General features: G+C 43.6%; 87 protein-coding genes and 1 pseudogene (2 of these 88 running past the window's edge). 30 read left to right on the forward strand and 58 right to left on the reverse strand.

The annotated features are described in order from the left end of the window. From K9M52_RS18385 to K9M52_RS18400, 4 genes are all read right to left on the reverse strand, one after another. Positions 1-974, reverse strand: the 5' portion of a protein-coding gene (locus K9M52_RS18385) for a sulfatase (RefSeq protein WP_224069904.1). The gene continues 574 nt to the left of window position 1, outside the view; 974 of the gene's 1,548 nt are visible here — the first part of the coding sequence; it begins with the start codon at positions 972-974; its stop codon lies beyond the left edge, outside the window. A gap of 777 nt (positions 975-1,751) precedes the next feature. Continuing rightward, the gene (locus K9M52_RS18390; protein WP_224069905.1) at positions 1,752-3,446 is read right to left on the reverse strand and encodes a RagB/SusD family nutrient uptake outer membrane protein; all 1,695 of its coding nucleotides are present in this window, start codon (positions 3,444-3,446) and stop codon (positions 1,752-1,754) included. A 46-nt stretch (positions 3,447-3,492) separates the two neighbouring features. Continuing rightward, positions 3,493-6,597, reverse strand: coding sequence for a SusC/RagA family TonB-linked outer membrane protein (locus tag K9M52_RS18395; protein WP_224069906.1), 3,105 nt, complete (start codon positions 6,595-6,597; stop codon positions 3,493-3,495). 515 nt (positions 6,598-7,112) lie between these two features. Continuing rightward, positions 7,113-8,192: an aldo/keto reductase gene (locus tag K9M52_RS18400; RefSeq protein ID WP_224069907.1), complete on the reverse strand. Its 1,080-nt coding sequence runs from the start codon at positions 8,190-8,192 to the stop codon at positions 7,113-7,115. A gap of 304 nt (positions 8,193-8,496) precedes the next feature. On the opposite strand from K9M52_RS18400, the gene K9M52_RS18405 reads away from it, so the two are divergent. From K9M52_RS18405 to K9M52_RS18415, 3 genes are all read left to right on the forward strand, one after another. Beyond that, positions 8,497-10,476: a gamma-glutamyltransferase family protein gene (locus K9M52_RS18405; protein ID WP_224069908.1), complete on the forward strand. Its 1,980-nt coding sequence runs from the start codon at positions 8,497-8,499 to the stop codon at positions 10,474-10,476. Positions 10,477-10,631: 155 nt separating this feature from the next. Beyond that, positions 10,632-12,161, forward strand: coding sequence for an FAD-dependent oxidoreductase (locus tag K9M52_RS18410; protein WP_224069909.1), 1,530 nt, complete (start codon positions 10,632-10,634; stop codon positions 12,159-12,161). Positions 12,162-12,545: 384 nt separating this feature from the next. Beyond that, positions 12,546-13,184: an Rpn family recombination-promoting nuclease/putative transposase gene (locus tag K9M52_RS18415; protein WP_224069910.1), complete on the forward strand. Its 639-nt coding sequence runs from the start codon at positions 12,546-12,548 to the stop codon at positions 13,182-13,184. A 391-nt stretch (positions 13,185-13,575) separates the two neighbouring features. Here the strand turns inward: K9M52_RS18415 and K9M52_RS18420 are convergent, their stop codons facing one another. The 3 genes from K9M52_RS18420 to K9M52_RS18430 all read right to left on the reverse strand — a co-directional run bounded on the left by K9M52_RS18420 (position 13,576) and on the right by K9M52_RS18430 (position 19,922). After that, positions 13,576-14,232, reverse strand: coding sequence for a CPBP family intramembrane glutamic endopeptidase (locus K9M52_RS18420; RefSeq protein ID WP_224069911.1), 657 nt, complete (start codon positions 14,230-14,232; stop codon positions 13,576-13,578). A gap of 438 nt (positions 14,233-14,670) precedes the next feature. Next, positions 14,671-16,680: a RagB/SusD family nutrient uptake outer membrane protein gene (locus K9M52_RS18425; RefSeq protein ID WP_224069912.1), complete on the reverse strand. Its 2,010-nt coding sequence runs from the start codon at positions 16,678-16,680 to the stop codon at positions 14,671-14,673. A 29-nt stretch (positions 16,681-16,709) separates the two neighbouring features. Continuing rightward, entirely contained in the window at positions 16,710-19,922 is a 3,213-nt protein-coding gene (locus K9M52_RS18430) for a SusC/RagA family TonB-linked outer membrane protein (protein WP_224069913.1), read from the reverse strand. 629 nt (positions 19,923-20,551) lie between these two features. Between K9M52_RS18430 and K9M52_RS18435 the strand changes: the two genes are divergently transcribed. The 4 genes from K9M52_RS18435 to K9M52_RS18450 all read left to right on the forward strand — a co-directional run bounded on the left by K9M52_RS18435 (position 20,552) and on the right by K9M52_RS18450 (position 23,677). Continuing rightward, the gene (locus tag K9M52_RS18435; protein ID WP_224069914.1) at positions 20,552-21,592 is read left to right on the forward strand and encodes an Rpn family recombination-promoting nuclease/putative transposase; all 1,041 of its coding nucleotides are present in this window, start codon (positions 20,552-20,554) and stop codon (positions 21,590-21,592) included. A gap of 126 nt (positions 21,593-21,718) precedes the next feature. Further along, entirely contained in the window at positions 21,719-21,928 is a 210-nt protein-coding gene (locus tag K9M52_RS18440) for a hypothetical protein (RefSeq protein ID WP_119986438.1), read from the forward strand. Between the two features lie 32 nt (positions 21,929-21,960). Then, positions 21,961-23,355 carry an IS701 family transposase gene (locus K9M52_RS18445; protein ID WP_224071853.1) on the forward strand — a complete coding sequence of 465 codons (1,395 nt, stop codon included), beginning with the start codon at positions 21,961-21,963 and terminating at the stop codon, positions 23,353-23,355. Between the two features lie 88 nt (positions 23,356-23,443). Continuing rightward, entirely contained in the window at positions 23,444-23,677 is a 234-nt protein-coding gene (locus K9M52_RS18450) for a hypothetical protein (protein ID WP_224069915.1), read from the forward strand. A 301-nt stretch (positions 23,678-23,978) separates the two neighbouring features. Here K9M52_RS18450 and arsB read toward each other — a convergent pair whose 3' ends face one another. The 4 genes from arsB to K9M52_RS18470 are packed head-to-tail and all read right to left on the reverse strand — an operon-like array spanning position 23,979 to position 26,767. Further along, on the reverse strand, positions 23,979-25,043 hold the full coding sequence (gene arsB / locus K9M52_RS18455; RefSeq protein ID WP_224069916.1) for an ACR3 family arsenite efflux transporter: 1,065 nt from the start codon (positions 25,041-25,043) through the stop codon (positions 23,979-23,981). Between the two features lie 5 nt (positions 25,044-25,048). Further along, complete coding sequence (locus K9M52_RS18460) at positions 25,049-25,897, reverse strand: arsenite methyltransferase (protein WP_224069917.1); 849 nt, start codon at positions 25,895-25,897, stop codon at positions 25,049-25,051. Positions 25,898-25,927: 30 nt separating this feature from the next. After that, positions 25,928-26,380, reverse strand: coding sequence for an arsenate reductase ArsC (locus tag K9M52_RS18465; RefSeq protein WP_224069918.1), 453 nt, complete (start codon positions 26,378-26,380; stop codon positions 25,928-25,930). A 51-nt stretch (positions 26,381-26,431) separates the two neighbouring features. Beyond that, positions 26,432-26,767, reverse strand: a complete 336-nt coding sequence (locus tag K9M52_RS18470) for an ArsR/SmtB family transcription factor (protein WP_224069919.1) — start codon at positions 26,765-26,767, stop codon at positions 26,432-26,434. A gap of 247 nt (positions 26,768-27,014) precedes the next feature. On the opposite strand from K9M52_RS18470, the gene K9M52_RS18475 reads away from it, so the two are divergent. The 3 genes from K9M52_RS18475 to K9M52_RS18485 are packed head-to-tail and all read left to right on the forward strand — an operon-like array spanning position 27,015 to position 28,745. Next, positions 27,015-27,338, forward strand: coding sequence for an ArsR/SmtB family transcription factor (locus K9M52_RS18475; RefSeq protein ID WP_224069920.1), 324 nt, complete (start codon positions 27,015-27,017; stop codon positions 27,336-27,338). Further along, complete coding sequence (locus K9M52_RS18480; RefSeq protein ID WP_224069921.1) at positions 27,331-27,834, forward strand: SRPBCC family protein; 504 nt, start codon at positions 27,331-27,333, stop codon at positions 27,832-27,834. The genes K9M52_RS18475 and K9M52_RS18480 overlap by 8 nt, the downstream gene beginning before the upstream one ends. A gap of 32 nt (positions 27,835-27,866) precedes the next feature. Beyond that, positions 27,867-28,745 carry an alpha/beta fold hydrolase gene (locus K9M52_RS18485; protein WP_224069922.1) on the forward strand — a complete coding sequence of 293 codons (879 nt, stop codon included), beginning with the start codon at positions 27,867-27,869 and terminating at the stop codon, positions 28,743-28,745. 542 nt (positions 28,746-29,287) lie between these two features. On the opposite strand, the gene K9M52_RS18490 is transcribed toward K9M52_RS18485, so the two are convergent. The 3 genes from K9M52_RS18490 to K9M52_RS18500 form a co-directional block, all read right to left on the reverse strand. Further along, positions 29,288-30,274, reverse strand: a complete 987-nt coding sequence (locus tag K9M52_RS18490; protein ID WP_224069923.1) for a discoidin domain-containing protein — start codon at positions 30,272-30,274, stop codon at positions 29,288-29,290. Between the two features lie 184 nt (positions 30,275-30,458). After that, positions 30,459-32,228 (reverse strand): RagB/SusD family nutrient uptake outer membrane protein, encoded by a 1,770-nt coding sequence (locus K9M52_RS18495; RefSeq protein ID WP_224069924.1) that lies wholly within the window; start codon positions 32,226-32,228, stop codon positions 30,459-30,461. Positions 32,229-32,315: 87 nt separating this feature from the next. Further along, entirely contained in the window at positions 32,316-35,537 is a 3,222-nt protein-coding gene (locus tag K9M52_RS18500; RefSeq protein ID WP_224069925.1) for a SusC/RagA family TonB-linked outer membrane protein, read from the reverse strand. Between the two features lie 837 nt (positions 35,538-36,374). On the opposite strand from K9M52_RS18500, the gene K9M52_RS18505 reads away from it, so the two are divergent. The 3 genes from K9M52_RS18505 to K9M52_RS18515 all read left to right on the forward strand — a co-directional run bounded on the left by K9M52_RS18505 (position 36,375) and on the right by K9M52_RS18515 (position 39,432). Then, complete coding sequence (locus K9M52_RS18505) at positions 36,375-37,943, forward strand: S53 family peptidase (RefSeq protein WP_224069926.1); 1,569 nt, start codon at positions 36,375-36,377, stop codon at positions 37,941-37,943. A gap of 74 nt (positions 37,944-38,017) precedes the next feature. Continuing rightward, positions 38,018-38,263 (forward strand): hypothetical protein, encoded by a 246-nt coding sequence (locus tag K9M52_RS18510; protein ID WP_224069927.1) that lies wholly within the window; start codon positions 38,018-38,020, stop codon positions 38,261-38,263. Between the two features lie 371 nt (positions 38,264-38,634). Continuing rightward, positions 38,635-39,432: a DUF4382 domain-containing protein gene (locus K9M52_RS18515; protein WP_224069928.1), complete on the forward strand. Its 798-nt coding sequence runs from the start codon at positions 38,635-38,637 to the stop codon at positions 39,430-39,432. Between the two features lie 196 nt (positions 39,433-39,628). Here the strand turns inward: K9M52_RS18515 and K9M52_RS18520 are convergent, their stop codons facing one another. From K9M52_RS18520 to nhaA, 3 genes are all read right to left on the reverse strand, one after another. Continuing rightward, positions 39,629-41,992, reverse strand: coding sequence for an ABC transporter permease (locus K9M52_RS18520; protein ID WP_224069929.1), 2,364 nt, complete (start codon positions 41,990-41,992; stop codon positions 39,629-39,631). Between the two features lie 277 nt (positions 41,993-42,269). Continuing rightward, a complete protein-coding gene (locus K9M52_RS18525; protein WP_224069930.1) occupies positions 42,270-42,659 on the reverse strand; it encodes an SRPBCC domain-containing protein in 390 nt (129 codons plus the stop codon). Positions 42,660-42,901: 242 nt separating this feature from the next. Next, positions 42,902-44,224 carry a Na+/H+ antiporter NhaA gene (gene nhaA / locus K9M52_RS18530; protein ID WP_224069931.1) on the reverse strand — a complete coding sequence of 441 codons (1,323 nt, stop codon included), beginning with the start codon at positions 44,222-44,224 and terminating at the stop codon, positions 42,902-42,904. Positions 44,225-44,552: 328 nt separating this feature from the next. On the opposite strand from nhaA, the gene K9M52_RS18535 reads away from it, so the two are divergent. Continuing rightward, positions 44,553-45,545: a transporter substrate-binding domain-containing protein gene (locus K9M52_RS18535; protein ID WP_224069932.1), complete on the forward strand. Its 993-nt coding sequence runs from the start codon at positions 44,553-44,555 to the stop codon at positions 45,543-45,545. A 111-nt stretch (positions 45,546-45,656) separates the two neighbouring features. Here the strand turns inward: K9M52_RS18535 and K9M52_RS18540 are convergent, their stop codons facing one another. Further along, positions 45,657-46,805: an MFS transporter gene (locus tag K9M52_RS18540; RefSeq protein ID WP_224069933.1), complete on the reverse strand. Its 1,149-nt coding sequence runs from the start codon at positions 46,803-46,805 to the stop codon at positions 45,657-45,659. A gap of 332 nt (positions 46,806-47,137) precedes the next feature. Then, positions 47,138-49,633 (reverse strand): heavy metal translocating P-type ATPase, encoded by a 2,496-nt coding sequence (locus K9M52_RS18545; protein ID WP_224069934.1) that lies wholly within the window; start codon positions 49,631-49,633, stop codon positions 47,138-47,140. Between the two features lie 403 nt (positions 49,634-50,036). Here K9M52_RS18545 and K9M52_RS18550 point away from each other — a divergent pair, with 403 nt between their 5' ends. Then, on the forward strand, positions 50,037-51,353 hold the full coding sequence (locus K9M52_RS18550; RefSeq protein WP_224069935.1) for an MFS transporter: 1,317 nt from the start codon (positions 50,037-50,039) through the stop codon (positions 51,351-51,353). An 89-nt stretch (positions 51,354-51,442) separates the two neighbouring features. On the opposite strand, the gene K9M52_RS18555 is transcribed toward K9M52_RS18550, so the two are convergent. The 6 genes and pseudogenes from K9M52_RS18555 to K9M52_RS18580 all read right to left on the reverse strand — a co-directional run bounded on the left by K9M52_RS18555 (position 51,443) and on the right by K9M52_RS18580 (position 61,339). Continuing rightward, a complete protein-coding gene (locus tag K9M52_RS18555) occupies positions 51,443-52,876 on the reverse strand; it encodes an efflux RND transporter periplasmic adaptor subunit (protein ID WP_224069936.1) in 1,434 nt (477 codons plus the stop codon). 28 nt (positions 52,877-52,904) lie between these two features. Next, positions 52,905-54,209, reverse strand: coding sequence for an efflux RND transporter periplasmic adaptor subunit (locus tag K9M52_RS18560; RefSeq protein WP_224069937.1), 1,305 nt, complete (start codon positions 54,207-54,209; stop codon positions 52,905-52,907). A gap of 36 nt (positions 54,210-54,245) precedes the next feature. Next, the gene (locus tag K9M52_RS18565; protein WP_224069938.1) at positions 54,246-55,562 is read right to left on the reverse strand and encodes a TolC family protein; all 1,317 of its coding nucleotides are present in this window, start codon (positions 55,560-55,562) and stop codon (positions 54,246-54,248) included. A 69-nt stretch (positions 55,563-55,631) separates the two neighbouring features. Further along, positions 55,632-58,847 (reverse strand): annotated as a pseudogene (locus tag K9M52_RS18570) (efflux RND transporter permease subunit). A 122-nt stretch (positions 58,848-58,969) separates the two neighbouring features. Continuing rightward, positions 58,970-59,374: an HYC_CC_PP family protein gene (locus K9M52_RS18575; protein WP_224069939.1), complete on the reverse strand. Its 405-nt coding sequence runs from the start codon at positions 59,372-59,374 to the stop codon at positions 58,970-58,972. Between the two features lie 87 nt (positions 59,375-59,461). Continuing rightward, complete coding sequence (locus K9M52_RS18580) at positions 59,462-61,339, reverse strand: potassium transporter Kup (RefSeq protein WP_224069940.1); 1,878 nt, start codon at positions 61,337-61,339, stop codon at positions 59,462-59,464. A gap of 681 nt (positions 61,340-62,020) precedes the next feature. Here K9M52_RS18580 and K9M52_RS18585 point away from each other — a divergent pair. Continuing rightward, complete coding sequence (locus tag K9M52_RS18585) at positions 62,021-62,878, forward strand: mechanosensitive ion channel family protein (protein WP_224069941.1); 858 nt, start codon at positions 62,021-62,023, stop codon at positions 62,876-62,878. 69 nt (positions 62,879-62,947) lie between these two features. On the opposite strand, the gene K9M52_RS18590 is transcribed toward K9M52_RS18585, so the two are convergent. The 3 genes from K9M52_RS18590 to K9M52_RS18600 are packed head-to-tail and all read right to left on the reverse strand — an operon-like array spanning position 62,948 to position 65,305. Next, positions 62,948-63,904, reverse strand: coding sequence for a hypothetical protein (locus tag K9M52_RS18590; RefSeq protein WP_224069942.1), 957 nt, complete (start codon positions 63,902-63,904; stop codon positions 62,948-62,950). A gap of 38 nt (positions 63,905-63,942) precedes the next feature. Further along, positions 63,943-64,755, reverse strand: a complete 813-nt coding sequence (locus K9M52_RS18595; RefSeq protein WP_224069943.1) for a fimbrial biogenesis chaperone — start codon at positions 64,753-64,755, stop codon at positions 63,943-63,945. A 10-nt stretch (positions 64,756-64,765) separates the two neighbouring features. Then, positions 64,766-65,305, reverse strand: a complete 540-nt coding sequence (locus K9M52_RS18600) for a hypothetical protein (RefSeq protein ID WP_224069944.1) — start codon at positions 65,303-65,305, stop codon at positions 64,766-64,768. Between the two features lie 198 nt (positions 65,306-65,503). On the opposite strand from K9M52_RS18600, the gene K9M52_RS18605 reads away from it, so the two are divergent. Beyond that, complete coding sequence (locus K9M52_RS18605; RefSeq protein ID WP_224069945.1) at positions 65,504-68,230, forward strand: hypothetical protein; 2,727 nt, start codon at positions 65,504-65,506, stop codon at positions 68,228-68,230. Positions 68,231-68,436: 206 nt separating this feature from the next. On the opposite strand, the gene K9M52_RS18610 is transcribed toward K9M52_RS18605, so the two are convergent. From K9M52_RS18610 to K9M52_RS18645, 8 genes are all read right to left on the reverse strand, one after another. Beyond that, on the reverse strand, positions 68,437-69,426 hold the full coding sequence (locus K9M52_RS18610; protein WP_224069946.1) for a TlpA disulfide reductase family protein: 990 nt from the start codon (positions 69,424-69,426) through the stop codon (positions 68,437-68,439). Positions 69,427-69,535: 109 nt separating this feature from the next. Next, the gene (locus K9M52_RS18615) at positions 69,536-70,738 is read right to left on the reverse strand and encodes a TlpA family protein disulfide reductase (RefSeq protein ID WP_224069947.1); all 1,203 of its coding nucleotides are present in this window, start codon (positions 70,736-70,738) and stop codon (positions 69,536-69,538) included. A gap of 27 nt (positions 70,739-70,765) precedes the next feature. Then, entirely contained in the window at positions 70,766-72,883 is a 2,118-nt protein-coding gene (locus tag K9M52_RS18620) for a carboxy terminal-processing peptidase (protein ID WP_224069948.1), read from the reverse strand. A gap of 296 nt (positions 72,884-73,179) precedes the next feature. Further along, entirely contained in the window at positions 73,180-74,073 is an 894-nt protein-coding gene (locus K9M52_RS18625) for a hypothetical protein (protein WP_224069949.1), read from the reverse strand. 64 nt (positions 74,074-74,137) lie between these two features. Further along, positions 74,138-75,700: a RagB/SusD family nutrient uptake outer membrane protein gene (locus K9M52_RS18630; RefSeq protein ID WP_224069950.1), complete on the reverse strand. Its 1,563-nt coding sequence runs from the start codon at positions 75,698-75,700 to the stop codon at positions 74,138-74,140. Between the two features lie 38 nt (positions 75,701-75,738). Continuing rightward, on the reverse strand, positions 75,739-79,443 hold the full coding sequence (locus K9M52_RS18635; protein ID WP_224069951.1) for a SusC/RagA family TonB-linked outer membrane protein: 3,705 nt from the start codon (positions 79,441-79,443) through the stop codon (positions 75,739-75,741). 68 nt (positions 79,444-79,511) lie between these two features. Continuing rightward, a complete protein-coding gene (locus K9M52_RS18640; RefSeq protein ID WP_224069952.1) occupies positions 79,512-80,621 on the reverse strand; it encodes a FecR family protein in 1,110 nt (369 codons plus the stop codon). A 30-nt stretch (positions 80,622-80,651) separates the two neighbouring features. Next, positions 80,652-81,221 (reverse strand): RNA polymerase sigma-70 factor, encoded by a 570-nt coding sequence (locus K9M52_RS18645; RefSeq protein WP_224069953.1) that lies wholly within the window; start codon positions 81,219-81,221, stop codon positions 80,652-80,654. 558 nt (positions 81,222-81,779) lie between these two features. On the opposite strand from K9M52_RS18645, the gene K9M52_RS18650 reads away from it, so the two are divergent. The 6 genes from K9M52_RS18650 to K9M52_RS18675 all read left to right on the forward strand — a co-directional run bounded on the left by K9M52_RS18650 (position 81,780) and on the right by K9M52_RS18675 (position 89,033). Then, positions 81,780-81,968 (forward strand): TonB-dependent receptor, encoded by a 189-nt coding sequence (locus K9M52_RS18650; protein ID WP_224069954.1) that lies wholly within the window; start codon positions 81,780-81,782, stop codon positions 81,966-81,968. 244 nt (positions 81,969-82,212) lie between these two features. Further along, positions 82,213-84,645, forward strand: a complete 2,433-nt coding sequence (locus tag K9M52_RS18655) for a TonB-dependent receptor plug domain-containing protein (RefSeq protein ID WP_224069955.1) — start codon at positions 82,213-82,215, stop codon at positions 84,643-84,645. Positions 84,646-84,676: 31 nt separating this feature from the next. Beyond that, positions 84,677-85,897: a hypothetical protein gene (locus K9M52_RS18660; RefSeq protein WP_224069956.1), complete on the forward strand. Its 1,221-nt coding sequence runs from the start codon at positions 84,677-84,679 to the stop codon at positions 85,895-85,897. 21 nt (positions 85,898-85,918) lie between these two features. Beyond that, positions 85,919-87,049 carry a PepSY-associated TM helix domain-containing protein gene (locus K9M52_RS18665; RefSeq protein ID WP_224069957.1) on the forward strand — a complete coding sequence of 377 codons (1,131 nt, stop codon included), beginning with the start codon at positions 85,919-85,921 and terminating at the stop codon, positions 87,047-87,049. Beyond that, positions 87,019-87,246, forward strand: a complete 228-nt coding sequence (locus tag K9M52_RS18670) for a hypothetical protein (RefSeq protein WP_224069958.1) — start codon at positions 87,019-87,021, stop codon at positions 87,244-87,246. Before K9M52_RS18665 ends, K9M52_RS18670 begins: the two co-directional genes overlap by 31 nt. 314 nt (positions 87,247-87,560) lie before the next feature. Next, positions 87,561-89,033, forward strand: a complete 1,473-nt coding sequence (locus K9M52_RS18675) for a hypothetical protein (RefSeq protein ID WP_224069959.1) — start codon at positions 87,561-87,563, stop codon at positions 89,031-89,033. Between the two features lie 264 nt (positions 89,034-89,297). Here the strand turns inward: K9M52_RS18675 and K9M52_RS18680 are convergent, their stop codons facing one another. From K9M52_RS18680 to K9M52_RS18715, 8 genes are all read right to left on the reverse strand, one after another. After that, positions 89,298-90,641, reverse strand: coding sequence for a transposase (locus K9M52_RS18680; protein ID WP_224069960.1), 1,344 nt, complete (start codon positions 90,639-90,641; stop codon positions 89,298-89,300). Between the two features lie 182 nt (positions 90,642-90,823). After that, positions 90,824-91,480: a putative polyvalent protein kinase domain-containing protein gene (locus K9M52_RS18685; RefSeq protein WP_224069961.1), complete on the reverse strand. Its 657-nt coding sequence runs from the start codon at positions 91,478-91,480 to the stop codon at positions 90,824-90,826. A gap of 431 nt (positions 91,481-91,911) precedes the next feature. Further along, entirely contained in the window at positions 91,912-92,307 is a 396-nt protein-coding gene (locus tag K9M52_RS18690; protein WP_224069962.1) for a VOC family protein, read from the reverse strand. Positions 92,308-92,391: 84 nt separating this feature from the next. Next, positions 92,392-92,787, reverse strand: coding sequence for a DUF1801 domain-containing protein (locus K9M52_RS18695; RefSeq protein ID WP_224069963.1), 396 nt, complete (start codon positions 92,785-92,787; stop codon positions 92,392-92,394). A gap of 1 nt (position 92,788) precedes the next feature. Continuing rightward, positions 92,789-93,277, reverse strand: coding sequence for a DUF1440 domain-containing protein (locus tag K9M52_RS18700; RefSeq protein WP_224069964.1), 489 nt, complete (start codon positions 93,275-93,277; stop codon positions 92,789-92,791). 245 nt (positions 93,278-93,522) lie between these two features. Next, positions 93,523-94,374, reverse strand: a complete 852-nt coding sequence (locus K9M52_RS18705; protein ID WP_224069965.1) for an SDR family oxidoreductase — start codon at positions 94,372-94,374, stop codon at positions 93,523-93,525. Between the two features lie 19 nt (positions 94,375-94,393). Then, on the reverse strand, positions 94,394-94,996 hold the full coding sequence (locus K9M52_RS18710) for an NADPH-dependent F420 reductase (RefSeq protein ID WP_224069966.1): 603 nt from the start codon (positions 94,994-94,996) through the stop codon (positions 94,394-94,396). Positions 94,997-95,055: 59 nt separating this feature from the next. Beyond that, complete coding sequence (locus K9M52_RS18715; RefSeq protein WP_224069967.1) at positions 95,056-95,514, reverse strand: MarR family winged helix-turn-helix transcriptional regulator; 459 nt, start codon at positions 95,512-95,514, stop codon at positions 95,056-95,058. Positions 95,515-95,841: 327 nt separating this feature from the next. On the opposite strand from K9M52_RS18715, the gene K9M52_RS18720 reads away from it, so the two are divergent. After that, entirely contained in the window at positions 95,842-96,600 is a 759-nt protein-coding gene (locus K9M52_RS18720) for a zinc metalloprotease (protein ID WP_224069968.1), read from the forward strand. Between the two features lie 116 nt (positions 96,601-96,716). Here the strand turns inward: K9M52_RS18720 and K9M52_RS18725 are convergent, their stop codons facing one another. Together K9M52_RS18725 and K9M52_RS18730 are read right to left on the reverse strand one after the other, a co-directional pair. Then, positions 96,717-97,295 (reverse strand): methyltransferase family protein, encoded by a 579-nt coding sequence (locus K9M52_RS18725; protein WP_224069969.1) that lies wholly within the window; start codon positions 97,293-97,295, stop codon positions 96,717-96,719. Between the two features lie 135 nt (positions 97,296-97,430). Then, positions 97,431-98,375 (reverse strand): TolB-like translocation protein, encoded by a 945-nt coding sequence (locus K9M52_RS18730; RefSeq protein WP_224069970.1) that lies wholly within the window; start codon positions 98,373-98,375, stop codon positions 97,431-97,433. 630 nt (positions 98,376-99,005) lie between these two features. Between K9M52_RS18730 and K9M52_RS18735 the strand changes: the two genes are divergently transcribed. Beyond that, positions 99,006-99,650, forward strand: a complete 645-nt coding sequence (locus K9M52_RS18735) for a hypothetical protein (protein WP_224069971.1) — start codon at positions 99,006-99,008, stop codon at positions 99,648-99,650. 56 nt (positions 99,651-99,706) lie between these two features. Here K9M52_RS18735 and K9M52_RS18740 read toward each other — a convergent pair whose 3' ends face one another. The 5 genes from K9M52_RS18740 to dinB form a co-directional block, all read right to left on the reverse strand. Further along, positions 99,707-100,180, reverse strand: a complete 474-nt coding sequence (locus K9M52_RS18740) for a hypothetical protein (protein WP_224069972.1) — start codon at positions 100,178-100,180, stop codon at positions 99,707-99,709. Between the two features lies 1 nt (position 100,181). Then, a complete protein-coding gene (locus K9M52_RS18745) occupies positions 100,182-100,655 on the reverse strand; it encodes a hypothetical protein (RefSeq protein ID WP_224069973.1) in 474 nt (157 codons plus the stop codon). A gap of 251 nt (positions 100,656-100,906) precedes the next feature. Continuing rightward, positions 100,907-101,224 (reverse strand): helix-turn-helix domain-containing protein, encoded by a 318-nt coding sequence (locus tag K9M52_RS18750; protein WP_224069974.1) that lies wholly within the window; start codon positions 101,222-101,224, stop codon positions 100,907-100,909. 382 nt (positions 101,225-101,606) lie between these two features. Then, positions 101,607-104,540: a DNA polymerase III subunit alpha gene (gene dnaE, locus K9M52_RS18755; protein WP_224069975.1), complete on the reverse strand. Its 2,934-nt coding sequence runs from the start codon at positions 104,538-104,540 to the stop codon at positions 101,607-101,609. Positions 104,541-104,558: 18 nt separating this feature from the next. Continuing rightward, positions 104,559-105,698, reverse strand: a complete 1,140-nt coding sequence (gene dinB / locus K9M52_RS18760) for a DNA polymerase IV (RefSeq protein WP_224069976.1) — start codon at positions 105,696-105,698, stop codon at positions 104,559-104,561. Between the two features lie 413 nt (positions 105,699-106,111). On the opposite strand from dinB, the gene K9M52_RS18765 reads away from it, so the two are divergent. The 4 genes from K9M52_RS18765 (at position 106,112) to K9M52_RS18775 (ending at position 108,491) form a co-directional block, all read left to right on the forward strand. Beyond that, complete coding sequence (locus tag K9M52_RS18765) at positions 106,112-106,678, forward strand: hypothetical protein (RefSeq protein WP_224069977.1); 567 nt, start codon at positions 106,112-106,114, stop codon at positions 106,676-106,678. Between the two features lie 335 nt (positions 106,679-107,013). After that, the gene (locus K9M52_RS19055; protein WP_262902412.1) at positions 107,014-107,526 is read left to right on the forward strand and encodes a PD-(D/E)XK nuclease family transposase; all 513 of its coding nucleotides are present in this window, start codon (positions 107,014-107,016) and stop codon (positions 107,524-107,526) included. 11 nt (positions 107,527-107,537) lie between these two features. Continuing rightward, the gene (locus K9M52_RS19060; protein ID WP_262902413.1) at positions 107,538-108,023 is read left to right on the forward strand and encodes an Rpn family recombination-promoting nuclease/putative transposase; all 486 of its coding nucleotides are present in this window, start codon (positions 107,538-107,540) and stop codon (positions 108,021-108,023) included. Between the two features lie 213 nt (positions 108,024-108,236). Continuing rightward, entirely contained in the window at positions 108,237-108,491 is a 255-nt protein-coding gene (locus K9M52_RS18775) for a hypothetical protein (RefSeq protein ID WP_224069978.1), read from the forward strand. A 375-nt stretch (positions 108,492-108,866) separates the two neighbouring features. Here the strand turns inward: K9M52_RS18775 and K9M52_RS18780 are convergent, their stop codons facing one another. The 5 genes from K9M52_RS18780 to K9M52_RS18800 all read right to left on the reverse strand — a co-directional run bounded on the left by K9M52_RS18780 (position 108,867) and on the right by K9M52_RS18800 (position 112,850). Continuing rightward, positions 108,867-109,277 carry a VOC family protein gene (locus K9M52_RS18780; RefSeq protein ID WP_224069979.1) on the reverse strand — a complete coding sequence of 137 codons (411 nt, stop codon included), beginning with the start codon at positions 109,275-109,277 and terminating at the stop codon, positions 108,867-108,869. A gap of 424 nt (positions 109,278-109,701) precedes the next feature. Beyond that, positions 109,702-110,535, reverse strand: a complete 834-nt coding sequence (locus tag K9M52_RS18785; protein WP_224069980.1) for a HipA domain-containing protein — start codon at positions 110,533-110,535, stop codon at positions 109,702-109,704. 88 nt (positions 110,536-110,623) lie between these two features. After that, on the reverse strand, positions 110,624-110,959 hold the full coding sequence (locus tag K9M52_RS18790) for a HipA N-terminal domain-containing protein (RefSeq protein WP_224069981.1): 336 nt from the start codon (positions 110,957-110,959) through the stop codon (positions 110,624-110,626). Between the two features lie 372 nt (positions 110,960-111,331). Continuing rightward, positions 111,332-111,478 carry a RagB/SusD family nutrient uptake outer membrane protein gene (locus tag K9M52_RS18795; protein ID WP_224069982.1) on the reverse strand — a complete coding sequence of 49 codons (147 nt, stop codon included), beginning with the start codon at positions 111,476-111,478 and terminating at the stop codon, positions 111,332-111,334. Between the two features lie 406 nt (positions 111,479-111,884). Next, positions 111,885-112,850 (reverse strand): SRPBCC family protein, encoded by a 966-nt coding sequence (locus K9M52_RS18800; protein ID WP_224069983.1) that lies wholly within the window; start codon positions 112,848-112,850, stop codon positions 111,885-111,887. Between the two features lie 950 nt (positions 112,851-113,800). Between K9M52_RS18800 and K9M52_RS18805 the strand changes: the two genes are divergently transcribed. Then, positions 113,801-114,484, forward strand: coding sequence for a type 1 glutamine amidotransferase domain-containing protein (locus K9M52_RS18805; RefSeq protein ID WP_224069984.1), 684 nt, complete (start codon positions 113,801-113,803; stop codon positions 114,482-114,484). A gap of 23 nt (positions 114,485-114,507) precedes the next feature. Here K9M52_RS18805 and K9M52_RS18810 read toward each other — a convergent pair whose 3' ends face one another. Together K9M52_RS18810 and K9M52_RS18815 are read right to left on the reverse strand one after the other, a co-directional pair. Next, positions 114,508-115,122 carry an SRPBCC family protein gene (locus tag K9M52_RS18810; RefSeq protein WP_224069985.1) on the reverse strand — a complete coding sequence of 205 codons (615 nt, stop codon included), beginning with the start codon at positions 115,120-115,122 and terminating at the stop codon, positions 114,508-114,510. A 108-nt stretch (positions 115,123-115,230) separates the two neighbouring features. Beyond that, positions 115,231-115,343: the final stretch of an SRPBCC family protein gene (locus K9M52_RS18815; protein ID WP_224069986.1), read on the reverse strand. 367 nt of this gene lie beyond the right edge of the window; the window shows 113 of its 480 coding nt (coding positions 368-480); its start codon lies off the right edge, out of view; its stop codon occupies positions 115,231-115,233.

Below are 115,343 nucleotides of genomic sequence, written 5' to 3' on the forward strand. Positions count from 1 at the left end.
GCATGAGAAAACCCGCCGTTATCCGACATAAAAATTACGATCGTATTTTTCTCTAAGTCATTTTTCATTAAATATGTCAGTAAGTCTCCGAAACTCTTATCCATCCCCTCAATCAGTGCACAATAAGCCGCCTCCGGTATCGTAAATCCCTTGTCCAGGTATTTTTGAACAAATCTCTTGTCAGGGTTATAAGGAAGATGCACGGCGTACTGCGCCATATATAAAAAAAACGGCTTGTGCAGACTTCTGGCTGTATCCATTGCCTTTTGGGCCTCAATGGTCAAGTCTTCAGTCAGAAAACTGGGCGTATGCCAATACTGTTGCATATTGGGAATATCTGCACGTACATTAAAATGGGCTGGATCATAGCCAAAATCATCTTCGGCAAGGTATGACGCGGGATTACCGGCGGCACTGCCGCCAATATTTTTCATGAATCCTAAATTCAACGGATTAGCCCCCGGTGTTTGATAGGCACCAAAATGCGCCTTTCCGCATTGAATTGTATAATAGCCATTGTCTTTTAAAATCTGAGGCAGTGGTGTTACGTAGACGCTTCTTGGGTCACCAGGTACCGGAGAAAGACCATTTACATTCCATTCAGGAGCTTGCATCTGGCTGTCCTTCGCATCAACCGCTTTATTTTTGAACATAGTCCAGTTGGTGACCTTGTGGCGGCCGGCATCCATTCCTGACATCAGGCTTACCCGAGAGGGCGTACAGATAGAATTGGCATAGGCATTGGTAAACTTTTCAGCTGTGGCCGCAAAATGAACCATATTGGGTGTCTGGAACTTTTTGTTTTGTGCAGTAATACTATCCCAAAAAGGAACGGAGCAGTCCTCCCATCCCATATCATCTACCAGAAAGAAAATAATATTAGGCCGGTCAGGACTTTGCTTTTTTACGTGCTTTTGCTGTCCTCGCACCCATAGTATCGGCATTAAGAAAGAAACTAGAATATATTTTCGCATTATTGATAATTTTTATTTTAATTGCTTATCAAGAAACCCGGAACGCTAAATAACGCAATCTTCATTTCTGCTTTCGAACATTTTTAGTTCTTTTTTTAATGAATGGAATCAGACTTTCTGCCAGCAATTCTACCCGCCTGAGCTATTCTTTGATATTATACTGCAAATTATCCGGCAACTTTGGAAGCTGATCTCTGTCGACGATAAAGCAGCCTTCTACGGCTCTGACTGTTTTCTGTTGTGCCTCTCTTACCCAAGATGCGGTTATACGAAACAAATATACTGTAACACAGAGTATGTCATTAACATTATGTTGATGTTTATTGGTATTATTTTAATAAATTATTGGGAGCGAAAATCAGAATGACCTAAAAAGACACTACAGATTCACGTTGAACAATTTAAATAAGAATAGATTAAGGTGCATCGCCCAATTCTAGCGGCAAATGACCTTGAGGCCTTTTTGCTAAACATTTGGCGAGTTATCTATTATTATTTTTCGCCAAAACTTCGATTTTTTTTTGTTTTGGCGAGATATAAGTGCTCACAACATGCCAAATATTGTAGGGACCGAAAAAACAGCTGAATAATTATTAAAGAAAGAAAAAGACGCGACAGTAACTGCATTATGCAGTTCTTCTGGCAACAGGCATCTTACATGCCCATCTACCTTAGCTAATGTGTCAAAAAAAGAAGCTGCCCAAAAAATTGAGACAGCCTCTTTGCAATTACACAATAAACAGTACAAAACATTTAGCCTGAGCCTTTGGCTTACACCTATTCATTACTGGAATAACCAGGGTTTTGCTTTAAGATATCATTACTCAGATCAATTTGTTTCTGCGGCACCGGAAAATAATACAGTCTGTCATTCCAGACCCTGTTTTGAGCCGGAGATTTACGAAGGTCATAAATAGTCTTCATGACCTGCGGCGCGATCTTCCAGCGACGGATATCCAGATAACGTTGTCCTTCCAGCGCCAGTTCAATTCTTCTTTCATGACGAATGAATGTGCGCAGGCTTTCCTTGCTGCTGTATTTACTTCTGTCTACCCCAGGCATACCGGCTCTTTCTCTGATCTGATCCAATGCATCATATACTGAGATATTAGGCCCGGCATACTCATTTTCTGCCTCAGCATACGACAAAAGAATCTCCGCATAACGCATCAGTATAACATTGTTGTAGTTATCGACTTGTTCTTTGTAGACATCCGGATCCACCATCTTTCTAAAATTGTAACCGGTCTTGGAGTTATTGCTGCCACCAATGATCCATTCGAAGCTATACCCTTTTTCCAGCGCGTTCCATGGGCTGCCATTAAACATAATGGTCGCATAGAAACGCGGATCACGATTCTTATATTCATTGTAGAATCTGGCGTCTTTCGCGCCATACCATTCAGCTCTCTGATCGGCGGAGACGGGCGTTACGGCTTCACCGGTCTTATAGCTGTCATATGCGTCTACGAGTTGCTGCGTCGGAGTAACTGAGCTCCAGCCGCCCAGTGTACTCGGGGGTAAGTAGGTGTTTAAATAATTGGGATCCTGCTGGACAATATAATCTCTCTGGAAGATGATCTCATTGCTGGTCTGCCCGGCCTTTTCAAACAGACCTTCATAGCTGCGCAGTCCCAGTCTAAACTTACTTTCGTCTGCGCTGCTAGAGAAATTTACCCATTTGCTGTAGTTATCCAGCTTATTATCGCCTGTCTCTGCTGTCACTTTATAAAGACCATAGGTGCCAAGATCCATCACTGCTTTCGCAGCGTCAGCCGCTGCCTTCCATTTAGAAGCGTCGTTACCCGTATTGAAATAAGGGCTGGCGTCCGTCAGTAAGATCCGGGCCTTCAGTGCCAGCGCTGCGCCCTTGGTCGCTCTGCCATTATCTGCAGCGTCATAACTTACGGGTAATACGGCGGCAACCGTATCCAATTCTTTGATCAGAAAATCCACGACTTCTGCTCTGGGCGTCCTGGGCACATCCACCTGATCAATTTCAAGAGCCGTTGTTATCAAAGGATAATCGCCATACTTAACAACACGGTCCCAATAAAACCAGGCTCTTAAAAACCGCACCTGAGCCTTATATTGGGCTAACTGTTCTGCATCGATCGTCGCCTTATCACAGTTGTCCAGGAAAAAATTAGCCCTTCTGATATCAGTAAATCCCCAGCTACCAGTTAAATCAGTGGTGACATCACCCGAACTCATTACGGTTGCTGAACTTTCCCAGGGATACTGCGCAAAGGCATCATCACTCATGGCAGCATCATAAATGATACCATCTCCGCCTAATTGATTATATACCCCTGTTACGGCCTTTTCAATATCTGCCGCTGAATTCCAGAACTGTTCTGAGGGAACCGCATTTTCCGGCAGACGATTGAGAAAATCCTTGCTGCATGCACTAAATAATAACCCGGCCCCTACCATGATAGCGATAACGGGTTTATGTATATTGTATTTCATGATCATTTTATTTTTAAACTGACTATTCAATAAACAGCCAGTATTATTAGAATTTTATATTCAAACCGACAGACCAGGTTTTAATACCAGGATAGCCGCCTCGGCCGGAAGCCATTTCCGGATCCCAGTCGCCGAGTCTTTTATCTGCCATAAAGGTGAACGGATTAGACGCAGCAATATACACTCTGGCCTGCGTCATGCTTGCCTTTTTGATCAGGTCCGAAGGCAGGTTATAGCCCAGCGTAATGCTGCGGACTCTAAAATATCCCGCGTCAAACAACCAGAAAGAAGAAGTTCTGCCATAGTTCTGATTACCGTCTGCGCTGGTAAGCAGCCTTGGAAAATCTGCATTGGCATCAGGATTCTCTTTGGTCCAGCGATGATCCAGATATTGTACCTTGACGCCTGCGCCGTTAAAGAAAGGCTGAGAGGCTTCATTTGACAAATAGGCATCTACATTGGCAACTCCATATGTCAAGACACTTAGATCAAAATTCTTGTAGGTTGCATTCAACGTAAAACCATAGTTGAGCCAGGGTACATCATTACCAATGACCGCACGGTCATTATCATCGATGACCTTATTGCCATCCAGGTCTTTGTATTTAATATCTCCGGCATGGGTATTGGAACTTTGGAAAGGGCTACTTGCGACTTCTTCTTCACTGGTAAAAAGGCCGTCCGCGACATATCCGTAAAATGCCCCTACCTTCTCTCCTACCTTTTCAATATAATTACCGTCGAAGCGCTCCTGTTCTCCGCCCAGGGAAAGAATCTCATTTTGGATAGCAGAGATATTTCCGCCCAGATTAAAACTAAGATCGCCGATCTTACCGTTATAATTCAAAGCGACTTCAACCCCCTTGTTTCTGGTGGAAGCAGCATTGGCATAAGGTATTTTAGACAGGCCGTAGCTGTCCAGGGTCGGAGGCTGCATCAAAATACCGTCAGCATCCTTAATATAATAATCAGCCGTCAGATTAACATGACGATCCAGAAAGGTCGCGTCAATACCAATATTGGTCATCGTCACTGTTTCCCATGTAGCCATCGGATTGGCCCCTGCGGATTGCCAGGCACCATCATAGGCAGATCCGCCAAAGCTATAGGCATAGCCAAAATTGATCAGGGAATAATAGTTCCCGATCGGTACGGCGTCCTGATTACCTAATTGCCCCCAGGAACCTCTTATCTTCAGGTTGTTTAACCAGCTGATGTTTTTCATGAAGTTCTCATCGGAGATCTTCCAGGCGGCAGACAGAGACGGAAATACATGTCCTCTGAGATCAGAGATAAACCGGGAGGAGTAATCTGAACGTAAATTGGCCTCAAACAGGTACTTCTCTGCAAAATTATAGTTGATACGGCCAAAGAAAGAACGCATCGCCCATTCTGTATTCATCGTTCTGTTGGCCTGGCCATCGTCATCACTACTCATATTGGCATCGCCGGTGGAGCCTGTTATAATAGTCGTCACATCATTATTGGGGAAATTCTTTCTACCCAGAAAAGCGGTCCTGTAGATATTACTTTCCTGTGAAGCCCCTGCCATTACTTTGAAATAATGTCTGTCTAGGTGCATTTCGTAGTTCGCATACCCCTGTACCAGAAACTCCTGACGCTTGCCCCAGTATTCTTTCATTTCATTCGTGGTTCTGGCTGTACTGTTCATGGGATTTCCACTGATAAATCCAATAATAGGCTCAATGGTTTTATTAAAATCCCAGGAGTTCTCATTGGTATATTTTAATGACATCAGGCCGTTCACGGAAAATCCTTTGAAAGGTGTCAGCTCGGCATTGGCGGCTAATTGCAGATAATTATCCTTATTATAGTTACTGCCGCCCTCGTCTAAAAGACGCAGCTGATTTATATTCGCATTGGTGGCGTTCTCGGCACCAGCCGTGACAGAACCCCAGGCACCATTGGACTGTCTGGCAACTGTAATCGGAAGGGACCTATACAGGTCAATTAAAGAAATATCACCACCGTCATTATCATAATCCTGCTTAATGAAAGAGAGATTCGTGCCCAATTTTAAGATGTCCTTGATGACGTTCGTGTTGGTATTTAATTTTACCGATGCTCTGTTCTGAGATTGGCCGGGGTATAAGGACTGTTGGTTCAAATAAGATACCCCTAAATAATAATCTGTATACTTACCCGTAGAAGAAATATTCACGTTTCCACTGGTCATTGGCGGATTCTTTCTAAAGAACAGATCCAGCCAGTCTGTATTCGGATAAAGATCAGGCTCGCTCCCACTCCTGAATTTCTCAATGACATCATCAGAATAGACCGGTTTGGCTCCCGCATTGGTCATGGCTTCATTGTATAGCGTTGCATACTGAACTGAATTGACATATTCAGGCATTCTTGTAGGTGACTGAAGGCCGTAATCAAAATTAAACTCTACACTGAGTTTGTCGCCTTTCCCTTTCCGGGTTGTAATCAGGATAACCCCGTTGGCTGCCCTCGAACCATAAATAGCGGCAGAGGCGGCGTCTTTCAATACAGACATGGTAGCGATATCATTCGGATTCAGGGCAGAAAGCTCTGCATTGGAAGCCGGAATTCCGTCGATTACGATCATAGGACCAGGAGACCCCAGATTGGTCCTGCCCCGGACAGTAATCGTTCCGTCCCCGTTACTGCTTCCGTTTTTGGCTTTTGAAACAGCGCCTGGGCGATTCAAAATGGTGAGTCCCGGAGAAACACCCTGGAGTGCGTTTTGTACAGATGTTACAGGGCGGCTTCTCAGCTCCTTGGGCTGGATAGACGCCACGGAACCGGTCAGGTTCTCCTTTTTCTGCGTGCCATAACCCACGACCACAACATCATTTAATTGCTGACCGGCTTCTACCAGGAGAACGTCAATGGTCGTTCTGCCGTTTACTTTCTCTTCTTTGGAGGTATATCCCACTGAAGAAAAAACCAGTGTCGCATTCTCAGGAACTGTAATGGTATATCTTCCGTCCACACCTGCTACTGTTCCGTTTTTACTATTATCCTTTACACTAACCGACGCACCACTAAGGGGATGCTCCATGGAGCTGATCACTCCAGTCACTTGTACACTTTTCTGCGCCCTGGCGATCCCAACTATGGATAATAGCAGGATGGCCAACAGCCCACACGATTTAATTTGCATGCTTTTTAAGTTTTTGAATGGTTTGATGTTTTCATTAGGTTAATTTTTTCCGAACGGCAGCTAAATTAACCAGAATCATTTCTGAAAAAGAATGTGCAAACAGTCTATAATTTTCCAATTAGCCGACATTACGCTTAGAAAATGCTGGTAATCAGAATATATAACATGTATTACATATTCAATTCAAACGTTTGCGTAAGTTTCTTAAGAAGCAACAATCAATGGGATAAGATATCGGATAACCCGGTGGCAGGCAGGATTAAAATCCATTTATCATAATTCAGTTAAGGATTATTGAAAGGGAAAGTTCTTGTTTGTTGTTATTTTCTAAAAGAAAATCACGACTAGACTGCCCTTATTAACATTTGGGTTTTGAATCAGATTCCGTATTCAAACCAGCGTCAATAGATTCTTAATTTTTAACGGAAAAATCAGCGGTATACATTCGACGCCCCTTCAACCGGGTTCACTTTCCGAAGCAAGTGCATAGGATGCGCTTTGCATCAAATACTTGTTTAATCTAAAAGGTATTGTTGTGCATAGGATGCATCCATTAGTCCCTCGGAAACAAGAGCAGCCCATAGCGCTTGCGGCACGCTCAACTTAATCATTTCGATATTTTTTTGAACGCGGTGTACGTTTGTCGTATTTAATGCAATGCTTTTTACACCCGGCGCTTTTTGACCAAATGCAACACAGACAACTTCTGGCCGGACATGAAACTTTTCGCAAATCGCATACATACTTTCACGCCAATGATAAAGCTCAGGGCTCGATGCCGGTGAAACCGGTTTATAATTATAGTAATCCAGGCCTGTGAGAAAGCCTCCGTTGAATATGGCAGAATTGATAATCACCACACCTTGTTCCTGCATTTGCTCCATAAATCGTACTAACTCAGCCGGATGACTGTGAATTGTCATACTGTTAGCGATCATAATCCAGTCCAGCCTGACATCACTGCTGATTTTCTGGATAACCCTCCAGTCTTTAGCACCGACACCAACGGCCTTTACCTTTCCGGCCTCTTTCAGTTCATAAAGGGCCCGGTACGCTTCCATTATATCATGATAACGTTTTTCTGTATCGTCGTTTGATGCATACAAATACTCGTCGGGATCATGCACCGACACCCACTCTGCCTTATAACCATTCAATAATCTATTTCCCTGGTGATAACATGCCAGTATACCCTCGTAGCTAATTTGTTGAATGGCGTCATGCTTTAGGTCTTTCCATACGCCTGGTTCAAATGTCGGTTCGACGGTGCTTAAGTTTGTTTGCAGCCATCCCAGTTTATTACTGATGACAACTTCATCAGGGTTAACGCCCGCAGCCTTCAAGCCTATACCTAATGATTCGAGGGCCAGTCCCGCTCCATATTTTCCAGCCGTATCAAAAAAAGGTGTTTCAGGGCTGTGCTTGATACACTCGCCAATAATCTCTATTTTGCTTCGCTCAGATAAAACCTTATATAAATTGCCTAAACCGCTTGTCCCGAATACAATGCCCGGCATCTCAGGTTCAATCATAATCGTAAATATTAAATGTGTTGCAACAATGAACGCTTCAACAAGTCCGCGCTTATTCGACATCCTTTTCCGAATTTTAGCAACGCTTCATCGTTTAATAAATCTCCCAGGGCAAAACTAACCATATTTACCTTTGAAAACTTGTCCTTTTCGGGCTATTTTTTGTCTAAATCCGACATAAGGATAGGGCAAAAAACAGCAGAAAATTCCCAATGGCAAACCTCTCCCGATGAACTATATTATTATTTTTCCCATTGCAATAGCCACAATCAGTTAAATTTGTAAATAAAATAGGTCTGACTGTAATTTGATTTATCATTGTTCAACTTTTTTGGAAGATTGTACTTCAACAATTCACTCACCAATTATGCAAGGAAATAAAAATCGACATATCGCCTGTAATGCTGTCAATTATAAACCGATATGGCTCTCTATTGTCTTTATCCTCTTTTTTTCTTTTTTATCCAAAGCACAGCAACCGGTACATTTCAGAACAGAGAAACCCTCCCTATATGGCAAACACTGGATGGCTATTACAGGAAAACCCTTATCAGCAGAAGCAGGTGCCATGATTTTTCAGCAAGGCGGCAATGCAGTGGACGCCGCTTGTGCCATGCTGGCAGCGGGTTGCACCATGTGGGATGTACTGAGCTGGGGCGGCGAAACCCAGGCCTTAATCTATAACCCTCATACTAAAAAAGTAATTGCCATCAATGCGATGGGAGTAGCGCCTACCGGAGCCACTCCTGCATTTTTTAAAAGCAAGGGCTATAACTTTCCACCCGAATACGGCCCGCTGGCAGCGGTAACGCCGGGGACACCCGGCGGCTTATGCTATATGCTGGCTAAATACGGTACTTTAAGCCTCAAGCAAGTCTTAGCCCCTGCCATGGAAATGGCAGCCGGTTATGCTATGGACGCACAAACGGCCGGCAGCATCGAACGCAATAAAAAACGCTTGAAACAGTGGACATATAGTAGGGCCGTCTTTTTACCGCATTTAGGTGAGCAACGTGAAGGGCCGGCACCTGGTGAGATCTTTATTCAGAAAGACCTCCTGGAAACACTAAGAAAAATGGTTGAAGCAGAGACAGACGCCCTGGCAGCGGGCAAATCCCGTGAACAGGCGATTATGGCTGCTTATGACCGCTTTTACAAAGGAGATATTGCAAGAGAATTTGTCCGTGGCGTTCAGCAGCAGGGAGGTTTGATTACAATGGAGGATTTGGCCGGATGGCATCCTGTTGAAGAGGAGCCGCTACACACAAGCTATAAAGGCATCGACGTATATAAACTCCAACCCTGGTCACAGGGTCCCGCCTTGCTTGAATGTCTCAATATATTAGAGAATTTCGATCTTAAAAAAATGGGATATAATTCTGTACAATATATACATACGATCTATCAGGCCATGAACCTCGCTTTCGCAGATAGGGACTTTTACTATGGTGATCCCCGGTACCAGCCCAGCGTACCCATCAAAGGGCTGTTGAGTAAGGACTATGCTAAGCAACAGGCAGCCAGGATAAACCCTCATCACAATGATGCCCATGCAGCGCCAGGTGATCCCTACCCTTTTCAGCATGAAAGCAATCCCTTTGCCGATTTACTTAAAAAGAGGATAGCGACCTTTGACTCTTCCGCCACTACCCCCAAAGCGACGGACAGATTCGTGCCTGTCCATGACGCCGTTTCCTATAACAGCTCTCAACAAGGCGTCGTTGACAGCTTATACCTGGACCGGTTATGGAGGGGAACAACCAGTATTGAAGCAGCGGACAAAGAAGGATGGGTGGTTTCGGTTACACCCAGCGGCGGCTGGATTCCGGCTGTTATTGCCGGTCACACAGGTGTGGGGCTCAGCCAGCGGATGCAAAGCTTTGTACTGGACAGCCTGATAGATCCGTTTAATGTCGTTGCCCCCGGCAAACGCCCAAGAGTCACGCTTACACCGTCTATGGCGCTTAAGGATCATCAACCCTATCTGTCCTTTGCGGTCCAGGGAGGTGATACACAGGAGCAAAATCAGTTACAGTTTTTTCTGAATATGGTGGAATTTGGCATGACCGTTCAAGAGGCGACAGAAGCGTCCAACATTAACAGCAATCAACTTTGGTTGTCCCTGGGTGGCACTCAACTAACAGACCGCAAGCCTAGGCCCGGGCAGATTCTGCTGGATAAAAAAACACCCCAAAAGTATCTTGAAACTTTGAAAAGCATGGGATATGCGCCGTCTTTAGGCAGCCGGACCAGCGGACCCTTGAATGCGATATTTATAGATAGAGAACATGGCAGCATATGGGGCGGCAGCAGTGATAATGGTGAGGACTATGGAATCGGCTGGTAGCTGATTGTACAGATCCTCCCATACATTGTGGCCCCTGCCAAACCGCCCCTGACTGCTGGCGACTTTTTGAACGGGATATGTGATGATCCCAGGAGCCCTTGGCACCCCATTTGATCTTGTTAAAACGAGTGAAAGAATAATCAAAGATCAATTGTATGACAAGGGACAGTAATACGACCAGTATCTGGCAAGAAACAAAAAGGCCTTTCAATCTCAAGACGGAAGGCGAAATGAGAACATATGATGTTATTATTATCGGCGCAGGCATTACCGGTTTAACAACCGGTCTGTTCTTACAGGAAGCGAGAAAAAAATGCCTTATTCTGGAGGCCCGAAATATAGGTTTTGGTACCACCTCCGGCACGACTGCCCACCTGAATACTGTTCTTGATACGCCTTATACAGATCTAATACATAAATTCGGTCTGGCAAATGCTGTCCTGATTGCTGAGGGTGCAAAAGAGGCAATCGCCCTCATTAAAGATAATATGGACCGCTACGACATCCTTTGTGATTTTGAACACCGGGACGGATACATGTTTGCTGAAACTCAGCAGGAAGCCGCTGATCTGGACAAGATCTATGATAGTCTGAAACAAGTAAATATCAACACAGCTTTTAGTGACTCTACACCTGTCCCGATTCCTTTTGTAAAAGCGATCAAATTTTCAGGTCAGGCACAGTTTCATCCGCTGAAGTACCTGTTCTCACTTGCGGAAGCTTTCCAGCAAAATGGCGGTATTATAATGGAAGAGGCCGCCGTTGAAAAAGTGGACGCCGCTGATGGCAAACAAGTCGTCTGTACCCTAAACGAGCGATATATTGCACACTCTGTGGTATATGCTACTCATATCCCCTTTGGCCTAAATGCACTTCATTTCAAGTGTGCTCCTTACCGGTCGTATCTTATCGGCGTATTACTTCCAGAAAACCACTCCTATCCTGAGGCACTCATCTATGACATGAAAGAGCCCTATCATTATTTTAGAACAGTTGAGCATGGCAGTGACAGGGTGCTGCTCATTGGAGGGAATGATCATAAGACCGGGCATAAAATGAATACTGAGCATGTCTTTGCCGAACTTGAAGCCTATGTACGAAGATTTTATGACATTCAATCAGTCATTTATAAATGGTCTGCGCAATATTATGAGCCTTCAGACGGTCTGCCCTATATCGGTCACCTGCCTGGTGCTGACCGGAATGTCTATGTTGCCACCGGGTTTAGCGGCAACGGGATGATCTTCGGAACCCTTTCGGGGCGAATACTAACCGACCTAATCGTATCAGGAGAAAGTCAGTATAAAGATTTGCTTTCTCCTTCGCGTATTAAACCGCTGGCGGCCTTTAAAAATATGGTCAGGGAAAACTTAGATGTTGTCAAACACTTTGTTGCTGACCGCTTATCTGTAGCCTCATTACCAGAGTTTGCTGATCTCAGTAAGGGAGAAGGCAAGGTCGTCCGGTATAAAGGAGAAAAAATTGCTATCTATAAAGACCTATCAGGAGCATTGAAAGCGCTTCATCCTGTTTGCCCGCATGCAGGGTGTATCGTTGAATGGAACAATGCGGAAAGAAGCTGGGACTGCCCTTGTCATGGAGCAAGATACGATATTGAGGGCCGTTTTTTAAACGGCCCATCAGCATCTTCGCTGAAGGTTATTCCATTAGACCAAAGTATTTAAGGGCTCAAGAGATAGTAGTTGCAATCATTAAAATGAGTTCAAGCAGTCCCTCCCTTTTCTGTGGAGCTCTCACAGGGATTTCTGGCGGCATTTTTCAGGTTCGGAAATGCCCACTAATTTTTTTATCTTTTTTATGAGATTTTTGACATTTTTTTGGTTTTGCTAAATTTATTATACTATCTTTGTGTCAGCGGTGAATAACTGGATTGTTGCCATCAATCAGATGATTTTACTGCGGTTTTATAACCTACTATTCTTGCCGGATTACCATTTTTTTTAAACAACAGACGCTTTTAAATAAGTGCCTTGTATAAAATCTATGTGCCATGGATAATATTATAGTTTCCAGTATCCCCATCTGCCTCAGTTCCTTATGGACTTGTTGTGGACAGGCTTGGCAGACTGACCAACCGTGAGGTACGGGAGCGGCCCCTGAAACGGGATGTGCGGCCGCAGTTTCGCAAAGAGGATGAACTCATCCAGTCAGGTCAGTCTCCGTCTAAGGAGCAGCTGGAAAACCTTAAAAAGGATGTGATTTTTAAAATGCTGTTAGGTGACGAGGATTATGCGAAGCAGGTTGCGATTCCTTTTATCAAAGCTTTTTGGGGGCACCTGACTGAGGTGACGGACTTGAAGTTAAAAACGACTACGCTCACAGGCAGTACCAAAGACAGCAGAAATGTCTGTCCGGATACTGTCTGGCAGTCACAGAAGACCGGCGATGTATTTTTGATAGAAATGCAAAGGCGCTATCAGGATTTTTATAATCAACGGCTGTCGCTGTATGACGGAAAGCTCCGAGCAACGCTTGCAAAAAAAAGCAGTGACTGGAATTATAACCAGGTATCTGTTTTTGTTCTGGGAATGGCTGATTTTGATCTGGAAAGACCTGCTTCTGACAGCTGTATCTATGAATATGTAAGTATGAACCCGAAAAACAGTCAGGACCTGCTGACAGGCCGGGACTGGAAGATGCTGATAGACCTCAGGAAAGCCAGCAGAGTCAGTCAGGCAGCCTATTAGGAAAGGGATAAATGGATGTATCTATCTATTAAACAATTTTCATAAACTAAAACGGATACCGGCGTTTTTAAAAGAAGGTTATTTTGATCAGGTAATAAAAATTGCTAAAAATTTAATCGAACAAAAATGGAAGAATTAGAAGATTTCTTTTGGGAAAACTACCAGAAAGACCTGGCTAGAGAAGCAAAGGCAGAAGGAAGAGCGGGCTAAAATTGTCAGGGCTTTTATTTCTGCCAACCCAAATTATAGCATACAGGAGGCAGCCGCACAATTAGGTATTGAAGTACAGGCGGTGAGATCGGTGTTTCCTGCGGGAGTCTAAAGGCGTTCTGGTGCTGAAGACAGAATCTGTATTTTACTTAGGGCATTAATACTAAGATGTGCTGAGCGACTACAATAGATTCAAATACAGCATCGTTAATGCGATTGTGTCATATACTGCGTGCGAAACCATCGGATACCATAAATTCCGCTTATACCTTTTAAACAAAAAAGTCCAATAAAGCCCACCCAAAGTTGCTGAGATCACGCCAAAGACACCTTGCTGCTGATGGTACAGGCCGAATAAAACACTCGTTATTCCTCCTGCAATCCAAAATGCATGGTTCTGTTTTTTTATCCATCTTTCTATCACTTTTTGAATGAAACCTCTAAATACAATCTCTTCATAGAAACCTCCTCCAATCCAGGCAGCAATGATAATCAGTAAAAGAGTCCAAATATTGTTTTTTATGAAGTCATACTCGGTATACGACTCTATGTAATCTTTAAAAAAATGATTGATAAATGGAAAATAAATAAGCTTAATAAATACCATCCAGATCATCGCAGAAACAATGCCAACGACCACGGCATGAATGGAGAAGCCGTTACGTTTAAGCCCTAGGTTGCTCAGCTTCGTGTTATGCCGTTTTAAATAAACAACTACAACTAAAAAGCAGATGACCATGTAGGAATAATACGGCAGGTATGCATAGTGTGGGAACAAAATCAGAAATGCAATCACCACAATATCGATGAAGAACTTTAGATAATTTTGATGCTTCATATAAGCTGAATTGAAATTATTTCTATTTGCTGACTACTCATCATCTTCATCTGCCAAGCCTTACCTGGTGTTTATGCCAACCTAACCTGGCTACGCGCAAGGCAGATGAAACGTCTGCCGGCCCCCATTCCGGTTTATGCTTAAATGAGCGTTCTTAAGCAGGCTGCTTGAGATTCATAACCCATTCAAGTTTCGGCTCCAAATTAGGCATTTTCCATCAAACCGGCATAAAATTATGAGCATAGGGCCGCTACACTACGATTGATGTACCCTGCCCACTATATCAAGAAAGGCCACCTAGAGATACAAATCCAGTAAAACAAACGTCTGCGTTCAGTTAACGGCATATTTCACAACTAAAACAGAGGTCTAACGCCTTCCCTAAAAAGCGCATAGACCTCTGTGATAACAGTTTAAAATAGCAGTTGAACCGCCCCGCTACTTATTCAAAAAGCCCTTAAGGCCAGACTTGCCCGTCTGCCCATATCCATTATCCCCATACTCTTCCGCATTATCGATCTGACTTAAAAAATCGTAAGAAATCGGCCGGTAATAATCGATGGAAGGGTTAAAGCTTGCGGCTGCACGCGGGTTGCTCGACGGCAATACTTTCTCGAATGCATGATGGCGTTTGAGTAAGGCCCAGCGATTGAACTCCCCACAAAGCTCCCTCGCGTATTCATCTAAAACGTCCTGCTCTGTTGCAGAAGTCAGATCATGTTTAGTTGCCCCCTCCCTGACCGCTCTATCGCGCAGTACATTCAAATACGTTGCGGCTTTTGAGCCATTTCCAAGCTGCTGTTCCGCCTCTGCCGCGATCAGGTACACTTCAGCCATCCGCATAATGAACATATCCCCCTGTTTAATCTGCAGATTTGAGCCATAGTTCATGCCGAAATGAGAGACATTGAACTTGCTCAGTGAGGGGAACAACTTATATCCGCTGTTATTTAAACCCTGTCTGGAGACCCAGTCGGTAGTCGTTTTTAAATATCTGCCATCGGAAGCGAACAGATCGTCAATATTAATGCAGCAGTATCTGCGGGCCGCTTTCTCAGCCGCACTCAACTTGTCTTTTGAAAGATAGATGGCAAAACGGTCTTCATCCGGCGCCAGTGGATAGGGATTGACATATACTTTCTCTGTCGGCTCTAATTTACTCACGTCCCCTGTATGAACACCTTTAGGCCACACGGAAGCCTCATACTGATTACCGCCGAATGTGGCAGGCGTCGCATTTACATCAGCATAGGGATAAATCTTCTCGCCTACGTGTGACGGATCGATCCCGTATTCGGCACAGATAGCGGCTGTCAGGGTGACGATATTGTCATCATAGCTCATCCAACCGGGCTGTACCATGGAAAAATTGGCAAATGCTGTCGTAAACGAATTTTCCCACCGTTTATCCCAGCTGGCATCGAAACAGTGAACCAGATACCGGGAAGGCGCAAAATTATTATTGTTAACACGGCCGTAGAAATAATTTTGCTTGTTCTTCGTGATACAGAGTTCAGGCAGGGAATTGGGATCACAATAAGTATAAGAGAACAATTTATTGGACTTTGAAGCGTAGTTCCAGCTATCGCTTTCTCCGCTTACAGGCCCCGATGCAAAGAAAAGAGCCTCCTTATTATTACGGTTATTATTGTCCGACCAGACCTCCGCGACATCGTCGTACAAGACGGCGTTATAAGAGGCGCCTTTGGTAATCAGATCCTCCGCCACTTCCTTTGCCCGTTGCCAGTAAGAAACACCGTTTTCTTTCAGCCCTTCTCCGGCGCCCTGCGCATACGCGCGCGCCAGAAGCCCTAACGCTGACTTTTTCGTGACACGACAGGCTATACCCCCTTGTGGTGTCACGCCCAATGCCGCTGACGCCTCCGTCAGATCTTTTATGATCTGGCTGTATATCTCCCCGATCGTATTACGCTTGGGGGTCAAGTCAGGTGTTGCACCGGCAGATTCCAGGTTCAGCGTAACCGGGCCATAATAGGTTGCCAAGAGTAAATAATAATAACCCCGCAGGCATTTCGCTTCTCCCACCATCTCGTTTATATCGGCAGAGTCGCCTCCCTGCACCTGATCCGCACCATTGATCACCGAGTTGCAGGTTGTAATCACTGAATAGGCCTGTTTAAATAATTTGTTCGTCGGATTTGTACTCGTTGTGAGGGATTCATAATAGTAGAGCTCCTTGGTATTGTCATTATCATTATGACTTAACCAGAGATCCGTCCCCGTTTCTGAAACATACAGGAAATCCGAGGCGGAGAACAGCTGGTCATAAAGCGGTGTGTAACACTGTACCAGTAAGCCGCTCCAGGTATTAAATGAACTTTCTGTTGCATCTCCGGCAGAGGGATTATATTCATCCAGGGAACAGGAATAGCATGATAAGCATAAAATCACGGCCGCCAGCAAATTGTATATAATAGTTTTTCTCATTATCGTATGTTTAATAGGATTCGTTATGTTTAAAATGTCAGATTAAGTCCTAAGACCATTTGCTTGGTTAAGGGAAAGTCAAGACTGCCATTTTGTTCAGGATCATACTCTTTGAGCAGGTGGCTTCTGGCGATCACTAAAGGATTGGTGATCGTTCCATAAAAGCGCAGCCTGTCTATTTTGATTTTCTCCAGCAGCCTTTTAGGCAAGGTGTAACCAAGGGTTATATTCTTAATTTTAAAAAACGAGCCGTCTACAAAGGACAGTCCATAAAACCCTGTATAATCCTGCCGGCGAATGGAGGCGTTTAAACCAGGAAAATCATTGGACGGATTAGTAGAAGTCCAGTAATTAAAGTAAGCCCCAAAGTTATCGCCGCCGGTCGGATCATAATCCGTTAAAAATGAATAATTGATCATCTGCCCGAAACGCATATAGGTATAAACAGTCAGATCAAAGCCTGCATAGGCGAATGTATTCTGGAAACCGAGCGACCAGTCAGGTGAGTTATGTCCGATGATCTGGCGGTCATTATCACTTATAGAGTATGGGTTTTCTGCAGTAAAGATTCTTTTATTCCCTTCATCGTCCACCACCGGATTACCATTAATATCTAGTTTTGAATAGGCATGATCCCCCTCTCTGATCAGATTAGGAATATCTATTTTAAGGTCTCCGGGCTTCTGACCAAATACGGCAGCTTCTGCCTCCTCTCCTTTTTGCCATACGCCCAGTATCTTATAGTTATAATAAGAATTGACAGGATAGCCTACCAATAGCGCATAGTCTCCATTAATGACAGGACTATTAGATTTTTCGGCCAGCTTGGTGATCTTTTCTTTATTGGTCGCAAAGGTCAGCGCTGAACTCCAGGTAAACTTCTTGGTAGTTATATTTGTCGTATAAAGTCCAAGTTCCAGGCCAGTGTTTCTGGTCTTAGCAATATTGACTCTTGTCTGATAGGAAGTGCTGGCATTATACCCGCCATTGACCACCGGAATATTCTTGGTCCAGATCACTCCATCTGTATTGGTAATATAAAAATCGCCGGTAAACCGGATGCGTGCATTCAGAAAATCCGCATCCAGACCGATATTGGTGTTGTAGGACCGCTCCCAGGTCAGATCCGCGTTGGCCCATAGCTGGGAATAATTATCCTTGCTCACCTTCTCCCCACTCAGGGAATAATATCCGGCTTCAATATTAGATATGGAAGAATAAGGGTCAATACTGGCCGTACCGGATACCCCATATCCGACACGCAGTTTTAAGTTCGATAACCATTTCTTCGTTCCCTGCATAAAGGCCTCGTCTGAGATTCTCCATCCGGCAGAGACCGCCGGAAATGAGGCCCATTTATGCCCGTCAGCGAGTTTGGAAGAACCGTCCTCCCTAATGGAGGCCTGAAAAAGATATTTCCCCTTGTAGGCATAGTTTAAACGTCCGATCAGTCCAAGACTCCTTGACATGGAATAACCAGAGCCGACAGCCGGGCTTTTTCCGACACCCATATTTTCCCACAGATAACTGTTTGAACTGATCTGATTGTTGTACATATTTGTGGTTTCGCCTTGATTATGGTCATACGTGCTGACGGCGGTCAATTTAAAAGCATGATCCCCCGCCACGTCGAAGGCATAGGTCAGGATATTTTCCCATCTGTAGTTATAAGCCCGGTCCTGGTCGATTGTCGCTGCAACAGTAGGTGTTGTCCCTGTCGCTGAAGCACCCTCCGCCCAGTAATATTGATAAGAGCCGACGCCTATAAAGGCATTGCTTCTGGAGTAAGACAGCTGACCGCTGACACGTGACTCGAAAGACAGCCCCTTAAGCGGTGTAAAACGGATATAAGGATTAAAATAAAGACTGAAATTATTGTGTTCATCCCGGTATACATCTTTATCTGTATCCAGTAGATAGTTCACCGTCTGCTCGTCACCCGCTACAGGAAGTACGTTCAGATTGCCGTCATCATTATAGAGACGACCATAGGGAACAGATCTCAGCGCATTTTCCATCTTAGAATAGGCACTCCCGGACCTTGTATAAAACATCTGCGTATTGATACCCGCTGCAAACCAATCATTGACCTTATGCTCAATACGGATATTAGAGCTTAAGACTTTATACATATCTCCCTTGTACTGACCGTTCTCATCGTTATAGTTCAGTGAAAAGTAAGCCTTGGTTTTCTTTGTCCCGCCAGACAAAGAAATACTATGGTTCTGGGTCAGCTTGCTACTCATGATCGCTTTGGCCCAGTCTATGTATTCTCCTCTCTGATAGGCGGCATATACCTCGGCCGACAATACCTGATCGTCAGTAGTATAGGTGCCTGCCTCCTGTTGGGCGAGTTTTTTTACATTAAAGTATTCGTCACCGGCATGAACTTTCGGTGTTTTGGACCAGCCATTAAAGCCCACATAGGCATCATAATTCACCTGTGTCCTGCCCTCCTTACCACTTTTGGTCGTGATCAGTATGACACCATTCGCGCCTGAGGCGCCGTAGATGGCCGTAGAAGAGGCATCCTTCAGAATGTCAATACTCTCAATATCATTTGGATTGAGTGTACTGTAAGAGCCTGGCATACCGTCTATCAAGACCAGTGGATTGCCACTGGCGCTGAGCGAGCGCGTTCCGCGCAGTTGCATGGATACACCGGCGCCTGCCGCACCGGAAGATTTTGTAATATCCAGCCCCGGGACCTTTCCCTGCAGGGCGATCATGGGATTGCCGCTCGGATTCAGGACAATGTCATCACTTTTAATACTGGTGATGGCCCCCGTAAGGTCCTTTTTTTTCTGCGTTCCGTATCCAACGACCACCACGTCATCTAATGAAGGGTTAAAAGGTGCCAAAACAATATGAAGATCTTCCTGTTCCCGATAGGTCACTTCCTTATTAATATAACCTACGTAAGAGATTTCCAGTACTGCACCAACTTGTATATCTATCGTAAAATGCCCCTTCGCATCACTGAGCACCCCTTCACGGGTGCCTTTTAGTTTAATGGACACACCTTCTAATGGCTTTCCGGCTTCATCCGTCACCATACCCTCGACCGGCCTTGCCATTTCCCTGAACACCGCCTCGTGACGATCAAAGGGAACAAAACCGCCGGCCAGCAAGCGCGTTGACGACAGCATGCAACAGATAAAAAACAGCATCCCATAGCTTTTGAATCGCATGAGTTTAAAAAAGTAAGACTCACGACATCTTCGTTTTAGTATAATTTTCATATCACATTAATTAAAATATAAATTATAAGTTCATTAGTGAACCAATACCATAACAAAAATATTAATATTAAAAAGGGTTAACCTATTGGTTTTTGGCAAATATTTATATAAAATTATCTTAACTGAAGCCATCAGGAGAAGGGAATCAAAAAGCAGCCGTAACGGACACTACATTAAAAGCCGGTAACAGCTCGATATAGAAAACACAGAGGATGGTCATACGCTGTCTATGAATTTGATTGATTATTTTATGTGCCGGCCCTGTTGCCCGGATCAGCCCTCGAGAATAAGCCAAAACCGTTTCTATATATTAATAGGTGCTGTTACATCGTTTTAAATAGTGCAAGAATTTGTCAGCATTCAACAAGCTGATGGCTATTATTTCACCCAATTATGACGAGAAGACCTGGTTAAACTAATTTTTTTGTCTTTTTTTAAAAATTTGTGCATTATTTTTTGGTTTTTTGATTTAAGAAATCCTATCTTTGTGAAAGCAGTGAATCTTGATATTGTATGCCATTAATATAATTGCTTTACTGCTGACCTATAACCTACAATTATTGCCGGATTATCAGTTTTTTTGACTAGCAAACATTTTTGATTAAATGTCATGCGTAAATTTTAATGCTATGAATGATGTACCTATTTTTAATGCAGGGCCTACCAGCTTGCCCTATGCCATGTATATCGACAGGGAAGGCAGGCTAACCAGCCGCGAAGTCCGGGAAGATATGGCTCACCAGTCACCTTCTCAGAAAGAAAATGTGCCGACACCCCTATATGGAAAACCGTGGACCCCTAAGCAGCTGTCAGATCTCAAAAAAGATATGGCTTTCAAATTATTTCTGGGTGATGAAAAATACAAAGAAGAAGTAGCCATTCCCTTTCACAAAGCATTCTGGGGTCATTTGACTGAGATAACGGATCTCGATTTGACAACGGCTCCGTTAATCGGCAGTACGCTGGATGCCAGAAACCATAACCCGGACGTTGTATGGCAGTGTCCTAATACCGGTGCCTCATTCTTAACGGAAATGCAGCGACGGAGGCAGGAGCATTATAGCCAGCGGATCTCCCTTTATGATGGAAAGCTCCGGTCTTCTCTGGCCAAGAAAAGCGCCAAATGGGATTTTGACCAGGTAGGTGTCTATGTGTTAGGGTTGGCAAACTTTAAATTGAATAGACAAGGTCCGTCAGATTATCTGCACCAATATGTAAGTTTGAATCCGGAAGATAACAGCGATATGCTGACAGGTAGAGACTGGAAGATGCTGGCGGATCTCAACAAAGCAAAAAAGGTCAAGCCAGAGACCTACACGGAAAGGTATAAATGGATTTATTTATTGAATAATTTTCATCGGTTAAAGAAAATCCCCACCTTTCTTGAAGGAGGAAACTTTGATAAAGTAATTAAAATTGCAAAAAAAATAAATCAAACGAAAATGGAAGAATTTATGGATTTCGTAGATCAACTACACAGACGGGACGCAGAAGAAGAAGCACGACAAGAAGGAATGACTAAAGGTCTCGCCAAGGGCAGAGAAGAAATGATGGCTAAGCTAAAAGAGATAAAGGCATTTATTTCAGTCCACCCAAAATGGGGTATAAAGCGTATAGCGGCTATATTCGGTGTCGATGAACAGGTGGTAAGCACTGTAATGCCTGGCTAACAGGTTATTCATGAATAACCTGTTACTCTAGTTTGGCCTTTTTCTAGATAAGGCAAAAAAAAATAGCAATTTAGTTGGTTATATTGCTATTTTTTGTGATCTTTATATCTAGTTAAACGACTAGATATGGGATATCCAACTAAAATTCAGATAATAAAAAGAGCAAAGAGTGAGCAATGGTATGTAAATTTTCCAGCTGCCGTGGCTCAGGCAATAGAATTTAAGCAAGGAGAGATTGTTGAGTGGGTGATAGATGATCACCAGCGCCTAGTACTTCAGCGTAGTGATGAATCCGTAAAAGATCTTAAAAAAAAACTCCCCAAAAAGAAGGAGTAGTTGCTTGCTTTAATGAATTATTCGATAGATGTATAACAGCTTTCAAGCAATCCAGAACTTTTCAGAGAGCTCGCGATTTGTCTCACGGAGTTATTTCATGTATTGGACGTTGTACGATAACAGGGATGTTAACAGCAAGTGGGAATCAGTTTAAGGACTGGAGTGCGGCCTATCGAATATTTAAGGGTGAAAGAATGGATATGAATGCAATTTTTTCTGAAGTTAGAAAGGAGGTCGTGTATCAAAATAGAAAGAAAGGCGATTTTATTTATGCACACATGGACGATACCCTGTTAAGGAAGAGAGGGAAGAAAATATCAGGGACCGGATGGCTAAGGGATCCACTTGGCCCCCCGTTTTGTAATAATTTCATTTGGGGCCAACGATTTGTTCAACTCTCTTTATCGCTCATTGAAAAAGACCTCTGCGGTCCATCAAGGGCCATCCCGGTAGACTTCAAACATTGTCCTCCCACCAAGAAGCCGTCAAAAAATGCGACCGACCAGGAAGTAGCACTATACCGGGAAAGACAGAAGAAAGAAAAAATGAGCGAAGTAGGCGTCCAGCGTGTCATAGCCTTGAGAAAGTGCTTAGATGACGATGGCTATAAAAATAAAAAACTTATCCTGAGCGTGGACGGCAGTTACACGAATGGAACTGTTTTAAGGCAACTTCCAGAAAATGTAGAACTCATTGGCCGCATAAGGAAGGATTCAAAAATTTATGCTCTACCAGAAGAGCAACAATCAGGAAAGGGACGTAAACGATATTATGGAGAAGAGCTCCCCACACCAGAACAAATCCGACAAAGCGATGACTATCCTTATCAGCAGGTTGAAGCATGGGCTGCAGGAAAGATGCGTACATTCAATGTGAAAGTTGTAAAAGATATACGCTGGCGAAAATCAGGTAAGAGAGACTTAATGCTGATCATTATCAGGCCAGTTTCCTATAGGCTCACCAAAAAATCAAAATTACTGTATCGTGCTCCCGCCTATTTAATATCAACCAATCAAGAGATAGATATTTTCCTGCAGGTCCAGGCTTATATTAGAAGATGGGAGATAGAAGTCGGCTTTAGAGATCAGAAAACATTAATGGGATGTGGTCAGGCACAAATCCGGGAAAAAACTGCGGTAGCAAAAGTTCCGGCATTTGTATCCGCATGTTATGCTATGATGATACTGGCATCGCACAAACAGCAGCAGTCCAAATCAAAAAAACAACTCCCTGGGCCTAAATGGTACGTAAATATTAAAAAGCAAAGGGTTACTACTGGTGATATTATAAATAGATGTAGAGTTGAAAATTGGGCGCAAAGTGTAAATATTAATTTTTCCGACTTCGTGAACATTGAAAAAAAATTATCGAAGTGCGAAAAAATGGCAAATCCCTCATTTTCCTCCTTCTTTTATGCCAGAAATTAGCCAAACTAAAGTAACAGGTTATTCATGAATAACCTGTTAAAAATGTCAGATATTTTGTACCTAAATTGTAGAATCAAAAAGTATAGTTATGAATCAGTATCCAATGGAAGAATTTATGGATTTCGTAGATCAACTACACAGACGGGACGCAGAAGAAGAAGCAAGACAAGAAGGTAGAGAAGAGGGCCGAGCAGAAATGATGCCTAAGCTAAAAAACGCGATAAAGGCATTAACCTTCGTCTACCCAAAATGGAGCGCAAATTGTATAGCGGCTATGTTTGATATCGATGAACAAATTGTAAGAGCGTCAATGGCTGGATAAGCCGCATCGACCTTTTGATGCAGATCAGATCCAATTGTTCAGAAAAAGACAGGACAAGTTTTAATACTCCATCCTGTCTTTTTTATTTTCGTTGTCGAAATCTAATAGTAGCGCAATCCAATGGTAATGGCACTTTTCAGAAAAATATGAGACAAGATCCTATTTTGAGTATCCAAAATAAGCAGGCCAAAGGATGAAAATAATCACATAAGTAAAGCTTTTTTTACCTACACGGAGGATATAGACACCAATTGAGGTAGGTAGGCGTTATTGAACAAAGGCTTGCTGTGAGAACAGGACCTTAATTACCATAATATTTTCTCCGAAGCTTGAACGCTACGTTGACCAATAAGATCAATGCAGGCACCTCAACTAAGGGTCCAATGACGCCGGCAAATGCTTCTCCGGAATTTATCCCAAATACGCCAATTGCAACAGCGATCGCCAGTTCAAAATTATTGCCGGCTGCGGTAAAGGCAATGGCGGCATTCTGGGAATAGTCGGCACCCAATTTCTTGCCCATAAAAAAACTGACAAGAAACATGATCGCAAAATAAATCATCAGCGGCAGTGCGATGCGCAGCACATCCAGCGGAATCTGAACAATCATCTCTCCTTTCAGGCTGAACATAACAATAATTGTAAATAACAGTGCGATCAAAGTAACCGGAGAAATAAGTGGAATAAATTTACTTTGATACCACTGCTCCCCTTTTAAATGCAGCAAAACATAACGGCTTAGAATGCCGCCGGCAAAAGGTATTCCCAGATAAATTGCAACACTCTGAGCTATCTGTCCAATAGTAATAGATACATCTAATCCCTTATAACCAAACAATGGCGGCAATATAGTAACGAACAGATAGGCATATATACTATACAGCAATACCTGAAAAATGCTGTTCAGGGCCACCAACCCGGCCGCGTATTCCCGGTTTCCTTCCGCTAATTCATTCCATACGATCACCATAGCGATGCAACGGGCAAGCCCGATTAAAGTCACTCCTGTCATATATGCGGGATGATCATGAAGAAAAATCAGCGCCAGTGCAAACATGACCACTGGTCCGATCACCCAGTTCAGCAATAGCGAAGCGCCAAGCACCTGTTTATTGCGAAACACTTTCCCTATCTGTTCATAACGCACTTTGGCTAAAGGCGGATACATCATCAGGATATGCCCCACTGCCAAAGGGATATTGGTCGTTCCGGAAGAAAAAGAGTTAATAAACCTGGCCGAAGAGGGCAGATAATAACCGGTGATAACGCCAAGGGCCATTGCCAGAAAGATCCAGAGCGTCAGATACCGGTCAAGAAAGCCTAGCCTTTTTCTTTTATAGACAGGTGAACATCTTGTCGATTTCATAATTATCAGGAATTATTACAACAATCCGGACCACAAGAGTCCGCTTTTACAGCTTTCTCAGCATATACTGTAATGCTTTGAATACCCCCCTCGGCTGCTTTAAACTCCCTGATTTCTTCTTGAGACAGATAAGCTGCCAGTATATCCTCCGGTATTTCAATGAATTTTTCCTTTTGGAGCGAGAGATTGACAAATCCATTTTTACGAATCAGATCCAGGTACTGCTCTTTTTGAATGGCACCGGCTACACATCCGGCGTACATTTCCGCAGCCCGCTTAAGACCGGCCGGCAACGAGCCTATGAGCACGATATCCGATATACTGAAGTGCCCGCCTGGCTTTAATACCCGATATATTTCCCCGAAAACGGCATCTTTGTTAGGAACAAGATTCAGCACGCAATTGCTCACCACCACATCGGCGATTTCAGCGCCTACAGGCATATTTTCAATATCCCCCTGCCGAAATTCCACATTGTTATACCCGAGCTTTTCTACATTCAACCGGGCCTTCTCAATCATCTGAGGGGTAAAATCTACACCGATTATTTTACCTGATGCGCCCGCTTCCCTGCGGGCGATAAAACAATCGTTTCCCGCACCCGACCCAAGATCGATCACCGTGTTCCCTTCCTTAATACCCGCAAACTGCGTAGGCAGCCCGCATCCCAGACCCAGATCGGCGTCAGGATTATAGCCCTCCAGTTGGCTATAATCTTCACTCATGATATTATAAACATCGCTGGAACAGCAGCTTGATCCACAGCAAGATGCCTGGTTCAAGGCTTTATCCTGAAACGCAATTTCTCCATATTTCTGCTTTACCAGATCTTTTAATTTGTTTTCCTCATTCATGATGTGTCAATTTATGATGATAAAATTAGATTATACCCAGAACCTCAAAGCGCTGGCTTCCCTGACGAAATCTTCGACCTTTTGCCGTATGGCATCCCTAACCTGCCGTGTTTGCTCCATGATCTGTTCGGGAGCACCATTAAAAGCAGAAGGATCGGGAAACGACCAGGCTATACGCTTGGTTTTGCCTGGAAATACGGGGCATTTTTCAGCGCTTGCCGCATCACACACTGTTATCACAGCGTCATAGTGTTTGCCTTCCCGTACCAAGTCGAAAGCCGCTGTTGTTTTGTTATTACTTATATCTATACCGATTTCCCCCATCGCTGCCACCACGTTCGGGTTAAGCCTGCCTGGCTCAAGACCCGCACTTTCAGCCTCAAATCTTGCACTGTCAAACAGGTTTAAAAAGGTTTCTGCCATCTGGCTTCGGGCACTATTATGTATGCAGACAAAAAGAATCCGGTATCGGGTGGTTTTCATTTTTTTATTTTATTTAATTATTGCAATAAAGCGATCACTTTAGGCAAAAAATTAGCAACACTCTTTATCTGTGCACTGCCCGACCGTCACGAAGAACTCACCCAAAAGCTGCCGGTATTTTTGCCAGACCTTTGGGTCAATACAATAACAGACACTGGTTCCTTCTACAGTTCCCTGAATAATCCCCGCCTGCTTCAATTCTTTAAGATGTTGAGAGATCGTTGGCTGTGCCAGCCCCAGTTCAGTGACCAAGCTTCCGCAGACACAGGCATTGGTTTTTATCAGCTGTTGCAGGATGGCTATACGCGCCGGATGCGCAATAGCTTTTGCCATACCCGCCAATTCATTCTGTTTTTTTGTAAATAAAGCCGTTTTCGTTGCTCCCATGATCTATCGTTTAATTGCAATATTACGATAGATAAACCGAATCCACCAAATCTTTTTTAAATACTCCTGCTGTTGCAAAAGCGAACATCGCCCGATTCTTTGTTAAAACGTTGATATTCAATAAATATGGAAATTGAGTTACCTGACTCGAAAAAAGAACTTAAAAAAAATAAAAAATAATTTGGGAAACCAATTGGTTGCATGTATATTTGCAACTGAACGGTTTCATAAATAAAGTATACAACCAGTGAGAAGAGATATATTTCAGGCCATTGCAGATCCGACAAGGCGGGCGATTATTGCACTAATCGCATTGCAGGCGATGACGCCCAACGCAATTGCGGAGAACTTCAATTCGACACGTCAGGCCGTATCCAAACATTTGCGCATTCTGACGGAATGTGAATTGGTAAAACAGCAGCATCAGGGAAGAGAAATTTTTTACAGCCTAGAAATTGAAAAAATGAAAGAAATAGACAAATGGCTGGAGCAGTTCCGGGAAATCTGGGAAACAAGGTTTAATCAATTAGACGATCTATTAACTACCATTAAAAATAAAAAAAATGAGTAATCACCTATTATTTGACTTCGTCGTCAACAAAGAAGAGAAAACCATTCACATTAAGCGCGAATTTAATGCAAACCTTGAACTGGTTTGGCAGGCATGGACAACAGCTGAATTATTAGATCAATGGTGGGGGCCAAAGCCCTGGAAGGCTCAGACCAAAACAATGGACTTCCGGGAAGGCGGATTTTGGCTCTATGCCATGGTAGGCCCACAAGGTGAAAAACACTGGAGCAGGTCCGATTACATTTCAATTGAACATGGGAAATCCATTACGCATAAAGATAGCTTTTGTGATGAAAACGGAACGAGTAGCCCCTCCGCTCCTCAGAACGTATGGAGAAATGATTTTAGCGAAAAAGAAAATAAGGTTCATGTGGACATTTTGCTCTCATTTGACGCATTATCCGATCTTGAAACGCTTATTTCCATGGGCTTCAAAGAAGGCATGACAACAGACTTTAATCAATTGGACGCGTTATTATTGACTATGAATAAATAACATTCCTTGTTAACAAACTAAAATTCAGGACGATGAAACATCTATTTAAAATACATAACCTTTTAAAATCGATATTGCTGACTGCAATCATTATGCACTCACTATCGCAGTTACAGGCGCAAAAGGCGAAGCCTTCTGCGAGTGGTTACGTACCTGTAAAGGGTGCCAAAGTCTATTATGAAGTGTATGGTGAGGGCAGGCCAATCATTCTGCTCCACGGCGCTTTTTACACGATAGGGCTAAATTGGGGACAAATCATCCCGGAACTGTCCAAAACAAAAAAGGTAATCGCCATTGAGCTACAAGGACATGGCCATAGCCCTTTTTCAGAGAGAAAGCTATCGATCGCCACATTAGCCAATGATGTAAAATCTGTTATGGATTATCTCAAAATTGACAGTGCGGACATCGCTGGCTATAGCTTTGGCGGTTCTGTGGCTTACCAGTTTGCTATCCAATATCCCGGCCGGTTAAGAAAGCTCGTGATCATTTCCTCCACATATAAAAGCAGCGGCTGGCTACCCATTGTCAATAAAGGGTTTGATCATTTTAAGCCGGAGATGTTTGATAATACACCTATTAAGACAGCCTATGACGCTGTGGCACCGGACAAAACAAAATGGACTGCATTTTTAAATCAGATGTTTGATTTTGCAAAGAAACCCTTTGACTGCGGTGACGCTAATATCGCAAAAATAACCGCACCTGTGTTGATCATTTCCGGTGATAATGACGGTCTTGACAAAATCGAGCTGATGAAAACATACCAGTTGCTGGGAGGCGGCGTCAGTGCAGACATGGAACCTATGCCCAAATCTCATTTGGCGATTGTTCCTTCCCAAAGCCACGTTGGATTGATGATGCAGACCCAAACAATAATAGATTACCTCAACGAATTTCTGAAAGAATGATGGCGGGTCCGCTAATGCAACGGAAACGAATATGTTATTATTGGCTGCCTTCTTTTCGTCTTTCTAATTCATAAGATTCGAATAGAATTCTATAGAAAACCTTTTTGTTTGCCGTTTAATACCGGTTAGCCAATTCCTCGAGATTGGCACTTTAAAAGCTATATTGAGTTGCAGCTTTATGATATCACCTGGCAGATGTGCTTTTATCAGAACGCTTACCTAGAAGATCTTTTTTCTGTAGCACCTAGCGCTCCAATGGAATCTGAATAGGGATTTTCCATTTTTAAAAAAGGAATTTTCCCTGGAATTAATGATCAAGGAATTGCTGGCAAAATCCTGATCGAGCCGAGACTATTAAAGGCTCTCTTAAGTCAGCGATACTACGCACACTTTTATCGCAAAATAGATATATGTTTATCCGTGATAATATCAGGCCCCGATTTTCTCAGCCATATATCGGGACCTGATTTATGATTTCCTAGAACAAGCCCGGTCGAAGTACAAACCCTGAATCCTCACAAGCTGTGATGACACCAGAATAATCAAAACAACTTCAACTCAGCCATGTTCGTGTATTTTACAGAAGCGTCTCCATACATTGAAAGTATCGTAACTTTAAAATACTGTACCGAAGCTGTAGGGCTATTAAACTTTACTTTCTGCCAGGTATTCTTATCTGCCAGAGTAAAATTATCAACAGTGGTCCAAGCGATATTGTCTGAGCTTACTTCAACTTTCACTTCTTTTGGGCGACCGCTGCTGCCTACCCCCTGCCTGTCCAGTATCATAATGCCATGAAGTTCATGTGTGGCATTCATATTTACAGTAAACCAATGTGGTGGTCCGGGCAGCGCGTCTTGCCATTGAGAATGCCAGAAGGTGCTGGGGTTATTGTCAAATAAAAACACAACTCTACCATTATTTGGGCCTTCACCAACGGCCTCCTGTGAGGAAAAGGCGACTACCGACCAATCGCTCCTGCTGTAAGGCGGATTCGGGTCTTTCTCAATATGTATAAAAGCAGTATGCATAACACTTTTTTGAATCCCTTCCACCGACTTAATACTGACAGGAAGCAAATACCCCGTTTGTGAAATATCCATCATGTTGGGGCTAATGGCTACTTTAAAAGTTGTGTCCGTAGTACCTGCCGGAATGATCAACGTCGGCGTTACGATCGAATAATAAGTCTCCGGCATAAGTGCATATTGCGTGGGGCCATACAAGGTATCTTGATTATATAAGGCAACAGCTTGATCGTCTACGCCTAAATTTACTGTAATGTCTCTTGATACCGCCTCCTTTAAATTCAAAGAAAATAGCAACGTATCAGTCATTTTCCCTAAATCTGGATTGATTAATGCTTTGGTCCAGTAGTTAATACCACTTGCTGCGAGATTAAATTGATTTTTCGCCGGATAAGATAATACCAACTCGTTATCTGAATGGCTCATTTTTTCTGCTGTCTTGTAGCATCCCATAAGGGACAGTAAAATCAGCGCTAAACAAAAAACTGAAATTCTTTTCATCCGTATATTTTTTTTATTTTCTGATTGTCAAATGGAACACTCCAATATCGTTTTCAATGTGAAAATCCAATATTGACAGTGCCTCATCTGGGTGTTTTAGTTTTAAAACCCTAGATGAAACGTCTGACCGTTCTCAATAAGGAAAATCCAGCCAGGCGCTTCATGCTTGATGCATCTCAATACCTTATTGCCTTGGCCAACCGGGATTTTGAGAAAGTTTGGGATTGAGCATTAACTGATTGGTGGGAAGCGGTAATAAATAGTCCCTGTCCGTCCTGAAATTAAATCCATTGGCGCCAATGACGTTATTTTTATAGGGGAAAATATAATCATCTCCGTCTACCGGGAACTGGGCCATAAGTACAGAAATGTCGCTGGGAGAGGCGATGTTTAGGAATTGTTGCCTCTTGGCTCCTTTAGGCTTCCATCCTTTTATTAATATACCAGCAGCATTCCATCTCCAAATATCATCATGACGATATCCCTCGCAGGCAAATTCCACCCTGCGTTCCCTTCTTATTTCATTGATTATTGGAGAAAGCGTCCGAAATTTCCAGTTGGGATCTGTCGTGATATTTGACACCTCCAGGTGAACCATGTTCACTCTATCTCTAAGCAGATTAATAGACTTATCTACATCTGACTGCGTCAGTGTACCTAATTCGGCCTTGGCTTCGGCATAATTCAACAACGCTTCTGCATAGCGAAAATAGATTAGTCCCTGCGTACCCTTACCTACCTGATGCTGAATCAAATCCAGATTCAGACCCTTGTATAATTGATAGCCGGTATAGTTATTATCTTCCGCTGCAGCTCCCCAGGATGGATGTGTAAATAGCGCCGTATCATTTAGGTAATGCTTGCCATCGTTAACTTGTATTGTTTGGATCAAACGTGGGTCACGGTTGGTAGATACACTTATCAACGTTGTATCCCCCTGATATAAACTACTGGCTGCAATAGGCTTGCCGTCAGAACACAGGTATGCGTCTACCAAGCTTTTGGTAATACCTCTGCCGCCGCCAAGCGACATATATCGCGCCCAAAATGTATAATTACCATCATCGGCATTGTACTTTCGCCAAAACATCACTTCTTTGCTTCCGCTATAATCTACCTGATTAAACAGTTTCCAGTAGCCGAAAGGCTCCCCTACGTTGTCCAGGCCGAACATCCCTGCGTTCATTACCGCTTCAGCCGCCTGATATGCTTTGGTCAAAAATTTACGACCGTCTGCCCCCGCGACACCATAATCCGTGCCCGCGTGATATTTTTCCCAGGTGCCTTCATAAAGAGCAATCCTGGATTGAAACAATTCGGCCAATTCTTTATACACTCTGAATTCTTCATAACCACCACCGCCTTTACTCGGCAGATAGGCTATAGCCGTATCTAAAATACGCATCATACTATCTACAACAATGTCTCTGGACAATCGGGGATTATGCAATTGTGAACTATCATTGGGCAGCAGCACATGCGTTAGCCAAGGCAGATCACCAAAGCTTTTTAATTTATCAAAATAGTACCAGGCCTTGAAGAATAAAGCCTCCCCTACATATTTTTTTATTTCGGTGGGATCGCCCTCTACTTTATGGTAATTATCTAAAAAATAATTAACATTTCTGATGCTGCTCCAGTTACCGTAGCTCCAACCACCACCTGAGGATGGCAATGTCCGCGCTCCGTTCAAATCCTGATCATATTGATAATTTACCATATTGTCAGATCCCTGCGCGTCATCTTCACTGTAAATTCCAAAATTGAAATAAGACTGAATATAACTAGGCAACCCATTGTAAAAATTGTTAACGTACAGTCTCAGATCATTAGCCGATTTCCAATAATCGGCATCTGATATTTCAGACAGGGGTGCTCTGTCCAAAAAATTCTTTTGGCAGGCAGTCAATACTGCGCAAATCCCAAGAACGATTACTAATAATTTATTTTTCATCACTATAATTTTTATGTTTTAGGCCATTTGACTCTTGTAAAAATCCTTGTTAGCCGGATTGTTACGGCATTTATATAAGTTGATCAATTAAAAAGTTACATTCAGGCCAAAAGAATAACCTCTTTGTAAAGGATAAATCTTCATATCGCTAAAGAATGTTTCCGGATCAATGGATGAGTGCTTTTTCATCGGAGAAATAACGGCAACATTCTCTATTTGTGCAAAAAGCCTCACGCGCTCGACGCCACCTTTTTTCAATAAGTTTTTAGGAAGTGTGTAGCCTATCTCTACATTTTTTAAACGCGCATATGCACCGTTTTGCAGATATTTGGTTTGTGTTTGCAAGTTTTTGGAATTTTCTCCGCTCATATAAAATTTGGGGAAATAGCCATTAGGATTACTTGGCGTCCACCTGTCTTTTTGCGTAACAAAAGGAGAGCCTTGCCACTGATTGCCTGTAATGCCCCAAAAATAATTAACGCCACTGCCAAAAAAGTAATCCCTTTTAGCTACGCCTTGTATGAAAATGCGGGCATCAAAATTACGCCAGTTCACATCGGCTGTAAATCCAAATTGATACTGAGGTGTAGAGTTGCCTATAATGCGCTTGTCTCCCATATCATCTACTGTATTAGCTCCCCAATCGATTACACCGTTACCGTCCAGGTCCGCATATTGAATGTCCCCAGGCCCCCACTTGGGATATATTTTAGACTGGTCCGGAGCCTTCAAAACGTCTGCGTCGCTTTGGAAAAAGCCTACCGTCGTATATCCATAAATAGCGCCCATAGGCTCACCCGCATACCAATTACTTATTAACTTTAGATCATTTGGATACTTTGTTACAAATCCTTTATAATTACTCAAGGTACCCCTTAGCGTATAACCTACTTCACCGATTTTATCTCTCCACGAAACGGTCAGATCGAATCCTTTGGTTTCTATAGCTGCAGCATTTTCCTGAGGCGGATTCGTTCCAAGCACAGCAGGATAATCTCTGGCAGGGCCCAAATAATCCTTCGCGCTCCTTTTGTACCAATCAAAACTAAAAGCAAGTTTATTGCTAAATGCTGCCAGATCCACGCCGAAATCCAGCACGTTTGTAGTCACCCAGGTAATGTTCGGATTTACCAATCCGGGAGCACTGGTTCGGGCCTCCCTTCCGGTAGAGAAATACCAGTTTCCATTTGTTGGCGTAGAAGTACCCAAGGTCGGGTAAAACGGATACCAGCCACTAGCGGATTGATCACCCAAGCTGCCATAAGACCCTCTGATTTTAGCTGAATTTATTACTCGATCTATACCGGAATTTCTCCAGAAACTTTCTCTGTGCATATTCCATCCGGCCGAAACTCCGGGATAAAAATGCCATCTTGAAGCAGGTAAATACTTTGAAGTACCGTCGTATCGACCCGTAACTTCCAATAAATACTTTTCGTCAAAATTGTAGTTAAACCTTCCAAACACACCCTCTGATGCCAATTGAGAATGGCTATCACTAATCCAGGGGGTTTTACCGTAAGCGGTAGAAATAGAAGGTACATTATCCGTAAAGAGGTTTTTGTTTCCGCCACCGAACCCGGTATTGTCAAACAATTCTCTTACATATCCGCCCAGTAACTTGAAGTGGTGTTTTTGAACGTCCTTTTCATAGGTCATAAAAGCATTCAGTACCTGATGATAATTAAAACTGGCATCTCTGGAAAACTGATTGGGGTAAGTCCAGTCAATTGGGGCAAGCTTGCCGCTGGGCAGCGGCGCATATACTGTTTTAACGTGATCACTGGTGTTGGCAATATTTGCTTCATACGTGTAGTTAATAGTTCCGGTAAGCCCTTTTAACGGCGTCAATACAATTTCACCAGTAATAGTCGGCTTATCCCAACTTTCTATGTGGCGACCACCTTCTTCCATAAAACCGACATCACTGACTTCCGCATAACTTTTTGGTGCATTGGCTGTAGCGGGTGTATATAATGGAATGCTGGGCCATTTTCTGGCAATTTGATGCATCCAGTTGCCACCGGTTCTATTACCGCCCGTCCAGGGCGCGTTATAGGTTTCTTTAGCATAGGCCGTACGCAAGGCGACTTCCAGCCATTCATTTACCTTGGAAGAGACATTGGCCCTCACATTGTAACGCCTATACACATCATCCCCAAAGGCAAGCATACCGGGGCGATCATTGTAACCCAACCCTACAAAATATTTTGACTTGTCGGTACCACCGGAAATACTCAGATTATGTTGCTGAACAAGTTGAGCATTTTTGTAAAAAATGTCAAACCAATCGTTATTGGCATTAGAAGCTCCCCAAAAAAGCCATTGGTCTGCGCCAGGAGCCGGATTGGCCTGCGTTTCCGATTTTAAAGTACCGGCCAGATAAGCTTTGATACGGTCTATGGTTTCGGCTGAGAAAATATCCGCACCATCCGCATTTCTAGAGGCCTCGTTATAAATTAATGCATGATCCAAAGAGTTCATCATTTTCGGCATACCGATAGGTGTGTTGAAGGTAAAAGAGTTGTTATAAGACACCTGTGCCTTCCCCGATTTACCCTTTTTGGTGGTAATCAGTATCACGCCATAAGGAGCGCTGGACCCATAAACAGCCGCCGCGGCCGCATCTTTTATCACCGAAATACTTTCCACGTCATTGGGATTGATGGAGTTAATATCTACACCCTGAACACCGTCTACTACTATCAGTGGCCCTTGACTGGTGCCTAACCCCGTATACCCTCGGATATTGAAAGATTGTGTAGCATTCGGCGCTCCTCCGCTATACTGTGTCGCAATGTTCAGATTTGCTACCGCGCCTTGCAAACCCTGTGATAGTCTGGATATAGGCCTGTCTGCCAATATCTTTGCATCTATGGTTTCGACGGCACCTGTTGCATTTATTCTCTTTTGCGTACCATAGCCCACGACCACTACATCATTGAGTTCTGCATTTTGTGCAGTTAAGGATACATTAATGGAGCCGCGACTATTGACAGCGACTTCCTTTCGCTCCATGCCGACGAAGGTAAAAACCAATACGCCATTGTCTGGAATACGTATTTGATAATGTCCATTCGTGTCGGTAATCGTCCCCTTAGTACTTCCTTTGCTTGCTACCGCTACACCGGCCAGCGGTTTGCCTGATGCATCCTGTACAATGCCTGATACTGTAATATCAGGATGATTCACTTCAAATACAGGAATTGTGTCTTGCCCAAACAAGACCGGGGGCAAAGCAACCTGGAGCAACCCTGCCCCAACTGCCCAGGTAAGCACCATAGAGATTTTTGTCAATCGTTTGTTCATAATTTTTAAGTTTAAGTATTCAATCGTTGGCCAGATATGGACAATTTTGGCGTAATAAAAATTTAAAAAATGAAATTATAAGCATTGTTTTAAGCCTGATAATGATAATAAAAACAGTATTTTTATCTATTTTTTGAGCCATCAAGTTGTTAAAATGAATCGATTATTTTCCCTAATAAATGTTAAACAAAGAAAATAGTTTATAGTTATTAAAAAAAGAAAATTTTTAAAGAACAAATATAACTTACTAATAAACAATATAGTCAAACGTTTGCGTAAGTTTTGAAAACGGTAAGTCATTTCTGAAAACGGTATGAAAAATGTATCACGGTTTGCAAAGCATTAAATATTTAGTGGCTTATTTGTTAAAATCTGAAAATTTGATATATGTAAGACATATAAAAATCACGAAATTTATTATATGTTAGACATATTAGTCGACCATTTCTGTAGATATCTCTTTGATTGAATCCACCATTTAATCGCCTCAAAATCCCAGTTTAGTACTCACCTCCACCACCCTTATATCAAGATATTTGTCAAAATAGTTTATTAAAGTTTGAAACAACTACAACCGGATTGACCAGCTGCGCGCACGTTAGGCATATTGGGCAGCAGGCCTGTCTTTTCCGTAAGCAGCGCTTATATGAGATAAACTGCCGAATTGTCAAGATGCGATCTATAAATCTACTGTTCAAGGTTTGCTGCGACACAGGTATGGAAATGCTATCTTAAGTAGTCGCCGGCATCCCGGACAGCGGTACACTTCTAACATTATCTTCTAAGTAGAGATCTATTCAAGCATAGATTTTGTGGCATTTCCAAAAACGCTAGACCATGCTCAAAATAGATTTCAATTCAGTACCCTACCAGCCCATGCCCGGTACACTTCAAAATAGAATGGCAGAGGCCGCTGACAGGGAAGTAGATGCTGAAACCCAGATAGAAGTAACGCTTGTGTTGCGTTATGAAACAAATCCAGACACCTTTCATGCTAATTTTCAGGTGGCGACGCGGGAGGCTTTTACCGCACAGTTCCATGCTAGTGCAGAAGATATTCAACTAGTGAGGGCATTTGCTGAACATTTTGGTCTTACTGTAGCCAAAGCGTCTCCAGATCAAAGAACGGTTGAACTAAAAGGCACGGCAGCGGCGTTTTCAAAGGCCTTTCATGTAAAACTTGTTTCATGTTCAACAAAACATGGGCAAACTTTTCGAAGTAGAAGCGGCCATATTGAGCTACCAGCGCCGATGCTACCTGTTGTAGAAGCCATTTTTGGGTTAGATAACCGTCCAGTGGCAACACCCAAATACCGTGTAGCAAAAAAAAAGACTAAAAACAGGCAACACATTATTGCTCATCGTGCTATCAAGCAAGCCTTTTATCCGAATGAGTTATCAGTCATTTATGGTTATCCTGAAGGGTTCACAGGTGAAAATCAACGTATTGGTATCATAGAACTTGGAGGCGGTTACCGAATGCAGGACATGAATACATACTTTAAACAACTGAATCTTCCAACACCTGATATAATAACCGTTTCCGTAGATGGAGGCGTTAATAATCCTACAAAGCCCGACAGCGCTGACGTCGAAGTAGTGCTGGATATTGAAGTAGCTGGGGCCGTTGCACCGAATGCCGGAATTATTGTCTATTTCGCACCTAATACGGAGAAAGGCTTTTTTGATGCCATACATGCCGCCGTATATGATAAGCAAAATACGCCTTCCATACTTTCCATCAGTTGGGGAGCGTCTGAAGGGAACTGGAACGAACAGTCGAGAAAAACCTATAATGAAACTTTTCAAACGGCCGCCAGGATGGGGGTTACCGTTTGTGCAGCTGCGGGAGATAACGGCTCTTCCGACGGAGTTGCAGATGGTAAGGTGCATGTTGATTTTCCAGCATCCAGCCCCTTCGTATTAAGCTGCGGCGGCACTAGCCTTACAGTGCAGAATCAAAGGATTGTATCGGAAATCGTCTGGCATAATCCAGATGGCGGTGCTACAGGCGGAGGCGTAAGCGATTTTTTTGAAAAGCCGGCCTATCAACAACAAATAAATGTCCCCGTTTCTCTCAATAGCGGTTTTGCCGGAAGAGGCGTTCCGGATATTGCCGGCAATGCTGACCCAAACAGCGGCTATCATATACTGGTAGATGGTCAAAAATTGGTAGTAGGTGGAACAAGTGCCGTAGCTCCTTTAGTGGCTGGGCTGATCGCACGCATTAATCAAGAGGAAAACAAACTTGCGGGGTTTATTCATAACGATTTATACATGGGTAAATATAAATATCGGGATATTACTGAAGGAGACAATAAGACCACAGAAGACAATCAGGGATATACTGCGGCAAAAGGATGGGATCCCTGTACGGGTTGGGGCATTTTGCTTGATATTGCCTGACGTTTGCTGATCAGCTTTACGGATGCTGGATCATGTAGCTGCATAGGGGTTTTCAATAATTTATCTGACAGGATATGGGACTGAAAATACATACATATGATTTTGTGAAGCCAAGAGTCAGCAATATCTGGAAGGCATGGTTAAGCACGAGTATCGGCTTATTCATACCTGTGCTCACAGCAATTGCAACAAAAATCATGAATGGTTCGATTGACTGGAAATATATAAAACTGTCTCTTATCGGGACACTTGTTTTAGCAGTAACGGACTTATTGCATGAAGTCAAAGAAAGGATGGATAAAAACCGAACTAAAAACTAAATCAGTTAAATAAGGCAATTGCAAAATGGATCATTTCTAATCGATAAATGAAAAGACGGACTGTGACTTAAAGATTTATGCTGTTGCGGCTTTTCCTAACCAAAGGCCAGAAAAGCCGTCTGGCCTTTGGTTCAGATGATTTAAATACTTCGAATTCAGTAAAAATTCAGAATATATTCAGAATGACAGTAGCTAATATTTTTTTGCATTACCAGTAAAGTTTGATGTCTATGGAATTATTTGAACTTCAAATAATTCCATAGACATCAACAAAAATCTCAAGACACTGTCTCAAAAGCTGTCCCTTTGTTTTAATTACTTAATTTAAGAATTGGCATCTATTTTGTTCAAGGTTTGATAAAATTATGATCATGAAAAAGTTTATGTTATTCACCTTAACGATTGCTTCTTTGTCTATTATAGGATTGTCCTGCACCAAAAGCGATGACAATTCTCCAGGCTCGGCCTCCGTTAACTTTCATCTGACAGATGCACCCGCCTCCTATGACCAGGTAAATGTTGATGTTCAGTCAATACAGGTTCAAACCAATCAAGATACTGGATGGCAAACCTTAACACTTATTCAACCTGGTGTATATAACCTTATCAAATTAAGAAACGGAGCAGATACCTTACTGAGCAGGGCTACCTTGCCAGCAGGCACGATTTCACAAATCCGGCTGGTTTTAGGAACAGAGAATTCCGTTGTGATAGATGGACAATCTCATCCTTTGGCCACTCCTTCATCAATGCAAAGTGGGTTAAAATTTAATTTTCATCAGACACTGGTGGCCAATGGTGCCTATGACATCTGGATAGATTTTGATGCTAATAAGTCTGTTGTAAAAGAGGGTAATGGCTCTTACGCCTTAAAGCCTGTCATAAAAGCTTACAGCCAGGAAACGGACGGGCAGATCAAAGGTTATGTTTTGCCTTATATGGCGTCCGAGTCTGTATTGGCGATCAGCAACGGCGATACGGCTTATGCCTATCCTGCTTCAACAGATGGTTTCTTTATGTTTAAAGGGCTTGTTGAAGGGAACTATACGGTCGTTTTTAGCGCTGGCATGGAATCCGGGCTTAAAGATACGACCCTGACAGATGTGAATGTCAGTTATGGACAAGTGACAGACCTGGGAACCACCAATTTAGTATCTCTAAACCCCTAAACATCCTATCCGTAATAAGTATAAGTTCATATTCAAAAGGGGTTGTCTTAGAATTTCGAGACACCCCTTTTTTAAGTTCTACCTCCCACCGCATTTCGCCGGTGATTTTAAGTATGCTCCTGGCCATTATAATCTCAAATGCCAATAAAGAAGAACAGGTACTTCCCCCTATAAGCTACCTGCAGATAGCCTAGGCTTATTCCGTTTTTAGACTTTTAACCGGATTGATGCTGGCTGCCCTCACTGCCTGCCAGCCCACTGCCGTCATGGCTATAATCAGCCCAAATGCGCCGGGCAGCGCGAACCACGACCAGTGTATATGCACTCTGTAATCATAATTCATCAGCCAGCCGTGCATACAATACCAGGCAACAGGAGCTGCGATGATAAAAGCGATAAATACCAATTTCAGAAACTGTCTGGATAACAAACTAGTAATGCTATATACAGAGGCGCCAAGAACTTTTCTAATTCCAATTTCCTTGGTCCTGGTCTCCGCCAAAGACATAACTAAACCTAAGAGCCCTAAACAGGAGATAAAGATCGTCAAACCTGCAAATAAGCTTGAAAGCCGGGACATTCGTTTGAGATCAGTGAATTTTAAAGCATAGTCTTTATCCACGAAAGTATATTCAAAAGGAAATTCGGGATTGTATTTATTGAAGATTGCCTTTATTGTTTTCAGACTTTCATCTGTTGGCCGGTCTGGATTGAGCCGGTAATGCATCGTTGAAAACCATGAACAGGGTCCAAGAATAATCATCGGGTCTATTTTTGCGGTGACGCCCTGAATAATAAAATCTTTTACGACTCCTACAATATGCAAGGTGGTATCAAAATGGATGTCTTGGCCAATCGGGTTTTTAAGGCCCATAATCTGAGCAGCCGTTTCATTCAGCAGGCAGGCAGTACTATCACTCGGATATCTGGCAACGTCGATGTCCCTGCCCGCTACAAGTCTTGTTTGCATGGTTTTTACAAATCCTCCGTCCGTGCTATACCGGCTAAAGGTTATATGCTCGTCCTCCGGTGTACTTCCCGGCCACTTGGCACCCCATGCATTACTATACTGCGCTGTTATCGGAGACATATTCTTGGAGACAGCTATAACAGCACCACTGGCTAAGAGCTCATTTTTGATCACCGTATAGTTCTTTTCCAGTTGACCGGTTAGAAAACTATATACCAGGCCATTTTCTGTATACCCTTTGTCACGCTCCTGCGTATATTTAATTTGCCTGGAAACAACTATTGTGGCTATAATCAGCGCAATACTGAAAGTAAATTGTGTCACGACCAGGGCGGATCGCAAGCTGATTTTAGCATTTATTCTTTTAAAAGTTCCCTTGAGCACTTTTACAGGCTGAAAGCTCGATAAATATAAAGCCGGGTAGCTACCCGCAAGAAGTCCCGTAAAGATGACAAAACATACAGCAAATATCCATATATAGGGGCTGGAATAGGCAATGGAGAGTTGCTTGCCGACAAGCCGATTAAAGAACGGCAGCGCCACTGCAACAATTCCCGCAGCTATTAAAAATGCAATAAAAGAAAACAAGATACTTTCAGATAAAAATTGCCCAATTAAAGAACGCCTATGCGCACCGATCACTTTACGCACCCCTACTTCTTTGGCACGCTTTTCACTTCTGGCCGTACTAAGGTTCATAAAATTAATACAGGCTATCAGCAAAATAAATAAAGCGACGACAGAAAATAAGCGGACCATAACAATATTGCCCGTTACAAACTGGCCATTTACTGCTTTATTGTATAAAAACCGTTTACTTAAAGGAAACGCAAATACTTCAGTCGTTTGATGATCACTACCCTTCGTATGATTGATCGTAATATTTTTAATTTTCTTGTTAAACGCGCTGAGTGCCGTATGAGGCTTTAAAAGTGCAAAAGTTGCCACAGAGTTATTGCCCCAGTATTCATCGTAGTAGCCTATTTTCTTTGCGTAGTCCCAAGACACCAGATAATTAAAATCAAATTGGGTATTACTGGGAAGATCTTGTATTACAGCTGATACCGTTACGTAATTTGTATTATCCAGTTTCAGCGTTTTACCAATGGGGTCTTTATCCCCGAATAGTGTTTTGGCGAACTTTTCAGTCAGAACAATCTTAGTGTTGCCATGCAAAGGATTTATTGCGGACCCCTTGACAACGTGCATATCAAACATGCTTAGAAAACCGGTATCTACATAAGCGCCAGCGGAGAATATCTTTTCTGTTCCCACTGTAAATAGAAAATTAGTTGTACTATATCGACTTATATCTTCCACTTCTGGATATTCCTGCCTCAGAGTAGGGCCCAGAATTTTGGGTGTATACTGCCAGGCAAACACCTGCCCCTTATTTGAGTCCCGATTAGATAGGATATAGAGCTGGTCCTCTTTTTGGTAAAAGCGATCAGTACTGATCATATTTTGAAGCCAGAGAATAATGAGCATGGCACTGGCCATACCGATGGCGAGACCCACAATATTGATAGCAGAAAACCCCTTACTTTTTAAAAGAGATCTCCAAAGGGTCTTTAAATAATGTTTAAACATACCTGTGCAAGAGTTAGAAGTTATACTCACTTCCATTACCACTCCTATACCAGATTATAAAATATTGATAATGAGCAACTTTCTTTTGAGCCTGTATTTTGCGACTGTCCGTTTTTGGACAATTGTCCAAAAACGGACAGTCGAGCGAACAATTATTTAAGGCTTTGAAAGCTGTAGTATTTCTGGTTCATCGAACAGGCGACTCAATGACCGCTTGCTTAGTTATCAAGACAATAGAGTCATAATTACTACCAATAATATAATCCCTGTCTTAGGTTCAGGCTCCCTCAACCACCTTCTTTAACCCCTGCAAAACGGGCATCCAGGTTTGTTCCGCATGCTGCATCCGTTTTTCGCTATCAAGATTTTGTTGTGTGATCACAACAGATGTACCGTTATCTTCGTCTTTAAGTTCATATGTCAGAATCTGATATAATTCTGGCTTGTCAGGGAGTCCACTCATGGTGCTCCAATAATTATACGCAAGTTTTTTAAACGGGATGAATTCCAAAACATTCCCTTTATCTTCATAAGCAGTCCCCTCCCACTCTCCCCGAAATAGGATGGGTGAACCAATTTTCCAGTCCGTAACAAGATTCGTTCCGTAAAAATACTTCTTCACAATTGCAGGGTTGGTGAGCGCTTCCCAAACTTTTTCTTTTGGCAATAAAAACGGAAAGTGTTGCTGTGAATTCTGTCATATTTTTAATTTAAAATAACAATAATCAAGCATGCAAACGACGGTGCATCATCAAATATACATTTTTTTACGTCAGAATACCAAAGCCTCTCTTCAAATAACCACACCTAGCAGTTTGCCTAAACATGCATTTATTATGTTTTATTTGAAAAAGACAGCAGTTGGTCTTTTCCAGATACAAGTCAGCATCGTAGCCATTACAGCAATCATTAAATATCTGAGTCAGTTACAGGTGACACGTTTTTTAAAAAAAATACGCCCAGCAGCCCGGAAACAAGAGAGGCTAACAATATACCATACTTTGCCTCATCAATCATCTTGATATCGGTAAACGCCAGGCCGGTAATGAATAATGACATCGTAAATCCGACACCGGCCAGTAAGGCGACTCCGACAATATGCTTCCATTTGGCGTGCTGGGGCAAGGCTGCCCATCCAAACTGCACCATTAACCAGGTAAAAACAAGTACACCAAGGAATTTTCCTACAACCAGCCCCAGTGAAACACCCAGGCTTACCGGATTCGCTAAAGAGCTGAAAAAGTCACGGCCGATATGCATGCCTGCATTCGCCAGTGCGAATAATGGCATGATTACAAAGGCGACCCATGGGTGTAACCCGTTTTCAATTTTCTGTAATGGCGTTTCTGCATCCAGACAAAGTTGTTTTATATTGCTGATCGTTCTGTGTTGCTCCCAGGTGGTCAGCGTACCGTCTTGCCTGTGCGCCTGTTCAAAATCCGTAGCATATTTTCTCACATTTTGCACATATTCCTGTTCGTTTATTTTTGTCCTGGCAGGGATCATAAAAGCGACCAAGACCCCGGCAATCGTAGCATGTACACCCGAAAGCAAAAAGAAATACCAGATAATAACGCCTATCACCAGATAAAAAAAAGTATCTCTAACTCCCAAGCGATTGCCAATCCAAAGTACGGCAAGCAGTAATACACCAATGCCCAAAGGTAAAAGCGCAATTTGCTGTGTATAGAAGACTGCAATAACCAATACAGCTCCGAGATCATCCGCTACTGCCAGTGCAGAAAGAAAAGTTTTAACCGATCTGGGAATGTGCTTGCCTGCAATAGATAGAAGTCCCAGTGCAAAGGCAATATCTGTGGCCATGGGGATGCCCCATCCATGCGAAGAAGGTAACCCCTGGTTAAAGGCTATAAATAGCAATGCAGGCACCAGCATGCCGCCTAAAGCACCGACCATCGGCAAGGAGGCTTTCCGGAGAGTGGAAAGCTCCCCAGCAATAAACTCCCGTTTAAGTTCCAGACCGATAACAAAGAAAAATAATGCCATTAAGCCGTCATTGATCCAGATATGCAGGGGCTGTATAAACCTTAGCTCCTCAATCCCGATAGCAAACTTCGTTTCCCAGAGATGATGATAGGTATCCTGCCAGGAAGAATTTGCCCAGACTAGCGCCACCACTACACTTGCAAACAGCACAACGCCACTCGTATATTCCTGGTGAATGAATTTATTTACAGGCCTCAACAGTTGGTCTATAGGGGATCTTGTCATAATATTACAAATATATTTCTTTCCTTTTTAATTGCCCCTGTTTTACAATAAAAAGCATTACTATTCCATTAATAGGTTGCGCATTGCATCATTTAGCTCCTTCCCATTCGACGAAAAAAGAGGATTATAATGTGATTTTTTTGAAACAGGTAAGCATCACTTCTATCGATTTGGTGACTTATCTCTTTATTGATAACTTTAACTTATGATACAACGGCATTTACAGAATTTTATCTCATTGCATCGACTACCGGTTTTCCTGCTTCTAACAATAATAATTAGCTTTCCTATTGGAATATCCGCGGCCAGTCCGCCTGACACCAGTCATTTGCGCGTCGGAATTGCAGGAAGCCCTCCTTTTATCATGTCCGGGGCACAAAGCCAATCCGGAATTGCTTATGAAGTATGGACCGCTATTGCAGATGCTGAAAATTGGGACTTTACTACCCAACGATTCAATACTGTATCAGATGCCCTTTCCGCTTTAAAGGACGGCCAGCTGGACCTGGTAGTGGGCCCGGTCAGTATTACCTCTGAGCGTGTTGAAACAATGGATTTTTCCCAGCCTTATTATTTTTCAGGATTAAGTATTATGTCTCGTAAAGATGAGCCCACCCTATTTGAGCGAATCCAGCCTTTTTTCAGCATGAAATTGTTGGTAGCGGTCGTGGTTTTCCTCTTTATCCTGGCAATTGTAGGCACGTTAATCTGGCTCGCAGAAAGAAAAAAGTCTCCTGAACAATTTCCTCCGGATATAACACACGGGATTGCTAACGGGATGTGGCTGGCGATTGTCACGATGTCCACAACCGGTTATGGAGACAGAGCGCCAATCACGTTATGGGGAAGGATTATTGCAGGTTGCTGGATGGTCATCTCCATCATCTTCGCCACTTCCATGGTAGCCGGAATTGCCAGTACGCTAACACTGACAGGGATGGGCAGCAATACCATCACCGAAGCCCGGCAACTTACGGGAAAAACAGTAGCCACTCCTTCTTTTCAGGTATCCAAATCTTTTTTAGATGAATTTAAGGCAAAGGCGGTTAAGACCCAATCATTAACAGAAGCTTACCAGCTCCTGCAACAGAAAAAAGTGGCCGCCATTGTTTTTGACCGCCCCCAACTGCTATATTTTCAAAAAGAACATCCGAGCGATAATATTATCGTCAGCCGTTCGGTTTACGACCCTACCGGTTACGGGTTTGCATTTCCCTTGAAAAGCCCTTTGATAAAGAAGGTCAATATCCGTATGTTACAATTAAATGAGCTAGGTAGTGTGAAGCATATAATAAAAGCCTGGATTGATGCAGAGAACTAATAAGGTATGATCTACCCACCGAATTGTAGTAATGTCGGCGGGAGCTTAAACCCACCATTGCTGCAAAATCGTCATTAGGCAGGATGAAATAGCCTGACTACATCCGGAGGCTCATTTTCTGTCGCTCTGAACAAAGAAAATAAACGCAAAGAAGCCCATACATGCGAACAATGCACCATATAAAAATACCGCTTCATGGCTAACCCTGTCCCACAGTTGCCCGGCAACGTTACTGGCAATCAAACCACTTAACCCTATTGTAGCCGCATACCAGCCTATACCGCTTGCCTTTAAATGCTGTGGCACAAAATCAGCAGCCAGGGCTTTTCCTACGGAACGAAAAATACCCTGATACAGGCCATATAAGCAAAACAGAGAGCCAATAGCCCACAAATTTTTGGTTAAAGCGAATCCTACATAGGTCATAATGTAAGTAAGCAATGACAATAACAACATATTTTTTCTTCCTATCTTATCTGAAATATGCCCCGCCGGATAGGATATCAGGGCGGCAATCAGGTTAAAGACGGCGTAGATAATAATCGTGTCCCTAAAGGATATTCCTAAGTCTCTGCTTTGCAGGATAAGAAAGGCATTACTTGAATTGCCAAGACTAAACAATGCTGTTACGACCAGGTACTTTTTGTAGTTGAGTGTAAATTGTCTGAACTTAAAATCTAGCTTCGTTTTGGAAGATATCGGAACTTTTTTTTCTTTAACGAACAGGATCATCAATACGGCGATGGTGCCCGGAATAACTGAAAGGAAGAAAACACTTCGCAAAGAAAACCCCAATATAAAAATGACAAATACAGCCACCAATGGGCCGATAAAGGCGCCAAGATTGTCGCCTGCTCCTTCTAAACCAAAGGCTTTCCCTCTATTTTTTTCATCTGTGGATGATGCAATAAGCGCGTCACGGGGAGCAGACCGGATACCTGAGCCAAGCCTGTCCATAAATCTGGCACCCCCTACCGTTGGCCAGCCGGTCGCCAGTCCGGTAAGAGGTTTGGAAATAGCTGCCAGCAAATAGCCACAAATAGCAATCTTCTTATGCTTTTGCCATTTGTCGGACAGCCAGCCGGAAAACCCCTGCACCAGGTTCTGTGTCGTGATGGCCATCCCTTCAATAATTCCGACGATCCCACCTCCGGTTTTCAGCGTTTGTGTCAGAAAAATTGGAAGCACGGGGTACAGCATTTCTGTAGAAATATCTGAAAACAAACTGGTGAGTGCCAATAGGAGGGAATTTTTCGTCAATCCGGAAAATAGTTTATTTTTCTTACCTGTTTGCATCGTCTGTTTAATCTATAGCTGATTGAAATTAGACCCGTAAATCACTGTTTGTCCTTTATATCACCTTTTATTAAGGTGTCTAAAACCTCTCTCTTCGATGATGGAGCCAGTCCTGGTCCAGTCACTTTTCAAAGGTAGGTTTTGTGCCTATATATTTTAATCACTTTTGCAACAGGCAGCAATAGAAAGCTGTGATACAATGCTCTAAAAAGTAAATAATTCTGGCATTAATCTATTGGTATACAAGGCAAAATCAGACTTTAAGGGATCTTGCGTGCCGATTTTTTTCAGCCCGATTATATCGCCAGCTTTCTCAGTCTGAGTGAATTTAAAATAACAGATACCGAGCTAAAACTCATGGCCAGCGCGGCAATCATCGGTGAAAGCAACCAACCGAATACCGGATATAAGATACCCGCCGCAATTGGAATGCCCACCACGTTATATCCCAAGGCGAACCATAAGTTTTGCCGTATGTTTTTCACGGTTTGGGCACTTAGCTTTCTGGCTCTGGCCATGCCGCTTAAATCGCCTTTTATCAGTGTAATTGCCGCGCTTTCCATAGCCACATCTGTACCCGTACCCATAGCAATACCGATATCGGCCTGGGAGAGCGCAGGCGCATCATTGATGCCGTCACCGGCCATTGACACCTTTTTTCCGGCGAGTTGAAACTTCTGAATCCTGGCCAATTTATCCTGAGGCAGCAGACCAGCTTTATAGCCGTTCAACCCCAAAATTTCGCTCACAGCCTTTGCGGTATGCTCGTTATCCCCTGTCAGCATCCAGACTTCCAAGCCCTCCTCCTGTAGTTTTCCGACAGCTTCCTTGGCACCAGGTTTTATCTTATCCGAAATCACCACGTAACCCAAGAGTTCCGATCCGGATGAAAGATAGGACACGGTTTTACCCAATAGCTGTTCTTTCTTTACTTGTTCTGCTATTGTTGCAGAAATATTTACGGTTTGCTGTTCCATCAGTTTTATATTTCCTAAAGCGACTTTTTTCTGGTCCAGAACAGCGATAACCCCTTTCCCTCCGATGGCTTCAAAACCCGAAACAGTTTTTGGGGTGATCTTTTTTTCCTTGCCAAACCGAAGCGCTGCTTGTGCCAAAGGATGCTCACTGCCGCTGTTCACCGAAACGATCTTTTGTAAAACATCATTATCACTTAGTGTGGTGCTGACATTCACCACTTTTTCTACAGAAGGCTTGCCTTCCGTTAATGTTCCGGTTTTATCAATCACCACCATGTCCATTTCTCTTAGCTTTTCCAGGGCCTCTGCATTTTTTATCAGTATGCCTGCCCCTGCGCCTTTACCTACCCCGACCATTACAGACATCGGTGTGGCCAGTCCCAGGGCGCAGGGACAAGCCACGATCTGCACCGAAACTGCATTGACCAGCGCAAATACATGGGCGGGCGCCGGCCCCCATATTGACCAAATAACAAAAGTGATAAAGGCAATCACCACCACAATCGGCACAAAATAACCGGAAATCTTATCGGCCAGTTTTTGCACCGGGGCTTTGGAACGGCTGGCTCTATTGACCATATCTATAATCTGTGAAAGCAGTGTCTCTGCACCCACTTTTTCGGCAGTCATCACAAAGGTCTTATTGCCATTGATCGTCCCGGCCTTTACACCGTCTCCTATTTTTTTATCGACCGGCATCGGCTCACCGGTAATCATTGATTCATCGATCGGCGAATCGCCTTCTTTAATCCTTCCGTCTACCGGTACTTTCTCTCCGGGCTTTACCCGTAGCAGATCACCTTCATGAATATCATCAATAGCGACCTGCACTTCTTTACCCTCCATAATTTTAGTAGCGGTATTGGGCGCTAATTTTAACAGCGCCCGAATAGCTGAATTTGTTTTTCCATGGGCGCGAGCCTCCATTAACTGGCCCAGTAGCACCAGTGTAAGTATAACAGTACTCGCCTCAAAATATACGTAGACAGTACCTTGCCGGGTTTTGAATTCATCAGGAAAGATGCCTGGAAAAAATACAGAAACAACACTAAAGACCCAGGCTATACCTGCGCCGATGCCGATCAGCGTAAACATGTTTAAATGCCAGCTGACAATAGATCGCCAGGCCCTTTCAAAGAAAATCCAGGCAGCATAGAAAACAACGGGAAGAGATAAAGCAAGCTCGATCCAGTTCCAATATTTAAGATCCATTATTTTAAACAGCGGGTTGGCAGGGAGCATTTCCGACATGGCAATGATAAAAACAGGCACTGTAAAAAAAACGGCAATTTTAAATTTTCGCAACAGCATTTTATAGGTCTGATCTTCATTACCATCGCTGGCTCTGTTCATTGGCACCAGATCCATGCCGCAAATGGGGTAGCTTCCCGGCTCATCCCGGATAATTTCCGGATGCATCGAGCAAATATATCGGACTGCTTGTAGAGTAGGTTGCTTTATCAAATCCATACCACAAACAGGGCAGCTTCCAGATTGAGGATAGGTCTTATCTCCTTCACAATGCATGGGACAATAATACACGCTGCTATCTTTATTTTCTGAATTTCCTTTATCTTCATTTAAGCCGGCCGGATGGTGATGCGCCATGTCAGCGGGCAGTATTTTATATTGAGAATCCTTCAAAGCGTCCTGCAACTTTTCCAGCGGAACATGCTTTTCCATTTCGATGGCTGCCTGCTTTTTTTTGAGGTCAACAGCTACTTCCTTTACTCCTGGCACCCCTTTTAAAGCCCTTTTAACGGCAGTGCGACACCCCTCGCAACTCATGCCTTCTATGGAATAGGTATGGATCATCTCAACCTCCTTCTATTTATCAGGCCAAACAGCTCTTTAACTTCAATAACCGCCGGCCATCGCCACTTGCTGTTTTGCCACCTAACCTTTTTGGTTCAAAAATGTTGCCAGACCCCGGCACTCTTGCAGGTTAAACGGTGTTAAATAGCTCAACGAAAGAAATTCAAGGGACAATTCTCCTTATACCATGCGAAGCCTTATATGAACCTGTCTTTGCCATTCCAATGAATTAATTATTATATATATTTGTTAAATTTAAATATAATAATTATTGACCAAACTTACAAGTTTTATAAATTATAAATAATAATTTTACTCACAGTTACTCATACTAAGTTAAAAATATTCAACTATTGTATATAATATATCATATATTATATTAAATAATTTAAAGTTAAATTATATGTATAAACCTTCGAATGAGCCTTTAGAAAAATTAAATATATTTAGCTTAAAGGGGATCCAGATGAAGACCTTTCATATTACCTGGTGTATGTTCTTTATCTGTTTTTTTGGATGGTTCGGTTTAGCACCCTTAATGCCCTTCATCCGGGACGATTTACATTTAACGAAACCCCAGATCGGAAACCTGGTGATTATTTCTGTTTCTACAACCATTATCGCGAGATTGATTATCGGGAAGCTTTGTGATAACTGGGGGCCTAGAAAAACAGCGATACGACTGCTTTTGGCAGGCTCTTTACCTGTCATGTCAGTAGGTCTGGCCCATAACTATACAACCTTGCTTTTATTCAGGGGGGCAATTGGCATTATCGGCGCCTCTTTTGTGATCACACAATACCATACTACAATGATGTTTGCACCTAAAATCAAGGGAACTGCCAATGCTTTTACCGGGGGCTGGGGCAATCTCGGAGGAGGGGTCACAAATATGGTGATGCCTTTAATCTTTGCTGCCATCGTTAGCTTTGGGTATACCAAACCGGAAGCCTGGCGCTATGCCATGATTTTTCCCGGCGTACTCATGTGGCTGACGGCCTGGTTGTATGCTAAGTTTACCAAAGATACGCCAGCGGGCAATTTCGGGGAGATTGACTACCAAAAGAAGACAAGGAAGAAGACAGACTGGCGTCTATTAAGGGATTGGCGTATCTGGGCACTGACCCTGGGATATGCGACCTGCTTTGGTGTGGAAATCACTTTTGATAATGTAGCTGCCCTTCACTTTGTAGACAATTTTCACCTATCGCTTAAAACGGCAGGAATATGTGCAGGTATTTTTGGGGGCATGAATTTGTTTGCACGCGCATTGGGAGGATATATATCAGATAAAACAGGAGAAAAATATGGGATGCGCGGCAAAGGCCTGTTCTTAGCCTTCATGCTATTATTGGAAGGCATCGGCTTACTTTTATTTGCAGCTTCCGGCACCTTGTTAATGGCTATGATTTGTATGCTGGTTTTTGCCTTATTTTTAAAAATGGCCAACGGCGCGACCTATGGAATCGTTCCTTTTATTAATAAAGATAATGTAGGTCTTGTCAGTGGAATTGTCGGAGCAGGTGGTAATTTTGGAGGGATGTTATTCGGCTTTCTTTTTAAAAGCGAAAACATTACCTACATACAAGCCTTCAATTGTATAGGCGTGTCCATTATTTGTGTCTCTGTGGTTATTTTGATTTCAAAATTCACCAAACCCCGCCATAAACGGGCTCAGGCAAATAAGATCACTCCAGTATTAGCTTTGGAAAAAGATTAGTGCAGGATGGCAATTAAAGGGACAGCGCGACTGTCAATCCATTTGACGGTGCAGTATTATAAGACCAGTGTCAGGCGAGTCTTGTTCATTTATTTACTTTTGCCTTTCATTTTCATGTCGGACATCTGCATGCCCATCATGTTGGCGCCGGCGCCATATCGTAAAATATATTCGCTGTTGAGTAAATAGGTGCCCCCGGTGACCACTTTTTCGCCTGGCTGCACACCATGCAGCACCGCCACTTCAGTAGCATTGTCACTGCCCAACGCTACCTTTCTGCGCTCAAACTTATTGCCCGGCTGAGCAACCCATATATATCTATTCTTTTCTCCGTATATAACGGAAGACCTCGGCACAAGCACGCCGGGCTGTCCTGGGGATGTCTGTAGATATACATAGGCCAGCATTCCTGGCTGTACCTGCCCCCCAGGGTTATCGATAGCAATATTTAACAGATGTATCCGGGTATTTTTTTGATTGACCGGATTATTAAAGACGATGGAACCGGATAGTAGTTGACCGGGGAAGCCCTCCAATGCTACCTTGATCTCCGGCTGCGAGGCCAGTAGGGGCAATTCGTTGTCATACAACTCTGCTTGTACCCAAAGGGTCTTATTTCCGGTGAGCTCAAGGACAGCGTCACCTTCTTTCAGGTGATCGCCCTGCTGTTTTACTTTTTGCGTCAGATAGCCAGAGACCTTACTGTAAACAGTTATTTTGCCGCTGGGTTCCATTTGCCTTAAACGATCGATTTGCCGAGCGGTTAATCCCCAGCGCCGGAGTTTTTGCCTCATCGCCACCAGCGTGGAGGTAAAATCAACGGAGGCCTCCTTAAAAAGATCCTTTTGCTCAAGCGCTAACCGGTAATCCTTTTCCGCTGACAGCAGATCCGGACTATATAGCTCATAGAGTTTTTGTCCTACTGCCACTTTTTCGCCGGGGTTTCGCACGTACATCTGTTCAATCCAACCACCCACCCAGGCACTCACCACCCGGTGCTGCTCAGGATCAAAAATAGTGGTCCCGGTAAGGACCCGCTGTCCTTTCAGAGATGCCTGTTTTGCAGTATCGATCCGGATACCGGCCAACTGCTGCTCTCTGGGCGGAAGCATCAATTGTGTGGTCATGGAGTCCATGACTTTTCCCTGGCTCTCCTTTTTTTCCATAGGTACCAGTTTCATCTCGCAGATGGGACATTTACCAGGTTTCTCCGACCGGACATCGTGATGCATGGGACAGGTATAAAAGGTTGTTTCCTTTTGTCCGGTTATTGTGTCATCTGCCCTTTGCGGTGCTTCTGCTTTTTCGACAGGCACTAACTTCATATCACAGATAGGACATTTACCAGGCTTCTCCGACCGGACATCCTGGTGCATCGGACAGGTGTAAAATGCAACTTCTTTTTTTTGTATGGCAGTATCTTTACCTCCAGTCGTTTTACTGTTCTTATCAACACCGCGATTATTTTGACATGCCACCATACCTATGGCAAGTATTGCAATAATAATTTTTGTGTACAACATTTTTTACTATTTTATTTTAAGAAATTATTTATTCGATAAAACTATCACTGTCTACCATATAGGCCGCATTCGCTGCAATTTTATCGCCAGCTGCAATGCCCTTAAGAATCTGAATACCTTGACTTGTTTGTATACCGGTCTTTACATTTCTGACATGAAAGACATCCTGGTGCTGTTTATCCTGCACCCAGACCACCGTCCTTTGCCCCAGGCGGTTGATGGCCGAAAGGGGCACAAACACTTGATCTGGTGCACCAGCGCCGGCGACAGCAATCTTTCCCTGAATCAGGGTACCTATTTTCCAGGCGGGAGGCAGATGATCCAAATAGACGCGGATGCTGGCCGTTTTCTCCTGCTGGAGTCGGGCTGGCGGTACAAAATCCACTTGTCCGGTTAACGCATGACCGGGACTAGCCTCCGCATACAGGCGGACGGCATCTCCTCTATGCAGGCGCCAGACATCCGGCGTAAAGACGTCCAGCAGCGCCCACGCCCGGTGGATATTCTGAATAGAAAATATGGTTTGACCTCTATCAACATACATGCCTTCCCCAACACCGAGCGGCTCAGGCTGGGCATCACTTTGTGCAGTCGTTACACGATCGCCCCTACCGACCGCCATATCCATATCGGCTTGTCCCTCAGACATAGCCATCTGCCCACTAGCCGCATTTGTTTTTGTTAAAATACCACTGAACGGACTATAAATAGTCACTTCTGTTAAGGGCTGGCCGCTCTGTATAACCTTTTGTACTTCAGCGACACGCATCCCCAGATTAAGCAGTTGATCCTTAATGCCACTGATAAGCGCCGAATCCCTATCTTTCAGAACCTGTAAAAGATTTCTTTGTATACTGAGTAGTTCGGGACTATAGATATCCATCAGCGGTTGCCCCTTTTTGATAGACTGATTCGAATATTTTACATAGAGCTTTTCAATGCGGCCGGTAACTCTAGAACTTATTGTATTCAGATCACGCTTGTCAAAGTCGATATATCCTTGTGCAGTGATCGTGTCGGCGGCACTTGCCTTTACCGCCTCAACAACTTTGAACGCACCAATTACTGTCTGGGTAACAGGCTCGGTCAGATAACGCAATGAAGAATCTAAAGAGGCAGCGTTCTGACCGGAAGACGTGACCTTGATGAGCTTCATACCGCAAATGGGGCACTTGCCGGGTTTTTCTTTGTGTACCTGCGGATGCATAGAGCAGGTATAATAAGCGTCTGACTTGGCCTTTAACCGGGAATGGTCTGTCCCACAACCGGATAATATCCAAACAAGCCCCCATAAAGGAATCAAATAATACCAGGATAATTTTGTCAATTTCATTTTTATTCATTTAACTGCCAAAGAGGCAATGGTTCATCAATATGCCTGCATCTCTGTTTCCAGCATGACCTGAATGTTCAACAGCGTCTCCAGTTTATCATAATACGTCAGCTTTTTCATGGTCAGCTCATCCCAGGCGGACAGGGTTTCATAAATATCACCCGTATTTTCACTAAACGCATTCAAATTGGACTGAAACACTTTGCCATAGGCCGGTATCACCTGCGACTGAAAGATATTAAGATCCTTTCTTGCGGACTGCAGGCGGAGCCAGTCTTTACGGATATTACCAATCACTTCATGAACTTGACCGTCCTGCATCTTCTGCATGGCATGTATCTGATCATCAATAGAACGGGCCTCAGCTTTATACCCCTTAGAAAACCAGGGCGCAATGGGAATAGATACCATCGCCATCACATTATACATATACATGCTGCTGTTTTTTCCTTCCATCCGAACCGGCATGCGCATATTGTCGAAACTGAGACCAAACGTCGGTTTTCTTTCAGCAGAGACGACCTCTTGTTTTAACCGCATGCTATGGATCTCATCCCCTATATGTTGTATATCACTGCGGTGTTTTTGAATATAGGATGAGTCCACCTGTAGTATGTCAGCGTGCTGCTCCATGACAGCGGTTGCGGTGTCCAGTTGCAAAGAAGCGTCTATAGGTAAATTCATGAGGCTGTTCAGGACAGCAACAGCCTGATCATGCATGCTTTGCAATTTGATCTTCATGGACGTAAGGTCGCTAAGCTTGGCCCTTGCTTTATAAATATTGGCAAGCCTTGCTTTACCGTAGGCCAGACGCCCCTCAGCGATTTGAATCAAGAGCTTTAGCTGCTTTTGCTGTTCCCCGATCACCTTGATTTTCTTCGCGGCTGTATATGTATCATAATAGGCCAACTTTGCCTTCGCAAAAAGCCTGTTTTTCATGGTTTCCCTATCATCTTGATACTGCTGCGCATAGGACCGGTGGACGGCCTGTTCTTTACGTTGCCGACTAAAATTGGGAAACATCTGTTGCAGCCGCAGCATCAGCATTTTGCGGCTCGTACTGCCATTACCATCCATTGTACTGGCAGCAGAATAGGGAAATTCACTCAGGCCTATCCCCGCTGAAGGAGGCGCCCAAGACCTGGCCGCTTCGCCCCTGGCATAACTGGCCTGGGCTTTATAATCAAATTGCTGTAGTCCCGGATTGCGCGCGTCGATACTGTCGAGTATGTCAGATAAACTGAAGATTGCCGGCTGCACTTTTGGGAAAAGTGAATCCGGTTGCGCCTCACTGCATTTCGCGATGATCAACAGCGCTATAAAAAGTAGCGATTTATTGAGTCTATATTTCATGATTTTCCAATTGGTTCATTCTAAAAATAAAAGGGACACCCACCCCACTGCCTTTGGGGATGGCGGGCTCTAATGTCTGACCTCTGTCAATTTAATTTTTCCATATTTTTTTAGTTCCCGCTCTTTGAATATTTCGAAGATGACCGGCATCACCAGTAAAATACTGAGGGCAGAAGTGATCACGCCTCCAATCATAGGAAGTGCAATGGGGCGCATGAGTTCTATGCCCGTGCCCTGGGACCAGAGGACAGGCACCAGCCCAAATAAAGCCACACAGACTGTCATCAGTTTAGGGCGAAGACGCTTTACCGCACCTTCCATAACATAGTGACGTAAAGTCTTTACATCAACGGCTGCCCCGTTTTCTTTAACCATCCGCCGCATAGCTTCCTCCAGATACACCATCATCACGACGCCTGTTTCTACCGCAATGCCAAATAAGGCAATGAATCCAACTGCTACGGCCACAGAAAGATTTTCTCCCCACAAATAGACCATTATGAGTCCGCCCACCAGGGCAAAAGGCACGCTGAGCAGTGTATTCAACGCATTGCGTAAGTCTTTGAAAGTAAAATACAGGATAAAAAAAATGGCCAAAATGGCAATAGGAATGATGAGCTGCAGTGTTTTTTGGGCATGAAGCTGATTTTCCCACTGCCCACTCCACTCGATAAAATAGCCTTTAGGTAAGGTGAGTGTCTTACTTAACCGGTCCATCGCTGCCTTAACTGTACTGCCCAGATCGCGTCCGCGGACATCAAAAAGGACCGTACTGCGCAGCAGGGCATTTTCACTGCTGATCATCGGCGGACCGTCCTTAATAAAGATATCTGCCACATCTGATAAAGGAACGGGGCCGTTTTTTGTCTGGACCAGTGCCCGCCGGATATCATCCAGACTATTGCGCCAGTCCTCAGCCAGCCTGACATTGATGGCAAAACGTTCCCTTCCTTCATACATAGTGCTTACATTCATCCCCCCGAGCGCCGTTTCCACGATTCTGTTAACATCATCGGTGGTAAGTCCGTAGCGGCCGATGGCGTCCTTTTTGACGTGGATGTTCAGGTATTTACCGCCAGTGATCTGTTCAGGATAAAGATCCGTTACTCCCTGAATATCTTTTAGACTACCGGCAATTGTCCGGGCCAGTTGCTGCAGCGTGTCCAGGTTATCTCCAAAGATCTTCACGCCGACATCGGTGCGGATACCAGTAGACAACATGTTAATCCGGTTGATAATGGGCTGCGTCCAGCCGTTGGTGACGCCGGGTATCTTTAGCTTCTCATTCAGTTCACTGATGATATTTTCTTTCGTCATACCCGGGCGCCACTCATTTTTTGGCTTCAGCAATACAATAGTTTCTATCATGGGCACCGGCGCGTTATCGGTGGCAGACCTGATCCGCCCCGCCTTACCCAAAACGTTTTTTACTTCCGGCACCGCCGCGATGATCTTGTCCTGTATCTGCAGCAGCCGTTTCATCTCGGCATTAGACGCGTCAGGAAGGGCTACCGGCATGAAAAGAATGGTTCCCTCATCCAGGGGTGGCATAAATTCACTGCCTAAACGGGTGAACAGCAAAAAAGAAGAAACCAGTAGTAAGAGATTCACTGCCAGTACGGTTTTCTTCCACGCCAGGCACCAGCGCAATACAGGTGCGTAAAGCCGGGTAAAAAAGCCGGAGACGGGGTTTTGGCTTTCGGGACGCATTTTCCCTTTCATCAGTAAAACCATCAGTACAGGCACCAGTGTAATGGCCAGTAATACGGAAGACACCATAACCAGTGTCTTGGTCCAGGCCAGGGGATGAAACAGTTTCCCTTCCTGACCGGTCAGTAAAAAGACCGGTAAAAAGGACACGACAATAATCAGGATCGCACTGACCACAGGTTTACCTACCTGATGAGCTGATTTTTCGATAATGGCGATCCGTTCCGCTTTCGTATATATTTTTGAATTGCTCATTTTTAATGCTTTAAGTGTATAAGGCTTCTTAGTTGCTTTGCTTCACCCAATTTCTTTCTATTCAGTCAGATGCCGGTAGGCATTTTCCACCATAACGATACCGTTGTCTACAATGACGCCGATGGCAATAGCAATGCCACTGAGTGACATAATATTGGAAGAAAAGCCCAGCCAGTGAAAAATGATGAAACTGATCAGAATAGCCACAGGAATACTCAGCATGACCACCAGCGCACTCCTGAAATGAAAAAGAAACACCACAAGGATCACACAGACCAGCACGATCTCTTCGATGATCGTATGTTGGATGCTTTTAACGGCCGATTCAATCAATGTACTGCGATCATAGGCAGTTTGGAAGCTGACGCCGGGAGGAAGGCCTTTTGCTACCTGCTTCATTTTTTTCTTTACGTCTTGTATAACCCTGTCGGCATTTGCACCATACCGCGCCAGTATGACGCCCCCTACAACCTCCCCCATTCCGTTTTGATCGGTAATTCCCAACCGCTGGTCACCGCCTATTTGTACATTCCCGACATCCCTTATCCGGATCGCAGTAGCCCCCTGAGTGGAAACTGCAATATCAGCTATTTCCCTGCCGCTGTTCAGATAGCCCGTCGCCCGGACAATATAATTCGCGTTATTGATATCCAGGACTCTGCCTCCTACGTCATTATTGTTTTTGCGAACGGCGTTAATCACGTCCTTTAGCGTAATATGATAGTAGTCCAGTTTATTGGGATCCAGGGTAATCTGATATTGCTTCTGGAAGCCGCCAAAAGACGCCACTTCGCTTACGCCGGGGACATTTTGCAGCGCAAACTTGATATACCAGTCCTGCAGGGCTCGCAACGCTCCCAGATCATATCCGGGAGCGTGTAGCGTATACCAATACACTTGTCCCACGCCGGACGCATCGGGGCCTAAAGCCGGTGTAACCCCCTGAGGAAGGAACTTCTGGGCATAGTTCAGTCGTTCGAGTACCCGGGTCCGTGCCCAATAGATATCCGTATTATCCTGGAAAACGACAAAGACAAAACTCATCCCGAACATAGAGGTGGCCCGAATATCTTTTACATGGGGTATACCTTGTAAATTGCTTACCAACGGGAAGGTGACCTGATCTTCTATCAGCTGTGGATCCCTGCCCATCCACTGGGTAAAGACAATCACTTCATTGGCAGACAAATCGGGAATGGCGTCAACAGGTGTTTGATTCAGACTATATATCCCGAGTCCTATGAGCCCCAGTGTAATAACGATCACAATGAAGCGGTTGTGGATAGACCACGAAATAATTTTATTGATCATGATGATCATGCTTTTTCATTACTGCCATAACAGCAATAATCCTGATGTAAAAATGAAAAGAAGAAAGTGGCAAATACAAATGCCAAAGCCAGACAAACAAAAGTCTGCCTGGTATCAGGAAAGCTTGAAAATCAAATTAGAAAACTACAGTTCTTTAAGTAAACGGGAATATTGTTTGGTAAGGGTGGTCCGTGAGCCAAAAAGCTACTCTTGGCCTCCCCTACATCAAAGCTCAATGGAGTGGGTTCTGGAAAATCCGGCAATATAGCGATGAAGGAATAGGCGGCCGGAACGGCTATATTTGACGCGTTTTGTTGCGCCCGCTCTATTTTTAACTGTTTATGAACATTCTTGCAACAGTTTTTTCCCATGAAGGACGACTCCATGCCGCAGCTATTATTTCCTGCAGTCGATGTACCTGCATAGCTGAATTCCGCATGGTCCAATACACCGCAGCAATAATGTAAGTTCATCCCCACGCCGCCTATGGCCACGAAATAAACAAAAGATAATATAACTGCGAATACCTTTTTCATGTAAAGTAGAGGATAAAGGTATTCATTTATTTTGATAATGGTCGTATTATTTGTCACCAGAAATCCTTATAGGTATCATAAATCACATTAAAGCCGGATCTGCGATCCGATTTCAAAGACCCGGTCGTTAGGCAGATTAAAGTACCTGGTGGCTCTGACCGAATTTCTTATTAAAAACTCATACAACATTTCCCTTAATGGGTGCATTCCTGTAGTCTTTGTTATGACAACGGATTCTTTTCCAAGAAAATAAGTCGCATGTTCATCTAAAACAAATCCCGGATAATTGATTCGTTTAAGCACCCTGGGTACATCCGGTGCATCCATATAACCAAAACGGATTTTGACCTGTATCATAGCGTCATCTATTCGTTGCACCTCGTAATTATTGATTGCACCTGCATAAGGAATAGTAAGATGCTCAACAGTCAAAAGAACGATATGCGCATGCAGTATTTTATTATGTTGCAGATTAAAAACCAGTGTCGGGGGAATGTTTTTCGGATTACTCGACATATAAATAGCCGTACCGCTTACGATATGCTCGGCTTTGCGCTTATAATACTGAATAAACTTTGGAATAGCGTCTGTCACCTTCTTGAGCTGAATATTCATCATCCTGCGACCTTTATACCAGGTAAGCATAATATAGAATATGGCGCCTGCTACAATCAAAGGAAGCCAGCCACCGAAAGGGATCTTAATAATGTTAGAAAAGAAAAACAGTGAATCAATCGACAAGAAAAAAACAGTAATAACGATTGCTAGAGGTCGTTTCCACTTCCACAGTTTAGTCATGGCTACATATGCCATTATAGTCGTGATCACCATGGTCGTAGAAACGGCAACACCGTATGCGGCAGCCAGATTGCCCGAGGTTCTGAAAAAGACTACGAGGGCAACAATAGCTATAAACAGCATCCAGTTCAGCTGTGGTATATATATCTGGCCTTTTTCAGAGGCGGAGGTATGCACCACCTGAAATCTGGGTAAGAAGCCCAGTTGTATGGCCTGATAGGTTAGGCTGAACGCACCTGAGATCACTGCCTGAGAAGCGATCACTGTTGCCATTGTGGCTAAAACAACGAGCGGGTATAGCATCCACTTGGGGGCAAGATGATAAAAAGGATTTACTGCGAATTGATGATGTTCAACCAATAAAGCTCCTTGACCAAAATAATTGAGCACTAAACACGGAAGTACGACAAAAAACCAGCTGATCCGGATGGGCTTTTTCCCAAAATGACCCATGTCGGCATATAGCGCCTCTCCACCCGTCACTACCAGAAAGACGGCACTTAACACCTTTAGTCCTGCAAGGCCATTTATTCTAAATAAATCAATGGCATATACTGGATTTAGGGCATGAAGAATGGTTGGATGCTTAAAAATTGAATTCAGGCCTAAAATAGCCAGTGTTAAGAACCAGAGTAAAATTATCGGGCCAAAGATCATACCGACACCCGCTGTGCCTCTTTTTTGAAAACAAAAGAGAATGAACAATATAAGTATAGTGGCAGGAATAATATACGGTTTAAAAAGAGGTGTAGCCACTTCCAGGCCTTCCATGGCACTTAAAACAGAAATGGCCGGGGTGATCATGCCGTCGCCATACAGAAGTGCCGCTCCGAAAAGACCGATCACCAGTAAAAAAAGGTAGGTACGCTTTTTTTTGGCGGGCAATACCAACTCCATTAAAGCCACAATCCCTCCCTCTCCTTCATTGTCGGCTCTTAATATCAGAATCAAATACTTAATACTGATTATAACGATAAGCGACCAGAATATCAAAGATAAAACACCATAAATATTCTCATTGCTAACATACATCCCGTGCTCACCGTAAAAACATTCGCGTAAAGCATATAAAGGACTGGTGCCAATATCTCCAAATACGATTCCAAGAGATGCTAAACTTATTTTAAGCAGTCTTTTTCTTATTGTATTACTATCATTATTTATCATACGACAATAAAGCTTGGGTGGAGTTTTTCTTAATAATTTTCGGTAGGGTATATTATATCTTCTTTGTTGGACAGCCTATAATGTCGCCGCTTTATCGGTAGCTGGATATAATATTGAAGCGTTTTTAAGAGGTCCATCGATCTACTGTTGTGCTTTAGCATTAAAAACCTAAAACATTTACCAAAACAAGATTCACCTAATTTTGAACAGCGAAGATACAAAATTCGCTAAAACGTTCATACAGTAATGCTATAGTTTGAACAAGGAAATGATTTCTATGAATCGTTCATATATACGACTATCTGCTTAAACGCACGATATTTCTTATCGTTTAGTTTTCCAGTGTATTTTAATCACACGAAAGCAGATGCTATACATAACGATATTTAAATAGCACTTTTTACTAACATTACTTTTCTGTTATTAAACAGCCGCCCAATTCGACAATGCAAGTAAACTTATGCGTTATCAATAAAAACATTTTAAATGCATTATCAGCGTAACAAGATTGTATCTGTCACGATATTAAACATATATTGACACTTTCCTTTAACGTATTGGCGTCTAGACATACTTATGGAAAACTTACCAATTCCCGATGTCCCAGTTTTGCCGTCTTCTCCTCAGGCCTTATCTTTGAAAACGTCAATGATCTTCTCATCCTTCTCAAAATATATACCTATGCATTATTTAGCGATTACACCTAACGTTCATAACATCGATAGCTATTGGACAAAATTCTTAGACGCTGCCGCCGTATGGGGGCCCAGGATCGCCATGGCATTAATCTCAACTCTACTCATCTATTTAGTCGGATCCTGGCTGATCAGGGTTGTAATGAAGTATGCGAACAAAGTTTTTGAAAGGCGGAAAATGAATATCTCCCTTAAGAAGTTCCTATCGAATATGATTAGATGGACCTTAAATATTTTACTGTTTATTCTGATCATTACCCAGCTCGGCGTCCATACATCCGTCTTTGTTGCTATGATAGGCGCAGCAGGTCTTGCTGTAGGCCTTGCCTTACAAGGCTCTCTGGCTAACTTTGCGGGCAGCGTCATCATCCTGACCCTAAAGCCGTTCAAAGTCGGGGATTATATTGAATCTGCCAATGGTCAGTCTGGGACCGTGAAGGATATCGATATCTTTGCCACTAAACTACTCACCCCTCAGAATCAGCTGGTTATAGTACCCAATGGCGCCCTTTCCAATGCCAGCATTATTAACTATACACAGATGGGAAGCAGACGTACCTGGTTTGACATTGGGGTGTCATATACTGCCAATCTTAAAAAGGCCAAACAAATTTTAATGGATGTTGTTGCAGAAAACCGACATGCTTCCAAAGAACCTGCACCACAAATAGTCGTAACTGCGCTCGGAGACAGCGCCGTCAATCTTTCGGTACGTGTATCGGCAGACAACGCGATTTTTTGGGACATGCGCGAACAATTGATTATTGACTGTAAAGCAGCTCTGGACAATGCAGGAATTGAAATCCCCTTTCCACAGCGTGATATTCATATTATCAATCAGTAAAGTCCAATAGGCAGCGGTAACGGTATTTCACATATCCTCAGGCATCCCTAAAAGACATAGAAATTTTATTCAAGGTGCCGTCAGTGTATAAGTCAACGTGGTGCTATAGGTACCTACCGGCTTATTAATGAAGCTAGCATTACGTGGTTGGGTAAAATATCTGAGGTCGAAGTTTTGAGACAGAGTCGGAATGGAAGATGTAATAATATTTTGCGCGGTCAAAGAAAGCGTTTGAGTCAGAGCATCCACTCCTGTACTAAGTGGATTGGAAGTAGGGGTAAGTCCAATGCTACTGATATCGATAAAATTTAAACCGGACTTGAGGTTAGTGGCCGACTGAACAGCCACATTATAAGAACGATTTGAGAAGATATTTAAGGCAGATCCTTGTATAAGCTGCACGCCATTTTTGTAATTGGCAGCAGTTGTAAAATTAAGCGATGCAGTATTGGCACCATTTTGAAGTGTGATAGTCGATATATCAACAAGATTAACCGACAAAGGAGCAATGGTAAAAGGAAAACTCGATGATCCAATATATAGCGCACAATTCAGCCCGGTTGTATAGGAACCGCCCGGTTTTAATAGATTTACGCCCCCTTGGACGGAATATTTTAGACTAATTGTTAACTTAGCTCCTAATGACAGCAAGGCAGTGGTATTTGTCATGAGTTCCTGGTTCCCGTTTGTCAGATGAATAACAGGAAAAGTGCCAGAGACTGGTGAATTTCCTATTTTAACAGAAGCAACCTGTACTGTCACATTATTAAGAGGGATAGTGTTTGATCCATTGGTCAATGCATTTGAATTAGCGCTGATCACTAAGCGGATATTGGCCAGTAATGCGAGCGCCAAGGTTCGAGTAATCTGGTTTGAATAGGTAGCGGAAGTTCCGTTAGTATATAGTGCTTTGGAATTAATATTAAAGCTCACTGAAGTAGGGTTAACGGTAACCTGTCCAAGACCTGGCCCAGCGACTATTGTAAGCAAAAAAGTCATATAGAGAAATAATACATCGCATTTCATTTTCAAATCTTTACCAGGAATCAATAGTCAGATAAATGTTAATCTTGTTTAAATTCTAATTCAGCTATTTTTAATTCATAGTCTTCGCCATAATCTATTAACGCAGTTGCGCTGTAATTACCTTTCTTTAGCCCTGCGGGAAGTACCTGAACCACTTTAAAAACAGCTCCGGGCAATGTATAGAATTTATCTTCAGGCAAAGTTATTTTTTCACCGGTTTGTAAGTTGTTCAATTCAAAGTTAACCTTTCCGTCTGTTTCGACGACGCCGTTATTAACCAGCGTTAACAGTAATGCACTTTCTTTTGTTGAATCCTTATGAACCAGGAGCGTATCATTGAAACCCGCTATTTCTACTTCTTTCTTGCTGACGCCTGGTGGTGTATAAAATATCTGTACACCTAATTTGACATTCAACAAAATATTCAGCCCATTTTTTTGCCGCGCAGCTTTCATTGGATTGAGTTGAGTAAAAAAAAGCATTGCGTTCAGACTTTTAGTAACAGCACTGTCTGCAGCTTTTAACATTACGGAGACTTTTTTCTTTTCCAAAGGTTGGAGTACAAAATTGGCATTTGGTAATATTTTCAGCCATTGCGAACAGGAACTTTTTAATGATCCGACTGGATAATAATGAATCACTCCCATACTGTCACGTTTCCAATCTGAAAGACTGACACCTACCTGTACCTGCTCCTCTCCTGAATTTGAAACAATAACATCCAGGCTTTGCATTCCGCCTCTGGAAGCGCTAAACTCTAATTTCATCGGGGAAGCTGACAACCCGATTTGGCTTACCGCTTTAAAACCAACAGCTAACAGCAAGACGATTAAAATGTATTGTTTTATCATATAAACGACCCTATGGATTGGTAAGGGTATAGGTCAGGGTTGTTGTATAAGTCCCTGTTGGCTTATTAATAAAATCCGCCGTCGGAGCCGCTTCGGTCGAATAGTTGAGATTAAAATCCTGAGATGCAGTCCCAGCAGTCGAAACTATAATGTTTGCTGCAGAAGCGGTTCCGACCGGAATTGCAACGCCCGTCAGAGTAATATCCGTATTGGCACTCGCCAGACTAGGGGTAACGGTCACATCGCCGACCGGTATAGTATTGGTTCCATTCGTCAATTCACCGGAAGCATACACTGTTACACTGTAAGGTTGATTACTGATCGTTGTCAGGGCTGCAGCTTGATCTAAGGAGACCCCATTCGTGTAATCGGCCGGCGCGGCATAGGTTAACGTTGCTACATTATTGGCCCCGTTAATTACTATGGACGCCGCATTTTGCAGTACAACATTCAATGTAACATTTGCTGTAGACTGCGCCTGCGTGCTAAAAAACGAAAAACAGGTAAAAATCAAAGCTGGTAGGATAGCTCTTTGCATTGCGTTTTTCATGGGAATATGTTTATAGGTTAACACTATGGCTAAGTTACACAAAATCCGGCAATAAGCCAATTTTTTTTATATTTGTAGTATACTGTACAAAAGGATTTCGCCAGATGTCTCATTCCTTAAACAGTCTCGACCATGAAGCACCTGCCCGTCAAAATATATTCCACATGTTGGCGCAGTATATTTATTATAACTGGGTTGTTGTCGACACTATTTGTCAGGGCGCAGGACAACATCGACTTTCTAACTGATACTGCCGTAATAAAACCAGGCAGTACCATACAGTTAAGAGCCAGATTGACCAATTTATCACACAAAAGCAAGAATTATAATATCCAAATCAATACAGGCGATCTGAAATTAATCAATTCTATTCCCGAGCAATACATCCTTGCCGCTCACGACAGTCTGTTTATCCCATTAATCTTGTTCGCTGGACGAAAGACAAGCGCGACTAAACCACACCTAGTCACACTGAAATCTATATCAGACAGTGGAGAAGTTTTAACAAGTAATTGTTGGGTGAAACTTCCAGCCGAGAAAAAGGTCTATTTAACCGTTTCACAGCCTGACATCTATTTAAAACCTGGCGAAGACTCCGTAAACATCCAGATTCAGGTGCGTAATTCGGGTAATTCAGACCAGAAATTTTCCATCGAAATGCATGGCCAACCAAACAACCTGCACTTAATAAAAAAAGATCTGGAGCTTTCTGCATTTACCGATACAGTCCTATCGGTAAGGACTGGTTTGCCGACGTTTTATATGCAACACGCCGTCGGGCATTTTTTGGTTACTGGAAACTATATAGATGGCAATGTGTTTTCTACGATTCAGGTAAATATATTTAACTCAGGTAGTAGCAGGAATTATCGACAAGATCTTCCGGATAAATCTGGTTATAATAACACAGTAGGCTTTTTTACCAGATATCTGGGAACTGATATGCAATATTATGAATTAATTGGCAATGGTAAATTTAAAACTGGCAACGATGACGTCCAGTATGAGCTGAATGCGCTATATTATCCTTCTAACTACCGTTCATCTTTTATGCTTATGAATTCACATATAAATTATACTACTGACAAATGGAATATACGGGCGGGAAATATTTACAGGGATGATGAAATGCTTTTAAATGGGCGGGGAGGATCCGTTCAGCTCAAACCCTCCCCTTCTTCATCCATTAGGGTTGGTTATCTTAATAACAATTATAACCTATTAGGCTCTTTTAATGACAATTATTTTAACAGCGGTCATACAGTCTATGGAGATTATTCCAGGAAATTACAAAATAATACCCAAATTAAAGGTCTTTTTATTCAACAATGGGACCCTGCTTACAAAGGAAACAATACTTTAAGCGGTGGCACTATCAAATTTGGCATTTCCGACCGTCATTATTTGAAACTAGGAGCCTATGTCAGTTATCATGTAAAAGGATTAAAACCTGTCGCCGAGCCTTCCAGTAATTGGGGACAGGCCGCATTGGTATCTTATTCCGGTGCGATTGGAAAATGGCAGCTACAGTCTTCCAATTATTTCAGTAGCCCATCTTATGCAGGTTATAGGAAGGGTGCTGTAAACCTTCTGGAGAGAATTGCGTTAACAACGGACAATAGATTGAATTTTTGGGCTCAATTTAGTGAAATTAATAATCACACCGACCGTATCTATAATTACTTTGGCTATTTCAACCCGTCTTACGAAAACAAAGTTGCCGAGATGGGTATGAACGTTAATCTTAAAGACAACCTTTCTTTGATTCTTCGCCCCTATTACAGTTATGAAAGGTCGGAAAACGGATACATCAAAGAACAATACAGTTATTCCATTCGTGGCGCGCATTTAGATGTTGGAATGAATTACAATATTTCCAATCATGAAAATCTGTACCTTAAAATAGATGGCGGTCGATCAGCAGCTAATCTTAATGTATATGATCATTATTTTTCCTTTAAGTTGGATGCGAGATATAGTCTAGGCCCCTTTTCTATTAATACGATCTATCAAAACAGTCCATATTATTCAAGCGAGCTATTCTACTATAATTATACTCAGAAGAAATATGGTCTGTTTGCAATCTCTCCTGCCTTTAACGGCAATTTATTCCAAGATAAAGTATCGATAAACGCATATAATTCAATTGAATATCAGCGAAGTTATGGGCATTGGTCTGATAATTTTAATGTAAATATGACTTGGCATATGAGGCACAATTTTAATCTTGTTCTGAATTTTAACAGACTCCAGTATTTTACGTTCGATAGACATCTCAATGCGTTCGACATAGGAATTACCAAAAACTTTACGACAAAAGGCAAGGGAAAGTACTATAAATTGACCATGAATTTTTTTGAAGACAAAGATGGTAATTATATACGCGGTGAAGAAGAAAAGCCGGTTGTTAATCAGCTGATCAAAGTCGGTAATGAAGTTTTTCGAACCGACAAAAATGGAACTATTAAATACAAAGGTATCCCCCCTGGAAAATATGAAGTATCCGTACTGCAGTTTAATGGGATGACAGCTGGGGATACATCTATAAGGGTACACAGTAATAAGGATGTAGACATCCCGATGCACCAAATTGGCATAATAAGTGGCAATATTAAACTTAACCTGGGGAAATACAGCTTTAACACGGATAAATCGGTTGCCGGCATTCATATTATTGCCATTGACAAAGCGGGAAAACGGTTTGAGACGGTAACCGATTTGGATGGGTCGTTTATACTGTACCTTCCGTTAAACGATTATGACATACAGGTTGATGTGACTACTTTACCCGAAAAATACATTTGTAAAGAACCTGTAAGATCTGTTCATCTTTCCAACGGACAGAACAAAAGGTTAACTTTTAATATTTGGGTGGAAGAACGACAAATCAAAATCAAAAAATTCATATCTTCTTCAATACAATAGGCTATAATAGCTTAATAAAACGGTCAGATGGCAACTCGCCCCATAATGCCCACTAGTTTTGGCTGAGTTTGGAGACGCGGTCAATCTTTTATTGCGCTTCGGCAGAGAGTGAGACTTTGTTGGAAATGTGTGGCAATTGATAATTGACTGTAATGCAGCTATTGAAAAATCATCACTCATTTCACGTATAATTACCGTTTACAACATTATTCCAACTTGCTTTTCAAAATAGCATCGAGCCCGACTTTCTGATAGGCGTCAAGAGAAGCCACAATCTTCCCCTCCTTATCAACAATGATTAAATAAGGGATATTGAAAATGTGCAACATATGCTTTATGCCTTTTCCATCCTCAAACCCGTCTTTGGCAATTACCTGTGTCCATGGCATCCTCTCATTGTTAACAGCCGATTTCCAGCGATTTAAATCATCATCAACAGAGACACTCACGAAACTGACACCTTTACCGTTATATTTCTCATATATAGATTGAAGCTTAGGAATAAACTTCCTGCATGGCGCACACCAGCTGGCCCAGAAATCAATAACGGCCAATTTCGCCGGCAAATCAGAAAGGGAGAAGGGCGATCCATCCAGGTTATAAGTGATAAGCTCCGGAAACACCGTTCCTACTCCGGTTGCCCGATAAGCCCCGATCCGGCGTTTAAGCTGTTGGCCGTACCAGCTATTTTTCGCATATGTTCCTAAAATCTTAAAATCTTCAATGGCCTTGGTCCGGGTATCTGTAGATCTGATCCAGGTCAGATAAGCGGCAACAATCGTATTGGCATTTTCTCTGATATAATTATCCATTGGCCTGCCCCCGGTTAAATAAGATTGCCATGCATGGTTGGCGACCCCTCCTTTAAGTGAAGCTCCTGACAATTTTTGAAAATTACCGGTAATTGTGTAGCAAGTGTTTTCTAAAAATACACGAATTTTTCGGGTACTGATCTTCAGGTCTACCAGCACGGGGAAGGCCAGCTGGCCGGTAAATTCAAAGGCGCCGTCTTTGATGGATGCCTTTGGCAATCCTATAATGGATGCCGCCTGCTCTGGCGTGACGCCATACACCTGGGTTATCGCCACTGTACCGTTTAATACACCAGTGATACTTCCCTTTATCCTAAAGCCCGGTTCAGCCAGTGCGAGCACAGGCATCATCAGCCATAACAAAAGTATTTTTTTTATCAACATAATAAAGAAATGTGTCAAACAGTCATTTTAAGGATAAGGGCCATGTCAGCCGTTGCTACATAGCCCTTGCATTCCATACTCAGGCTTCATTTTAGAATATGTCCATATTTCAATTCAGTATTTCAGCGAGTTTTTTATCCAGCGCCTCACCAAAAAGATTCATGGCAATAATATTACCCTCGGTGTCAATTAAAACATTGGCCGGAATCGCAGAAATGCCGTAAACTGTTGATGCAGGGTCGCCCCATCCTTTGAGATTCGACACGTTTATCCATGGCAGTCCTTCTTTTTTAATGGCTTTGACCCAGCCTTCTTTTTTAGTATCCAGAGAAACACCCAGAATTTCAAAGTTCTTCCCTTTCACTTTATTATAAGAGCTGATCAGAGACGGGATCATGTCTCTGCAAGGTGCGCACCAGCTAGCCCAAAAATCAATCAATACATATTTTCCTTTGAAATCAGCCAGTGAGATCTTTCTATCATTCACATCCAATGCTTCAATTACAGGGGCTTTTGTTCCGATTTTAGGACGCCCCGCAATATTACCGCCAGACGTAGAGTCAAAACCGATCGTCATGGGTGAGGGATCGATCACACCGGGTTGTTTCCAGCGCCTTACAATACGCGACTGACGTGCATGCTCGCTGAGCTGGTCATATAATGAATCCATCATTTTCTGCGTAGCGTTGAGATAACAGGTGATCAGGTATCCACATACCCTTGAGTCAGGATGGTGTTCCACCCATTTTCTATATCCGGTTTTCATCCGGGCATCGATCACGTCACCTTGTTTACCATATTTATCCATCGCCTCCTCATCGCCCACAGCAACCGCCTCATTATACTTCACCCTCAAAGCTTCGTATTCGACGACATCTCCTTTAAAGGGAGAAATCATGGCAAACACTTCCTGCCAGTCTTTCGCCCAGGAGGAACCTGTAAAACGGGCGTCCCGGAAATCCTTTCCTTCGATGTGCAGTTTACCACTGTCCAGGTAGGCAATGGTTGTCAATCCTTGCTTTACGTTATAATCCTGATCCTTATTCGTGCCGATCTGTAGCGCATAGATACTGCCGCCCTTGGCCATGGGTATGGCGAAAGTAAACTGGTGATTCTTAACGTGAGTGGTATCCCACTCGCCAGTATAAGGCTCCAGCAAAGTCACCACCGAATCATTGGGTGCTTGTCTCAATGTACACGTGATAAAAGTCTGGTTGGCTGCGCCAGATCCGCTTAGACGGCCATCTCCCTGTTGCCCGATTGCCTGCAAACCGGCCAGGCATCCCATGAAAAGCAAAAGTTTTCTTGTCATAATTTAAATATTGGGTACGTTAAAAATTTATTTTATTTTATAATGGATCATATCTGTCAATACATTTACAGTTTCGTTCAAGTAGACATCTTTACTTAATTTCTCCAGCCAGTCTTCATATTCCTTTTTTTCATGAGGGTCCTCATTCAGCAGTGAGGGCCGCACGCTTCTCAACCTGGCAGCAATAACATCGAGACGGTCTTTTGCCGGAAGCATTCTTTGTTCCTGCAGCTTCTTTGATAACTGTTCCCTTCGGGTATAATCTTTGTAAAAGGGAGCAATCTGCAGGGGAACAGCGACCCCACCCAGAGATTGAACTTGCTTCATTTCGCGGCCCATTATGGCGAACACGCGGTCTTCCGCCAACCGCTTTTGTGCATCAGACACGACCCTTGCATAGTCGAATGTCCATTTCAACCGTTTAAAAGGTGCCACATGGATGGTATCCGGCCGCAGGGCTGAAACATAATTTTTTTCCCTCAGGGAATTTTCATACATCTTTTCCTGCAGCACGATATCAGGCCTTACACCAGCCAGCTGCGTGGAGATGCCCGTCACGCGGTAGAATTTTTGTTCTGTGAGCCTCAGAGAGCCATAGGAAGTATCAGCAATTCCTTTTGAGGCATCGCCTAATTTCCCCATATTACGTGTGGACTGCGCGGACCCTTTACCAAAAGTAGAGGACGAGCCGATGATGATGGCCCGGTGATAATCCTGCATGGCCGCTGCAAATATCTCTGAGGCAGAAGCCGTATTTTCATTCACCAACACCGTCAGTGGACCACCATAAAAAAGATTTCCGCTGGGAGGAAACCCGTATTCCTTGACGCCTTCATGAGACCTGAGCCAGGTCACAGTACCTCCTGGAAGGAAAATTGAACACATTTTAACGACTTCATCAAGCGAACCGCCGCCATCATCTCGAAGATCCATGATGATACCATCGACTTCATTTTCTTTAAGTTTTACCACTTCTCTGGCAATATCGTTGGATGCCCCCAGTAAATTCTGGCCTCTCGGATCTGTATAGAACATAGGCAGATAGATGTAGCCCAGTTTTTTATCCCCTTTTAGGATGATAGCGCTTTTAGCCCTGTTTTCTTTATCCAGCACCTCTTTTCTGGCAATAGTCACCATTCTGGACCGCTGACCTGGCTGTTCCAGTTCCAATGTCACTGAACTGCCCGCTTCTCCCCTGATCAGGTTGGCCACCTGGGTAATCATCATACCCGTCACCTGTTGCATTTTACCTTCGGCATTTAAAATGGCCAGGATCTGGTCATTTTCTTTTACTTTCCCGCTTTGGAAAGCAGCGCCTCCCCGCATCATGCGTTTCACAAAAAACGAAGCGTCCTTCAGGCCAAGTTCAATCCCTATACCATAATACTGTTTGGTGATCGCCTCTTTCATGAGCCTGTCCGTTGGCGCAATATATGTGGTGTGTGGGTCAATCTCTCCCACGGCCGCGGACATAAAATCCGCAAAACGATGCTCCCTGGCAGGCCCGGCCAGCGAATTTCTGAAATAATCCCTATACCGCTCCCGAATATATTTATAGGACTGTTGCTCCATGGCCGTATCTTTCAGAACCACCGGCAGCGACGTATTACCAATAAGGGTATCCAAGTCAAAATAACGCTTTAGTATGGCGTATTTCAGTTTTTTTCTCCACAGTAATTCCCTTGCTGCCCTATTTTTGGGATAAGACAGCTGGTTGCCGGAGAGCCGGATGGAATCATTTATACTGAAGTCAAATTTGTTCTTTAACAGCCGCCTGGACAGGGCGGAAACCTCTGTCAGACGTTTGTTATAGCAGTTATAGATCGTATCAAACATCCAGGATTTTCCTTGGTTTAAGGCGGTGCCAATCTGATCAGTAAATACAGCAAACCGGTCTATATCGCCGGCGAGAAAAATATTTTTGTCCGGATCCACTAGCTTAAGAAAGGTCTCCAGTACCAGCTGGCTATACACACTGTCCATCAGCCTCGGATGATAATGGTATTTTCTGATCTTCTGGAAGGTGGCACTGACAACCGCATCATGATAGCGGGTGCCCGGTGTCAGGTCCGTTTTTTGGGCAGCCAGGATACCTATACTGCCGGTAAAAAGAATAATAAAGAAGAAGCTTAGATACTTTTTCATGTAACTTTATTTCATGGATATTTCAGACGGGCAACTATTGTTCAATCAGTAATGATCAATAAGTGAAAACCTCAGCATTCACCTTGTCTGGACTGCGATAATCATTCCGTCTCACATAAGGCAAACAAATAATCAGAAAGGGTGAAAGCAGCGCTTTTTTTTTCTTTCTTTCAGCATTTATCCATTCTGCCAGAAACGGCACGGCTCCGGAAAATCAAATTCCCAGAGCCATATGTAACTGATGCACTATATGCCACATCCAAAAAATGACAATCGGTGGCGTATTATATTTCCTTTTATTTGTTTTTCAGGTCACCGATAGCTTGCAGGTCAATGCCATATGTCTTTTTATAAAAATCAGTAACCAGATTATATTTTTCGTTGTATAATCCGTTTACATCATAGCTGGCAGACAGCCAGCTATGATGCATGGTGGCCGAGTCGGTGGAAGTGATCACGCAGATATATGCCAGCAGGTCTGTTACCCAGTCATATCTGCCATGGCTTTCTGTCGTAAAAAAAACGCCGTATTGATTTTTGTTTGGGTTATCGTTTCCGAAAGCGCCCATTTTGTTATAATCGGTCAGCTGGCTGAACCCTGGCGGTATGCTTACTATGCCGCTGCCGATGGCTTGCTGCCAGTAAGCCATATTGAGCCATCCCCGGGCGGAGTCCAGCTGCACACCTGTCAGGTGCTTAAGAGAATCATTTACGAGGCCAAAAGCCAGATAGTTTTTACCGGCAAACGAACTGTAATGATAAGTGCCCGGCTGCATATTGTTATCTGGGCCGCTGACAGCTTGAATGGTAATACTTGAGGCCAGCAAGATTTTAAAGGGCATGGTCATTTGCAAGAAAGCTGCCGGGTATGGCTCTAGCAGATTGGTATGCATAAAGCCCAGCGCCAGACTGATGGCAGTCGTGTCTGCAAGCCTTAGCGTCAGGCCATTTTCCACTTTGCCGATAATATCATAATTATAGTCTACACTATCATATTTATAAAGGATAAAACTTTTATACTCATTGTAAAAATCAACAATGGCCGCATCAAACGGGTGGTTCCCCTGTGGAAGGTTATAGAAGTAATCTGTCCCCTCAGCTGAAGGTCTGAGTGGAGATTCCTTTCTGCAGCCATGGATAATTATTACCAGTGCCAGCATCAAAGCTGTATTTCTTATAAAGGATGCCATAATTGCGCTTTTATAATACATTAAAATGATCAGTGCGTTTAACAAATTGCCTTAAATATTGACCCTAATGACTTTCCCTGACGGGTGCCGCCGGATTCTGTATCAGGTTTTGATTCATCAAAATAGCCGTCGGCGGTATCTGTAGGGTATATTGAGGATCATGCGCCTGGAGCGTAAAGGTTCTCTGACTTGTTTTAGTCATACCATAGGTATGCGTAATAGAAGGCATTCCGTAACGCCTCAGATCAAACCATCTGTGTCCCTCAAAGAAAAATTCACGCCTACGCTCCTGCCGGCAAAATTGTAATAAACTGTCTGCCGGTATCGCCTGCAAAGGCTGAAAATCAGCAGCTGAAAATCTGTTTTTGCGCAAGGTATTCAGATCTTCCATTGCCTTTTGACCAAAAGAAGCGTCACCTGTCAACAGATACTTTTGAGCGTAAGCCTCGGCTCTGTTGAGATAGGCCTCAGAGCTACGGAAGGCGCAACCGGTGGTCGTGATAATGGTACCAATGATTTCCCATTTCGCCGGTTGCGACAATATGGAAATCCACTGTTCAAAAATAGGCGGTGCTGTTGTAAAATAAATCTGGGCCCTCAGATCAGTGGGCTCAAACTGGCTGACAAGATCTTTCGACATCCCGTATGCGTAGGCAATCTTCAACGGATAGGTTTCATTACTGCTGCTATAGGTCCAGATCGTCTCGCGGTTGCCCACGCCGATGATGGGTAGAAAGGCCGGATTACCTGATGGGTCCGTTTTTCTCGGAAACCAATCGTTTAAATTCATCAGCTGCGGATGATACTGGATCACATAGTCCGCATGACGGATCACAGAATCCCAATCACACATATAGAGGGCTACCCGGGAGGCGAGCAGGTGTGCTGCGATATGGTCCACCCGGAAAATATCACCGGTCCTTTTCTCTGCATCCAGCATTTGAAAGGCCTGCTGAAGGTCACTATGTACCTGACGATATACCTGCTGAACCGAGTGCCTGCGCGGCATGCTGTCGGAGACATTAGCCGTCAGGATCAATGGGACGCCCGGACTTTTTTCGGGTGTTGTCGTTGAATCATTATAGGGACGACCATAAAGATTGACAAGCTGAAAATAGTAAAAAGCCCGTAGCGTATATGCCTGTCCCAACAGGTAATCCTTGTCAGCCCGTGTCCCTTCAGATTCCGGTCCGTATTGCAGGGCGATATTTGTTCCTGTAATCAGTTTATAGTAATTCTTATAGCCGTCAATTGTTATGCCTGAAGGATCAAAGCCACTGGCTTCCATCCTCTCAAAGAAATCCGGCTGCCAGGCGTATGCAGGCAGGCCCTGTTCATACCCGTCTCCTACATCTCCTTGCGTCACAGGAGGATACTCCTGCACATCATCATCCATCAGGCAGATGGCCTGGTGCAGCCTTCCTGTACTCAAAGGGTAGGCCGTACCCATCAGCAGTTCGCTAAATGACGTGGTGCTTTTGGGGGTAAAATCACTCTGGCTCCGCTCCTGAAGGAACTTCTTACAGGAGCTCAGCGAGGCAAGCAATAAGACGGTCATCAACATCCGCATGCGGCAGTTGCCGGCGGCGGCTGCCCATTTATATTGTTTTATTGTACGATTTGCCATAATCAAACGATTACAATTTCTAGGTATAAGTTAACTTGTCAAAAAGTAATACCCATTGTTAAATAATAGGAAGCCGTGGAGGGCATAGATCCAGTGCCGGTTCCGCTGTTTTCGGGGTCCTGCCATAACATGTCCTTGCTTTTGATGACAAAGGGGTTGTTGACGGTCAAAGCAATATTACCGCTTCTGATCCCCAGGTTTTGTAGACAGACCGTTGGCAGATTGTAACTCAGCATGATGGACTGGCAGCGCAGATAACTAGCGTTTGCGACACGGATCGTAGACTGGTCATAGGCATAGTAGCGTGAAATCTGGTTTAACACAGCGTCCCCGCCCGTAAAGGAAGAATTGGCCTGAGAGCTCGGCGCATAGAATTTAAGATAGCCTACCAGTTCCACCCAATTGGTAAAGGCCGGAATATTCGTGAATTTTTCATCACCGGGCTTACGCCACCTGTCCACCAGCTCTCTGGGCAGATTCTGGTCAGGGGCCGGTATACCGGAGCCCACACGCACCTTTGGCAATCCTGCATAAATCGGATTCAGTCTGTGATAATTACCCAGTGAGAGATAAAAATTAGCGGTCAGGGACAAATTGCCATAGCGGAGCTGCGTCGCGCTGCCCAAAGTAAAGGACGGATCCAGCCGGCCGCTGTAGGCGAGAAAATCCCGTGGACTGGACAGAGGTGCCTTATCTGCGCCTTTCAAATCATACAGGGGCACCCCATGGTTTCCGTCCAGTCCCTGAAATCTCCATGAATAAAAAGAACCGATAGGTGTTCCTGGCAGAATGACGGTTCCATTGAGGTAGTCATTATAGGTATATTTCAGGTCAGATTCTACCACCTTATTATACACCTGACTATAGACCCATTGCTGTGTCCATTGAAATTGACCTGCCTTTACGGGGATCACTGTCAAAGTCCCATCCCAGCCGCTGTTGTTCATTTTTCCGTAATTCTGATACATGGAGCTGATTCCGTATTCTAATGGAATATCTTTGGACGCGATCAGGTCTGTGCCTTTCTTGCTGTAAGCATCTACAGACAGTGATACCCTGCCCTTTAACAAAGAAATATCGATCCCGACATCCCAGCCGCTTGTCTTTTCCCAGCGCAAGTCCGGATAGGGCAGGCTTTTGAGGTCAAGTATATACTCGTTAGAAACAGGCGCCAGCGGCTCCCTGGGATAGGAAGCAATCAGATCAGGGCCTACCTCTGTTACAACATTGCCCTGTGTGCCATAATCTGCCCGAAGGTCCAGCCTGTTGACGGCACTTGTTGAATTAAACCACGGCTCATCGCCTACATGCCACATCAATCCTACAGACCAGTTCGGTAAAAAACGCTGATTGGAATACTGCCCGAATCGGTTGCTGCCATCGGTACGTATATTGGCATTCAATACATATTTCCGGTTCAACACATAAGAGCCTGTCGCGATATAACTCAGGGTATTGACCATTGTATTGGTTTGCTGAACCGTATGCATCACATTATTATCTTTTGCGGGATGGGTCGCATAATAAGAGGAGAAATAAGTATTTCCCCTGCCTGGATAATAACCCAGTTCCATGGAAGACAATGCATCAGACTTCGTGGACGTAATTTCCTGGATGACCGCCACAGACAACTCATCACGATTTCCGAACAGATTTTTATTAAATGTCAGTGTATTGCGCGCGGTATAAGAAGTTGTATGCGTATTTGCAGGATAGGAAATGCCGCCAAAAGGCAATGGTGATGAAGATTGTATGACATCTGTAGTTGGATAATCGAGATCATAACCCCTTAATTTGGCAATGTAATAACTGCCGTCTTCCGCGTACTGGAAAGATCTGTTGCTGCTCAGTGCGCCACTGAATAAGCCTTCATAAGAGAGCCCTGGCATAATCTTATAATTTAAACTGGCCGTTGCCTGAATATTTTGTGTTGAATTGGTATTACCGGTTTCATTGAGTTCGTTGAATATGGAGAAGTGTAAGGGGGTTGTGATCGGTACGACATAATGATAATCCGGTCCCTGCAGGCCACTGGAATAGCTTGCGATATAGGGCGCGTCCTTAGAAATGGCCCTGCTGGTTTTCAGTGCATAGTCATTGGGGTTTACCCCCTGAAAAAAACCATTGGCGTTTCTTAAAGAGGCATTGATGCTCATCTGGTAATTCAATTTCCTGCTGATTTCTCCTTGTATATTGGCCATAACGGTATAATTCTTAAGATCGTCGCCTTTGAAAGTGCCATGCATGGCCTGGTAACCCACGGATACATAATAAGTGCTTTTGCCGGCGCCGCCGGAAACGCTGAGGGTATGTCCCTGATTAAACTGGTTTCTGGCCAAAAGCGACAACCAATCCGTATTCATGGTTTCCAGCTTTGCGACCCCCTGGCTAAACGCAGCCTGCGTTATTTTGCGGTCATATAATTGCCTGAGCAGCCCTTCGTAAGAATTAGGGAGCGGGTTGAAGCCATAAAACACCCCGTTTTGGATCGCCTCACGCGACACATCTATGCGTTCTTTTGAATTCATCGCATCCACTCTGTTATAAGATGGCCGGCCGGTCATGCCCTCCTTCGTATAAAAACTTACAACAGCAGGGCCTGCTTTTCCTTTCTTGGTTTTAACGACGATAACGCCGTTGGCGGCCTTTACACCGTAAATAGCCGTGGCAGAAGCATCTTTAAGAAAAGTAAGGCTTTCGATGTCGTTTGGGTTAATCCCGGAAATCGCATTGCCGACAATATTAAAATTGGCGGTCTGGGCTCCATCGAGTGCCTGGTTGATCTGTAGTGGGGTCAGGTTCACAGGATCTTGTCGCACGACGCCATCCACCACCCAAATGGGAGAAGCATTTCCGACAATCGTCGAGGTGCCCCTGATTCGAAGCTTTGGTGAACTGGTCGGGCTCCCGGAACTATTGATGGCCATCAGCCCTGGCACCTTTCCCTGTATCATCTGATCCAAAGAAGCCGCACCTGCATTCAGGAACTCGTCCGCATCCAGTGTATAAACAGCTCCAACCACCTTACGTTTATCCACCGCTTGATAACCATTAATGACCACATCCTCGATTTCATGTACACTGCTATCCATTTTTAGGACAACGAATTTATTCTGATCGGACTGGCTGACTTTATACTGCCGGTCTCTCATGCCTACCATTGACAACTGAATATTACTTTCAGGAACGGCCATTATCTGAAACAACCCGTCAGAGGACGTGGCTGTCATCTGATGGGAAGAAAGTGCCTGAACCGTAACGCCGCCCAGCGGTTCGCCGCCATGTGTGGTGACCTGTCCTCTCAGTATGAGGGCGACCACCGGAGGTTTATCGCCTTTTTTTTCTTTATGTGCTTTTGCCGGTTGTTCCTTTTTTTTCTCGTAGATAACAACCCCGCCAAAAGACACCGTGTAGCTGAGTGCTGTTTTGGCCAGGACCTGGTCCAGCAGTACACCGAAAGGTACATTGTTTGCATGAACTGTGACAGGTGGTTGTACACGTATCAAACCACTGTTATATGTAAAGCGTATATTTGTTCTTTCTCTCAGTTCTTTCAGCACCTGGGAGAGCGGTTCATTGGTGGCAGAATAACTGACTGTCTGAGCTAAAAGGAGGCTGTCCTCTTTTTGTTGCGCTTTTATATGCCCGCAGGCTATCAGAAGGCAACAAAGAACGACTGCTTTAAAAACATACCCCCATCTGTCTCCCCTATTACTAAGGGAAGATAAAATCTGTTTTTGCATATTAATTTAAAAATTATATTAGAAATGCACGGGTGTTAGACAAAAAACATATCATAAGCGTTCACGCTTTATTGTGGCTTGTTTATAATCACTTCTTTATCATTTATTTTAAAATCAATATCCGTCCCTGTCTTTCTTATCAGTTGCAGCACTTCACGAATGGATGCTGGTTTACGCATATCCAGCGTTAATCTGATGTCTTTTAAAGAAGGGTCTGAGAATTTAAAATCATAGTCATAAACGCGTCCCAGTATACGGACGATATCAGTCAGGGAGGCATCATCAAAAAACAAATCCCCTTGATACCATGCTGTGTATAGTCGGACATCAACCTCGTGTCGGCTAAGGTCGCCGCCTTTACTGTAAACGGATTGTTCACCTGGCGACAGCACTACCGATTGATCGCCTTCCGTTACCTGTACCTTGCCCCGGACCAGGGTGGTTGTTTGCGTATCGCCGAATGTATTCACGTTAAATGCAGTCCCCAGCACCTTCATGGTGACAGGCCCGCTATGGACAATAAAAGGATGCTTCGGATCGTGCCTGATGTCAAAAAAGGCTTCCCCTTGCACATAGACCTCCCTGAACTTACCTGTAAAAGTTTCAGGAAACACAATGGTTGAGGCTGCATTGAGTGCTACCTTTGTACCGTCCTGTAATTGAATGGTATACGTTTTTCCTCTTGGCACCACCAGCGTATCTGAAACCACGGTAGCCTGGGAGGTTGTTGCACCGGACTGGTAAACCGCAGTCGTGGCACCCGACAAAATCTTTGCTCCCGTGCCCTGTATCGTTTGGTCTTTATCCCCTAACGAAAACACAGTCCCGTTAGACCTTCTGAGCATGATGTCTTTACGCTGGACGACCCTGGACTGATCGGTTTCTTTATGCTGACTCATGAGCCACCAAACGCCTAACCCGGCCATCACCAGTACTGAGGCGGCGGCTAACCAGCGGCCCATATACTTCGTTTTGCTACGACGATGCGCCAATGCCTGGGTAAAACGCTGCCAGCCTATATCTGACGGAAATTTGGCTTTGATCAGCTCCGCACGCATCTCTTTGGCCATGCTTAGCATGTCCTGTTCCTCCTTACTTAGGCTTTCGGGATCGCTTTCGTTATGCTCTAAAATGTCTAACAATTTTTCCCAATCTATATGATGATCATTAACGTTCATGATAACTGTTATTATTAAGGCAACAGCCTGTCAAAAATGAGTGAAGAACAAACAAAGATTCACAGAAATAAATAATAGGGCAACATTGACAATGCCTTTACATTCAGTTCTTAAATACTGAAAAGCCAATCTGATCTGCGTCTTAACGGTATTGATGGATATCCCCAGCCTGGCCGCGATTTCCTGGTATTTCAGACCGTCGATATTGCTGAGTAAAAAAATCTTTTTTCGTTGTGCGGGCAGCTTTGAAATGGCCTCCCACAATGCGTTATTTTGAGGCTCATTACCCGTCAACTCTTCACTGAACAAGAAGTTACAGCGTTTTTCCAGCTCTTGCAGCACTTCCAGCTGAACGCGGTTGACCTTTTTCAAATAATTAAGCGATGCATTGCGAATAGACCTGACGGCATAGCTTTTAAAGTTATGGGTGATCTGCAGGGTATCTTTCTTAGCCCAGCAATACAGGAAAAAGTCCTGAACGATGTCCATCGCAGCATTTTCATCTCCAGTCATATAATACCCCACCGCACACAAATGACTATAGTGCACCTTAAATAATTGCTCAAAAGCATCATTGGTAGATAACTCCAGTTTCGACATATTAACACACTTGAACTTTTCAAAATTGAATAACCCGTCCTAAATAAAAAAGATCCAAACGACTGCCGCCTTCCCCGATCTAAGGGTAAAACACTGACCATTGTAATTTACCCTTATTTAAAAACCGACCTGCCCGTCCAAGTCACAAAGAGCAACAACACATGCCTCCTGTATGATGCGGCCCCGGAAACAAGAGAAGTTGCCGACACCATAAGCTCCAATCCACTTTTGCATAATATAATTCTACAATATATAACTTATTTAATAATTATTAAATATCTTCTCTTTGGAAATTTATAGGCCATAATATCATTCATTTAAAATGAAGCTATGATGACTTATCTTTTAATAATTATTTCACGAGAATATTGTCTCTTTTGTACTAGACATTCTTAAAGGTAAAAAGGGTGAAGCCAGGCGCATCTTTTTTTCAAAGTCTTTACCGGGCTTTACAGGTAAGCTTCTGAAAGGGGACACATTCCAAGCCACTCCTCTATCTTTATAAGTGGTTTCCAATCCGGCCTGACCTTGTCTTTGACCGGAATTGAATAATAACTGATGGTAGACGATAGCTTGCCGTCCGCCAATTCCAGTTATACCGGGCTGAGCGGAACGGTATTTTATGCCCTGCCTAAAGTCCGTTTTGCTATCGGGTTAGACAACCTGACCAACAAACGGTATTGGGATGTATACGGCACCCCGCAGCTACCACGGCGGCTGAAAGCCTCCATGATCTTCCGGTTCTAGATAAAGCAGCAACCCTTCGGTGCGACGGTTGTTTATGCTCCGCAGTTAAGGGATTAAAAGACAGGGCGTCATTTCCATGATGTGCGCTGTTTTTTTTGCAAAGATGGCAATGACGGTCACCCGTTTTACAAAAAAATTCCCGATTGCGTAATAGAAATTCCCGATTTATTAATCGGCAGTTGCCCCAGAGCAAGATATTTGCGGGGCAAACTGGACGACTAAATATTTTTATCTAAAAGTTCCCATGAGATATCTCAAAAGCATAGTATCCTATATGCTTGCCCATCTATTACTATTAATCATCTGTTGCGGGCCGGCTAACGCCCAAACCGGAGGCGCATCTATTTCTGTAAACAACAATATTCAGCTAATCGGAACAGTTATGAATGCGTCTGATCTGCCTGTTCAGCAGGCTGTCATCCAGCTAAATCCCGGAAATCTCCGTGTCGTTGCTGACCGGGCAGGGCAGTTTCGGGTATCCCTTAAGGAAGGTATTGCCTACCAGATCAGCATACAAGCCCTCGGATACCGGTTTGTTGACGATCGTATTTATATACAGGACCAGGCAAGCTCTGTTATACACAAAAGCTGGCTGTTACAGGATTCAGTGGGAAACTTAACAGATGTTGAAGTTAGGGCCTTAAATCAGAAGCAACAATTGGCCAGCACACCAATCAAGGCGCAGATTCTGGATCTGAGCACTTTACAAGGGCAATCAGCCTCTCTGATTGAATTACTGAACAGAACTGCCGGTGTCCGGATCCGGACTACCGGCGGACTGGGAGCCAGTAATCAGATCCTGCTTAACGGCTTTCAGAATAAAGCCGTGCGTTTTTTTAAGGATGGCATCCCGACGGATTATTTGGGTGCAGCCTTCGACCTGGGTTCGGTACCTGTAAATCTACTGGATCATGTGGAAATATACAAAGGCGTCGTACCCGTCTATTTGGGAGCAGATGCATTAGGAGGTGCTGTGAACCTGGTCAGCAAAGCGCCGCGGAGATCATTTTTGAACGCGAGTTATCAGTTTGGCTCCTTTAATACCCACCGGGCTACATTAAATGGGATCTATTATAACCCGGACGGACATTTTTTTGCCGGGCTAAATGCCTATATGAACTATTCAGACAACAATTACGGCGTAGATGTCCCCGTAACGGATTCCCTAACCGGCGCCACCAGCCAGATACATACCAAACTCTTTCACAGCAAATTCAGCAGCTATTACGGTGAAGCCTTTGCCGGCTGGAAAGATCTTTCGTGGGCAGATCTTGTAAAACTCAGTCTGACTGCTTTTGATATCCGTAAAGAATTTCCCTTTGGCTCTTCCATGGATAAACCCTTCGGTAAAGCGAAAGGAAGGCAGCATTCCTTGGTCGGGAATTTGTTATACCGTAAAGCCCTTCTGGACCACCGGCTGAACTGGGAACAATTCTTTGTCGCCAGCAGGCTGCATAGTACAACGATTGACACGATAAGCGGGCATTACGACTGGTATGGCCATTTCACACCTAACGGATCCGAACAGGGCGAACTTTCTACGACCGGTTCGCTGGCCAAAATTCATTATGATTACCTGTTGTCAAGGACTGGCCTGGATTTTAAACTTGGTCATGCACACAGACTTTATGCCAATGTTATATGGAACCGTTTCAGACGCAAGGGGACAGACCCGAGAGGGTATACTTTTTCAGATGGCGGCGACGTCTTAAAAGTACCTGCTACCTACCGGAAGATCATTGCTGCTGTAGCCCTGGAATCGACCTTAATCCCCGGCAAACTGGATAATAACCTGATTGGCAAATTCTATCAATATACGACGGACGCCACGGATGCGGATTATCAGGGGCACGCGGTCCATACCAATAACAGTCAAAGTGCCTGGGGTGTTGCTGACGGCGTAAAATTCACGCTCTCCGACCACAGCTTTCTAAACTTGTCAGCTGAAACAGCGCTCCGGCTGCCGGAACAGGATGAGCTATTTGGCGACGGGCATCTGAAACTTTCAAACTTTGGATTACAGCCAGAGAGAAGCTTTAATGTCAATCTGGGATATAAACTGGCCATACCCCGGAAATGGTCACTCGAGCTCAATGGTTTTTACCGTCATACCAAGAATCTGATCCTGCTTATGCCCATTAATTTTATTTATGCGCAAAGCCAGAACGTAGATGAGGTACAAGGCGAGGGCCTTGATGCAGACCTGGGTGTATTTTTAACCCCCTGGCTGCAGGCAACGGGTAATTTCACCTATCAGAATTTGCGCTTAAAAAACACAGGATATAATACAACGGAAGGCGCCCGGCTAAAAAATACACCTTATTTTTTCGCCAACGCGGGGCTGCACGGCCATTGGCGAAATGTCCTTAAAAAGAAAGATCATTTACGTGCTTACTGGCTCTTTAACTATGTCAGAGAATACTATCTCTCTTATATTCCCAAATCTGTTGAACCGGGTGGTTTCCTGGGTTTGTTTGGCAGGGCCGGTATCGATGCCCGCAATATTATTCCGGATCAGCAGATCCATACCATTGGCGTTAACTATGAGCCAGCTCAGGCGCCTTTTAGTCTGGGACTGGAGGTAAAAGATATTTTCGATACCCGGATATTTGATCAGTTCAGGATCCAGAACCCGGGGCGAAGTTTTTCTGTCAAAATCAATTATTCAATTCACTAACCCTTTTTTAATCCATTAAAAAGTATATAGTATGTTCTCTACTTTAAAAAAAATATGTTTATCCGCCAGCCTTTTAATGGCTATGGCCATACTGCTGCCCGCCTGCAGTAAAGACAGCCCTTCAGACAATCATTCTGAGGAAGGTAATTATTCCTATATCGTTTTCACAAACGAGGGAGACTTAGGCACGCCGGGCTATATGACCGCCTATACTAAAATGCCCACAGGCGATTTTTCCAATATACAGTCAAAAACCTTACAGATGGGTTCAGCCTTTGGCTTTACCAAATATGGCAATTGGATCTTTAACCGTACCAGTATCGCAGGACAGGCTGGCATCCAGAAGCTGACCGTAGGCCCGAATGGCGCTATCCAGGACGCGGGATTCCTGGCAGGTGGCAACATGTTTCTTGTTGTAAGCCCGGAGTTGGGGTATTATTCCGATGAAACCAGGGGAACGATGCTCTTACAGACGTTCAACCCCACCACGATGACCCGCACCGGACAGATTGATCTGTCATCCTTATCCATGGATGGTGTTCCTTATCAGGTCGTGGGCAAGCATATTCTGGCCGCCAAAGAAGGTAAGCTATACGCCAGTGTCACCTATAGTTCCAACGCAAATGGAGGATATGGGGATGATATAGTGAATTATGCGGAGCTGGCCGTTATAGATATCGCTACCAATAAACTGGAAAAGACCATTCAATATCCGGGTATCAAGAGTTTCGGATGGGGCTCCAGCGCCAATAAGTTCTGGACCCTGGGTGACGACGGGGCTTTGTATTTTTATTATACGGGATTTAACGAGGGAATTACGAATTCCGCTATCGTGCGGATCAAAAAGGGCGAAACCGATTTTGATACAGACTGGATCTTAAAAGCAGACGATTTTCAGCAACATTCTACCATTGCAGGTGCGTTGATCAAAAGCGGCAAAATTTATATCCAGTTACCGGAAGAGCCGCTGACGGCTGACTTCAAGAACCTGGCTGATAATATCTGGGATTACTATGCCGTGGATATTAACACACTGGAAAAGACAAAAATTACGGGGATGCCTAAAACCCGTTATATCCACTCCAACGAACAGGGCATTACGGAGATTGACGGCAAAATTTACCTCTGGCTGGCTAACGGCGACCAGAACGGATACTATCTGTTGAATACGCAGACCAATGAAGCGACGAAAGCCTTCAACGTAACGGACGGCGGTCTGGTTTCCGGATTTATCCATCTGGACAGTAATTAATTTGTTTGATAAAATTAGGTTATGCAAGTCAAAACAGCACGCCGGTGGTACCATTGGCACAAATGGACTTCACTGATCTGCACAGTTTTTCTCTTAATGCTGTGCATGACAGGATTGCCCCTGATCTTTCATGAAGAGATCGATCATTTAACCAATTCTGTCAAAGAAGTACAGTTTGCCAAAGATGCGCCTGATCTTCGTTTGGACAGCCTGGCCGTCAGGGCCCAACAGGAGCATCCGGGTGAGCATATCCGGTATGTGTTCTGGGATGAAGATCATCCCGGTCTCGTCACTTTTGACCTGGCGGATAAACCTGCCGCGCCACCCGACCACAGCCATTATGTGACACTCCATCAAAAGACGGGCGAAGTGATGGGTAAGCCCAGGACAGACACGCTGATATACAAGATACTGGAACTGCATACAGACATGTTTCTGGGTATCGGCGGAAAGCTGTTTTTGGGACTTATGGGGATACTTTTTATAATCGCCCTCGTGTCTGGGGTCATGTTATATGGCCCTATCATGAAAAAGTTTAATTTCGGGATGGTCCGTAAATACAGGTCCAGACGCTTAAAATGGCTGGACACGCATAATCTGCTGGGCATCGTGATCCTCGCCTGGACGGTAGTGGTGGGGATCACCGGTATCATCAACACGCTATCCGACGTCGTACTCGGCCTCTGGCAGCAAGGGCAACTAAAGGAGATGGTGGCCCCCTATGCTAGTCAACCGGCGATTACAAGACCCTATAGCAGTCTGGATGATGCCATGAAGACCGCTCAGGCGGCAGCGCCGGATATGGCACCCTCCATTATCACCTATCCTGGAACGATCTTTAGCAGTAAGCACCATTATGCGATCTTTATGAGAGGAAAAACAGCCTTAACCTCCAGACTACTGATGCCGGCATTAATAGATGCTAAAACAGGAAAGTTAACGGATATCAGAAAAATGCCATGGTACGTCAATACTTTATTCCTATCTGAGCCACTCCATTTCGGGGATTATGGAGGCATGGCCCTGAAAGTGATCTGGGCTTTATTCGACCTGGCCACCATTATAGTATTAATCACCGGTCTTTACCTTTGGTGGGTAAGACGTAAATCCGATAAGTCAAAATGGGAAAATCTGACACCGAAGACATCTTAGGCGGTTTGCCGGATACAGAAACAGGCGTAAAAACCAGAGGATGGGGCAATTTATGGCTGCAACCGCTCATACTGTTCATTCTAATATTAACGGGGCTGATAGGCGCGCTGGTAGAAGACGGATGGTGGGATCTGCTGTTTTGTGTAATGCTGGCCTATCCGATTTACAAAATTTGCTACCATTATTACAGGCAGTAAGCTACTTAACCCGCCGCCTGTCATGCAGGACGGATCCCGGTAGAAAACAGGGATCCGTCCTGCATTTGGTGCTTTATGGAAGAAAGCCTTATGAAGGCAGCGTCGTTTCTGGCTGAAAACACATCATCAGAATGAAAATTTTATCCTATAACACTTTCCATTTAATCTTCAGGCCAGAAAAAAAACACACGCTATAAGCCAAACCTTATTGCGGGTATGTATGGCTGTTTTCATTTACCACGTTTTTTTTAAGTCAGCGGCTACAGGGGATTGTCAGGCTTATTAATTAATTTTGTCCCTAAATACAACCTATAATGAATATAGATCACCATAATACACTGGCGACTAAACAAAAAGCACTCACGATTAACCTGAATAAAAGTATTTACGGCTCTTTTGCAGAAATAGGTGCCGGACAAGACGTAGCGGCCAACTTTTTTAAGGCCGGTGGCGCATCCGGCACCATCGCTAAAACCATGTCTGCCTATGATATGATCTATTCTGATTCCATTTATGGCGTCCAGACCGACAAAAGGTACGTATCGGAGGCCAGATTACTTTCCATGCTTGATCACGAATTTAAATTATTACTGGAAAGACTGGATAAGCAAAAAGGTGAAATGACGACTTTCTTTGCGTTTGCCGACACGATCGCTGCTCTGAACTACCAAAAATCAAATGACGCACATGGGTGGATGGGGCTTCGTTTTCAACTGGAGCCCAAAGGGCCGCAAAATGACGTGATCCTCCATGTGAAGCTGCTGGACAATGACAATAATATGCAACAGCAAGCCGTGGGTATTTTGGGCGTTAATTTAATGTATGCCTGTTATAACTTTACCAATCCCGTTGTTTTTATGCGGTCCCTGATGGATGACCTTTCAAGGGATCGTATCCAGATAGACATGATCCGGTTCGAAGGCCCTGCCTTCCACAATGTGGACAATCGGCTGATGAGCCTGCATCTGGTGAAATTTGGTTTCTCTGACGTAGCCGTATTCGGTGCCGATGGCAATAATCTTCCTCCTTCAGATGCGCTGTATAAAAAACATATCGTGATGGTCAGAGGTAGGTTTCGGCCGGTTGTCAATGTCCATATGGATATGTTGAAAAATGGCGTAAAGCAATTTCTGGAAGATCCGGATATTGATGAGAAAAAACTGCTGGTGATAACCGAGCTCACGCTGCAAGGCTTAAAGGAACGGGGCGCCGATGATGCGGCGGAAATAGATGAAAAAGATTTTCTGGACCGTGTCGATATACTCTGCGCACTCGGCCAGACCGTTATGATTTCTAATTTTCACGAATACTATAAACTTGTGGCCTATTTGTCCAAAATCACAAAGCTGAAAATGGGCATCGTTTTGGGCTATCCCAATCTTGAATATATATTTGGCGAAGAGCATTATAGAGATTTGCCCGGCGGCATCCTGCAATCCTTTGCGACCTTATTCAGCCGGAAAGTAAAGCTATTTATCTACCCTACTTTACGGGGCGGAAATATACAGAACTGCCTGCACTTTAACCCTCCGCCGCACCTGATCGACCTGTATCGCTATCTGATTGCTAATAATAAAATTGAAGATATAGTTCATTACAACGAGCCCAATCTGCAATTACGGACAGATAACGTACTACGCCTGATTCAACACAATGAACCCGGCTGGGAGGCCCTGGTGCCCGATGAGGTCAGTGCGATGATCAAAGACAGGCGCTTATTCGGGTTTGCCGGCAGCGAGATGCCCGAACAGAGTAAGGATGTGCAGCCGGGCGAAACGGATATTTAAGACAGGGTAACACCATAAAATTTTACCATGTGGTGGAAATTACTACGGGCTGGAAATTACCATCGCCGAAGCCACTGGTGGTTTGATTACCGGTGGGTGTTCCTGTAAACACCCAAAGGAGTTGTTACATATTAAATATTAAACTAATAAATCCTCTCTTTTTTCTGTAAAAAGGAATTAAAGAGAGGCTTTTTTGTGGATGGGACATAGCAAGGCCATTAGACCTGTTATTTAGTCCGGTTGGATAAGGTAAGCGTGCCAATTCTAGGCCGCTGTGCTTTTAATCTGTGCGGCCGCCTGTTGCATTCTTTTGCTGATAATGGATGCGTTTGCTGTAAGGATGCCAAAGAAGATCCAGCAGGTCTCGGTAGACTGGTTCCTGGCTTTGATTTTATTTAAATGATAGTGGTTTTTCTCATTGCCAAAACTTCCTTCCAGGACCGTGCCCCTTTGACGGTTCAGCGCTGCCCGCATCGTTTTAGATTGTTCAACCAAAGCAGGCTTCTGCCTTCCTTTAGGAATAAAATTAGTGGTGATATTGTTTTGACGGCAATACTTTCTGTTGGTATTAGTGGCATAAATAGCATCGGCACTATGATGCGTGCACTTCCCAAAAAGTTTACGGTGCAGATAAATCGTATCCACCAGCTGTGTGCCTTCATTGAAGGCATCATAACTCAGCCGTTGGATAAAACTGATGCCGTCTACCTGTAACTTGTTGACCTTGGCTCCGAACTCTACAGCTTTTATTTCTTTGCCCCGGATAATGGGACGGATGTAGGGCTTGCTGATCGATACGATCCGGTCTTTGATCTGTGGGTTCCTATCCCCAAAAGCTTTGTTATGCTGTTGCTCGTATAGGGTACGTATCGTCTTCAGGCGGGTGGCTTTCCGCTTGCTGATATGAGTTCCGGGGCGGGCCTGCAATTCATCGTTAAGCTGCAGCAGGCGGTACAAAAAACCTAAGAGCTGCTTACGCAGTTTACGTTCCTTACGCCTGCTCTTTTTCCTGCAGCGCTGGTAGTTCAGGAACAGGGTTTTATGTTTCTCGTAGTTACTGCGGCTCTTACGTAATTTCAACTGTTTTCTAAAGAGTTGATTCAACGCATATACTTCCTTACAGGCACCCCACAGCAATTTGCAGTCAGTGGGATGGGCTATATAAGATTCATAACATGTGGCGTCCTCAAAGCTAAAGGCTGTATCTTTTATCCAGGGCTTCCAGTAACCCGCCAGGCACTGCTGCATGGCATCCATATCCAGGTATTGCCCGATATAACTGCGCCACCAGCTGGGAAGATTGGAATCCTTAATTCTCTCACCGGGCCTGAGCCGGATGCCACAAAACAGCTGCATGCACCAGTCAGTATTAATACGATCGATCAGCATCCGGTCACTGACGCCCATAACGTGCTTAAGGATCATCAGTCCAATACCTCCGCTGACATCAAACCAGCTCTTGCGTCCCTGGCCGGTAATAAGACCCCGGGGACTGGGAATAGTAGCGGATAACTGCTCAAAAGGGATGGCTTTATAAAGAATTCCTAAATCTGTTTGGCTAAAAGACTCATCCAGAAGATTCTCGTGAAAAAAAAGTAGATTTGTCATGGATTATAAAAAAAGTTATGCCCTACTTTGAACACTTTTTGTGCCAAAGCAGGGCAATTTTGTTATAATCCACACCCTGAAACTCAATGGGGATAACTATTACAGCTTTTCAGGAACACCCTACCGGTATGAATCGTTTATAAAAATCTTGGGAGCTTACATTATCATTATCGGTAACAGAATTAAACTTTTCCATTCCTTGTGATATAGAAAACCGTATCAATGAAAAAGAGCTTTCCGCCAGCCGTGATTACGTTTTCATCGTGCATATCTTCCAACAGCAAGTCAAAGTCTTGATTAAAATAATCATTACGCTTAATATTCTTGAAGCCATTAAAATTCAGGACTTCTTTTATATCTTCAAGATCGGCTTCTCCATCTGCTTTCACATAGTCCTGCTTGAGAACCACGTATAAAGCTCCTTCTATCTCTATAAACCCTTGACAAGCATATGCAGTAACTTCGAATAATAAATTGTGAATAACAAGACTATTAAAAAACTCAAGCCAAGTTGCATAATAAACGCAGTCGTTTAATTTCAGCACGCTTTTCCGATCACCGTTTAAATAAACTTTTGACACTCCTCCTTGTGTCAGATAATTAGCATCTTTTGGGAGTGCTGTTAACCAAAGACCATTTTGCTGACAGTATTCCCTTAAGCATTCGGCCTGCTTTTCTTTGACGACTGCCCTACCTTCGAATTCTCTTTTAATCGTTGGACCTGTCTCAAAGCTTCGGCATAGGTGGTTTCTGATTGCTGCGCAAGAATCTCCCGTCCCCTCAAGGACAGTTCCGCAAATGATATTTTTAAGTTTTTCTTTTGTATCATCACTATACATTTGTACAAATGTTACAAAAATATAGTAAATAATCAGTCTAACAAGTAAGCCATTGATTCTCTGACTATTAAATAAGGGTATTTTAGGAAAATCCTCCCCTAGCACATTTCTATTAAAAGGAGTTTTTATAATATTAACTGTTGGTTTTCAGTCGTATACTTTTGGAATTTGTTATTTAGAAAACTGGGCTTTTGCGTCAGCTGCTCCCATAAAGCAATTGGAGCAAATTTACCCACTTGATACACTTGATAGCTAAATCTGAAAAAGATATAGCTATATCTAAAAAGCACGTTGTTCAGGATAACTTTTTCCGTGACTAACACAGCGTATATAAATTCCCATCGGGACAGCTCCTATGGATCGATCTTTTAGAACAGGGACAGCGCTCCCTGATCCTTAAAAAAACGCAAGGCCATTTAGCGGCATTCCGGTCAGATTTTCTTTTGTATCTGCCAGTAATGTCCGAAAGGATCCCTGAACATCCCCTGTCTGTAGCCATAATCATGGTCCGTGACAGGACTGATCTGTCTGGCGCCCGCTGCGAGGGCCCTGTTAAATACCTCCTGCACGTCATCCACAAATAAACCGATCACCGTGGTCACCCCTTTCGCAGCCACCGGTTCAAGCGCATCAAACCAGCCCATGGTCTCATGTACATGAAAAACGGCTCCATCTATTTCCAACTCCGCAACATGAATACTCCCGTCATCATTGTTTAAACAAAAATGCTCCTTCGCGCCAAATTTAAGGTAAAAATCAATATTGAAGGTACCCTTCGGGATATGCAGTTCCGGCGCAAAATGTGTTTTTCCCATTGTGTTGGTCATATTGTTTTTTCCGTTTTTTTATTGACAACCATTCAAGGTTCATCAGTCAATAAGTTAAAAAGGCATATACATCTTCTGTGTTATTCATTGAAAGCTTTTATCCAGTTCAACAGCCTCTCTGATCAGTCCGGTTAAAGCAGCAACGTCAATATCCCCGACTTTTTGATAGATCTTATAGAACACCTGTTTGTTGGTGCCGCGGTCCAGATATCTGTTCTTATCGATCAGCCATTTACCATACCAGAAACCGAACAATACACCGGTTTTTATACCACTTCTGGGGACAGCTGCAGGAAAGATCAGGCATATAGATCTATTTGCGTAAAAAAACGGAACATTATAAGACAATTTCTCTTTACCATAACCGTCCAACGCCGCTATGGTGATCTCGCGCAACATATCCGTCAATGTGGCTTCCTCCCTTGGAAGAAAATCAAAGAGCTCAACCAGTGACCGAAATTTCATCTGTTCTTTTGCCATTTTATCTAAGCTGTTTTTTATAGATGTCAGTTTCCTTTTTCAGATAATAGCTTCGGGCAAAATAAGCCAATGGGCATCCGATAGCAATAATTAATATGATGGTACCCTTAATCGCTGTAAACCATCGGAACTCGGATCCCGGCGCATGCGTAAGTGGCAAAACCAGCAAATTCATGACCAGCCAGATAAAAAGCCCGTAAACAATGCCTTGCATAAACGGAGCGCCTACGACTTTTTTAAACTGCCCATACAGCACAAAAAACAAGACCGTCCAGAAAAAAGCAATGAAAAAATGTATGGCTAAGCCAAGCAGCGCCGGGCCGACCGGCTGCTCAAAAGCCTTTTCACCCAATAGACCGCTGGCAATAAACTGCAGAACACGCACCGGTAAAATATCATAACTCCACCATGCGTCGACAAATGCGATCAGTATATCGGCACAACCGGCCAGGAAGCCTATTTTTAGTACCGCGCTTGAAATCCTGTTCATTTCACGCCTGTTAAGTTTGTCAGAAGATCTATTCAGCAATGGTCATTTTTGATATTCTATCAGAAAATGCGATACGCTAAAACGCTATAGAGAAAACCGTATCATCAGATAGCGGTGACCACTCCGTTTATGCACACAAGTTAAGTATTTTCTTTTAATAGGATTATCAGATGGCAGGAGTCCTCTACGATACATCGCTAATGAACCCTGCCCTCAACCTTTAACGGTCGATTTGTGTGAATATTTTATACTAATGCTTCAAAATATTCTTTCAGCGTATGGCTTCCACATTCCGGGGCAATCATATCCATCGTCAAGACAGCCATTAAAAATTCGATCGGGCCATAGGTTTTGCTGCCGGTAAACGTCCTAATCAAAAATAAGGCGAGTTTGCTGATTCCATTTGGAATATGCGTGATTTTGGGCTTTTTAAGAGCCGCAGAAAACGCTATTTTGGCGATCTGATTGTGCGTCATAATTTGCGGGCCGCCCGTTAAAAGTTCTTTTTCACCTGACCTAATGGCATTTACGCAAATGGCCGCGAGATCGGCGCCATGAATAGGGTTCATTCTATGCTGCCCGTCCCCAAACAAAAATACGCGCCCCTTTTTCGCCATCTCGTAAAATTCCTTCATATCCGAGAAATAGCCCGTAGGGCGAATGATACAATAATCCAACCCTGATTTCTTTAAGACCGCCACAAATTTTTCTTTCGCTGCACAGATTTTAAGATGCATTAATTTATCGGCGTTTAGCACAGAAATATAGATAATTTTCTTCACCCCGCTTCTTTTAGCCTCTTCCAGCAAATTAAGATTCGCCTGATAGTCCACATCCATATATGTCAGCCCATCCTTTTGCCGGGTAATGCCAACCGTGGATATGACAATGTCTACATCCCAACAACAGCCTTTCAGTGTCTCCGGCCGCGTTACTTCTGCCTTTATAATGTCCAGCTTCGGATACGTAAGGCATCCTTGCGGCAGCTTTTTCTCATTTCTGACAAGTGCCTTCGTTTCAAAGCCCCTGCGCAAAAGTTCTTTTAGAATGTATCCGCCCAAATACCCGGTTGCGCCTGCCAGCAGTATCTTGTTCATATACTCAAGTGTTTAAATGTTATCTTTTTAAAACATTAATGGCAATATTTCTGCCCATTGACTGCATCAGCGCAAGATTGATCCAGCACAGCCCAAGCTGTTCCAGCAGCCCTGCTTTGTCACTGCCACCGAAATCATAACAATTGGCAAAGCCCAGATCCTTTGCCAGTTGTCTGACCACTTCCTTTGCCCTTTCACTGTCACCGGCAACAAAGGTATCCAGCCCGCCGGGGTTCGCCATATTTTCAAAGCCAGTGTTATTAAATGCTTTTACAATGTGCTTGCACTCAGTAAGATTGCGTAAAGCATCAAAGGCAGTTTCAAACCCCTCCAGGCCGGAACGAAAAGCATTCGTTGGATCAATGATAATTTTTTCCGCCGCGCCTTTTAGATACTTCACCAAAGAGGGCACAGCTCCAGGCGGTACGGACAGTACGATAACGGCTCCCCTTTCAATCGCTCCGGGTATGTTTTCAACCGAAATATTTTTGTCCCGCAAGAGATCTTTATCTTTAAAAGTATCTACATCTCTCACCCCTATACTAATCTCATGGCCTGCTTTGGCCCACCCTCTTGCTAATGCCGTGCCGACATTCCCGGCACCAATGATGGTTATTTTCATTTTAATGTATTTACAGTTTACAAATATATAGTTAATGCAACAACTATTAAATTAAAAGCTTACTCAGGATTGCCCATAATTTTATCTAAGACCAGCCTGCATGCCTCAAGTTCACTTTCTGAAATACCCATGGTGCACTGCGATTCCGTTTCGGCCGCAATAGCTAATAATGGCCGCTCCATTTTTTTTACATGCTTGGTGAGAAACACTCTTTTGCTTCTGCCATCTTCGGGATTGTCCATCATAATTACCAGTTTATTTCGCTCCATATTTCTCAATATTCTCGTTATCCCCGGCTTATCTTTAAGCGTGGCTTCGCATATTTCGGTAGGTGTTTGCCCGTCCCGGTCAAACAGACAGGCCAGTACCACCCATTGCTCTGAGGTTAACCGATAGCCCGCATTTTGAAGCTTCTGCTGCAAAATCCGGTTCATATACTTCCCGGCATTATTGATATGATGCGCCAATAAATGCGCTACTTTTCTGTTTTGATGGAAGTCGCTCCCAATTTGTTTCATAGAATAAAGGTATAGGATATAATTTAATTAACCAAACAACTAAATTTACCATCAGATAATCCGACCGCCTTCTGACATAAAAGATCCTACCGGTCAACAGTTGTTCATCCGTTTTCACAGAATTGAATCCCCTGGCATTAGACAACCGGCCAAAACCATAGCTTCATTCACCCAAAGCTTTTAATTCAGTCTTTGTCAGCAGGATGTCTCCACTACTCCACTCCCAACCTCGCCTGAACGAACCCAAAAATGCCGGAAGGATGTCATGATAGGCCCCTCAACCCAAAAAAATAGCTATATTCGTATACGTTTTTAATCCACGATAAGATGCATTATAAAAATCATGCGATACTGGTCTTTTTGGCGGTGCTGCTTGTTTGCTGCAGTAAAAGTGATCAGCCCAAGGACGGTTCATTTAACGGAAAAACATACAGCAAACAGTCGGTGGGTAAATCCGCCCGTGATTTGCTTTCCGCTGCACCCTTTACTTCCTTGAAAATAGAGCTCCAATATACACCCGACTATAAACCGGATGACGGTGTGATCAGCGCAGTCAAAAATTTTCTGAAAACCCGGCTGAATAAACCAGGCGGCGTTTCCATAACGGAAACGCAGATACCCTCCCTGGAGAAAAACCAGGTTTCCACAGATGAGGTCATTTCGGTAGAAGATCGGTACAGAACACAGTATGCCGGTGACCAAGAAATAACTCTATATGTAGTCATTGCGGATGCAGATTATACCGACAATTCGGTTTTGGGCTTTACCTACCGCAATACCTCCATATGCCTTTTCGGCAAAACAATCTACGACAATTCCGGTGGCATCGGACAGGCGAACCGGGCACAACTTTTCACTACGGTTCTGGAACACGAGATCGGTCACCTGCTCGGCCTTGTTGATATCGGCTCATCGATGCAGGTCAATCATGTGGACGAAGCCCACCCCGATCACTGCAACAATAAAAACTGCCTGATGTACTATGCGGCAGAGACCACCGATATTCTCGGGTTTCTCATTGCAGGCAATACGCCTGTTTTGGATCAGAACTGCCTAAATGACCTGAAAGCCAACGGAGGAAAGTGACCCGGCAAACTATAAACTATCCAGCAGTGCGGGCCGCTTTTGTATGCCACGGCCATTTATGAACCGCGTAGCCCCGCAAACGGCGGGTTTTACTTAGGATTGGCAGACAAAATTTTTCAAAGTACATAGGGAATGATGGCCTTCGTATTAGCCTTGTAGCCGGCATATTCCGCCCCGAATATCCCGGTCAGTAAATGCTCCTCCTTCTTGAGTTTTAGCCATAACGACACAAAAACGATAACAACGGCCAGTATACCCCTATAATCTCCTACTATTAGTGCATTACCGGTAAATAGCAGTAGCAATCCTGTATAAATGGGATGTCGGATCAGGCTGTAAATACCTGACTTTATTAACTCATGTTGCTTCTTTTGTGCTACCGATACACTCCAGTTCCTGCCCAGCAAATAGCGTGCATAACAAACAACTGCTCCGCCAACAATACAAAAAGAAAGGCCAATAAAGCCAACTGTGTTCGTGTGTGCCACAAAATTTTCCCTTAACCAGCTATGCCCGTACCAATTACCCGGGCCCAATAACAATATCGCAATGATGATGGGTAGCCAATACAGGGCAAAACGCTTTACCAAAGACTCCTGACGCGTGGTCTTTTTAGCCCTGAACGCCGAAAGGACCCAATAAATGATAACAGTCAGCCATATAACTCTTAGCACGATTTTTATATACTCACTCATTGGGCTATATTCTTTGGTTGTTGGTTAATTTTATCACAGCGCGTCCCCCATCTGTTTAAAAACTAAAGCGTAAATGTAGAGAAAAATGGGGATATTCCGTCCTGTAGCTATACTCCCGGCAATATGGGGACAGGTTTATCTCCAATAAGCAAAACCGTCTCCTTTCTGGCGTATATTCCCATCATAGAGAAAGATAACCCGTCCGTCAGCGTCTTCATCGCCTACATTATACTGCCTCCCGTCAGCAGGGATAACGGCAAGATACCAGCTATTATTGACGTATTCCGTTCCGATCAACAGATAGTTGCCGTCTGGTGAAAACGTGCATGCCTTTTCGTGCAGATCACTTCCGGTAATCTGTGCCAGATTACGGCCGTCACTATTCATCATCCAGACATGGCCGCCCCGGGTAAAGGCCACCTTCTTCCCATCAGGACTGACCACTAAAGCATCCCAGGCCCTGTAACCGATATTATCCACCGTTTTGATCAGGGTCGCTGCTGTAAAAGCCGTGTTACTTAAATAAATATGATCGCCAATCGTAAATAGCAGGGAGTTATCAGGCATCCAGGCATGACGTGTCACATTTATCCGGAGCTTTGTCTCACCAAGTTCATCGAGATTAGCTAATACATCTCCTTGTTGGTTGAGGATTATAATTCCATCATCAAAGGTCGGTTCTACAGCGATCATTGTTTCATCCGGAGAAAGTAAACCGTAAGAATCCTCCCTCTCTGTAGGGTAATACTTGAATTGGTAAACGACGTCTAAATCACTGACCCGTATATTCGTATACTGATTGGCATCGTAGTCGTGATCAGGGGATGCAGTAGCATACAGAAGTTGCTTTGCATCACGACTGATATCCCATCCGTTACGGCGAACATCTGATGCTAAAATACTGACGCTTTCGCCCGTTCTTAAATCCATTTTCAGGATACCGTCTGTCGCCCAGTCAAAATAAAGGCTGCCTGACAAATTATACCCCTGTCCTTCCCCTGGATGCGCCGGCGTGTTTTTTTTACTGCAGGAAGCACAGCACAGTGCAATACAGGTTATAAAAAGAAGAATATTTTTCATTATTGGATAAAATAGATATGTAAAACCTAATGATGCACGTTGTAGAAAACATATCTGTCAAACCAATGCGCGGGGGTGATTTCCCTTCGCATAGAAACAACAAGGGCGATAAATATATCACTACAAATATCACAGTTAATACCAGGCCGGGCAATACCTAGAAATAGGTATTTTCTGATTTACAGGTATTTCCTAACGGCCGAAACAGATTGCGTCTGTTTAACGTAAATATCGTAAGGTTCCATATTTGAGGCAGCATATTTCAGAATCCAGAAAAACGATTAAAAATGGAGATATTTCAGAAAAAATAATTAAAAAAAATCTACATACCTGAAACGCCCCTACCGGATGATCTAATGGCATTTCAAGTAATCAACTGCTATTCCAAACCGAAATCTACTCTTTTAAATTTATCGGCGAATCAAGCGCCTATCCTTGTTTCCCGCTATCTTTTGTCTCCACTCCGGTTCCTTCAGGCGCCTATACCATCAGTACAATGCCGTCAAAAAATCAAACAATAATGCGTAGCTTTAACTGGAATTCCTGCTGCACCGAATGTGAAACGTAAATAATGAATGAATAGGGTTGTTCACAACCAAGGTTGCAAAACCCGGAAAATGAGCCTAAGCGATGAAAAGACGAATGCTACACCGTTCAATGTGCTGCTTTGCCCTGCTTACCGTTATGGCAGCATGCAAACAGAGCGCCAGGCAGTCACCCACTGCCGGCGCAGTGAACAGCAGCCAGGCGATAAACGCCCATACACCTGTCATGCATGCGCATCAGCGCAAAGTAACCCAGGATAGCCTGTCAGAAACAAGACCAGAAAGCGATTCCGTTTTCATCCAGGCCTGGAAATTATTTGCTCATGCCGTAAAACAGGGTAATATCCAGCAGCTGAAAAAGTGCATAGCTTTTCCGCTGCTGGGAGCAGGTGCCAGCTGTTTACCTCATGACCGGCTGCAGGATCCTAAGCAGGATACAACAGGCATCAATGAAAAACAGTTTGAAGCCCTCTACGCTGAGATATTTGACCGGCAGGCTATCCGGTGTATCACCGCTCCCCTGTCAAAAAATGACCCTATCCGGATATGGCAGGACACCGGTATGGTCAGCCGGCTGATTGCGAGCAAGCGTGATCCGGCAACGCAGGTCTATGTCTATCACATTGAATATATGAAAGGCAACCGGGAGGGCGGCAAATACTTCATATTTGCCAGGTTCCATGGCCACTATAAACTCGCAGCGCTTTTATATGATGGAATGCTTTTGTAAGGCTGCCGGCCATCGCCGGACTGAGCCCGCTTTTGCACGTATCAAACCCGGCTTTTTCACAAAGGTGAAATGGTCCCGAAAAGACTTTTAAACTCCCTTATAAACGGATCAATCTGTGTGGATTTCGGGAAAGTTCTTACTTTGACGTTTCCCTGCGATGTTTTTACCAGCACATCCGACTCTACCCTTTTCCCCCTTTGATAATGTGTCGCAACAAAAACGTCCAGCGGATCCGACAAGCTATATCTCTTGCTATAAAGACCAAACAGGTACTGTTTGGTCATCTCATGGCTCGCGGGAACAATCTTGATACGGACCACCCCGATGGCCAGCCAATACAGCGACAAGATCACCCATGCGGGTGCCAAGGACCGGATAGCCACATTAAAAGACTGAAAATCAAAAATATACCCTCGCGCAAACACTGAAATACTCCAAACCAATAATACAGCACCCATGATCAATATGAACGAATTGATGGCATGCGTAACAAATCCATCCTGTCGCTGTTTAAAAAATTTCCGTTCCATGCTAGTAAAGGATTTGGTTAATAACCGGTAAGATTCTGGCTTCAAATTCTTCCGCGTTTTTATTTTGGTTGGCAAACAGACCACCATACCGGGGCATCAGCCTATATCCCTGCCCGTGCCGGTCTTCTTTTAGCAGCATTACATAATAATCACTCTTCCCTGGTGCCGTTACCTTTTCAAAGCGATCAATCTGGCTTCCCTCAAAGGTACGGGTGGACAGGAATTTGGGCACCGTCACCCTTTTATTCGTTAAATCGAACACCGCGTTTTGCCGGGACTGAAAATAGGCATACAAGGCAGCACATAGAGAAAGCAAGGCAAACAAATACAGTAGCAGAGCGGCCTGCGGCATGGTCAGCGCCATAGCCAGGCTGATACCCAAAATAACAAGCCAGGCCACTATCCGGAGGTTCATTTTAGATCTTGCAAACAAATCAATTTCAACTCTGTCATGGGTAATAACGTATTTCATCATCGAAAGTTTTATATGTAGCCTTAAACGAACTGCACTGTATGTCCCGAAGCCTGTCCTGACTAGCAGCAAATCTAAGAAATAATCATGCGGGTCATAGAGACTACAAGTTTATTCATTTGTTCTGATATCAACAAAAAATAGTTCTTACAAAGGTGTATGTCTCTATGAAAACCCGTGCGCTTTTCACCCACTTAAACCCAAATAAACGCTTACCCTATTCCACTGTAATCTCTTCAATAGCAAGATTTTTTCTAATCTTCTTCTGTCATTACTTGTGCTATACGTTGAATGAGTTCTTGATTATTTGATTCGTAACTGATGTCACTGGTAGTGTAACTGCTTAAAGAAATGGCTTTGCAGACGTCAGTTAATTCCCCTTTTTCGTATGTTTCAGAAGATTTAATTAATTGACTTGAAACCTCTGCCCTCGATTTCTTTAAAGGAATTTCAATCAAATCTATCCCTAGATGACCTCCAATCCACAATAGAATTTCTAAACTGAAATTATTTTCTTTACCCTGGACCCATTTATTAACCAGTTGCGGACTTACATCCATTTTTTCCGCCAATTCTCTTTGACTCTCGTCCTAATTCTTTCAGGCGCTTCAAAATTAAAATTTAAATTTTTTGCGCGGCTCTTCTTAATTTCCCTTTGGCATTTTGTTCCTTGGCCCACTGCATGGTGTTCGATTCGTCCTCAGACACCAGTGCCAAAAACTTCTCCCGGTTTGTCATAACTATAGTTTTTTATGAAAACTTAATTGCCCTGCTTAAGGGCTATCTTTTCTTCTTATCGGCAATTTTCTCAATATCTCCGCGTAGCATTAATGGTTCATCCGTCTACGTTCTTCCAGCCAGCAACCCGAATAGCTCAAAGGTAAATATAAATCAATAGAGATCAATTTTCCTGCAAATTCGCGGCCACTGAATTCTTATATGTAACAATACACATCATATACTCCTGGGATCCGGCTTTAACGGCATACGGGCACATTTTTCAACCTCAATGGCCGCGCATCCAAAATCCTTCACCACTTTACCCTGTATCAGGTACACGCCGTTACCCTGCAAGGGAAACTGTTTTAACTGCGCCGGAAAATGGATCGTATCTATAAAATCACCGTTCACATCCAGAAAAGTCCCAAACTTCATGACCGCTCCGGTTTTGGTACGCACCTGCTTATCGCAGACAAAATCACCGACAACCCGGACGGTCAGCCCTTCCAGGCCTGTTAAATCCTTTCCGCTCGCCGTTCCCCTGTAATCGCTTTTTAAAAGGTCGAACATACTGCCGGACACGGGAAATCCCAGCAGTTCAATTTCATCATAGAGATCTTCCAGCAGGCTGGTTTCCAGTTTGGGCAACACCGGCTTTTTTGCGGTGTTTTCAAAAAGACTGGCCTGCCGCTGCGGCTTATAGCTGCTCAGGAGTAAATGCGCCTCCCAAAGCAACTCTTTTTTTCCGGTACCCATATGGCGAAAAGCCCCCGAGCGGATGAGAATGATGAGCTGCTCCAGCCCGGCGCCCGTTCGGAGCGCGAAGTTCTCCAGACTGGTATAGTCTCCACCACGGAGCCACTGTTCAGCGATACGTGCCGACAAGTCACCCTCCAGGTTCAGTATCGAGTCAAAACCCAGATAAATATCCTTACCCGAAATAGAGGCGCCCAGCACACTTCTGTTAACACAGGGAAGGCCAATCACGCCGCCTGCCTTTCTAGCCTCATTGACATACACTTTTCTCTGATAAAAGCCTCCATAGTTATTTAAAACCGCCACCATAAACTCTCTGGGGTAATAGGTTTTCAGAAAGAGACTCTGGTAGCTTTCCACGGCAAAAGAAGCACTATGGGCCTTATTAAAGGAATACCCGGCAAAGCTCTCCATCTGCCGCCAGATCTCTTTAGAGGTTGTATCCGGATAGCCAGCCCTCAGGCAGTGATCAAAAAACTTATCCCTAATGGCATCCAGTTGTTCCGTATTGCGGGTCTTGCCGCTCATCATCCGTCTAAGCACATCCGCGTCGGCCAGATCCAGCCCGCCGTAATGATGACCAATCTTCATAACATCTTCCTGGTACACCATCACCCCGTAGGTATCTTGCAGCTGCTCTTTAAATACCCGATGCGGATAAACCGCTTTATCCGGATCGAGATGCCGTTCAATATAAGCTTTCATCATGCCGGAGGCAGCCACCCCGGGGCGGATTATCGAACTGGCTGCCACCAGCGTCGGATAATTATCACATCGTAGCTTGGTCAGCAGTTGCAGCATCGCAGGGCTTTCAATATAAAAACAGCCAATCGTGTTAGCCGACCTTAGCTGGGCAGCCATCTTTTCATCGGAGAAAAAACGACGCGGATTGTCCGTGCTGACAATTTCCCCCAGGTTTTGCCGAATCAGCTCCTTACAGTCCTTAATATGCCCGATCCCCCTTTGCGAAAGGATATCAAACTTCTCAAAACCGATCTGCTCCGCCACATACATATCAAACTGTGCCGTCGGCAGTCCTTTGGGCGGGTAATCCAGAGCGCAATAACTGGTCATAGGGCGTTCAGAAATTAATACGCCTGAAGCGTGAATGGTCCTTTGGTTCGGAAAATCAGCCATCTGCTGATAGACTGAAAGTATCATATCCGTGACCTCGTTTTTATTCGCTGTATGCTCCGGCTCATGAATGAGCCGGTCAATCTCAGCCTTCGGCAGGCCATAGACCTTGCCGAGCTCCCGGATACTGCTTCTGGAGCGAAAAGTACTTGTCGCCCCCATGAGCGCCACATGGCCCGCCTGATAGCGATGCATGATATAGTCATATATATCATCCCGGTTATTCCAGCTAAAATCCACATCAAAATCCGGTGGTATTTTTCGTTTCGGATTCAAAAAACGCTCAAAATATAAATTCAGCGCGATGGGGTCCACATCGGTTATGCCCAGACAATAGGCAATAATACTGTTGGCGCCGCTTCCTCTGCCGACATAGTGATAATTTCTTGTTCTGGCATAACGGCAGATATCATCCGTAATCAGAAAATAGGCGGAAAAGTTTAGATTGTCGATAATGTCCAGCTCTTTTTGAACGCGGTCAAAAGCCGTTTTATCGTCCTTCCCGTACCGCCTGTAAAAACCGTCCATGGCGTATTTATGCAATAGCCTTTTGTCATCAGACCGGTTACCGGTAAAAGTCTTCTTATTCTTTACTTCATCAAAATCAAAATTAAAACTACAGGACCGGATCAGCTGACGGGTGTTATCAGTCAGCCTCGGAAAATCGCTGTAGGCCTGCAAAAGCTGCTCCTTTGGTATCATGGCCTCATCCCTACACCCAGCCTGTTCTTTTTGCAGCTGTGAGATCAGGATATTATGATCAATGGCGCGCAGTTGCAAATGAAGTCTATAATCCTCTTTGTGAAACGAGACAGCCGACAAGCAAACATATTTACTATAGTTCGAAACGGGTTCCATACGGATTTTACTCAGCTCACCCGGACGGATACCGATAAATTCATTTTCCTTCAGCAAAGGCACCGCCCGTTTGCCGTAAGGATAGATGACAAATGCATCCGGAAGTTCCGGTGCAACGGCGGGCAGCGCCTTTTTCTCTCTATTGGCCCCAGTCATCAGCTCATTTAACTGTTTAAAGCCTGCCAGGTTCCTGGCAATACCGATATAGAGCAGTTCATTGCCATTGCGGTATTCCATACCTGCTATTCCATTGAGGCCTTTATCCCGGGTAAGCCTTATAAAATCCAGTACTGCGGAGCTGTTATTGATATCCGTCAGCACCGCGTTCTCATAGCCCAGGGCCATCATATCCTCAACGATCTGCTCCAGGCTCAGCGTCCCGTAGCGTAAACTGTAATAACTATGAACATTTAATAGCATATTATTCCCCTGATTTTATTAAAAAACGGAAGCCCGCATGACTTTATCCCTGCCGAAACGGCTCCGGATGCCATCCATGGCCTGCATCAGATTAAGCTCTTCTTCTACATCGCTGAACAGATCTATCTGATAGGCTCCGCCGACCAGATCACTTAATTTAATCCCGATCAGCCGGATCAGCATTCTTCTGGAATACAGCTTTTCAAAGAGTTGCATGGCTTTTTCCAGCAGGATCTTTTCTGACGAGGTATAGCCGATTTTCAGTTGCCTGGTAAAAGTTTCAAAATTGGAATAGCGGATCTTGAGGGTGATACAACCGGTTACCCTTTTTCCACTTCTCAGATCGAAAGCCAGTTCATCAACCATCCCGGCGATCACACGCCTGAGTCGGGTCATATCAATCGTATCACGTTCAAAAGTGTTTTCCTTGCTCATGCTTTTTTGTTCACTGTAAGGAAGTACGGGTGCTTCATCTACCCCGTTAGCCTTCCGCCAGATGGAAACGCCGTTCGCCCCAAGTACCCTGTGCATGGTTTCCGGTGGCATTTCCTGTAAGGTCTGAATCCTGGAAATACCCATATTACGCAGCTGCAGATAGGTCTTCTCTCCTACCATCGGTATTTTACGGATCGAAAGCGGCGCCAAAAAAGGCTTTTCCCCTCCGCTGTCCACCTTCCTCTCATTACAGGGCTTGGCTTCACCGGTAGCGATCTTAGACACCGTTTTATTCACCGAGAGCCCAAAAGAGATCGGTAGACCCGTTTCCTTGATGATCCTTTGCCTCAGCTCCCTGGCCCATTTCCAGGAACCAAAGAATTTATCCATACCGGTTATATCCAGGTAATGCTCATCAATACTGGCCTTCTCTACCACCGGTGTCCTTTCTTCTATGATTTGGGTGACGATCCTGGAAAACCGGCTATATTGATCGTGATCACCCCGCACGATAATACCCTCCGGACAAAGCTGCCTGGCCAGCCGCATCGGCATGGCCGAATGCACGCCAAACCTTCTGGCCTCATATGAGCAGGAAGCGACAACGGCCCTATCGGAAAAACCGCCCACAAGAACAGGTTTTCCAATCAGCTCACTGTTTAAGAGCCGCTCCACCGACACAAAGAATGTATCCAGATCACAATGCACGATTTGCCGTTCCATGCTACATTTATTTTGGCATTCATAATACCGCAACACCGGTTCTCAAAGAACCATTCCTGCTGCGAAGCTCAGAAAATAATTTTAGTAAACAAAATTAATTTTATTAGCACTTAAATGAATATGGCCCAATAAAATATAATAAATTGATCGTCAAACACAGATATTTTTTATTAATAAACCTCTACAATATTGTTGATGACCAATCAATTGAATATCTTGTTTTGATATTAACCCTAAGACAATTCCTGAGAGCTGGTTCCCATAGGAAAAAGGCATGCCCCTTATCCCTGTTTACTAAATTAAAGCTCCGCCGGATATGGTATACCGCCGCACTTTATCGCTTGCAGACTAGGCAAAATCCCATAAAATAGTTATATTCGTTATATATATTACTTTCATAAACACCAGTGGACATGGAAGAGACTTTTACACACGTCAGGACGATGATCAGTATCATACTCGGTTTCAGTGTGGCACAGCTGCTAAAAAACAGCGTCAAGCTGATCGATCATAACAAAATCTTCAAACCATACCCCCTGCACCTGCTTTGGGTGTTTTATGCATTCCTGCTCATCATTCACTTCTGGTGGTGGGAAGCCCGCCTGCGGGATGTCGCGACCTGGAACTTTCTGGAATACCTGTTTCTTATCCTGTATACCGCGATGTATTTTGCCCTCTGCGTCCTGATATTTCCAGATTCCATCAGTGAATACAAAGGCTTCAAAGACTATTTCTTTTCAAGAAAGCATTGGTTCTTCTCCTTTCTGATCACTGTTTTTGTCATGGATTTTGCAGATACCCTCTTAAAGGGAAAAGATTATTTTTATACCCTGCACCGGGAATACCCTATCCGTAACGGCATACACATTCTGCTATGCCTGGCGGGCATCCGTTATAACAATATCCGGTTTCAATACCTGCTACCCATCCTGTTCATCCTCTATGAATTTGTCTATATTTTCCGGCACTACTTTGTTTAAGATCAAAAAAAACCGCTCCGGCCGATTAAGAAGCGTTTCATCACCCGTATAGGTCCGGTTTGATGATTGCACTCGTTGCGGCAAATTTTCTGTCATTGGCGTGCGCCTAACTTTTTTATCTTTTTTGGGAAGTTTTCTGTCATTTTTTAGGTATTTCAATGAAAACTGTATTATCTTTGTTCCAGCAGCAAACATTGAATGGTCGCCATCCATCAAAATGCGCTGCTGATTGTTTTAGCCTACAATTATTGCCGGATTTACCATTTTTTATAACAGCAGGCACTTTGACAGTGTCTGGTATAAAATTATTGCACTACGAATGATATGCCTTATGTATGCCCAAAAAACACCCCGGTTCCTATGGAATGTATGTTAACAGGTGGGGAAAACTGACCAGTCATGAGGTTCAGGAAAGACCAGATTCCTTAAAAGGTTATAAGAAAGAAGCTGGATCCATACAGACTGCCGCTCGACCGCTCAGTAATCGACAACGTGCAGACCTCAAGAAGGATCTTGTTTTCAAACTACTGCTGGGCAGCGAGCAGTATAAAAAGGAAGTCATACTACCCTTTCACAAAGCCTTCTGGGGGCACCTAACCACTATCCGTGATCTGACACCGGCCATTCCCCCTTTAACAGCCAGCACTGTTGACACCAGAACAGTCAATCCGGATGTTGTCTGGCAAGACCCGAAGACAGGGGCTGTTTTCCTAACGGAAATGCAAAGGCGGAGACAGGAATTCTATAGCCAAAGAATCTCCTTGTATGAGGGGAGGTTCGGGCAACGTTTGCCATTCCCGGTAGTAAATGGGACTATAACCAGGTTCCGGTCTTTGTATTGGGCATAGCGAATTTTAATTTGTACAAGCAAGGCCCGACCGATTATCTGCATGAATACGCGAGCATCAACATTGCAGATCACGGTGATATGTTGACCGGTAAGGACTTCAAAATGCTGGCTGATCTGAAAAAAGCAAAAAAGGTGACACCAGAGCGCTCATCAGAACGATATAAATGGATTTACCTATTGAACAATTTTCATAAGTTGAAAAAGACACCCGATTTTTTAAGGGGTAGTTATTTTGAAAGGGTTATTGAAATTGCTAACAAATTAAACAGAACTAAAATGGAAGAACTAATGGATTTTATCTCGGATCTTCACGCGCAAGACCGTCAAAAACGTGCATGTGTAGAAGCCAAAGCAGAAGGAAAAGTTGAAGGGAAAGCAGAATTGATCCAGAATTTCATCGAAAACCGTCCCAAAGGGTTTAAAATTACGGCAGCGTCCATTGCAGCGCTGTTTGGTGTTGATGAACAAATGGCACAATCAGTTTTATCAGTTTAGATGAGATAACTGAAACATCAGTGTCTATAGTTGATTTAGCCGACGGGACCAGCAGATCAGGGAGAAGCCATCAGTAAGAGCTTCTCCTCTGATTTGACCGCCAACATCCAATAAAAACCTAAACGCTAGATCATAATCGATGTGACGGCATCTGAGCATTACAGTCGACTTAACGGACAAGCATATAAAACACTTAAGAACAAACAAAAAAATATGTCTACAGCACCCAAATATCCTATGGAAGAACTAATGGATTTTATCTCGGAACTTCATGCGCAAGACCGTCAAAAACAAGAATATGCAAAAGCATACAAAAAAGCATACAAAAAAGCATTCGCAAAATCCAGAGATGAAGCCATCCGGAAATTCATCCAAAACCGTCCCAAATGGTTCAAAGTTACGCCGTCGTCAATAGCAGCGCTATTTGGGATCAGTGAAAAACAGGCACAATCAATTTTATCAGTTTAGATGCGATAACTGAAACATCGGTGTCTAAAGCTGATTTAGCCGCGTGGGCCAGCAGATCAGGGAGGAGCCACCGGTAAACCCTCCTCCCCTGATTTGACTGCTGAATTGCATTGGTAGTGGTGTCGCAAAACAGAAGGGATCATTCAGCTTATGCCCAGTTTTCCAGGGCCATTATAGCTGTTGCGAACTTAAAAGGCAAACTTCAGCAACCCGATATGGATGTGTTAGTGTTATGATGTGACTCAAAAATCTCGGCAGTGCCCAACACCCTTAAAAGACAATTAATCACTCTTGGTAGCCCCCAGGTTACAATTTTAACCTGTAAATTGAATGACGATCGATGTCAAAAGGCCAGTATGGCCTCTAACTCTTCGTTTACTGTTCCGCCGGGAATTTCGAGATGTCCATATAAAAAACTTCCCAGGTGTGTCCGTCAAAATCTTCAAGGGTTCGCTGTTGCATAAACCCATAATCCTTTACTTCATTAGGTTCGATGCCGCCCGCTTTTAACCCGTCTGCCATAATCTTATTCATCTCGTCTACACTGTCTGTTGAAAGAGAAAAAAGTCCCGCTATATTCGACTTTGTATCGGCAATAGGCTTAGTGGTGAAGCTTGAAAACTTTTCGTGCGTCAAAAGCATGACGAAAATGGTGTCACTCCACACCATGCACTTTCCTACATCGTCAGAAAACTGTGGATTATTGGTAAATCCTAAAGCGGTATAAAGATCCATCGATTTCTGAAGGTCCTTTACCGCCAAATTGATAAAAATCTGTTTTGCCATTTTACTTAATTTAATTTTATTGTTAGGATCCGATTTTCTGTTCTATTCATCAATATATGTCGCTCCGGAGATAGACCATGAGTCCCGGAGGGGCCGCTGTTTACAACTGCGCCATACCCAATATCCCGCAAAAAACAAACAAGGCCAACAATGCCCTTCCTCTAGCAAGGCAATTGTCATTAAGATTTATAACTTTAGCCCGCTATTGAGCGGTACACCACAAAATTGATATAAATAAAGATACTTGATCCCATGTAATTTGGACTTTGTACGATGCCGATTTAGACCCGATTTAATAATTATTTAGCTTTCATTGCCCAAAGCCTCTCGCAAACGCCTACAGTAATTCACGAAACAATATAATATACCTATATCATGACAGCTGTCTACGAAATGCACAAAAAACTATCCAAATCGCATTATTTTATAACAAGTCAATTTGCTTCAGCTTCCTGGTCACAATTGATGAATAGTTCTCTTTATAGGCATCTGTCAGGAAACTTCTTTCAATCCAATCATCGACTTGCTTAGCGCATCTTGCAAATTCCTTATAAATATTATCCCTGACGGGGTTAGCAATACCTATATTCTGAGCAAATAGATCGACATCCGAACGTTTGATTTTTCTTTTACGGCCCCCTAAGGTCAACGCCAGATCTTCCTTGTCCTCGGGGTAAACCAGATTAACATTTAAGAGGTCGTACGCCGGCGCAATCAAAATACCCTTTTCAGTATGCACCAGGGAAAAATTCTTCAAATGCATATCATTGTTGCCCGTTAAAAAGCTGAATAATACGAGCCTAAAATATTGTATAACAACTAACCCTGAATTTGTCGCGTACTGCCTGATCAGCTTTCCGACACGCTCATACGAACTTTTATACTTTTGCTCTGTCAGTAATTCGGACAGTTGACACAAGTCCTCTGTATGGATTTTCTTTCCTTTCTGCCGGTCAAACCGTTTCGTAATATAAGCCAGCTGACCAGTCGAAGTAGGGATCAGCGCATGCTTGGCTGTTTCAATGTTAAATAACGCAGCTAAGTGCATGGTCAAATCTTCAACCTCAGGCACACAAGGAAAGTCTGCAGTGTCAGGTTTGAGGATATAGTCTCCCCATAGCCCCACCGATGTCAATCTCTTATTCCCCTTTTCTCCATTTAGTATAAGTGATATTTTAGGTTGCACTCCTGTTATAGCCATTCGCTCATGAACAATAAATTGCGCCAGGATATTTAATTTCTCCTGATCGAGTTCCAAAACCGGAATTTGCGAGGTTCCAAAAAACTTCCTGGAACACGCAGCGTGATACTCTCCTGTTTCAACAGACTTATAACAAAACAGACAATTATTCATGCGTCTCCGCCTCCACCGGATAGACTGCAACAGCACCAACTGTATCTCTACAAAGGTTAATTAATAATTCAAAACGATCACGAGGATTAAGCTTCCAGTGCTTTTCTCCAATTTCCAGTAACCAGCCCTCGGGAATCAAACCATCAAAAAATGGGAAAAGCACATTACTATGATACGTCTTTTCTGATAAGGGGAGGGTCAGACTGATAGGCTTTGCATCTTTCATTGCCAGATACTCAAGTGAATATTGAAAAGAATATCCATTATCACCCTCTACTAAATAGCCAGCTAAATTGCCTTGAAAATATATTTTTGCTTGACGTGCCATCAGTCTCCATTTTGATCAACTACTCCGATTTCTTTACCAAACAAGGCCAACACATCGTTTACTTTATCTAATCGAAGTGTCTTTTTATATATATATAGGAGCACAGTTTCAATTACATGAGAGCCGATATAACACCCAATACAGCAACGGCTTACGGAAGCGTAAAAAGCTGACAGCCCCCGCAGGCTTTTTGTTCACGGATAAAACCTACATCCTAATATCCTTCATTCTCTGTCAGATTTGTGTTTTTAATAAGTTCATCAGAATTAATTGGATAAAGAAGATAATGTTCATTGATGCTTGCAGCCCCCTCAGGGTTACCTCCGCGACAGATTTTACGGCTTCTATTAACTTACTTGATCTTTGGAGATCCTAACTACGGCAAAACTCACCGGCAAATTCAATAGCGTTTTCACCCATAGTCCCTTGCTGCATGATCTGTTTGAAAAGCGTTCCGATAGGTTGCAGGCCGGCCCGGTTTCTCAACATGTTCAGCGCATCCTGTGGCTGGCTCCGCATATCCAAGCTGATTTTCCGCTTCCGCTAAAATCATATAGTCGTCTGCCAGACGACAAAAGGGAATGACTATTCTTGCCACTTTATTACGAGTAACAAAATTTCATTAGGACTATTACGGCCTCATAACAGCGAATTTTCGGGGGACATGGATCGTCTGACACAGAACAATTGAGGTAAAACACTTCGTTGAAAGCACGATTATCGCCTTCTTTTATTTTCGATAACAGATAGTCCATGATAGAAATGTTTTTAAAAACTAAGGTTTGCAGTCCTCGTAATTTTGCCGTCAATAAAAAGTATTATAAAAATTTAACTCAAGACCCCTGTAATTTAAGCTCCAATTAGTTACAAACTATTTTCAGCGAAAAAAATATAACTGATTTCCGGACTTTTCTGCCCATTAGTATCAACTCTTTTCCGCTCGTTCTTTTTCTATTTGAAGGATATTATTTTGAATGTCCTTCATTATCCACTCGGCCCACCAACTTGCATAAAAATTAATTGTGGTGGTTAGCTTAAAATGACTGAATAAATGAAGCCTGTAAGTTTTATTATCTAACTTCTCCAGTTCGTAGGTTCCGCTTAATACATCAAAGTATTTCCCTCCAATGACAATGTGCTCGTCCATAGTTGTTGAGGGTATTTCATAAGGAAAAGCTTTAATAGAAAATACCATTTTCTTTTTATCGACGTATTCAGATACCGTTTCATGAAATACCAGTCCCTTGGTAAATTTTGCCTCTCTTGTTGCACCTACGCCGTTATAGTTAAGAACCGCCTCAACCGGTCTCGGCATACCTAATAATCTTGTTAACCAACCCTTATCCTGTCTCTGGTTGATTTCTCCGACTCTGGTTATGTTACTCCATATCTTATCTGCGGGTGCATGAATATCAATGTATGTATCGGCTTCATATGTGCCTGGAATTGCTCCGATCAGGCTTTCTATCGGTGACATAAAGAAAGGAAGTAAGACAATCAACGAAATATATGCTTTCGTACGTCTTTTGCGTAGTTTAAAATAGCCACCAATCAATCCACCTATAGAGGCTGCAATAAGAAATAAAGGCAGAATCATAAGCCAGCAGGCCCAACCTTCCAACGAAACCAGAAGTGTAATAATGAAAAAAATAAAAATCGGTATCCAAGGAACAAAAATCCGATAAGAAATATTTCGAACTTTTTCCTCACTGGAAAAATAGACTGTCAATATGCCCACAATAGTAGGTAGACAGCATAAGAAGGAAACAGACATTACTGAAAATAAATCACTCCATTTTTCGATTCCAAAGAACAGCCTTAAGATGATCGCATAAAGTGTCGGTATACCGATGACAATAAGCATCTTTGTTAGCCAGGGTCTATTCATCATTTGTTGTTTATTTTGAAAAAATACTTTTCAATTAAGAATTTTTTTTTGACATCTTACCTTTTGCATAGAACTATTTCATCATGCAACTTTAATAACCTACTTGTTATAGCAGTAAGCACACTCTTGAGAAATCTTATATACGATTTCATTTTCAGTATTTGATTTGCAACTAATCAGTAGAATAAAAGCAATTATGCCAAAACATGCTCTTTTCATCATTTCGAAGTTTCTTATGAACAAACTAAATACCCCGATACGAATCGCTGTTCTTTAAGAATGTTTATTTATTCCGTATCGGGAAGGATTTTGTATTTCGATACACGGCAGCCACTGCAAAAACCAAATTCTTCATAAACGCTCGTTTTATTCAACAAAGGCAAAACTTCTTTTACCGTGATTCCGGTAACGCTGCGAAAAGCGAATTCTTTTCTACTTAACACTGGTTTTGCCAGTTATCAATATTTGCTAGTCCAACATATAAAATAGGGTTATGGCAAGTTTGCTATTATTTGGTTGCAGGGATTGTTATACATCCCGGCAATCCGCTTTAACCTCATCATTTCTCCCGACACAATATTAATTCATTTTCTAGACACTCAAATTCTTTTTATTAAAAAACTAATTTGGGATTTGTCGCACATATTAATGCATCGCTATTTCTCGCTCTACCAAACAAATTAAAACAACCTTTAATATAAAATATGGCTCATTTAGTACAGGCGAATCATACAGTTTCAAATGGCGGCGCGCCTAAAGTCGGACCATATGCCGATTAAAAATATATCGTGATGAATATCTTGATGAGGCATCACGTCAGCGGCTTATCATAACATAATAGTGATAAGCCAAGAAAAAGAGTGATCTTTGATTTGTTAAATTTGCTATTCCGAAGGTTAAATGCACCATCTACCGGAAAGGCGTAGTAGAGTTTAAACGAAAAATACAAATCGATGAAAATTCTCATAATCGTTACCAATGTCGACAGGTATGCCAGCGGACAACTGCCGACCGGGCTCTGGCTAAGCGAGCTCACCCACATCTATCATAGCGCCACCGGCCAAGGTTATAAAATAACTATTGCCAGCCCCAGAGGCGGAAATACGCCGATCGACCCGGAAAGCCTGAAGCCCTTTGTACTAGATAAAGTCTCTAAACAGTACTTTGAAAACAGGGGTTTTATGGCATTGCTCGAGCAGACCGCTCCTCTTGATGGAATAGCAGACCCATATTTTGACTGTGTTTATCTTACCGGCGGGCATGGCACCATGTATGATTTTCCGGATGATATTCATATACAAGCGATCATCAAGGATCAGTACGAAAATAACCGACTGGTCGCCGCCATATGTCATGGTGTAGGCGGACTGTTGAATGTAAAGCTTTCGGACGGTGAATACCTGCTCAAAGGCAAAACCATCACCGGATTCGACTGGTTTGAGGAAACGATCGCCCGCAGAAAAAAAGAAGTGCCTTTTAATCTTGAAGCGGCACTCAAAGCAAGAGGAGTTCATTATAAGAAAGCATTCATACCCATGACCTCCAATGTGGTGGTGGATGGCCATCTGATTACGGGGCAAAACCCCTTTAGCTCAAAGCAAATGGCAAAAGTAGTCATGGAACAACTGAATAGATAAATGGGAGCAATTGTCAGACTGCGTTATTTGGGCTGCAGCCCCCATTTCTTTATGAGCTCAGCATTGAGGCCGCCCTCCTTTTTGTTAGGCTTTCCCTTGCCTGTGGTTATTAAATCTTTCAGACTACCCTGGATATAACTCGTCCACGCATCATGGCAGACCTTATAACACTCGTATTGAGGGACTAAACCCTCGTGCGTAAATTGAAGCTGGGTTTTTCCGCCTTTTCTTGATATGTCAAAGATGATTTTCGTTCCCTTCCATTCGGTTTTATCCTGCGTAAAATTAAAGTAGTTATCCAGTACCAGCCATACCACTTTTTTACCTGGTATGAACGTAACTATCTTCAGTTTGCAGATATGAACATCTTTATAATGATACAAAAATTCCGCATTAGGCTGATTTGTGGCTCCTTCAATGCTTTCTGACCACCACCCACGTACATTATTAATCGCATTGAAGACCTGCTCCCGGCTTTGATCCACCAGAAACGTAGTCCGGAAATTTTGGTCAAGCGCTTTTCTAAATTTTACGTCGACTGAATTTTCAGTACTAACCGCTTGCTGTGCATTGGCGCCAAAACAAGCCGCGAGCATAGCCATTATAACACCAATTATATGGAATCTTTTACTTTGCATATTCATTTTTCTAATTTTTGACGATTATAGTTATTTTATTTTCTATCATAGGACATACCTCCCAGGAGGCAAAAGCAGAGCTGATAATAACACTGCTTCATCTGAGGCTCACAAATGTGACGGCGCAGTATCGTTATGCAGGTTCGACTCCTCAGATTTTTTTGCGAGTGGCAACAGAAATTTGTCCAGGTATTGGCTCCAGGCGCTGGTGCAGCGATCAA

This window comes from Arachidicoccus terrestris (assembly GCF_020042345.1).
In the GTDB taxonomy this organism is placed as follows: Bacteria; Bacteroidota; Bacteroidia; order Chitinophagales; family Chitinophagaceae; genus Arachidicoccus; species Arachidicoccus terrestris.

Excerpts from the sequence above, each read along its gene's own strand:
- dnaE (WP_224069975.1), bottom strand. The coding sequence starts at position 104,540 with ATGCTATTAAATGTTCATAGTTATTACAGTTTACGCTACGGGACGCTG.
- K9M52_RS18430 (WP_224069913.1), bottom strand. The coding sequence starts at position 19,922 with ATGAAAATTATACTAAAACGAAGATGTCGTGAGTCTTACTTTTTTAAA.
- K9M52_RS18665 (WP_224069957.1), top strand. The coding sequence starts at position 85,919 with ATGCAAGTCAAAACAGCACGCCGGTGGTACCATTGGCACAAATGGACT.
- K9M52_RS18575 (WP_224069939.1), bottom strand. The coding sequence starts at position 59,374 with ATGAAAAAGGTATTCGCAGTTATATTATCTTTTGTTTATTTCGTGGCC.
- K9M52_RS18590 (WP_224069942.1), bottom strand. The coding sequence starts at position 63,904 with ATGAAATGCGATGTATTATTTCTCTATATGACTTTTTTGCTTACAATA.
- K9M52_RS18610 (WP_224069946.1), bottom strand. The coding sequence starts at position 69,426 with ATGTTGATAAAAAAAATACTTTTGTTATGGCTGATGATGCCTGTGCTC.
- K9M52_RS18635 (WP_224069951.1), bottom strand. The coding sequence starts at position 79,443 with ATGCAAAAACAGATTTTATCTTCCCTTAGTAATAGGGGAGACAGATGG.
- K9M52_RS18660 (WP_224069956.1), top strand. The coding sequence starts at position 84,677 with ATGTTCTCTACTTTAAAAAAAATATGTTTATCCGCCAGCCTTTTAATG.
- K9M52_RS18405 (WP_224069908.1), top strand. The coding sequence starts at position 8,497 with ATGCAAGGAAATAAAAATCGACATATCGCCTGTAATGCTGTCAATTAT.
- K9M52_RS18690 (WP_224069962.1), bottom strand. The coding sequence starts at position 92,307 with ATGACCAACACAATGGGAAAAACACATTTTGCGCCGGAACTGCATATC.
- K9M52_RS18640 (WP_224069952.1), bottom strand. The coding sequence starts at position 80,621 with ATGAACGTTAATGATCATCATATAGATTGGGAAAAATTGTTAGACATT.
- K9M52_RS18425 (WP_224069912.1), bottom strand. The coding sequence starts at position 16,680 with ATGAGAAAAACTATTATATACAATTTGCTGGCGGCCGTGATTTTATGC.
- K9M52_RS18600 (WP_224069944.1), bottom strand. The coding sequence starts at position 65,305 with ATGAAAAACGCAATGCAAAGAGCTATCCTACCAGCTTTGATTTTTACC.
- K9M52_RS18810 (WP_224069985.1), bottom strand. The coding sequence starts at position 115,122 with ATGCAAAGTAAAAGATTCCATATAATTGGTGTTATAATGGCTATGCTC.
- K9M52_RS18710 (WP_224069966.1), bottom strand. The coding sequence starts at position 94,996 with ATGAAAATAACCATCATTGGTGCCGGGAATGTCGGCACGGCATTAGCA.
- K9M52_RS18730 (WP_224069970.1), bottom strand. The coding sequence starts at position 98,375 with ATGAAAAATATTCTTCTTTTTATAACCTGTATTGCACTGTGCTGTGCT.
- K9M52_RS18790 (WP_224069981.1), bottom strand. The coding sequence starts at position 110,959 with ATGGCACGTCAAGCAAAAATATATTTTCAAGGCAATTTAGCTGGCTAT.
- K9M52_RS18655 (WP_224069955.1), top strand. The coding sequence starts at position 82,213 with ATGAGATATCTCAAAAGCATAGTATCCTATATGCTTGCCCATCTATTA.
- K9M52_RS18435 (WP_224069914.1), top strand. The coding sequence starts at position 20,552 with ATGAATGATGTACCTATTTTTAATGCAGGGCCTACCAGCTTGCCCTAT.
- K9M52_RS18585 (WP_224069941.1), top strand. The coding sequence starts at position 62,021 with ATGCATTATTTAGCGATTACACCTAACGTTCATAACATCGATAGCTAT.
- K9M52_RS18545 (WP_224069934.1), bottom strand. The coding sequence starts at position 49,633 with ATGATCCATACCTATTCCATAGAAGGCATGAGTTGCGAGGGGTGTCGC.
- K9M52_RS18775 (WP_224069978.1), top strand. The coding sequence starts at position 108,237 with ATGTCTACAGCACCCAAATATCCTATGGAAGAACTAATGGATTTTATC.
- K9M52_RS18495 (WP_224069924.1), bottom strand. The coding sequence starts at position 32,228 with ATGAAAAATAAATTATTAGTAATCGTTCTTGGGATTTGCGCAGTATTG.
- K9M52_RS18630 (WP_224069950.1), bottom strand. The coding sequence starts at position 75,700 with ATGGCAAATCGTACAATAAAACAATATAAATGGGCAGCCGCCGCCGGC.
- K9M52_RS18695 (WP_224069963.1), bottom strand. The coding sequence starts at position 92,787 with ATGGCAAAAGAACAGATGAAATTTCGGTCACTGGTTGAGCTCTTTGAT.
- K9M52_RS18615 (WP_224069947.1), bottom strand. The coding sequence starts at position 70,738 with ATGACAAGAAAACTTTTGCTTTTCATGGGATGCCTGGCCGGTTTGCAG.
- K9M52_RS18520 (WP_224069929.1), bottom strand. The coding sequence starts at position 41,992 with ATGTTTAAACATTATTTAAAGACCCTTTGGAGATCTCTTTTAAAAAGT.
- K9M52_RS18465 (WP_224069918.1), bottom strand. The coding sequence starts at position 26,380 with ATGAAAACCACCCGATACCGGATTCTTTTTGTCTGCATACATAATAGT.
- K9M52_RS18670 (WP_224069958.1), top strand. The coding sequence starts at position 87,019 with ATGGGAAAATCTGACACCGAAGACATCTTAGGCGGTTTGCCGGATACA.
- K9M52_RS18470 (WP_224069919.1), bottom strand. The coding sequence starts at position 26,767 with ATGGGAGCAACGAAAACGGCTTTATTTACAAAAAAACAGAATGAATTG.
- K9M52_RS18500 (WP_224069925.1), bottom strand. The coding sequence starts at position 35,537 with ATGAACAAACGATTGACAAAAATCTCTATGGTGCTTACCTGGGCAGTT.
- K9M52_RS18765 (WP_224069977.1), top strand. The coding sequence starts at position 106,112 with ATGGAAGAGACTTTTACACACGTCAGGACGATGATCAGTATCATACTC.
- K9M52_RS18580 (WP_224069940.1), bottom strand. The coding sequence starts at position 61,339 with ATGATAAATAATGATAGTAATACAATAAGAAAAAGACTGCTTAAAATA.
- K9M52_RS18480 (WP_224069921.1), top strand. The coding sequence starts at position 27,331 with ATGAGTAATCACCTATTATTTGACTTCGTCGTCAACAAAGAAGAGAAA.
- K9M52_RS18550 (WP_224069935.1), top strand. The coding sequence starts at position 50,037 with ATGTATAAACCTTCGAATGAGCCTTTAGAAAAATTAAATATATTTAGC.
- K9M52_RS18390 (WP_224069905.1), bottom strand. The coding sequence starts at position 3,446 with ATGAAATACAATATACATAAACCCGTTATCGCTATCATGGTAGGGGCC.
- K9M52_RS18555 (WP_224069936.1), bottom strand. The coding sequence starts at position 52,876 with ATGTTGTACACAAAAATTATTATTGCAATACTTGCCATAGGTATGGTG.
- K9M52_RS18675 (WP_224069959.1), top strand. The coding sequence starts at position 87,561 with ATGAATATAGATCACCATAATACACTGGCGACTAAACAAAAAGCACTC.
- K9M52_RS18485 (WP_224069922.1), top strand. The coding sequence starts at position 27,867 with ATGAAACATCTATTTAAAATACATAACCTTTTAAAATCGATATTGCTG.
- arsB (WP_224069916.1), bottom strand. The coding sequence starts at position 25,043 with ATGAAATCGACAAGATGTTCACCTGTCTATAAAAGAAAAAGGCTAGGC.
- K9M52_RS19055 (WP_262902412.1), top strand. The coding sequence starts at position 107,014 with ATGCCCAAAAAACACCCCGGTTCCTATGGAATGTATGTTAACAGGTGG.
- K9M52_RS18705 (WP_224069965.1), bottom strand. The coding sequence starts at position 94,374 with ATGAACAAGATACTGCTGGCAGGCGCAACCGGGTATTTGGGCGGATAC.
- K9M52_RS18440 (WP_119986438.1), top strand. The coding sequence starts at position 21,719 with ATGGGATATCCAACTAAAATTCAGATAATAAAAAGAGCAAAGAGTGAG.
- K9M52_RS18650 (WP_224069954.1), top strand. The coding sequence starts at position 81,780 with ATGGTAGACGATAGCTTGCCGTCCGCCAATTCCAGTTATACCGGGCTG.
- K9M52_RS18420 (WP_224069911.1), bottom strand. The coding sequence starts at position 14,232 with ATGAAGCATCAAAATTATCTAAAGTTCTTCATCGATATTGTGGTGATT.
- K9M52_RS18645 (WP_224069953.1), bottom strand. The coding sequence starts at position 81,221 with ATGTCGAAACTGGAGTTATCTACCAATGATGCTTTTGAGCAATTATTT.
- K9M52_RS18680 (WP_224069960.1), bottom strand. The coding sequence starts at position 90,641 with ATGACAAATCTACTTTTTTTTCACGAGAATCTTCTGGATGAGTCTTTT.
- K9M52_RS18460 (WP_224069917.1), bottom strand. The coding sequence starts at position 25,897 with ATGAATGAGGAAAACAAATTAAAAGATCTGGTAAAGCAGAAATATGGA.
- K9M52_RS18410 (WP_224069909.1), top strand. The coding sequence starts at position 10,632 with ATGACAAGGGACAGTAATACGACCAGTATCTGGCAAGAAACAAAAAGG.
- K9M52_RS18780 (WP_224069979.1), bottom strand. The coding sequence starts at position 109,277 with ATGGCAAAACAGATTTTTATCAATTTGGCGGTAAAGGACCTTCAGAAA.
- K9M52_RS18400 (WP_224069907.1), bottom strand. The coding sequence starts at position 8,192 with ATGTCGAATAAGCGCGGACTTGTTGAAGCGTTCATTGTTGCAACACAT.
- K9M52_RS18620 (WP_224069948.1), bottom strand. The coding sequence starts at position 72,883 with ATGAAAAAGTATCTAAGCTTCTTCTTTATTATTCTTTTTACCGGCAGT.
- dinB (WP_224069976.1), bottom strand. The coding sequence starts at position 105,698 with ATGGAACGGCAAATCGTGCATTGTGATCTGGATACATTCTTTGTGTCG.
- K9M52_RS18685 (WP_224069961.1), bottom strand. The coding sequence starts at position 91,480 with ATGTATAGTGATGATACAAAAGAAAAACTTAAAAATATCATTTGCGGA.
- K9M52_RS18595 (WP_224069943.1), bottom strand. The coding sequence starts at position 64,755 with ATGATAAAACAATACATTTTAATCGTCTTGCTGTTAGCTGTTGGTTTT.
- K9M52_RS18515 (WP_224069928.1), top strand. The coding sequence starts at position 38,635 with ATGAAAAAGTTTATGTTATTCACCTTAACGATTGCTTCTTTGTCTATT.
- K9M52_RS18725 (WP_224069969.1), bottom strand. The coding sequence starts at position 97,295 with ATGAGTGAGTATATAAAAATCGTGCTAAGAGTTATATGGCTGACTGTT.
- K9M52_RS18490 (WP_224069923.1), bottom strand. The coding sequence starts at position 30,274 with ATGAAAAGAATTTCAGTTTTTTGTTTAGCGCTGATTTTACTGTCCCTT.
- K9M52_RS18795 (WP_224069982.1), bottom strand. The coding sequence starts at position 111,478 with ATGCGGAGCCAGCCACAGGATGCGCTGAACATGTTGAGAAACCGGGCC.
- K9M52_RS18565 (WP_224069938.1), bottom strand. The coding sequence starts at position 55,562 with ATGAAATATAGACTCAATAAATCGCTACTTTTTATAGCGCTGTTGATC.
- K9M52_RS18625 (WP_224069949.1), bottom strand. The coding sequence starts at position 74,073 with ATGGCATCCTTTATAAGAAATACAGCTTTGATGCTGGCACTGGTAATA.
- K9M52_RS18805 (WP_224069984.1), top strand. The coding sequence starts at position 113,801 with ATGAAAATTCTCATAATCGTTACCAATGTCGACAGGTATGCCAGCGGA.
- K9M52_RS18450 (WP_224069915.1), top strand. The coding sequence starts at position 23,444 with ATGAATCAGTATCCAATGGAAGAATTTATGGATTTCGTAGATCAACTA.
- K9M52_RS18510 (WP_224069927.1), top strand. The coding sequence starts at position 38,018 with ATGGGACTGAAAATACATACATATGATTTTGTGAAGCCAAGAGTCAGC.
- K9M52_RS18560 (WP_224069937.1), bottom strand. The coding sequence starts at position 54,209 with ATGAAATTGACAAAATTATCCTGGTATTATTTGATTCCTTTATGGGGG.
- K9M52_RS18700 (WP_224069964.1), bottom strand. The coding sequence starts at position 93,277 with ATGAACAGGATTTCAAGCGCGGTACTAAAAATAGGCTTCCTGGCCGGT.
- K9M52_RS18395 (WP_224069906.1), bottom strand. The coding sequence starts at position 6,597 with ATGCAAATTAAATCGTGTGGGCTGTTGGCCATCCTGCTATTATCCATA.
- K9M52_RS18505 (WP_224069926.1), top strand. The coding sequence starts at position 36,375 with ATGCTCAAAATAGATTTCAATTCAGTACCCTACCAGCCCATGCCCGGT.
- K9M52_RS18745 (WP_224069973.1), bottom strand. The coding sequence starts at position 100,655 with ATGATGAAATACGTTATTACCCATGACAGAGTTGAAATTGATTTGTTT.
- K9M52_RS18740 (WP_224069972.1), bottom strand. The coding sequence starts at position 100,180 with ATGGAACGGAAATTTTTTAAACAGCGACAGGATGGATTTGTTACGCAT.
- nhaA (WP_224069931.1), bottom strand. The coding sequence starts at position 44,224 with ATGACAAGATCCCCTATAGACCAACTGTTGAGGCCTGTAAATAAATTC.
- K9M52_RS18715 (WP_224069967.1), bottom strand. The coding sequence starts at position 95,514 with ATGAAACAAATTGGGAGCGACTTCCATCAAAACAGAAAAGTAGCGCAT.
- K9M52_RS18735 (WP_224069971.1), top strand. The coding sequence starts at position 99,006 with ATGAAAAGACGAATGCTACACCGTTCAATGTGCTGCTTTGCCCTGCTT.
- K9M52_RS18720 (WP_224069968.1), top strand. The coding sequence starts at position 95,842 with ATGCATTATAAAAATCATGCGATACTGGTCTTTTTGGCGGTGCTGCTT.
- K9M52_RS18800 (WP_224069983.1), bottom strand. The coding sequence starts at position 112,850 with ATGATGAATAGACCCTGGCTAACAAAGATGCTTATTGTCATCGGTATA.